The sequence below is a fragment of the Hyphomonas sp. CACIAM 19H1 genome (genome assembly GCF_003325995.1).
Classification (GTDB): Bacteria; Pseudomonadota; Alphaproteobacteria; order Caulobacterales; family Hyphomonadaceae; genus Hyphomonas; species Hyphomonas polymorpha.
Genome location: NZ_CP016437.1, coordinates 178,969 through 290,179, shown reverse-complemented (window position 1 = coordinate 290,179; position 111,211 = coordinate 178,969). Strand labels below are relative to the sequence as shown.

113 protein-coding genes and 1 other RNA gene (2 of these 114 running past the window's edge) are annotated in these 111,211 nt (G+C 64.1%); 52 read left to right on the top strand and 62 right to left on the bottom strand.

Annotation, left to right across the window (positions count from 1 at the left end):
- Together BBF93_RS01420 and BBF93_RS01415 are read left to right on the top strand one after the other, a co-directional pair.
- On the top strand, window positions 1–748 hold the 3' portion of the coding sequence (locus BBF93_RS01420; RefSeq protein WP_114104780.1) for a MoxR family ATPase. 137 nt of this gene lie to the left of the window's left edge; the window shows 748 of its 885 coding nt (coding positions 138–885); the start codon falls outside the window, past its left edge; the stop codon is at window positions 746–748.
- Window positions 749–860: 112 nt separating this feature from the next.
- Entirely contained in the window at window positions 861–1,187 is a 327-nt protein-coding gene (locus BBF93_RS01415; RefSeq protein WP_035593915.1) for an antibiotic biosynthesis monooxygenase, read from the top strand.
- A gap of 3 nt (window positions 1,188–1,190) precedes the next feature.
- On the opposite strand, the gene BBF93_RS01410 is transcribed toward BBF93_RS01415, so the two are convergent.
- Both BBF93_RS01410 and BBF93_RS01405 read right to left on the bottom strand, forming a co-directional pair.
- Window positions 1,191–1,943, bottom strand: a complete 753-nt coding sequence (locus tag BBF93_RS01410; protein ID WP_035593914.1) for a DUF2270 domain-containing protein — start codon at window positions 1,941–1,943, stop codon at window positions 1,191–1,193.
- 62 nt (window positions 1,944–2,005) lie between these two features.
- On the bottom strand, window positions 2,006–2,797 hold the full coding sequence (locus BBF93_RS01405) for a hypothetical protein (protein ID WP_162786365.1): 792 nt from the start codon (window positions 2,795–2,797) through the stop codon (window positions 2,006–2,008).
- 128 nt (window positions 2,798–2,925) lie between these two features.
- Here BBF93_RS01405 and BBF93_RS01400 point away from each other — a divergent pair, with 128 nt between their 5' ends.
- Window positions 2,926–4,107, top strand: coding sequence for a VWA domain-containing protein (locus tag BBF93_RS01400; RefSeq protein ID WP_114104778.1), 1,182 nt, complete (start codon window positions 2,926–2,928; stop codon window positions 4,105–4,107).
- Between the two features lie 50 nt (window positions 4,108–4,157).
- Here the strand turns inward: BBF93_RS01400 and BBF93_RS01395 are convergent, their stop codons facing one another.
- From BBF93_RS01395 to BBF93_RS01385, 3 genes are all read right to left on the bottom strand, one after another.
- Window positions 4,158–4,511, bottom strand: coding sequence for a hypothetical protein (locus BBF93_RS01395; protein WP_162786364.1), 354 nt, complete (start codon window positions 4,509–4,511; stop codon window positions 4,158–4,160).
- A 103-nt stretch (window positions 4,512–4,614) separates the two neighbouring features.
- On the bottom strand, window positions 4,615–4,869 hold the full coding sequence (locus tag BBF93_RS01390) for a hypothetical protein (protein ID WP_035593908.1): 255 nt from the start codon (window positions 4,867–4,869) through the stop codon (window positions 4,615–4,617).
- Between the two features lie 36 nt (window positions 4,870–4,905).
- A complete protein-coding gene (locus tag BBF93_RS01385; RefSeq protein ID WP_162786363.1) occupies window positions 4,906–5,553 on the bottom strand; it encodes a GNAT family N-acetyltransferase in 648 nt (215 codons plus the stop codon).
- Between the two features lie 66 nt (window positions 5,554–5,619).
- On the opposite strand from BBF93_RS01385, the gene BBF93_RS01380 reads away from it, so the two are divergent.
- Complete coding sequence (locus BBF93_RS01380) at window positions 5,620–6,870, top strand: TCR/Tet family MFS transporter (protein WP_114104775.1); 1,251 nt, start codon at window positions 5,620–5,622, stop codon at window positions 6,868–6,870.
- On the opposite strand, the gene BBF93_RS01375 is transcribed toward BBF93_RS01380, so the two are convergent.
- On the bottom strand, window positions 6,871–9,054 hold the full coding sequence (locus BBF93_RS01375) for a bifunctional diguanylate cyclase/phosphodiesterase (protein ID WP_199288429.1): 2,184 nt from the start codon (window positions 9,052–9,054) through the stop codon (window positions 6,871–6,873).
- Between the two features lie 179 nt (window positions 9,055–9,233).
- Complete coding sequence (locus tag BBF93_RS01370; RefSeq protein WP_035593902.1) at window positions 9,234–9,503, bottom strand: hypothetical protein; 270 nt, start codon at window positions 9,501–9,503, stop codon at window positions 9,234–9,236.
- A 141-nt stretch (window positions 9,504–9,644) separates the two neighbouring features.
- Here BBF93_RS01370 and BBF93_RS01365 point away from each other — a divergent pair, with 141 nt between their 5' ends.
- The 3 genes from BBF93_RS01365 (at window position 9,645) to BBF93_RS01355 (ending at window position 11,249) form a co-directional block, all read left to right on the top strand.
- Entirely contained in the window at window positions 9,645–10,175 is a 531-nt protein-coding gene (locus BBF93_RS01365) for a D-glycero-beta-D-manno-heptose 1,7-bisphosphate 7-phosphatase (protein ID WP_035593900.1), read from the top strand.
- 73 nt (window positions 10,176–10,248) lie between these two features.
- The gene (locus BBF93_RS01360) at window positions 10,249–10,704 is read left to right on the top strand and encodes a hypothetical protein (protein WP_035593898.1); all 456 of its coding nucleotides are present in this window, start codon (window positions 10,249–10,251) and stop codon (window positions 10,702–10,704) included.
- 113 nt (window positions 10,705–10,817) lie between these two features.
- On the top strand, window positions 10,818–11,249 hold the full coding sequence (locus tag BBF93_RS01355; protein WP_035593896.1) for a hypothetical protein: 432 nt from the start codon (window positions 10,818–10,820) through the stop codon (window positions 11,247–11,249).
- Window positions 11,250–11,255: 6 nt separating this feature from the next.
- Here the strand turns inward: BBF93_RS01355 and BBF93_RS01350 are convergent, their stop codons facing one another.
- The 5 genes from BBF93_RS01350 to BBF93_RS01330 all read right to left on the bottom strand — a co-directional run bounded on the left by BBF93_RS01350 (window position 11,256) and on the right by BBF93_RS01330 (window position 14,819).
- Complete coding sequence (locus tag BBF93_RS01350) at window positions 11,256–11,693, bottom strand: EVE domain-containing protein (protein WP_035593894.1); 438 nt, start codon at window positions 11,691–11,693, stop codon at window positions 11,256–11,258.
- A gap of 29 nt (window positions 11,694–11,722) precedes the next feature.
- Complete coding sequence (locus tag BBF93_RS01345; protein WP_114104773.1) at window positions 11,723–12,586, bottom strand: DUF3445 domain-containing protein; 864 nt, start codon at window positions 12,584–12,586, stop codon at window positions 11,723–11,725.
- Entirely contained in the window at window positions 12,555–13,181 is a 627-nt protein-coding gene (locus BBF93_RS01340) for a class I SAM-dependent methyltransferase (protein WP_114104772.1), read from the bottom strand. The genes BBF93_RS01345 and BBF93_RS01340 overlap by 32 nt, the downstream gene beginning before the upstream one ends.
- On the bottom strand, window positions 13,181–13,900 hold the full coding sequence (locus tag BBF93_RS01335) for a hypothetical protein (RefSeq protein ID WP_035593890.1): 720 nt from the start codon (window positions 13,898–13,900) through the stop codon (window positions 13,181–13,183). The genes BBF93_RS01340 and BBF93_RS01335 overlap by 1 nt, the downstream gene beginning before the upstream one ends.
- Before the next feature lie 124 nt (window positions 13,901–14,024).
- A complete protein-coding gene (locus tag BBF93_RS01330; protein WP_035593888.1) occupies window positions 14,025–14,819 on the bottom strand; it encodes a sulfite exporter TauE/SafE family protein in 795 nt (264 codons plus the stop codon).
- 119 nt (window positions 14,820–14,938) lie between these two features.
- Between BBF93_RS01330 and BBF93_RS01325 the strand changes: the two genes are divergently transcribed.
- The 3 genes from BBF93_RS01325 (at window position 14,939) to BBF93_RS01315 (ending at window position 17,610) form a co-directional block, all read left to right on the top strand.
- Window positions 14,939–15,802, top strand: a complete 864-nt coding sequence (locus BBF93_RS01325) for an MBL fold metallo-hydrolase (protein WP_114104771.1) — start codon at window positions 14,939–14,941, stop codon at window positions 15,800–15,802.
- A gap of 171 nt (window positions 15,803–15,973) precedes the next feature.
- Window positions 15,974–16,876, top strand: coding sequence for a DMT family transporter (locus tag BBF93_RS01320; protein WP_035593884.1), 903 nt, complete (start codon window positions 15,974–15,976; stop codon window positions 16,874–16,876).
- Window positions 16,876–17,610: an N-acetylmuramoyl-L-alanine amidase gene (locus BBF93_RS01315; protein ID WP_035593882.1), complete on the top strand. Its 735-nt coding sequence runs from the start codon at window positions 16,876–16,878 to the stop codon at window positions 17,608–17,610. Before BBF93_RS01320 ends, BBF93_RS01315 begins: the two co-directional genes overlap by 1 nt.
- Here the strand turns inward: BBF93_RS01315 and BBF93_RS01310 are convergent.
- Window positions 17,568–18,443, bottom strand: a complete 876-nt coding sequence (locus BBF93_RS01310; RefSeq protein ID WP_035593880.1) for a YihY/virulence factor BrkB family protein — start codon at window positions 18,441–18,443, stop codon at window positions 17,568–17,570. The two genes, BBF93_RS01315 and BBF93_RS01310, sit on opposite strands and share 43 nt — an antisense overlap.
- A gap of 1,190 nt (window positions 18,444–19,633) precedes the next feature.
- Between BBF93_RS01310 and rnpB the strand changes: the two genes are divergently transcribed.
- Both rnpB and BBF93_RS01300 read left to right on the top strand, forming a co-directional pair.
- An RNA gene (gene rnpB / locus BBF93_RS01305) (RNase P RNA component class A) lies at window positions 19,634–20,009 on the top strand.
- A gap of 101 nt (window positions 20,010–20,110) precedes the next feature.
- Window positions 20,111–20,728: a TetR/AcrR family transcriptional regulator gene (locus BBF93_RS01300; protein WP_114104770.1), complete on the top strand. Its 618-nt coding sequence runs from the start codon at window positions 20,111–20,113 to the stop codon at window positions 20,726–20,728.
- A gap of 9 nt (window positions 20,729–20,737) precedes the next feature.
- Here BBF93_RS01300 and BBF93_RS01295 read toward each other — a convergent pair whose 3' ends face one another.
- From BBF93_RS01295 to hflK, 7 genes are all read right to left on the bottom strand, one after another.
- Window positions 20,738–21,775: a low specificity L-threonine aldolase gene (locus BBF93_RS01295; RefSeq protein WP_114104769.1), complete on the bottom strand. Its 1,038-nt coding sequence runs from the start codon at window positions 21,773–21,775 to the stop codon at window positions 20,738–20,740.
- Between the two features lie 8 nt (window positions 21,776–21,783).
- Entirely contained in the window at window positions 21,784–22,536 is a 753-nt protein-coding gene (locus BBF93_RS01290; protein ID WP_035593875.1) for an SDR family oxidoreductase, read from the bottom strand.
- On the bottom strand, window positions 22,533–23,522 hold the full coding sequence (locus BBF93_RS01285; RefSeq protein WP_114104768.1) for a sodium:calcium antiporter: 990 nt from the start codon (window positions 23,520–23,522) through the stop codon (window positions 22,533–22,535). The genes BBF93_RS01290 and BBF93_RS01285 overlap by 4 nt, the downstream gene beginning before the upstream one ends.
- Before the next feature lie 260 nt (window positions 23,523–23,782).
- Window positions 23,783–25,234, bottom strand: coding sequence for a Do family serine endopeptidase (locus BBF93_RS01280; RefSeq protein ID WP_035593873.1), 1,452 nt, complete (start codon window positions 25,232–25,234; stop codon window positions 23,783–23,785).
- Window positions 25,235–25,347: 113 nt separating this feature from the next.
- A complete protein-coding gene (locus tag BBF93_RS01275; RefSeq protein WP_035593871.1) occupies window positions 25,348–25,548 on the bottom strand; it encodes a DUF2065 domain-containing protein in 201 nt (66 codons plus the stop codon).
- 18 nt (window positions 25,549–25,566) lie between these two features.
- Window positions 25,567–26,463 (bottom strand): protease modulator HflC, encoded by an 897-nt coding sequence (gene hflC / locus BBF93_RS01270; RefSeq protein WP_035593869.1) that lies wholly within the window; start codon window positions 26,461–26,463, stop codon window positions 25,567–25,569.
- Complete coding sequence (hflK, locus tag BBF93_RS01265) at window positions 26,463–27,464, bottom strand: FtsH protease activity modulator HflK (protein WP_233349233.1); 1,002 nt, start codon at window positions 27,462–27,464, stop codon at window positions 26,463–26,465. The genes hflC and hflK overlap by 1 nt, the downstream gene beginning before the upstream one ends.
- A gap of 328 nt (window positions 27,465–27,792) precedes the next feature.
- On the opposite strand from hflK, the gene BBF93_RS01260 reads away from it, so the two are divergent.
- The 3 genes from BBF93_RS01260 (at window position 27,793) to BBF93_RS01250 (ending at window position 30,089) form a co-directional block, all read left to right on the top strand.
- The gene (locus BBF93_RS01260; RefSeq protein WP_114104767.1) at window positions 27,793–29,004 is read left to right on the top strand and encodes an Mrp/NBP35 family ATP-binding protein; all 1,212 of its coding nucleotides are present in this window, start codon (window positions 27,793–27,795) and stop codon (window positions 29,002–29,004) included.
- A gap of 4 nt (window positions 29,005–29,008) precedes the next feature.
- Window positions 29,009–29,533: a PolC-type DNA polymerase III gene (locus BBF93_RS01255; RefSeq protein ID WP_114104766.1), complete on the top strand. Its 525-nt coding sequence runs from the start codon at window positions 29,009–29,011 to the stop codon at window positions 29,531–29,533.
- Between the two features lie 100 nt (window positions 29,534–29,633).
- On the top strand, window positions 29,634–30,089 hold the full coding sequence (locus tag BBF93_RS01250; RefSeq protein WP_051612175.1) for a RidA family protein: 456 nt from the start codon (window positions 29,634–29,636) through the stop codon (window positions 30,087–30,089).
- Between the two features lie 6 nt (window positions 30,090–30,095).
- Here BBF93_RS01250 and BBF93_RS01245 read toward each other — a convergent pair whose 3' ends face one another.
- The 3 genes from BBF93_RS01245 to BBF93_RS01235 all read right to left on the bottom strand — a co-directional run bounded on the left by BBF93_RS01245 (window position 30,096) and on the right by BBF93_RS01235 (window position 32,312).
- Entirely contained in the window at window positions 30,096–30,623 is a 528-nt protein-coding gene (locus BBF93_RS01245) for a DsrE family protein (protein WP_114104765.1), read from the bottom strand.
- Between the two features lie 142 nt (window positions 30,624–30,765).
- On the bottom strand, window positions 30,766–31,686 hold the full coding sequence (locus tag BBF93_RS01240; protein ID WP_114104764.1) for an SMP-30/gluconolactonase/LRE family protein: 921 nt from the start codon (window positions 31,684–31,686) through the stop codon (window positions 30,766–30,768).
- Window positions 31,687–31,781: 95 nt separating this feature from the next.
- On the bottom strand, window positions 31,782–32,312 hold the full coding sequence (locus BBF93_RS01235; protein WP_114104763.1) for a dihydrofolate reductase: 531 nt from the start codon (window positions 32,310–32,312) through the stop codon (window positions 31,782–31,784).
- A 140-nt stretch (window positions 32,313–32,452) separates the two neighbouring features.
- Between BBF93_RS01235 and BBF93_RS01230 the strand changes: the two genes are divergently transcribed.
- A complete protein-coding gene (locus tag BBF93_RS01230; RefSeq protein ID WP_035593855.1) occupies window positions 32,453–33,115 on the top strand; it encodes a VUT family protein in 663 nt (220 codons plus the stop codon).
- A gap of 125 nt (window positions 33,116–33,240) precedes the next feature.
- On the opposite strand, the gene aqpZ is transcribed toward BBF93_RS01230, so the two are convergent.
- Window positions 33,241–33,921: an aquaporin Z gene (aqpZ, locus tag BBF93_RS01225; protein WP_114104762.1), complete on the bottom strand. Its 681-nt coding sequence runs from the start codon at window positions 33,919–33,921 to the stop codon at window positions 33,241–33,243.
- A 149-nt stretch (window positions 33,922–34,070) separates the two neighbouring features.
- Here aqpZ and BBF93_RS01220 point away from each other — a divergent pair, with 149 nt between their 5' ends.
- Together BBF93_RS01220 and BBF93_RS01215 are read left to right on the top strand one after the other, a co-directional pair.
- Window positions 34,071–34,583 (top strand): hypothetical protein, encoded by a 513-nt coding sequence (locus BBF93_RS01220; protein WP_114104761.1) that lies wholly within the window; start codon window positions 34,071–34,073, stop codon window positions 34,581–34,583.
- A 126-nt stretch (window positions 34,584–34,709) separates the two neighbouring features.
- Window positions 34,710–35,066, top strand: a complete 357-nt coding sequence (locus BBF93_RS01215; protein ID WP_114104760.1) for a carboxymuconolactone decarboxylase family protein — start codon at window positions 34,710–34,712, stop codon at window positions 35,064–35,066.
- 8 nt (window positions 35,067–35,074) lie between these two features.
- On the opposite strand, the gene BBF93_RS01210 is transcribed toward BBF93_RS01215, so the two are convergent.
- Window positions 35,075–35,869 carry a thymidylate synthase gene (locus tag BBF93_RS01210; RefSeq protein WP_114104759.1) on the bottom strand — a complete coding sequence of 265 codons (795 nt, stop codon included), beginning with the start codon at window positions 35,867–35,869 and terminating at the stop codon, window positions 35,075–35,077.
- A 183-nt stretch (window positions 35,870–36,052) separates the two neighbouring features.
- Between BBF93_RS01210 and BBF93_RS01205 the strand changes: the two genes are divergently transcribed.
- From BBF93_RS01205 to BBF93_RS01190, 4 genes are all read left to right on the top strand, one after another.
- Window positions 36,053–37,441: a TadE/TadG family type IV pilus assembly protein gene (locus BBF93_RS01205; protein WP_162786362.1), complete on the top strand. Its 1,389-nt coding sequence runs from the start codon at window positions 36,053–36,055 to the stop codon at window positions 37,439–37,441.
- Between the two features lie 111 nt (window positions 37,442–37,552).
- Window positions 37,553–39,022, top strand: coding sequence for a pilus assembly protein TadG-related protein (locus BBF93_RS01200; RefSeq protein ID WP_162173992.1), 1,470 nt, complete (start codon window positions 37,553–37,555; stop codon window positions 39,020–39,022).
- A 46-nt stretch (window positions 39,023–39,068) separates the two neighbouring features.
- Window positions 39,069–39,722, top strand: a complete 654-nt coding sequence (gene pgsA / locus BBF93_RS01195) for a CDP-diacylglycerol--glycerol-3-phosphate 3-phosphatidyltransferase (RefSeq protein WP_114104757.1) — start codon at window positions 39,069–39,071, stop codon at window positions 39,720–39,722.
- Between the two features lie 256 nt (window positions 39,723–39,978).
- Entirely contained in the window at window positions 39,979–40,752 is a 774-nt protein-coding gene (locus BBF93_RS01190; RefSeq protein ID WP_114104756.1) for a murein L,D-transpeptidase family protein, read from the top strand.
- Here the strand turns inward: BBF93_RS01190 and BBF93_RS01185 are convergent.
- Together BBF93_RS01185 and serB are read right to left on the bottom strand one after the other, a co-directional pair.
- Window positions 40,731–41,201 (bottom strand): NUDIX domain-containing protein, encoded by a 471-nt coding sequence (locus BBF93_RS01185; RefSeq protein ID WP_114104755.1) that lies wholly within the window; start codon window positions 41,199–41,201, stop codon window positions 40,731–40,733. The two genes, BBF93_RS01190 and BBF93_RS01185, sit on opposite strands and share 22 nt — an antisense overlap.
- A gap of 6 nt (window positions 41,202–41,207) precedes the next feature.
- Window positions 41,208–42,107: a phosphoserine phosphatase SerB gene (serB, locus tag BBF93_RS01180; protein ID WP_114106964.1), complete on the bottom strand. Its 900-nt coding sequence runs from the start codon at window positions 42,105–42,107 to the stop codon at window positions 41,208–41,210.
- 80 nt (window positions 42,108–42,187) lie between these two features.
- Between serB and miaA the strand changes: the two genes are divergently transcribed.
- From miaA to BBF93_RS01145, 7 genes are all read left to right on the top strand, one after another.
- Window positions 42,188–43,138, top strand: coding sequence for a tRNA (adenosine(37)-N6)-dimethylallyltransferase MiaA (miaA, locus tag BBF93_RS01175; protein ID WP_035593835.1), 951 nt, complete (start codon window positions 42,188–42,190; stop codon window positions 43,136–43,138).
- Window positions 43,139–43,325: 187 nt separating this feature from the next.
- Entirely contained in the window at window positions 43,326–45,122 is a 1,797-nt protein-coding gene (locus tag BBF93_RS01170; RefSeq protein WP_233349231.1) for an acetolactate synthase 3 large subunit, read from the top strand.
- A gap of 36 nt (window positions 45,123–45,158) precedes the next feature.
- Entirely contained in the window at window positions 45,159–45,857 is a 699-nt protein-coding gene (locus tag BBF93_RS01165; RefSeq protein WP_035593833.1) for a hypothetical protein, read from the top strand.
- Window positions 45,854–46,420, top strand: coding sequence for an acetolactate synthase small subunit (gene ilvN, locus BBF93_RS01160; protein ID WP_035593831.1), 567 nt, complete (start codon window positions 45,854–45,856; stop codon window positions 46,418–46,420). The genes BBF93_RS01165 and ilvN overlap by 4 nt, the downstream gene beginning before the upstream one ends.
- Entirely contained in the window at window positions 46,420–47,031 is a 612-nt protein-coding gene (locus BBF93_RS01155) for a hypothetical protein (protein WP_114104754.1), read from the top strand. The genes ilvN and BBF93_RS01155 overlap by 1 nt, the downstream gene beginning before the upstream one ends.
- A 51-nt stretch (window positions 47,032–47,082) precedes the next feature.
- On the top strand, window positions 47,083–48,102 hold the full coding sequence (ilvC, locus tag BBF93_RS01150; protein ID WP_114104753.1) for a ketol-acid reductoisomerase: 1,020 nt from the start codon (window positions 47,083–47,085) through the stop codon (window positions 48,100–48,102).
- Between the two features lie 14 nt (window positions 48,103–48,116).
- Entirely contained in the window at window positions 48,117–48,683 is a 567-nt protein-coding gene (locus BBF93_RS01145; protein ID WP_035593826.1) for a GNAT family N-acetyltransferase, read from the top strand.
- A gap of 11 nt (window positions 48,684–48,694) precedes the next feature.
- On the opposite strand, the gene BBF93_RS01140 is transcribed toward BBF93_RS01145, so the two are convergent.
- Complete coding sequence (locus tag BBF93_RS01140; protein WP_035593824.1) at window positions 48,695–49,948, bottom strand: hypothetical protein; 1,254 nt, start codon at window positions 49,946–49,948, stop codon at window positions 48,695–48,697.
- 81 nt (window positions 49,949–50,029) lie between these two features.
- Between BBF93_RS01140 and BBF93_RS01135 the strand changes: the two genes are divergently transcribed.
- A complete protein-coding gene (locus BBF93_RS01135) occupies window positions 50,030–50,353 on the top strand; it encodes a hypothetical protein (protein ID WP_035593821.1) in 324 nt (107 codons plus the stop codon).
- On the opposite strand, the gene BBF93_RS01130 is transcribed toward BBF93_RS01135, so the two are convergent.
- Window positions 50,354–51,028, bottom strand: coding sequence for a GH25 family lysozyme (locus tag BBF93_RS01130; protein WP_051612173.1), 675 nt, complete (start codon window positions 51,026–51,028; stop codon window positions 50,354–50,356).
- An 86-nt stretch (window positions 51,029–51,114) separates the two neighbouring features.
- On the opposite strand from BBF93_RS01130, the gene BBF93_RS01125 reads away from it, so the two are divergent.
- Window positions 51,115–51,585: a polymer-forming cytoskeletal protein gene (locus BBF93_RS01125; RefSeq protein WP_051612172.1), complete on the top strand. Its 471-nt coding sequence runs from the start codon at window positions 51,115–51,117 to the stop codon at window positions 51,583–51,585.
- On the opposite strand, the gene BBF93_RS01120 is transcribed toward BBF93_RS01125, so the two are convergent.
- Entirely contained in the window at window positions 51,582–52,193 is a 612-nt protein-coding gene (locus BBF93_RS01120; RefSeq protein ID WP_035593819.1) for a tetratricopeptide repeat protein, read from the bottom strand. The genes BBF93_RS01125 and BBF93_RS01120 overlap by 4 nt on opposite strands.
- 145 nt (window positions 52,194–52,338) lie before the next feature.
- On the opposite strand from BBF93_RS01120, the gene BBF93_RS01115 reads away from it, so the two are divergent.
- The 3 genes from BBF93_RS01115 (at window position 52,339) to BBF93_RS01105 (ending at window position 55,822) form a co-directional block, all read left to right on the top strand.
- The gene (locus BBF93_RS01115) at window positions 52,339–53,307 is read left to right on the top strand and encodes an oxidoreductase (protein ID WP_035593816.1); all 969 of its coding nucleotides are present in this window, start codon (window positions 52,339–52,341) and stop codon (window positions 53,305–53,307) included.
- Between the two features lie 53 nt (window positions 53,308–53,360).
- A complete protein-coding gene (locus tag BBF93_RS01110) occupies window positions 53,361–54,110 on the top strand; it encodes a TVP38/TMEM64 family protein (protein ID WP_051612171.1) in 750 nt (249 codons plus the stop codon).
- Window positions 54,111–54,259: 149 nt separating this feature from the next.
- Window positions 54,260–55,822, top strand: coding sequence for a 2-isopropylmalate synthase (locus BBF93_RS01105; RefSeq protein WP_035593814.1), 1,563 nt, complete (start codon window positions 54,260–54,262; stop codon window positions 55,820–55,822).
- A 22-nt stretch (window positions 55,823–55,844) separates the two neighbouring features.
- On the opposite strand, the gene BBF93_RS01100 is transcribed toward BBF93_RS01105, so the two are convergent.
- The 10 genes from BBF93_RS01100 to infC form a co-directional block, all read right to left on the bottom strand.
- Window positions 55,845–56,138: an HPr family phosphocarrier protein gene (locus BBF93_RS01100; RefSeq protein ID WP_051612170.1), complete on the bottom strand. Its 294-nt coding sequence runs from the start codon at window positions 56,136–56,138 to the stop codon at window positions 55,845–55,847.
- The gene (locus tag BBF93_RS01095; protein WP_035593812.1) at window positions 56,138–56,542 is read right to left on the bottom strand and encodes a PTS sugar transporter subunit IIA; all 405 of its coding nucleotides are present in this window, start codon (window positions 56,540–56,542) and stop codon (window positions 56,138–56,140) included. The genes BBF93_RS01100 and BBF93_RS01095 overlap by 1 nt, the downstream gene beginning before the upstream one ends.
- A 99-nt stretch (window positions 56,543–56,641) precedes the next feature.
- Complete coding sequence (gene dapB / locus BBF93_RS01090) at window positions 56,642–57,472, bottom strand: 4-hydroxy-tetrahydrodipicolinate reductase (protein ID WP_199288428.1); 831 nt, start codon at window positions 57,470–57,472, stop codon at window positions 56,642–56,644.
- On the bottom strand, window positions 57,465–58,283 hold the full coding sequence (locus BBF93_RS01085; RefSeq protein ID WP_035593807.1) for an ion transporter: 819 nt from the start codon (window positions 58,281–58,283) through the stop codon (window positions 57,465–57,467). Before BBF93_RS01085 ends, dapB begins: the two co-directional genes overlap by 8 nt.
- Window positions 58,284–58,308: 25 nt before the next feature.
- Window positions 58,309–60,702, bottom strand: coding sequence for a phenylalanine--tRNA ligase subunit beta (gene pheT, locus BBF93_RS01080; protein ID WP_114104750.1), 2,394 nt, complete (start codon window positions 60,700–60,702; stop codon window positions 58,309–58,311).
- On the bottom strand, window positions 60,702–61,778 hold the full coding sequence (pheS, locus tag BBF93_RS01075; protein ID WP_114104749.1) for a phenylalanine--tRNA ligase subunit alpha: 1,077 nt from the start codon (window positions 61,776–61,778) through the stop codon (window positions 60,702–60,704). The genes pheT and pheS overlap by 1 nt, the downstream gene beginning before the upstream one ends.
- 132 nt (window positions 61,779–61,910) lie before the next feature.
- The gene (locus tag BBF93_RS19435) at window positions 61,911–62,072 is read right to left on the bottom strand and encodes a hypothetical protein (protein ID WP_157532615.1); all 162 of its coding nucleotides are present in this window, start codon (window positions 62,070–62,072) and stop codon (window positions 61,911–61,913) included.
- A 21-nt stretch (window positions 62,073–62,093) separates the two neighbouring features.
- Window positions 62,094–62,456 carry a 50S ribosomal protein L20 gene (rplT, locus tag BBF93_RS01070; protein WP_035593801.1) on the bottom strand — a complete coding sequence of 121 codons (363 nt, stop codon included), beginning with the start codon at window positions 62,454–62,456 and terminating at the stop codon, window positions 62,094–62,096.
- 58 nt (window positions 62,457–62,514) lie between these two features.
- Window positions 62,515–62,715 carry a 50S ribosomal protein L35 gene (gene rpmI / locus BBF93_RS01065; protein ID WP_011645460.1) on the bottom strand — a complete coding sequence of 67 codons (201 nt, stop codon included), beginning with the start codon at window positions 62,713–62,715 and terminating at the stop codon, window positions 62,515–62,517.
- Between the two features lie 188 nt (window positions 62,716–62,903).
- A complete protein-coding gene (gene infC, locus BBF93_RS01060; RefSeq protein ID WP_233349230.1) occupies window positions 62,904–63,503 on the bottom strand; it encodes a translation initiation factor IF-3 in 600 nt (199 codons plus the stop codon).
- A 131-nt stretch (window positions 63,504–63,634) separates the two neighbouring features.
- Here infC and BBF93_RS01055 point away from each other — a divergent pair, with 131 nt between their 5' ends.
- Window positions 63,635–66,151, top strand: coding sequence for a zinc-dependent metalloprotease (locus BBF93_RS01055; RefSeq protein WP_162786361.1), 2,517 nt, complete (start codon window positions 63,635–63,637; stop codon window positions 66,149–66,151).
- An 8-nt stretch (window positions 66,152–66,159) separates the two neighbouring features.
- On the opposite strand, the gene BBF93_RS01050 is transcribed toward BBF93_RS01055, so the two are convergent.
- On the bottom strand, window positions 66,160–67,197 hold the full coding sequence (locus BBF93_RS01050; RefSeq protein ID WP_114104747.1) for a glycosyltransferase family 9 protein: 1,038 nt from the start codon (window positions 67,195–67,197) through the stop codon (window positions 66,160–66,162).
- Window positions 67,198–67,201: 4 nt separating this feature from the next.
- Window positions 67,202–68,341, bottom strand: a complete 1,140-nt coding sequence (locus BBF93_RS01045; RefSeq protein WP_233349229.1) for a glycosyltransferase family 4 protein — start codon at window positions 68,339–68,341, stop codon at window positions 67,202–67,204.
- Between the two features lie 86 nt (window positions 68,342–68,427).
- Here BBF93_RS01045 and BBF93_RS01040 point away from each other — a divergent pair, with 86 nt between their 5' ends.
- On the top strand, window positions 68,428–69,186 hold the full coding sequence (locus BBF93_RS01040) for an alpha/beta fold hydrolase (protein ID WP_114104746.1): 759 nt from the start codon (window positions 68,428–68,430) through the stop codon (window positions 69,184–69,186).
- Between the two features lie 11 nt (window positions 69,187–69,197).
- On the opposite strand, the gene BBF93_RS01035 is transcribed toward BBF93_RS01040, so the two are convergent.
- From BBF93_RS01035 to rpmH, 11 genes are all read right to left on the bottom strand, one after another.
- The gene (locus BBF93_RS01035; RefSeq protein ID WP_233349228.1) at window positions 69,198–70,193 is read right to left on the bottom strand and encodes an HWE histidine kinase domain-containing protein; all 996 of its coding nucleotides are present in this window, start codon (window positions 70,191–70,193) and stop codon (window positions 69,198–69,200) included.
- Between the two features lie 167 nt (window positions 70,194–70,360).
- The gene (gene dapD / locus BBF93_RS01030) at window positions 70,361–71,188 is read right to left on the bottom strand and encodes a 2,3,4,5-tetrahydropyridine-2,6-dicarboxylate N-succinyltransferase (protein ID WP_035593794.1); all 828 of its coding nucleotides are present in this window, start codon (window positions 71,186–71,188) and stop codon (window positions 70,361–70,363) included.
- A gap of 16 nt (window positions 71,189–71,204) precedes the next feature.
- Window positions 71,205–71,948: a pyrimidine 5'-nucleotidase gene (locus BBF93_RS01025; protein ID WP_035593792.1), complete on the bottom strand. Its 744-nt coding sequence runs from the start codon at window positions 71,946–71,948 to the stop codon at window positions 71,205–71,207.
- Window positions 71,945–72,976 carry a DUF1036 domain-containing protein gene (locus BBF93_RS01020; protein WP_035593790.1) on the bottom strand — a complete coding sequence of 344 codons (1,032 nt, stop codon included), beginning with the start codon at window positions 72,974–72,976 and terminating at the stop codon, window positions 71,945–71,947. Before BBF93_RS01020 ends, BBF93_RS01025 begins: the two co-directional genes overlap by 4 nt.
- Entirely contained in the window at window positions 72,951–73,844 is an 894-nt protein-coding gene (argB, locus tag BBF93_RS01015) for an acetylglutamate kinase (RefSeq protein WP_035593788.1), read from the bottom strand. Before argB ends, BBF93_RS01020 begins: the two co-directional genes overlap by 26 nt.
- 81 nt (window positions 73,845–73,925) lie before the next feature.
- A complete protein-coding gene (locus tag BBF93_RS01010; RefSeq protein WP_035593786.1) occupies window positions 73,926–74,126 on the bottom strand; it encodes a hypothetical protein in 201 nt (66 codons plus the stop codon).
- A 99-nt stretch (window positions 74,127–74,225) separates the two neighbouring features.
- A complete protein-coding gene (locus BBF93_RS01005) occupies window positions 74,226–74,687 on the bottom strand; it encodes a GNAT family N-acetyltransferase (RefSeq protein WP_114104744.1) in 462 nt (153 codons plus the stop codon).
- A gap of 37 nt (window positions 74,688–74,724) precedes the next feature.
- A complete protein-coding gene (gene yihA, locus BBF93_RS01000; protein WP_370454420.1) occupies window positions 74,725–75,384 on the bottom strand; it encodes a ribosome biogenesis GTP-binding protein YihA/YsxC in 660 nt (219 codons plus the stop codon).
- Entirely contained in the window at window positions 75,385–77,205 is a 1,821-nt protein-coding gene (yidC, locus tag BBF93_RS00995) for a membrane protein insertase YidC (protein WP_035593780.1), read from the bottom strand.
- A 61-nt stretch (window positions 77,206–77,266) separates the two neighbouring features.
- A complete protein-coding gene (gene rnpA, locus BBF93_RS00990) occupies window positions 77,267–77,632 on the bottom strand; it encodes a ribonuclease P protein component (RefSeq protein WP_035593777.1) in 366 nt (121 codons plus the stop codon).
- A 38-nt stretch (window positions 77,633–77,670) separates the two neighbouring features.
- A complete protein-coding gene (rpmH, locus tag BBF93_RS00985; protein WP_035593776.1) occupies window positions 77,671–77,805 on the bottom strand; it encodes a 50S ribosomal protein L34 in 135 nt (44 codons plus the stop codon).
- A gap of 193 nt (window positions 77,806–77,998) precedes the next feature.
- Between rpmH and BBF93_RS00980 the strand changes: the two genes are divergently transcribed.
- From BBF93_RS00980 to BBF93_RS00970, 3 genes are read left to right on the top strand one after another with little or no spacing between them, the layout of a single operon-like run.
- Window positions 77,999–79,237, top strand: coding sequence for a serine hydrolase (locus BBF93_RS00980; protein ID WP_114104743.1), 1,239 nt, complete (start codon window positions 77,999–78,001; stop codon window positions 79,235–79,237).
- A gap of 42 nt (window positions 79,238–79,279) precedes the next feature.
- Entirely contained in the window at window positions 79,280–80,704 is a 1,425-nt protein-coding gene (locus tag BBF93_RS00975) for a HAMP domain-containing sensor histidine kinase (protein ID WP_114104742.1), read from the top strand.
- Window positions 80,701–81,348, top strand: a complete 648-nt coding sequence (locus tag BBF93_RS00970) for a pseudouridine synthase (protein ID WP_114104741.1) — start codon at window positions 80,701–80,703, stop codon at window positions 81,346–81,348. The genes BBF93_RS00975 and BBF93_RS00970 overlap by 4 nt, the downstream gene beginning before the upstream one ends.
- Window positions 81,349–81,407: 59 nt before the next feature.
- On the opposite strand, the gene BBF93_RS00965 is transcribed toward BBF93_RS00970, so the two are convergent.
- Window positions 81,408–82,697, bottom strand: a complete 1,290-nt coding sequence (locus BBF93_RS00965) for a serine hydrolase (RefSeq protein WP_114104740.1) — start codon at window positions 82,695–82,697, stop codon at window positions 81,408–81,410.
- A 140-nt stretch (window positions 82,698–82,837) separates the two neighbouring features.
- On the opposite strand from BBF93_RS00965, the gene BBF93_RS00960 reads away from it, so the two are divergent.
- On the top strand, window positions 82,838–83,266 hold the full coding sequence (locus BBF93_RS00960; protein ID WP_114104739.1) for a hypothetical protein: 429 nt from the start codon (window positions 82,838–82,840) through the stop codon (window positions 83,264–83,266).
- 87 nt (window positions 83,267–83,353) lie between these two features.
- Window positions 83,354–84,982 (top strand): hypothetical protein, encoded by a 1,629-nt coding sequence (locus BBF93_RS00955; RefSeq protein WP_114104738.1) that lies wholly within the window; start codon window positions 83,354–83,356, stop codon window positions 84,980–84,982.
- Window positions 84,983–84,988: 6 nt separating this feature from the next.
- On the opposite strand, the gene dacB is transcribed toward BBF93_RS00955, so the two are convergent.
- A complete protein-coding gene (dacB, locus tag BBF93_RS00950) occupies window positions 84,989–86,440 on the bottom strand; it encodes a D-alanyl-D-alanine carboxypeptidase/D-alanyl-D-alanine-endopeptidase (protein ID WP_035593763.1) in 1,452 nt (483 codons plus the stop codon).
- Between the two features lie 20 nt (window positions 86,441–86,460).
- The gene (hrpB, locus tag BBF93_RS00945) at window positions 86,461–88,899 is read right to left on the bottom strand and encodes an ATP-dependent helicase HrpB (protein ID WP_114104737.1); all 2,439 of its coding nucleotides are present in this window, start codon (window positions 88,897–88,899) and stop codon (window positions 86,461–86,463) included.
- A 124-nt stretch (window positions 88,900–89,023) separates the two neighbouring features.
- Between hrpB and BBF93_RS00940 the strand changes: the two genes are divergently transcribed.
- Entirely contained in the window at window positions 89,024–90,337 is a 1,314-nt protein-coding gene (locus BBF93_RS00940) for a dicarboxylate/amino acid:cation symporter (protein WP_035593761.1), read from the top strand.
- 127 nt (window positions 90,338–90,464) lie between these two features.
- Here the strand turns inward: BBF93_RS00940 and BBF93_RS00935 are convergent, their stop codons facing one another.
- A complete protein-coding gene (locus BBF93_RS00935; RefSeq protein WP_035593760.1) occupies window positions 90,465–92,912 on the bottom strand; it encodes a PAS domain-containing sensor histidine kinase in 2,448 nt (815 codons plus the stop codon).
- Window positions 92,913–93,164: 252 nt separating this feature from the next.
- Between BBF93_RS00935 and BBF93_RS00930 the strand changes: the two genes are divergently transcribed.
- Window positions 93,165–93,749 (top strand): hypothetical protein, encoded by a 585-nt coding sequence (locus BBF93_RS00930; protein ID WP_114104736.1) that lies wholly within the window; start codon window positions 93,165–93,167, stop codon window positions 93,747–93,749.
- A gap of 70 nt (window positions 93,750–93,819) precedes the next feature.
- Window positions 93,820–94,767: a UDP-N-acetylmuramate dehydrogenase gene (gene murB, locus BBF93_RS00925; protein WP_114104735.1), complete on the top strand. Its 948-nt coding sequence runs from the start codon at window positions 93,820–93,822 to the stop codon at window positions 94,765–94,767.
- A 77-nt stretch (window positions 94,768–94,844) separates the two neighbouring features.
- Here murB and BBF93_RS19430 read toward each other — a convergent pair whose 3' ends face one another.
- Window positions 94,845–95,861: a hypothetical protein gene (locus tag BBF93_RS19430; protein WP_162786360.1), complete on the bottom strand. Its 1,017-nt coding sequence runs from the start codon at window positions 95,859–95,861 to the stop codon at window positions 94,845–94,847.
- Between the two features lie 440 nt (window positions 95,862–96,301).
- Window positions 96,302–98,380 (bottom strand): TonB-dependent siderophore receptor, encoded by a 2,079-nt coding sequence (locus BBF93_RS00920; protein WP_162786359.1) that lies wholly within the window; start codon window positions 98,378–98,380, stop codon window positions 96,302–96,304.
- A gap of 397 nt (window positions 98,381–98,777) precedes the next feature.
- Between BBF93_RS00920 and BBF93_RS00915 the strand changes: the two genes are divergently transcribed.
- From BBF93_RS00915 to lpxC, 5 genes are all read left to right on the top strand, one after another.
- Window positions 98,778–99,686: a D-alanine--D-alanine ligase gene (locus BBF93_RS00915; RefSeq protein WP_035599192.1), complete on the top strand. Its 909-nt coding sequence runs from the start codon at window positions 98,778–98,780 to the stop codon at window positions 99,684–99,686.
- Window positions 99,674–100,549, top strand: a complete 876-nt coding sequence (locus BBF93_RS00910; protein ID WP_035599190.1) for a cell division protein FtsQ/DivIB — start codon at window positions 99,674–99,676, stop codon at window positions 100,547–100,549. The genes BBF93_RS00915 and BBF93_RS00910 overlap by 13 nt, the downstream gene beginning before the upstream one ends.
- On the top strand, window positions 100,549–101,844 hold the full coding sequence (ftsA, locus tag BBF93_RS00905) for a cell division protein FtsA (protein ID WP_114104733.1): 1,296 nt from the start codon (window positions 100,549–100,551) through the stop codon (window positions 101,842–101,844). The genes BBF93_RS00910 and ftsA overlap by 1 nt, the downstream gene beginning before the upstream one ends.
- A gap of 122 nt (window positions 101,845–101,966) precedes the next feature.
- Window positions 101,967–103,445, top strand: a complete 1,479-nt coding sequence (ftsZ, locus tag BBF93_RS00900) for a cell division protein FtsZ (protein WP_114104732.1) — start codon at window positions 101,967–101,969, stop codon at window positions 103,443–103,445.
- A gap of 289 nt (window positions 103,446–103,734) precedes the next feature.
- Window positions 103,735–104,646: a UDP-3-O-acyl-N-acetylglucosamine deacetylase gene (lpxC, locus tag BBF93_RS00895; RefSeq protein ID WP_035599265.1), complete on the top strand. Its 912-nt coding sequence runs from the start codon at window positions 103,735–103,737 to the stop codon at window positions 104,644–104,646.
- 27 nt (window positions 104,647–104,673) lie between these two features.
- Here lpxC and BBF93_RS00890 read toward each other — a convergent pair whose 3' ends face one another.
- Window positions 104,674–105,108 (bottom strand): helix-turn-helix domain-containing protein, encoded by a 435-nt coding sequence (locus BBF93_RS00890; protein WP_114104731.1) that lies wholly within the window; start codon window positions 105,106–105,108, stop codon window positions 104,674–104,676.
- A gap of 224 nt (window positions 105,109–105,332) precedes the next feature.
- Here BBF93_RS00890 and BBF93_RS00885 point away from each other — a divergent pair, with 224 nt between their 5' ends.
- Entirely contained in the window at window positions 105,333–106,166 is an 834-nt protein-coding gene (locus BBF93_RS00885) for an outer membrane protein assembly factor BamD (protein WP_035599181.1), read from the top strand.
- 20 nt (window positions 106,167–106,186) lie between these two features.
- On the opposite strand, the gene ligA is transcribed toward BBF93_RS00885, so the two are convergent.
- Window positions 106,187–108,292: an NAD-dependent DNA ligase LigA gene (gene ligA / locus BBF93_RS00880; protein ID WP_114104730.1), complete on the bottom strand. Its 2,106-nt coding sequence runs from the start codon at window positions 108,290–108,292 to the stop codon at window positions 106,187–106,189.
- Complete coding sequence (locus BBF93_RS00875) at window positions 108,289–109,974, bottom strand: DNA repair protein RecN (protein WP_114104729.1); 1,686 nt, start codon at window positions 109,972–109,974, stop codon at window positions 108,289–108,291. The genes ligA and BBF93_RS00875 overlap by 4 nt, the downstream gene beginning before the upstream one ends.
- 142 nt (window positions 109,975–110,116) lie before the next feature.
- Here BBF93_RS00875 and BBF93_RS00870 point away from each other — a divergent pair, with 142 nt between their 5' ends.
- Both BBF93_RS00870 and BBF93_RS00865 read left to right on the top strand, forming a co-directional pair.
- Complete coding sequence (locus BBF93_RS00870; protein WP_035599173.1) at window positions 110,117–110,824, top strand: DUF2459 domain-containing protein; 708 nt, start codon at window positions 110,117–110,119, stop codon at window positions 110,822–110,824.
- 19 nt (window positions 110,825–110,843) lie between these two features.
- Window positions 110,844–111,211, top strand: partial view of an alpha-L-fucosidase gene (locus tag BBF93_RS00865; RefSeq protein WP_162786357.1) — the 5' portion only. It continues 757 nt past the right edge of the window; the window shows 368 of its 1,125 coding nt (coding positions 1–368); it begins with the start codon at window positions 110,844–110,846; its stop codon lies off the right edge, out of view.

The following is a 111,211-nucleotide window of genomic DNA, read 5'->3' as shown; positions in this document are numbered from 1 at the left end:
GGCCAAGGCCCTCGGCTCGGAACTGATCGAATGGCACATCAAGTCCACCACCAAGGCCAATCAGGGCCTCTACGAATATGACGCGGTCTCTCGCCTGCGCGACGGCCAAATGGGCGAAGAGCGCGCCAAGGACGTCAAGAACTACATCAAGAAGGGCAAGCTTTGGGAGGCGTTCACCGCCGGCAAGCGCCCCGTCCTGCTGATCGACGAGATCGACAAGGCCGACATCGAATTCCCGAACGATCTCCTGCAGGAACTCGATCGGATGGAATTCTTCGTCTACGAAACCGGCGAAACGGTGAAAGCCATCCAGCGCCCGATCGTCATCATCACCTCGAACAATGAGAAAGAACTGCCCGACGCCTTCCTGCGCCGCTGCTTCTTCCATTTCATCAAATTCCCGGACGAGCCGACGATGCGTGCCATCATCGATGTCCACTTCCCCGGCATCAAGAAAAAGCTCGTCGGCGACGCCCTCTCCACCTTCTATGCCATGCGCGAGCTGCCGGGCGTGAAGAAAAAGCCGTCCACATCGGAGTTGCTCGACTGGCTGAAACTCCTCATGAATGAGGATATCGACCTGGAAACGATGCGCGAGAAAGATCCCGATCGCCTCACCCCGCCGTTGCACGGCGCGCTGCTGAAAAACGAGCAGGACGTGGCCCTCTTCGAACGCCTCGCCTTCCTCTCCCGCCGCAGCGATGGCGGTGGCACGAGCGGCGGCGGCCGCCGCGGCCCGGCGGGCTGATCGGCCAGAGGGATCGAACATGCGAAAGCCGGGGCCCGCCCCGGCTTTTTTGCTTTTAACGGATCAATTCAAGCCCCGGCGCGTTGCCTTCCTGAGCAAGCAAGGAGGCGCCATGTTCATCGCAGTCTACTGGTGGCGGGTTCATCCGGGCAAGGAAGACCAGTTCCGCAATGCCTGGGTGCGCGGGACAGAGCTGATCCGCGAACGCTATGGCAGCTATGGCTCGCGCCTGCATCAGGAACGCGATGGCCGCTTTGTCGGCTATGCCGAATGGCCCGACGAGGAAACCTGGCAGCGCGCCTATGACCAGAAGATGGTCTATGACGATCCCGAAACCCGCGCCGCCTTCTCAGACGCTGTCTGCGAAACGCCGCCCGGCAATGATCCGGTCTTCACCATGGAAGTCACTGACGACCTTCTGGACCGCGCGAAAGACTAATCCTCAACCCAGCGCTGAATCATGCGCGCTCGCTGCGCGCACATAGTTCACGTCTTCCCGGCTCTTGAGGAAGTCCGCCATCTTGGTCTTGTCGGTGCGTTCGTCCCACCAGGTTTTCCAAGCGATGAAAATCCAGGTCAGATGGAAGGCGAGACCGCAGCTGATAGCCACCCAGCCGGGGATCGGCCCGATATGCGCCCGCCGGAACAGCTGCTCCCACGAGGTCACATCCACCGGATGGATCGCGATCTTGGCAAAATACGCCGCGCCCAGGATGGCAAAGATCCAGCCATAATTGCGCCGGAGCCGCCGCCCCACACAGCGGATCATCGAAATCCTGTATTGCGGCTTTTCATAATCATCTGACAGCGCCGTGCCCCGGTCGAGGCGGATCTTGGTGCCCTCTCCGCGCAGGATCGGCACATAGAACGCAATCTCGATCACCCGCGCCCGGAAGCGCCACACATAGAAAAACCGGTAGCGCCGCGCTTCCAGCATCAGAAACACGATGCACAGCATCCCCACCAGCACGATGGGGAAGGGCGAGGCGCGCTCATTGGCAAACGCCACGGAGAGGCCAATCCCGGTCGAAATCACCGCCCAGTTCGTCGTCTGATCAAGCCGCTGGCGCCACACCGTCGAGCGGTAGACTTCCGCGCGGTAGAGGTGGGAGAGCGCCGTCACCTCAGAGGGGCCGCACAGCCCTTCTGCGGGCGGGACAACATGATCGGCTTCGGTTTCGTCCATCGTATCCATGCGCAGACCCTATGCCTCACCTTTGTGACCGGGAAAAGTCTTCAAGGCCCCGCGCGCGGCAATCAGCCCGGACAATATCCCTGCCGCAGAACCGGCCCATACCCTTCCAGAACATGCCGCACGAAGGTTGTGTCATCGCTGCCGTCGCCCTGGCGGATCCGGGGCGCGAGCTTGCCCGCCCCACCGGTCATCCGCGTACGCCACAGCTCATAACGGATCGACTCCGGCGCCGCCGTCAGCCCCCGCGCGCGGTCAAAGGCCACGAGATTGCAATCCTTCATCATCTGTTCGGTCAGCACATGGCCCAGCGAGGCCCGCTCGAAACTGTCCTGGCTGATGAAACCGCTGGTGCCAGGCTTGGGCGCTCCGGCGAGTGAAAACATGATGTCGATAAGGTAGACGCGCTGATCAGGGTCAGGCGCCAGCTCCACAGCGGCTGCCAGGATCTCCGGCCGCCCCATATTCAGCGGCGCCTCGCCGCGATGGGCGCGCGCCAGAAATCCCTGCCAGCCATACTCGGCAATCGCCGCTTCAGCCTGGCGGCGCGCGAAATCCGGCGCCGGCTGGGGCGGAGGCGCCGTGCCGAGCCGCATCTGCCATCTGGAGGCAAGCGCCCCATCCCTGATGCCGCGGGTCGTCTCGGCGAAAGCGGGTTTCAGCCGCGCCTGCTTGTCCTGGGGCAGCAATCCGGCCGCCTGCCAGGCGGCATCCAGCATACAGCTTGCTTCCGCCGGCCCGGTGCAATCGCCCGGCGCGCCCGCGCCCGGCGCAAACATCGGCGCCGGCGGCGGGCCGGATGGGGCCGCCGTGGCCGCGCAGGCGCCAACCGCCACCAGACAAGAGAAAAGGGCCACCCGAAGCATATCTTTTCCTACCCCCGCCCTCATGAACCGCAAATGACCACACTTTTCCCAGCGTCAGCTTGGACAGACGCCCCCATGAGGGTTATCTTGCCTCTGTAGGAAACCGAAAGGTATGGGCCATGTTCCTGAATTTCTTCAACGAGCTGCGCGCGGCGAAAGTCCCGGTCACGCTGAAGGAATACCTCCTCCTGATGGAGGCGATGGACAAGCAGGTCATCGATATGGAGGTGGAGGAGTTCTACTACCTCTCCCGCGCCGCCCTGGTGAAGGATGAGCGCAATATCGACAAGTTCGACCGCGTTTTCTCCCATACCTTCAAGTGCCTCGACACGCTGGCAGATGCCGTGAACGTGCAGGACCTGCCCGAAGAATGGCTCAAGAAAATGAGCGAGAAATTCCTCACGCCGGAGGAAATGGCCGAGATTGAAGCCATGGGCGGCTTTGAAAAGCTGATGGAGACTTTGAAAAAGCGCCTCGAAGAACAGAAAAAGCGCCATGAGGGCGGCAACAAGATGATCGGCACCGGCGGCACCTCGCCCTTCGGCGCCAATGGCTACAATCCCGAAGGCGTCCGCATCGGCCAGGACAAGTCGCGCCACCGCCGCGCCGTGAAGGTATGGGACAAGCGCGAATTCAAGAATTACGACGACAAGATCGAGCTGGGCACGCGCAACATCAAGGTCGCCATGAAGCGCCTGCGCAAATGGGCCCGCAAGGGCGCCCCGGACGAGCTCGACCTGGACGGCACAATCCGCAACACGGCCCGCAAGGGCTATCTCGACATCGAAATGCGCCCGGAAAAGCGCAACACGATTTCCGTGCTCCTGCTGCTGGATGTCGGCGGCTCGATGGACCCGCATGTCCGCGTGATGGAGGAGCTGTTCTCCGCCGCGCGCTCGGAGATCAAGAACCTCGAATACTACTACTTCCACAACTGCCCCTATGAGGGCCTCTGGAAGGATAACCGCCGCCGGATGAACAACCGCATCCCGACCTGGGATGTTCTGAACAAATATCCGTCAGACTACAAAGTAATCGTCGTGGGCGACGCCACGATGAGCCCGTATGAAATCACCTATGCCGGCGGCTCGGTTGAACATTGGAATGAAGAGGCCGGCGGCCTCTGGATCCAGCGCTTCGTGGAGCGCTATCCCAACTTCGTCTGGCTGAACCCCACCAAGGAAGGCGCCTGGGAATATACCGGCTCGATCAAGCTCATCCGTGAACTGATCGGCCCCCACCGCATGTTCGAACTCACCCTCGCCGGCTTGGATGAGGCGATGAAAGAACTCAGCCGCTAACGCCCCCCCCTGCTCCCCCGCCGAACCCTATCGGCGAGGGACCGGGATCGTTATTGGTACTCGCTGCAAAACGCCGGATTGCCGCCTTCATCCCCAAACCCGCAGCCCCGGCGGATTTCGTCGCGGATCATGTCGCAGCTGTTCTGCGCATTGCACGGCGGCCGGGTCGCGGGCGAAATTGCCAGACACTGATCCACCAGAACCTGGGCCGCCTCTGCGCCCAGTTCATCGGCGCAACTGGCAGGCTGCGTGGCCATTTCCTGCTCTGACAGATCATCAGACGCTGTTTCCGGAACAGCCATTCTCTCGTCCTGCGGCACGGCTGCCAGCGTTTCTTCTGGGCCGGGCGAACACGCCGCCAGAAGCGCAAAGGCAAACAGCGGCCAATAGCGTAGATGTTTCATGGAAATTTCCTCCTGCAGGGCAGGAACGCTCAGCGCCTGCGGAAGTTTCCCGGCCATCCATCTGGAATCGCAGCTTTGTCCGCCGCCCCGGCAAGGTCGCAGGTTAGGCCGCCGCCTTGTAAATCCGCCACAGCGCAAACACGCCGATCGCCACCCAGAGTATGTTGATCGCTACGGACGGGATCGCCCCGTGATAGCCGCTATTGAGGATAAACCCTGCCGCGCCGATCACATTCGCCCACTGATAGGCGGGCGAGTTCCCCTGCAGCCGCCCAAGCGACAACAGGATATACGCGCCCAGGATCAGCGCTGCGCCGGTCCAGCCGGCTGCCTCGATAAGAAGTTCCGTGATCGTCATGGCGCGCCCGCTAGCCGGTCGCCGCAGACTTGGCAATCAGACTTTGCCGTGGCGCGCGTCCCAGTCCGCCCGCGTCATCTCCCAGACGAGACTGGCCCGGCTTGTGCCGTCGCTGCGCGTGCTGGTAACCTCCCCTTTCCGCGCAAAGCCCAGCCCGTCCAGCAGGCGCTGCGTCGCCACATTGTCGAGCGCGGCCGTTTCGCAAAGCAGGTCCAGCCCAAGCCCCTCGAACATCCAAGCAAAGCTCGCCGCCGCTCCCCGCGCGCCGCTGCCCTGTCCGTGCAGCGAGGGGTGCAGCGCCCCGCCGAGTTCGCCCGCGGCAAATTCCGGCCACACCTGCACATCCGAATAGCCCATGACCCGCCCATCCTCCCCCTCGCGCACAAAGAGCAGGCCAATCCCCGCCTCGCGCTCCAGAATGTGCGTCTCGATGAAATCCTCCACGCTCCGCCCGGTCAGCGGGCGCGGCAGCGTATAGATCGGCGCATGCACGGCCGGGTCAGACAGCAGCGCAAACAGGCCGCCCGCATCCTCCATCCGCGCCAGCCGCGAGTCGCCCAACCGCGTCGCCAGGCGCACCGCGCAGCGGATCGCCTCGGCCTTTTCAGGCGAGGCCGGAATGCGCGTGATCGGAAGTTCGCCTGCCATCTGCCCAAACTCGCAGCTTTCCCCGGTTCCTGCCAAGCCCTCTCTTCCTGGGATGCACAATTTCGTTTGACTGCGGGCGCGCCTTGCCGACATTCCTGCGCCATGACCGACACCGCGACGCGCCCGCCCGGGCGGAATGCCTTTTTCTTCGTTCTGGTGACGGTCTTCATAGACCATCTTGCCTTTGGGTTGATCATCCCCGTCCTGCCGACCCTGATCCAGGATCTGGCGCATGTCCCGCCTTCGGATGCCACCCTCTGGCTGGGCGGGCTTGCGGCCACCTATGCGGTGATGACCTTCCTGTTCGGCCCGGTGATCGGCGCCCTATCAGACAGGTTCGGCCGCCGCCCGGTGCTGCTGGTGTCGATGGCCACCCTCGGGCTCGATTTCCTTATCATGGGCCTTGCCCCGAATATCTGGCTGCTGTTCCTCGGCCGGGCGCTCGCGGGCATATCGGGTGCCACCTTCTCCACCGCCAACGCCTATATCGCCGACACCACCACCCCGGCAGAGCGCGGCCGCGCCTTCGGCTTCATCGGCGCCTCTTTCGGCCTCGGCTTCATCTTCGGCCCGGTGATCGGCGGCCTGCTGGGAGAGCTTGGGCCCCGCGTGCCCTTCTTCGCCGCCGTCGGCCTCGCCTTCGTGAACTTCCTCTATGGCGTCTTCGTGCTGCCCGAATCCCTGCCGAAGGAGCGCCGCCGCGCGCTGAACTTCAAACGCGCGAACCCGCTGGGCGCCGCGCGTCATTTCTCAAAGCTGCCTCAGGTCTCCTGGTTTCTCATCGCGGGCGGCATCTTCTTCCTCGCCCACACCGTCTTCCCCGCCACCTGGGCCGTGCACGGCGAAATCCGGTACGACTGGTCGCCGATGCAGATCGGCCTGTCGCTTGGGGCCGTCGGCGTCGGCGCTGCGGTCGTTCAGGCGGGCCTCATGGGCCTCATCCTCAAACGCCTCGGCACCGTGCGCACCATCATACTCGGCTACAGCGTCAATGTCATCGCGATGACGGCCTTCGCCTTCGCGGCCAATCCGGTCTTCGTATATTTCATCATTCCGTTTGCCGCGCTTGGCGGGGTCACCATGCCGGCGGCCAACGGCCTGATGTCCAGCCTCACCCCGCCCGATGCGCAGGGCGAGCTTCAGGGCGCGGCCTCCAGCCTCAATGCGCTGGGCATGATCATCGGCCCCCTGATCATGAGCGCGACGCTGTTCAGCTTTTCCCGTGAAGGCGCGCCGATCCAGTTCGCGGGCGCAGCCTTCCTGCTCGCCGCGCTGCTCACGGCGCTCGCCTTCCTGCCCTTCCAGCGCGGGCTTGCCGTCAATCGCGGCGCCCTGCCGGCGGGCACGCCCTGATCAGGAAGCGGTTGCTTTCCGCGCCGGCTCATATTCGTCGCCGGCCAGGCCAGCCGCTCTGCGGCGCTGCTCAACCGGTGCCCTCTCCGCCTCCGGCAGCAGCGTAAGCTGACCCGTACTCACGATCCGGTCAATCGGCAGAGGCCGCCCCAGCAGGAAACCCTGCACCTCGTCACACCCCTCTATCGACAGCATACTGAGCTGCTCGGCATTCTCGATGCCCTCAGCCAGAACCGGTATCTTCAGGCTGCGCCCAAGCGCTAGCACCGCGCGCACCATGGCCGCCGTCTGCTCGCTCGACTCCACCTGATCGACAAAGGACTTGTCCAGCTTGATCTTGTCGAACGGAAATGTGCGCAGGGTATCCAGCGAGGAATAACCCGTGCCGAAATCGTCCAGCGCAATCGTCACGCCCATGCCCTTGATCTGGCGCAGCATGTGCAGCGAGCGCTCCTTGTCGGAGAAAATCGTCGATTCCGTCAGTTCCAGTTCCAGCCGGTTGGCCGCAAGTCCTGTTTCAACCAGCGTCTCGAGAACCATGCGCGGCAGATCGGCATGCGCAAACTGCATCGGCGAAACGTTCACCGCCACCTTGTAGGCGGGCTCCCATTTCGCCGCTCGCGCGCAGGCTTCCCGCAGCACCCATTCGCCCAGCTGCAGGATCAGGCCATATTCTTCCGCAATCGGAATGAATTCCGCTGGCGAAACATTGCCCCGTTCAGGGTGATGCCAGCGCACCAGCGCTTCATAGCCGCGCACCTCGCCCGTGGCGACTGACTTCTGGACCTGGAAGTAGATATCCAGTTCATCCCGGTCAAAGGCCAGGCGCAGCTCATTGGCAAGGTTCTTCCGTTCCCGAACCAGCTCATCCATCGACGGGTCATAGAAAGCTACGGCAGTCGCTGGTGTGGCCTTCGCGCGATACATCGCAAGGTCTGCGTTCCCAATCAGCGCCAGCTTGTCCGCCGCATCCTGCGGATAGATCGCCACCCCAAGACTAGCGCCAGGCGTCACCCGGAACTCGTCCAGCGGAATGGGCTCAAACAGCACCGCCTCAAGCCGGGCCAGAAAATCCGCCAGTTCGGACGGGGTCTGCATGCGCTTCACGGCCGCAAACTCATCCCCGCCAAGACGCGCCACAAATTCCCCGTCGCGCAACAGATAATTCATCCGCTCCGCCAGCGTTCTCAGCACCTCGTCGCCGGCGCCATGCCCGCGCAGATCATTGATCTCCTTGAACCGGTCCAGGTCGATACAAACCAGCGCCACCTGAATGTCCTGCGCCTTGGCATGATCAATCTCGTGGTCAAGCCGGCTGTTGAAGCTCACCCGGTTAGGCAACCCGGTCAGGCTGTCGGTTACGGCCATCTGCCGCAACTGCTCATAGGAGTCTGTCCGTACACTGGCATCAATCAGATAGCTGGCGACGCCCGCGCCGATGATGAGGAAGCCGACGCAGGCAATCGCCATCGCCAGGGCCTGGATCGCGCCCTGCATGGGTTCGATCAACGTCACGCCGAGCGGCTCGAACTGGAAGGCTGCCATTCCGGTAAAGTGCAGCAGAACAATGGCGGCCACGAACACGCCCACAGCGGTCAGCTGCCGGCCCAGCGTGCGCGCATGACGCGCCAGGCGCACGGCAACGGCTGAAAGCACAACCGAAAAGCCGATCGACAGGAACAGCAGCAGCATGTTCCAGGTCACGATCCCCTGCACGGCATAACCCATCATGCCCGTATAGTGCATGGCCGTGATGGCGAGGCCGACAAATGCCCCGCCCACCCAGGGCGCAATCGTCAGCTGCCGGATCGTGGCAAGGCTGAAGCCCGCCACAGCGCCCGTAATCGCTACGATCAGCGACACAATCGTCAGTATCGGGTCAAAGGAAAAAGGAACGCCGGGATCAAATCCCAGCATGGCGATGAAATGCGTACACCAGATCGCTGCGCCCGCCGCCACAGACGTCAGGATCAGCCAGCCTGCCCGCTGAAAGCCTGCCACGCCGGCCGAGCGCCGGAACAACTGCAGCGTCACCCAAGACCCCGCCAGACAGATCACGGCAGCCAGCGCGACAAGGCCAAGATCATGATGCCAGATGTGATGGTCCATGAGGCTGCGTTCGCCGCCCGCATAGATGCCGCCATGCCCGCTCATCGCATACTGGTTCGTCTGCCCTGCTGCCATCTGCCCATGCTTTCCTTTTTGTGTTGGACAGCCCTGTGCAGGAAAATTGGTTACCGCATTATTAGGCAAACAAGGGCTCGCCTGCCGGTAAGGCGTTAAAAAATAAGCATATTTTCTTTTCCTTTGGCACCATCAGGCCGCCCCCTCCACGGGGCGGCCTCTGGTGCAGCGCCTACAGGTCAGCGCTTCTTCAGCACCGCACCTGCGAGCAACCCGAGGATGGCGCCCCCTACACCCCCTTCAAGAAAGTTCTGCAGATGAATCATCATCGGCGAACTGCCAAAAAGCAGTCCGACACCCGCGGCCTCAGCGCCGTAATGCGCGCCGATCCCGCCCAGGATGCCGCCGGCAACGCCCATCATGCCGCTGCCGCCCAGCAATCTGGCAACGATTGGCCCCAGCACCGTGCCGCCCAGCGCGCTGACGATCAGCGGAATATATTGTTCCATATCTTGTCCCTCCCTCAGGGTCCGCGCAGGCATCTCCGGCCTGTCGTAAGGGCAACCCTTCCTTGGAAGTCCTTGACTGTCGAGCCCTTTCGCGCCTCTGGAGAAGGTTGCATCCTCCCGCGAAGCTGCCACATAGAACCCATGATCAAACATCGCCCCGCCCTCTTCCTGGATAGAGACGGCGTCATCAATATCGACCGGGGCTATGTCAGCCGGATTGAGGACTTCGAATTCGTCGAAGGCGCCGCCGAGGCAATTGCCGCTTTCAACAAGCGCGGCTGGTACGTCTTCGTCGTCACCAACCAGTCCGGCATTGCGCGGAATTACTACACTGAAAACGACATGCACGCCCTGCATGACTGGATGCAGGCCCGCCTCGCCGAAAAGGGCGCGCAGATCGACCGCATCTATTTCTGCCCCTTCCATGAAGAAGGCGAAAACCTCCGTTACCGGAAGGACAGTTTCGACCGAAAACCGAAGCCTGGCATGCTCCTGCGCGCCATGGCGGACTTCCCGGTCAAGCGCGAGGCAAGTTTCCTGATCGGAGACAAGGACGCCGACATCGAAGCGGCCAAAGCCGCCGGCGTCGCTGGCTTCCTCTTCGCCGGCGGCAATCTCGAGCGCTTCGCCGAATGGACCCTGGCCAGCTTCGAGGATGGCAACCGGGGCTGATCCCCCCGGATCAGGGGATACCCGCACCCCTCCCGCACGTGCTTACTGAAGTCTCCTTTGCCCGAGGCTCGCCATGCTCCGTTTGATCTCTGCCGCGCTCGCCGCCGCCAGCGCGGTCACCCTCCCGGCCGCTGCCGAGCGGGCGCCCTCCCTGTCCGTCCCCGTCGAAGCTGGCCTCTGGCAGGGAGAGATCACCTCGCCCGGGGCCGCCTATGCCAAGGCCGGTCCCGTCTCCCAATGCCTCATGGGCGCCCCTGCCCGCATCACGGTGGAAGAGCTTGTCCTCTCCCATATCGACCCGGCGGGCCGCTGCACCATCGCGCAACAGCAATCCATCACTGACCACTTCATCATGACACAGATCAACTGCACGGACGGCGCCTTCACCTATGGCGAGATCGTCACCAATGGCGACGCGACCCGCCTGAACGTCCATGCTGATCTGAGCTTCAGCGCAGACGAAGCGGCAAAACCCTCCGGCGTGGTCCAGATCAGCTTCGCCCACGCTGGCGCCTGCCCGGCCGGCTGATCCCCCCGGTTCCGGGGGATGGCGCCCGGTCGCGCGGCATGCTGAACAAAGCGCGTCACCGCACCTCAGAGGCCTCTCATGCTTCGCGGTCCCGCCCACAGGCAACCCTCAACATGCGCAAACTCATCAGCCTTTCCTGTCTCTCGCTTGCCACCACGCTGCCCGCCTTCGCAGGCCCGGTAACCCTCAATGGTGGCCTCTGGGAAGGTCAACTCACCGTCGCAACCGATGCCTTTCTGGACGAACGCCCCCTCAGCGATTGCCTCCAGGGCGAGACCGTCGCGCTCTCCACTGCCGACCTTCTGGCCCGGATCGAGCCAGAAGGTCAGTGTACGGTTCTCAGCGAAGAAGAGACCGAAGAAGGCACAGAGCTCGCTATCGAATGCACCGGCGGCACCATCTCGGAAGGAGATGTCATCATTGCTTCAACGCCCGACGAACTCAGCATCATGGCTGACGTCATCTTCGGTCTCGGGGAAGATCTGTTTATTCCGGGCGTCGTGCTCGCCATCAGCCACAACGCAGGCGCCTGCCCGGCAGAATAGCGCGCTCTAAACAGCTTTCAGCGTTTTCGGATCAATCCCGCCCATCCGGCAGACCTCTTTCCATTCCGCCGCCGTCACCGGCTGCACAGAGAGGCGGAAAGAGGTGACGAGACTCATCCCTTCCAGCTTCGGGTTTTCCTTTACGTCCTTCAGCTTCACCGGCCTGGGCATCGGCGCCAGCGCGCGGATGGTCACACAGTCCCAGCGCGCATCGTCCGTCGTCGGATCCTGCTTGGACAGTTCATTCACCTCGCAGATGCCGACAATCTCCAACCCGATATTGGAGTGGTAGAAAAACACCTGATCGCCCAGCTTCATCGCCCGCATATGATTGCGCGCGGTATAGTTGCGCACGCCTGACCAGATCTCGCCCGCCGCGCCGCGTTTCACCTGCTGCTCCCAGCCCCAGGCGTCGGGTTCCGATTTCATCAGCCAGTATTGCATATGCGGTCCTTCCTTGATCTATCCCTGCTTTAGCCGCCACGGCGCGCCTGCGCCAGCGCCGCGCGAACCAGGCGCTGGTAATGCTGCCAGCCTTTATAGTCCGCCAGCACCGGATCAATCCCCTCCCACGCTGCAGCAAACGCCTCGGCATGCCCCGGCCCGGCCAGCACCGCCCGCAAAGGATCAATCGCCACCCGAATCGTGAACACCACCGCGCCGGAAACTGCCAGCTTCGAAATCGTCTGCCGCTCCACGCGCAGCCACAGCCCGTCCAGCGCGCCGGTCTCATCCATCTCCGCTGCCCGCTCCTTGAACGGCGCCTGGCTCGGCGTAAACCGCTCCGTCCCCGGCTGAACGGTCCAGTTGAACCGCTCCAGCACCTGGCCGGGCCGCAGCGCGTCAAACATTCTGTGAATGCGCCCCACCATGCCAGTATTTGCCCCCGGCACCGGCCCATGCAGCCCGCCCAGCGGCTCGCCCAGCTTCTCGCCGAGCCGCCAGAAGGTCGGCGCGCAAAGGCTTCCCGCCTCCAGCCGCCAGAACCCCGCCTCATCCTTCATCAGCAGGCAGAGATCATCGGAAACCGCACTCGCCGCCCCCTCCAGCGCGCTTGGCCAGGCGCCCACCGTTGGCCCCGCCGCGCCGTGCACCGCCGCTGCCAGCTCCCCCGTCGCCGCCTCGCTGCCCGCGCGCGCGCCATAAACCTCACCGCGCCGATCCCGCATCAGCGCGCGCTTCTCCGCCAACGCATCTGCCTCCGTATCCGGACAAAGCCACGTCTCCGGCGCAATCGGGCGCAGGCCCGGTGCCAGGCTCAGGGGACCATTCAGAAATGGAAGATAGGGCGGCGCGCGCATCGCTTCACGCGATCCGCGCCGCGCCCCAGCTGACATAGCCGGCAATCTTCGGCGTATTGGGCAGATACATCGTCTCGGCCCCTTCCAGCGCGAAGCCCGCCTCGCGCAGCATCGCGCCGGTATCCCGTGTCAGATGGCATCCACCCGCCAGCGCCTTCCAAACAGGCTCCACCCGGCGCTGCCATTTGGCCACGCCCTCGTCCGGTGCCAGCCCATGCTCGGTGAACACGATCTTCCCACCCGGCTTCAGCACACGCTTTGTCTCCGCCAGCGCCGACTTCCAGTCCGGAATGGTACACAGCACAAAGGTGATGACGGCGGTGTCCACCGAATTGTTTGCCAGCGGAATATTCTCCGCGCCGGTCTCAAGGAAATCGATGCTCTTGCCGATGCCGAGCTCGCTGGCCGTGCGCTTGGCCTTCACCACCATCCCCGGCGCCGGCTCCAGCGCGTAGAGATGGTCTACCTTGCCGGCATCATACATGGCAAAGTTCGTGCCCGCGCCGCAGCCCAGCTCCAGCACCACGCCTTCGGCCTCCGGCACCACCTTTTCCCGCTGTTTCATGATCGGCCGCGTCGCGCAGGCACATGAAATCAGATGCGGAACGACATACCGCTCCCAGGGGTTCATCAGTTTTCCCGCCGTGTCGGAATGAAGCCCGGATAGGATTTTGATTGGATCAGCGTCCGCGTCGCCTCGGTCGGCCGCGCGATCAGGGCGTCCTGCGTGATCGAGACTTCATATTCAAACCCATCGCCCATCGGCTGATAGGTGGCCGAGCCGTATTCGGCGTCCACTCCGAAGCGCGATCCATAGGTATCGGCCAGTTTCGAGACATCAATTCCCGGCTCGGTGGTGACGATCCGTATGCCGTCAATCTTGCCCTCGGTCACAGCTTCGGAGGAAAACTGCATCGAGTTGGTCGAGCGCATATGCTCGATCCGGTAGATCGAGTCATACCCCAGAATGTTTGCCATCGGCTTGAACTTGATCACGCGCGCGCCGATCTGCCATTCATTGCCCCGGAAAACCGGCTGCGAGCCATCGGCCTGGAGCAGATGCGTGCCATCAGAGAAGGTCACGTCCGCCGTATAGGCGTCGGCCTGTCCCGGCACGGCCACAAACTTCACTACCGCCACCGGCCGCTCATAGGTGAGGCGCTTGTAAGTCTGAATGTTGAGCCCGATAAAGGCGACCATCCCGGCCAGCCCCACAAAGGCCGTGCCGAAGGCGAGCCGCGTCACCCCGGCAAAAGGCTTCAGATTGGCCAGTTTGCCAAACCCTGCGAACAGGAGGATGAGGCCAATCACCCCGGCAATCGACGGCATAATCCACCAGATCAGGCCCATCAAACATCTCCCTGCCCGGCGCCGCGGCCGGGGCCAAGTTAACCCTGTTAAACTTCATATCAGCGCTTTGCGGCGGATTTAGCAACCTTTCGCAGGGCTGCTGCAATTCATAACGGCCGTAAAATCAGGAAGTTGCGAAAATTCCAAGCACAGCGTTCCAGCCAACATAGCCCGCCACCCCCACAATCATCGCCGCAAAGCCCTTCCGCGCCAGGGCCACCCGCCCGGCCAGCGCCCGCGCCACGCGCACACCGATCAGCCCGCCCACGGCCCCGCCCGCCAGCACCAGGCCCACCAGCGGAAAGTCCACCTGGCCCGCCAGGGCATAGTTTGCCGAGGTCGTCGCCCCGAACAGCGCCACCGAAACCAGCGAAGAGGCCATGGCATTGGACAGCGTCATCCCCGTCGCCATCATCAGGCCGGGCACAATCAGGAAGCCACCGCCAATCCCGAAAAAGCCCGCCGCCAGCCCGGTCAGCAGGCCCAGCGGCAGGATGCGCGCCATGATCGACGGCGTAATATGCACGTCTGGATTGCCCTCCCCCTTCGGCTTGCGGAACATCGAGAGGCCAATCGCCGCCATCGCCAGGGCAAAGGCCGCCAGCAGCCAGGTGCCATCCACCCGCAGCGCCAGCTGCGACCCCGCCACCGATCCCAGAATCCCCGCAACGGCAAACGCGCCCGCGCACGGCCATTTCACCCGCTTTGCCCGCCAGTGACCCACCAGGCTCACCAGCGCGATCGCCGCCACGGCGGCGGCCGATGTCCCGATCGCCACATGCGGGTCTTTCACGCCCACCGCATAGATCAGCAGCGGTGCGGCCAGAACGCTGCCCCCACCCCCGAATGTGCCGAGAAACACGCCGACCAGTGCGCCGCTGGCCAGCGCGGCCAGTATCACAGGCAAGGTAAGGTCCATCTGCGGCTCCTTCGCCGTCGGGCTTGAACAGCCTTAAATATATGAGAACTTGCTAAATTAGCAACGCCTCATATATTAGCACCAACGCAGATAAGCCCGCCGCCCGAAAGGACCATAAAATGCCAGAGATCAAAGCCTTCTTCGACACGGCCACCAACACCGTCACCTATCTCGTCTGGGACGGCGCCACCCGCCAGGCCGCGATCATCGACCCCGTGCTCGATTTCGATCCCGCCCCAGCCCGCCTCTCCACCAAATCGGCAGACGACGTGCTCGCCGCCGCAGAGGCTGAAGGGCTGAACATCGTCTGGGCGCTCGACACCCACGCCCATGCCGATCATCTCTCGGCGGCCGATTACATCCGCCAGAAAACCGGCGCCAAAATCGGCATCGGCGCGCATATCACCGAGGTTCAGAAAACCTTCCGCCCGATGTTTGGGCCCACATCTGACGCGCCGGATGAAACCGTCTTCGACGCTCTCTTCCATGAAGGCGACGAAATCCCCCTCGGCAACGAAACCATCCGTGTGCTGCACACGCCGGGCCATACCGCCGCCTGCCTCACCTATCTGATCGGCGACGCGGCCTTTGTCGGCGATACCGTCTTCATGCCCGACTATGGCACCGCGCGGGCAGACTTTCCGGGCGGCGACGCGCATGCGCTCTACCGCTCGATCCGCAAGCTGCTCGCCCTGTCACCGGAAACCCGCATCTTCACCGGCCATGACTATCTCCCGAAAGGCCGCGACACCCATGCCTGGGAAGCCACCGTCGGAGAGCACCGCGCCGCAAACCTCCACATGCATGAGGGCGTCTCGGAGGAAGCGTTCGTCGCGATGCGCACCGCCCGCGACCAGACCTTAAGCGCCCCGCGCCTCATCCTCCCCTCCCTGCAAGTCAACATCCGCGCCGGCCGCCTCCCGCCCGCAGAGTCTGACGGGCAAACCTACCTCCGCCTGCCGGTAAACCGGCTCGGCAAATAACACGCTAGCGAGCCCCCTCCGCTTCGCAGGAAGGATTGGGCGTACCCCGCGAAGCCGGATGACGGAGGGGGGAAAGCCAACCGGCACAAGCCGCCGCATACCTCCCCTACCAGCCTACCCCAACGCGCCCCCTGCCCAGGCCCGCCAAAGCCTGATAGGGCCGGAGGCATCATGGCCATACGCGACTTCCTCCTCCTCTGCGCCGTCTGCCTCGTCTGGGGGCTGAACCTTGTCGTCACGCGCTGGGCCGTGGCCGACATGGCCATTCCGCCGATCTTCTTTGCCGCGCTGCGTTTCCTCGGCGTCGCGGTGTGCCTTGTGCCCTTCCTCTTCCCGCGCCCGCCAAACCTGCGCACGCTGTTCCTGGTCTCCATCATGATCGGCAGCGTGCATTTCGCGCTCCTCTTCATCGGCCTGCAGCATGCCGAGGCCTCCGCCGTCGCCGTCACCGGCCAGCTCGGCGTGCCTATCTCCACGCTGATGAGCATGCTGTTCCTGGGCGAGGTCATCCGCTGGCGCCGCGCGCTCGGCATCTTCCTCGCCTTCATCGGCGTCATCATCATCGCCTTCGATCCGGGCAGCTTCTCGGTCTCCTATGGCCTGCTCTACATCATCGGCTCCGCCTTCGTCGGCTCGGCGGGCGGCATCATCATGAAGTCGATGCCGAAAATTTCCGCCCTGCGGATGCAGGCCTGGGTCGGCGCGTTCAGCTTCGCGCCGCTGTTCGCCCTCTCCTTCGTGATGGAGACGAACCAGCTCGACGCCTATATCCATGGCGGCTGGATGGTCTGGGCCGCCAGCGCCTTCGCCATCCTCGGCGTGTCGGTGTTCGGCCATTCGGCCTTCTACACCCTCCTGAAGAAGTATGACGTCTCCCTCCTCTCCCCCCTCACGCTGATGACGCCGATCTGGGGCGTGATCTTCGGCATCGCCCTCCTGAACGAGCCGCTCACCCTGCGCCTCATCCTTGGCGCCATCGTCTCGCTGTCGGGGGTGCTTGTCATCGCGCTGCGGCCGAACGAAAAAATGCCGGAAGCTGCCCTCGGCAAGAAGGCCGCCTCGGGAGACTCGTAATGCAGATCGAAGACACCCCCAGCCCGAACTATGACGAGCGGAAACACCCCGTCACCCTGCTCGTGCTGCATTACACCGGCATGGAAAGCGGCGAAGCCGCCCTCACCCGGATGCGGGATCCCGAAGCCAAGGTCTCGGCCCATTACATGGTCTGGGAAGATGGCCGTATCGCCCGCCTTGTGCCGGAAAATCTCCGCGCCTGGCATGCCGGCGTGTCGAAATGGCAAGGCCTGGAGGATCTCAACTCCCGCTCCGTCGGCATCGAGATCGTCAATGGCGGCCATGACTACCGCGCCTCTGGCGGCGCCCTGCCGCCCTATCCCGGCGCCCAGATCGCCGCCGTCATCGCCCTCTCGCGCGAGATCATGGCCCATCACGCCATCCCGCCCACCGGCCTCGTCGGTCATTCCGACATCGCCCCCACCCGCAAGATTGATCCGGGCGAACACTTCCCCTGGCCCCGCCTCGCCGCTGCCGGCCTCGGCCTCTGGCCCGAGCCTGAAACCGGCGCCGCCTGCGTCTGGTCGGGCGGCGACGCCTCCCGCCTCAACGCGCATCTCGCCGCCATCGGCTATGACACGGCCGACATCCCCGCCGCCCTGCGCGCCTTCCAGCGCCGCTGGATGCCCGCCGCCATCACCGGCCTTGCCGACACCGAGACGCTGCGCCGTCTGGCTCAGATCGCTGCGGCCTACTCGTCCGCGTCCGGCGCTTCATCCTCGCCCCAGGCATGAGCCCATTCGGTCGCCAGCGCCGCCCCCAGCAGCAGCGATGACACCGAGGCCGACAGCCAGATGAAACCGAGGATCAGCGACGCCAGCGCGCCATAGATCGTGCTCATCACCGAATAATGCAGGTATAGCTGGAACAGGAAGGTCACGCCCAGAAAGGCCACCGCCGCCGCCCCTGCGCCCGCCGCCAGCGCCCGCGTGCCCCGCCGCACATGCCCGCGCAGCGACATCACCAGGATCAGATAGAAGACCGCAAAGCTCGCCACCCCTTTCGAGATCCAGAGCGAGTCCACCACTGTCGCGATCTCCTTGGCAAAGCGCACCGCCAGGCCCCCGGCCTCCTGCACCGCCACCGTCGCGATCAGCTGCGTTGCCCCCAGCAGCCACACGATCAGGATCAGCGTCGCCGTCAGCGCCAGCGACGTGCCCTGAAAGCGCGCAAACTTCGTCCGGTCGGCCGTGCCGGCGATCATTCTGATGCCGGTAATCAGCGCCTTGGCACCGGAGGTTGCCGTAAACAGCACCAGGATCGCCGCCAGAAAGGCCCGCACGCTCAGCCCGGCCGGCGTCATCTTCTGGATCGCGTCCACCTCCTCGAAGGTCAGCGGCTCCACGCTCTGGCTGAAGAAATTGGTGATCGGCTTGGCCAGCTGATGCGCCAGTTCCGGCGGCAGGAAAAAGGTCAGCAGCGTCAGCGTCATGTAGATCAGCGGGAAAATCGAGAACAGCGCATAGAAGGCGATCCCGCCGGTGACAATGCGCACATCCGGCCGCACCAGCCGGCGCACAGCCCGGATTGCAGGATCGATGAAGTCGGGTCGCCAGCGCTCGAGCATCGTTGCCTTTCTGGCACGGTCCGCCGCAGAAACAAACCGGGGATTAGCCCGCCCCTGTCCATGCCCTCCCCGCCTGCATTCATTACAGGCAGAGCCCTGCCGCGCTCGCTCCTGTCCGCCGGGGTCGCGCGGCGGGGCATCCTCGCGCATGCCTGGCGTCATCTCCCAGGCATCCACCTGCTGCCCGAGGGCTCTGGCCCGAAGGCCGCAATCCTGCGGATGAGGCAGAGCCGGGACGCCGGGGACATCTCATTCCTCAAACAAATTATATACCGTCCCCGGACAAATCGGGCCCTTGCCCCATCCGCAGGACCTTTTCAGCCCAGGCACAGCCGGACAGGGATACTCCTTGCCCGGTTGATTTTGTTGCATATTTTTGAAGCACGTCACAATCATTCCACAGGCGCAACGAAACCTGTGAGATTCTTCTCCGTCAGCGAGAAAAAATCTGGACAGCCTCTCGACTCAGGCGAGGCCTTGTGAGATCGTTTCGGTAAGCCAACGGAATACGCGGCAGGAGCAAACCTGCCAACGGAACCGGAGGACAAGTCCATCGCCCCCGGACGAAACCGGGTCAGGAGCAAAGCCGGGAGACTGGTGGCGCAAAGGGCCCAGGTGGAGATGAAGGGATAAAGCAGGCGATGGCCGGGAGGCGGGAGCTAGACCCAGCCAAACGGGGCCGTATGCCGTAACGGGGCGCGATCCGTAGACGGTGACCAAGAAGTGAGTGCCAGCAATGGCAAGCGCAGGCGGTCAGCCGCATGCTTGCAACCCCCCGGTTGCGCATGGCGGCGACGGAAACGGAAGCGTGCGCCTGAAAAGGCGAACGTCCGGGTCCGGAGGGTGATGTAAGGTAATCCGCTCGAACGGATTGTCTCCAGAGCCTGATGTCGATCGAAGACCGAAATCGAGTGCTAGCACAGTGTCTCGGTAGACCGATTCGAAACACACGGGAAGGCACGAAGTCCGCAAGGGGTTCGTGCCTTCTTGCGTTTCGGGACCAAGGCCCTCACCTCCCACTTCGCGGGAGAGGGGTTTTGCGATGCGCTTGAGGTGAACCCCCAGCCCCTCTCCCTCCGGGAGAGGAGGGGCCCATTGCGCAGCAATGGGAGGTGAGGGCGCGCGTAGCGCGAAGCCGCCCGCCCCCCCATTTGCACTGCGCCCCCAAACCCCCTATATCCCCCGCCAGACCAGATGGCCGGGCAGCCGCTGGTATGGGGGTAACCCCATACTGGAGGAAAGTCCGGGCTCCAGGTGGACAGGGCGACGGCTAACAGCCGCCCGGCGTGAGCCGAGGGAAAGTGCCACAGAAAGTAAACCGCCCAAGGGCTTCGGCCCGAGGGTAAGGGTGAAAGGGTGGGGTAAGAGCCCACCGCAGCGCTGGTAACAGCGCTGGCATGGCAAACCCCGCCCGGAGCAAGACCAAGTAGGGGGCACATACGGGCTGTCCGCCGCTCGTGCCCCGGGTGCGTCGCGCCGAGGCGTTCAGTAATGAGCGCCCCAGAGGAATGGCTGCCAGATCCCGCAAGGGACGAACAGAACCCGGCTTATTGGCCATCTGGTCTAATTTTTTCGCCCGGCCCGCCCTGGATTGACGGATATATCCTCCGGTGTGATGTAGGAAACCGGTGCGCGCAAATGCCGGTGCCTGATGGAGACGTGTTGCAATGCCCAGGCCCGCCGGCGCCCGCAATCATGACTTTGACGAGAAACGCGCCGCCCTGCTCGATGCGCTGACCGATTTTGCCCTCTCCGCCGATCTGCGCCGCCCCTCGCTGCGCCAGTTTGCCCAGGCGATGAATGCCTCCGAGCCGACCCTGCGCCATTATTTCGGCGACCGGCAGGGCCTCGTCATCGAGATCCTCGAGAATATCGGCCGCAAGGGCGCCCCCCTCTGGGCGGTCGTCGCCCTGCCCTCGGCCAATCCGGCCACCGCCTTTGAGGAATATTTCCGCATCTCCGAGGCCGGCATGCGGCTGGGCGGTTTCATCCGTGCCCATGCATTCGGGCTGATCGAAGGCCTCGCCGACGAAGCCATCGGCCAGGCCTATCTCGAAAAAGTGCTCGAGCCTGCGCTGGGCGCTGTCTCCGACAAGCTGCGCGCCACCCCCGGCGCCCCGCAGGACGAGGCCGAGCTGCGCGCCGCCGCGCTCGCCGCCCTCTCGCCCCTGCTGGTCATGAGCCTCCACCAGGAACTGCTCGGCGGCGCCACCACCGCCCCCATAGACTCCAGTAAAGTCATCGCCGCCCTGCAAGTCTGGCTCGGCAAGGCGCTCACGCCCTGACGCCTCCCCCTACTTCCGCATCGCCCGCTTGAGCGTTTCCCGAACCGCGTCAATCTCCGCCTCGGCCGTCGCCCAGGAGCATACAAACCGGCTCGATCCGCCGGGCCATTCGGCATAGAAAGCGGCGCCGTCTTCCTGCAGCTTGTCGATGTCGTGCGGGTCCAGAAGCGCAAAAACCTCATTACCCTGAACATCAAAGGCAAGCTCGATACCGTCCTCGCGGAACACCGCCGCCAGCTTCTGCGCCATTGCGTTGGCATGGGCCGAGAGGCCGAGCCACAGCCCGCCCTCCAGCATCGCCTCGGCCTGCGCCGCCAGGAAACGCATCTTGGCGGGCATGTGCCCGGCGCGCTTGGCCCGCGCGCGCAGTTCCTTGCCCTTCGCCTTGGCCGCCCCGAACAAGATAATGATATCGCAGCTCAGCGCGCCGGTTTTCGTCAGGCCCAGGGTCAGCACATCGACGCCCGCTTTCCAGCTCATCTCCGCCGGGCTGGCCCCGGTATGCACCAGAGCATTGCCAAACCGCGCCCCGTCCATATGCACCGCCAGCCCGCCGCCCTTGGCCCGCCGCGCGAACCGCGCCACCTCGTCCGGCGTATAGGCCGTGCCGCATTCGGTCAGGTTCGTCAGCGACAGCACTGCCGGGGGCGTGCCATGCACAAAGCTCGGATCAAACTCGTCCAGATAGTCCTTGAACACATCAAAGCTGATCTTCGCGCCCTCGCCGGGCAGAAGGTGCAGCCGCCCGCCCCCGGTAAAGAATTCCACCGCCCCGCGCTCATCCATCTGGATATGCGCTTCTTGGTGGCAGATCACCGAAGCAATTGGCGGGCAGAAACAGGCAAGCGCCAGCGCGTTCGCCGCCGTGCCCGAGGGCGTAATCCAGAAGTCGAAATCCTCTGTCTCGAACACCCGCGCCAGCTGCGTCCGCACACGCGCCGTGATCTTGTCAGCGCCATAGCTGGGGGCAGGCCCGGCATTGGCCCGCATCATTGCTTCGAGCACGGAAGGATGGGCCGGCGCGGCGGTGTCGGAGGAGAAGTTCATGGCGCCTCTCAGATCTGGGTGTCGGGGGTCTGCCACATCAGGTGCTGGCCGCCATCGCAGGCGATCATCTGCCCGGTCACGCTGGAGGCGCTTACCAGATAGCGCAGCGCCCGCACGATCTCCTCCGGGCTGCCGCCCTCCCCGGTCAGGGTGGCGGCCTTTTCGGCGGCAAACTGGGCAGGGGTCTGATGCACGCTCTGTAGCGTCGGCCCCGGCGCAATGGCGTTGACGCGCACCTGCGGCGCCAGGCCCTGCGCCAGCGTCTGCGTCGCCTGCCACAGCGCCGCCTTGGACAGGGTATAGGTGAAGAACAGCGGATTGAGCTTCAGCACCTTCTGGTCGATCAAGTTCACCACCAGGCCCCGCTCGCCCTCCGGCAGGTGGGTGGCAAGCTGCTGGGCAAGATGCACCGGCGCGCGCAGGTTGGGTTCGAAATGATGGTCCCAGTCTTCGCGAGTATGGCTGGCGGCGCTGTCGCCGGTAAAAGTCGACGCCGAATTGACCAGCAGGGTTACCGGCATGCCCAGGAGTGTCCGGATTTGTCCAAAAAGGTCCGCCCTCTGACGCTCGTCTGACAGGTCACACGCGACGATTTCGGCCTTCCCGCCCGCGGCCCGGATGAGCGCGGCGGTCTCCTGCGCGCCCTCGGCAGAGCCCCGGTAATGCACCGCCACGGTCCAGCCATCGGTTCCCAGGGCCAGCGCCATGGCCCGGCCCAGGCGGCCGCCCGCCCCCGTCACCAGCGCGCCCCCGGGTGTCATCCGCGCACCATCTGAACCAGCGCCATGATGTTCGTGCCCGTCACCAGGCCATAGATATACGCCGCGTAGACCAGCAGCAGCGCCAGCCCCAGAAGCCGCCCCATCTTCACGCGCAGCAGGATCAACGCCGCGAATACCAGCGCCGCTGCCCCCATCACCCAATGGTCATAGCGCTGGAACATTGGCGCCACCTCGAACGGTCCCAGCAGCGCAACGATCCCGCCCGCGCCCAGAAGGTTGAACACGTTGGAGCCAAGGATATTGCCGATCACCACATCGCCCCGCCGCCGGAATGCCGCCGCCAGCCCCGCGCCGGTCTCCGGCAGCGAGGTGCCCAGCGCCAGGATGGTCAGCCCGATCCACTCCTCCGGCACCCGGAAATGCCGCGCCACCCCTTCTCCGCCCGTGATGATCATGCCGGAGGCATAGACCAGCCCGGCAATGCCAAGCGGCACATAGAAAATGGCCCGCCAGACCGGGGGATTGAGCGTCACGGCATCGGCATGATGAGAACCGCGCCCGGCGATTTCGTCATGCCGGGCCGCGAAGATGGAAAAGCCGGTATAGCCAATCAGAACCAGCAGGAAGCAGAGCCCCATCAAAGGCTCCAGCGGCAGGATCGCCGTCATCCCGATCCAGATACCGGTTGCCAGCAGCAGCATGCCGAGCGCCCGCCCCTGCCCGGCCCCGCCGGTACGGTAGGTGAAGATCAGCGCCGGAATGGCCGCAACCATGAGAATGTTGGCGATATTGGAGCCGACGATATTGCCGATGGCCAGGCCCGGATTGCCGTTCAGCGCCGCGTTTGCCGAGATGAACATCTCCGGCGCCGAAGTTCCAAAGCCGACAATGAAAACGCCCGCAACCAGCGGCGACACGCCCATCGCGCGGCCCAGGCCAAGCGCGCCCCGCACCAGCAGGTCTCCGGCCAGCGCCATGAGGAGCAGCCCGCCAAAAAGGGAAATGAGCAGGATGGGGTCGGGCACCGCCTGCTCCCTTGAAGATTAGTCCAGGCGCTTGAACTCTATGAGATTCAGGATGCCGAACACAACTACAATGGCGGCGATCGCGATCAAGGAAGGATGGATCATGTCTCTGCCTCAGCCCGTGAAAAGGTCGATTTGCGCTGTCCTTAGCGCGCGTTGTCGCACTTGGCGAGCCAATTCGGCATCTTTTTCGTAATGTTTGACAGGCTCATGACGCAGCGTCATGGGCGAAACCTGCCCCAAACCCTGGGGAATTCCCCTTATTTCCGGATTTCGATCGACACGAACTGGTCAAACCAGCCCCCGGTATCGCCCCGGCGCTTCACCCGGATCAGGATCGGCTGGTTCGGCGTCTGCATCGCGGTGTCCAGGCGCTTGAGCACATCGGAAACCGCGCTGACGGACTGGAAATTCACCTCGACGATGACATCCCCCCGGCGCAGCTTGTTGTAAGCCCGGCCGCGGGTGCTGACACCGGTGACCGCAACCCCGGTCATGTCGCGCGGCGCCCCAAAGCGCCGGCGCACATCATCGTCCAGCGCCACGAGATCGGCGCCCAGATCATTGGACAAGCCAACCGCCTCGGACGGCGCTGTGGCGGCAGGCACATCCTCATCCGGCAGCTCGCCCAGCGTGACGGCAACATCCCGCTGGCGGCCGTCGCGCACGATGCTGAGGGTGATCGCCTTGCCGATAGGCTTCTCGGAGAGCTGGCGTGTCATGTCGCGCACGCCGGCCACCGCGCGGCCATCAATCGACAGGATCAGATCGCCAACTTCCAGCTTCGCCTTGGCCGCGGGGCTGCCATCGGTAATGCGGGTGACGATGGTGCCGCTCTTGCCGGAGGCGCGATACGCCTTGATGAGCGACTCGTCCGCATCCTGCACATTCACCCCGAGCCAGGGACGGTGCACCCGCCCCTCCTTGATGAGCTGCGCGGAAATGCGTTTAACCGTGTTGGACGGCACCGAAAAGCCAAGACCAATGGAGCCGCCCGATTGGGAGATGATGGCGGTGTTCACGCCCACAACCTGCCCATTCAGATTGAACAGCGGACCGCCTGAGTTGCCCTGGTTGATGGCCGCATCGGTCTGGATGAAATTGTCAGACCGCCCCGTATTCAGGTCGCGGCCCGTCGCCGAAATGATACCGGCCGAGACTGACCCGCCAAAGCCGAGCGGGTTGCCGATGGCGATCACCCAGTCCCCCACTTCGGCCCTGTCGCTGTCGCCGAGGTCAACGAAAGGCAGCGGCGTGCGGGAGGTGACTTTCAGCACCGCAATATCGGTATCCCGGTCACGCCCGATGATCTTTGCGTCCAGCGTGCGGCCATCGGAGAAGGTGACCTCGATCGTGTCGGCCTTGTCGATGACGTGGTTGTTGGTGACGATATAGCCATCGGCGCTGATGACGAAGCCGGAGCCGAGCGAGCCCTGGCGCTGGAAGCCATCATCATTGCGGCCGAAATATTCATTGAACCGCTCGGCAGGCGAGCCCTCCGGAAAGGATGGCAGGCGGCTGGCGACAACCTGGGATGTGGAGATGTTCACCACCGCCGGCATCAGGCGTTTGGAAAGCGCGCTGAAGCTTTGGGGCGCCGTCTTGGCATCAACCGGCGCGCCGGGACGGGACAGGCTGCCCGCTGTCTGCGCGAACGTGGCGGGGGCCATGAGTGCCATCAGGGCGATCACCGCAACGGCGGTCCGGTTCATGGTGGAGATGACTCCCTTCACGGTCTTTTCTGCGGCCCGCCCGGCAGATGCCGGCGCGTGCGAATTATTCTGCAAAGCTGACTATGGCGCTTTGGCCGCCAGTTGCAACAGGCTCAGGCTGTGCGAACTGCAAGCATCAGAAGGCCGACGCCGACGGCCGCCACCACCAGCCCGCCAATCGCCAGATCGCGGGGCGGCATGTTGGACAGGAGCTGACCTATGCGGCGCATATAGTCAGGTGCAATGGCGCAGAGCGCCCCTTCCACCAGAAGCCAGACGCCGAAGCCGGCGAGGGCGAGCGTAATCCAGCTCATCGCCTCGCCCGCCCCTGATCAGCGCGTCCCGCCCGCCGCGCGGGCGCTGTCGAAGAACTGGTCACAGACGCCCAATGAACCGGGGCTGACGACCATCTGCGTGCCCTGCTGGATGGCCTTTTCACAAGCGACCAGAGCCCGTTGGAAACGGAAGAACTCAGGGTCCTTGTTATACGCCGTGGCATAGATTTCCGTGGCACGGGCATCGCCCTCACCGCGGATCTTTTCAGCCGCTTCACGCGCTTGGGCCTCGATGACGGTCTTCTCGCGTTCGGCCTGGGCGCGGATCAGGCGGGCCCGCTCCTCCCCTTCCGAACGGATGCGCTGGGCTTCCTGCAGACGCGCCGTCCGCATCCGGTTGTAAACGCCTTCGGCAACTTCCTGCGGCAGGTCTGCCTGGCGGATACGCACGTCGATGACATCGACGCCGGCCCGTTGCAGCTCTTCGTTCACGCTGTCGCGGATGTTGTTCATCAGTGCGGCGCGCTGGCCGGAAATGATCTCCGGCACCGGCACATCACCCAGCGTGGCACGGATGGCCGCAATCGTGATCGTGTTGATCTGGGTTGTGGCTGCCGCTTCGGTGCGGAAGCTCTGATAATAGCGCAGCGGGTCGTTGATCCGCCAGCGGACGAAAGCATCCACCTGCAGGCGGCGCTGGTCGGAGGCGATCACCTGGATGCCTTCGATATCGAGGCCAAGGTTACGCTTATCAAGCACCTGGACCTGCTGATAGACCGGGATTTTCATGTGCAGACCGGCCTGATCGGTACCGGGCGCGTTGATGATCCGCACCGGGCGGCCGACTTCAAGCACGATGGCCTGTTGCGCCTGGCCGACGATGAAGAACACATTCGAGATCACCACCAGACCGATGATGGACAGGATCAGGATGAGCCAACCAAAAGCACGCATCAGCGCTCTCCTCCGCTGTTGGGCTGGGTCCGGACGCGATCAAGCGGCAGATAGGGCACAGCGCCCGAATTCTGGTCGAGGATCAGCTTGTCCGAACGCTCCAGCACACGTTCCATGGTTTCAAGATACATACGCTCGCGCGTGACGCGCGGCGCCTTGCGATACTCTTCATAGATCTGGTCGAAGCGGGCGGCTTCACCGTTTGCATCGGCCACGATCTGATCGCGGTAAGCTTCAGATTCCTGTTGCAGGCGCGAGGCCGTACCGCGGGCCTGCGGAACAACTTCATTGGCAAACTGGGTGGCGCGGTTGGTCAGGGTTTCCGCATCCTGCTCGGCAACGTTCACATCGTTGAACGCCTCGATGACGGGCTGGGGCGGGTCTGCCTTGCCGATCTGCACCTGAAGCACCTGCACACCGGCGCGGTATTCATTCAGAAGCGCCTGGGTCTGTTCGGCCACCTGCTGCTGAACGCGGTCACGCTCTGTCGTGATGATCGCCTGAAGGCGCGTCTTGCCCACCACTTCGCGCATCACCGACTCGGCGACCATGGCGACCGTCGTTTCCGGGTCGCGCACATTGAGCAGGTAGTTTTCCGGGTTCTGCGTATCGACCTTCCAGATGACCGAGAAGTGGATGTCCACAATGTTCTCGTCCTGGGTCAGCATCAGGCTCTGGTCCTGCGTGCGGCCGATGGGGGTTTCCGTGCGGGTTTCCACCTGAATCAGCCGGTGGCTTTCCAGCGGGGCGGGCAGATGGAAATGAAGGCCGGGGCCGTAATTGGCCTGCCACTTGCCAAAGCGGAACACGGCGGCCTGCTGTTCAGGCGCCACAACCACAATGCTGGTGGAGAGCCAGGCGAGCACACCCACGCCCACGATGACCATGATGCCAAGCGGACCGGCGCCACGGCCTGCGCCGCCACTGCCACCACCGCCGCCTTTACGTCCGCCGCCGCCACCATTGCGGCGCTGGCGAAAGCGCTCCTGCATGCGGCGCATCTGTTCTTCCAGGTCCGGCTGTTCCTTGTTCCCGGAATCCTGTTTTCCAGGCCGGTTCCACGGAGAACCACCTTCTCCGCCCCCATTGCCATTACCCGAACCGCCTCCGCCCCAAGGGCCAGAGCCTTTTGTCTTGTCGTCCCAGGGCATTCAGCCTCCTGAAATCTGCGTTTCCCGCCTATATAGAGGCTCTACCACACTCTGCACGCTAAATCGGCTTCCCGGCGCAGCAAAAATGCCGCATTCCGGGGTGCCAGGCCGCCTGCTTCACCCCGCACAAACCGATGTTTGCGCAATTTATGCCCCGTTCTAGCCGAGGAAGTCTTAAATGTTTGGATCAAGGCAGAAGTCCCGGGAGAAACTCGCGGCAGCCGTGCGCAGCGCGCTGGGGGCGCCGGACTGGCTGGAGTCCGTCACTATCGGGGAAGATGGCCGGGCGATCCTGGTGATCCGGGCTGACAGCGGCGACACTGCGGGCGCAGAGGCCCGCCGGATCGAGGCGGAGAACGCCGCCGCGCGCATTCCCGGCATCGAAAAGGTAACCACCGTTCTGACCGCGGAAAAGGCGCCCAATCAGACTCATTCCCATGCCAATTCCGGACAGAACCGGACAAATCCGGACATTCCGCTGACGCCCTCGCCCCCCGCCGGGACACGCCGCGTCACCAAAGGCGCGCGCCTTTCCGACGAGGCGCTGAGCCAGGGCGCCCCGCCGCCGGCCACCCCGATGCGCCCCATTCCGGGCATCGCGCGCATCCTGGTGGTCGCCAGCGCCAAAGGCGGGGTTGGCAAGTCGACCGTCGCGGTGAACCTTGCTGCCGCGATGGCGCGGGCCGGCATGAAGGTCGGCCTGCTGGACGCTGACATCTATGGCCCCTCCATCCCCACCATGCTCGGCACAGTGAACGCGGAACCCGCCACCTCCCCGGCCAAGAAGCTGGTGCCGGTGGAGGCGCATGGCCTGAAGACCCTCTCCATCGGCTACCTCTCAGACCCTGACGCGCCGATGATCTGGCGCGGGCCGATCGTGATGTCGGCGATCACCCAGCTGCTCAACGATGCCGAATGGGGCACGAAGGAAGACCCGCTGGACCTGCTGATCATCGACACCCCGCCCGGCACCGGCGACGCGCAACTTGCCATCGCGCAGAAGGTGCCGGTGACCGCCGCGCTGATCGTGACGACGCCGCAGGAAGTGGCCCTTGCCGATGTGCGCCGGGGCGCGGCGATGTTTGCCAAGACGCATGTGCCCGTGATCGGCATTGCCGAAACGATGAGCTGGTTTGAAGACCCCGCCGGAAACCGCCACTACCTGATGGGCGAAGGCGGCGGGCGGAAGATGGCGCAGGCCCTCGGCCTGCCCCTGCTGGCGGAAATCCCGATGCTGCAGACCATCCGCGAAGCAGGCGACGCGGGCACGCCCGCCGCCCTGTCAAATGGTCCGGCGGCGGATGTTTTCCTGAAACTTGCGCGGAATGTGGCGATTGCGCTGGACGAGCTGGTGACAAAGCCCGCGCCGGAGATTGTGTTTGAGGATTGAGCTCATGACTGCGCCGCATGAGCTGCATGAATTTGTGGTGGTGGACCTTGAGACGACGGGGTTCAGTCCGCGCACTTGTCAGATTATTGAGGTGGGCGCGGTGCGGGTGGATATGGTGACCGGCGCGCGGGTGAGCTTTTCGAGCTTTGTGCAATGTGACGCCGCCCTGCCCTACCACATCACGCGGCTGACCGGGATCAGCAGTGACATGCTGGACGGGGCGCCGGAGGGCGCGCAGGTGGTGGCAGAGCTGGCAGGATTTATCCGTGGGCTGCCGATTGTGGCGTATAATGCCGGGTTTGACATGAGCTTTCTGCGCGCGGCGGCGCCGGAGGTGTTTGAAACCCATCCCGTGGTGTGCGCCCTGCAGGCGGCGCGGCGATACCTGCGCCTGCCTGACTACAAGCTGGCAACCGTGGCGCGGCATTTCGGCGTGGACCAGACCGCCGCCCACCGGGCGCTGGACGATTGCCTGACGACCCTCTCCATATTCGAAGGCATCCGCGCGATCAGCGGGGCGCGGGGATGAGCCTGCCCCGCGTTTATTTTCTCTCGGGGCGGATTGGCGGGTTACGCCTTCGGCAAACCCGCCTACGGTGTGGCGCGACGATGAGAAGGAAGACTGCTCCATGAAACACTTTGCCCTGATGGCCCTGCTCGCCCCTGCCGCGCTGGGCGCGTGCGTGAACATTCAGGATCACGGCCGGCCTGCGCCGAAGGCGTTTCCGATGCCGCCGCCGGAGAAAATGGTGCTGGTGCCAGGCAATCAGCTTTATAGCGCGGCGGTGGGCCATGGGGATACGATCTATCTGGCCGGCGTGATCGGACGGAGCGAGACGGGCGACGTAAAAGAAGCCACGCGCCAGGCGATGGACGCGGTGAAGGGCAATCTGGAGAAGGCGGGGCGCACGATGGATGACCTTCTGAAATGCACCGTGTTCATGACTGACATCGAGCAATATGGCCCGATGAATGAGGTGTATGCGGACTACTTCCCCGCAAACCCGCCCGCGCGGACGGCTGTTGCGGTTTCCGCCCTGCCCTTCGGGGCGCTGGTGGAAGTGGAATGTATCGCGGCGCGGTAGGCGGCGTCAGAACGGGTTCAGCGTATAGCCCTGCTGCTGGAGCTGGGCATGCGCGGTCATCGCCGAGAGGGAGACGGTTACGCCTTCGACCAGATCCTCCGGCGCGGCATCATGCATGACACCTGCCTGGCCGCAGAGGATGATGGAAACCCCGTTTGCCAGAAGGGCCTCCACCAGCGGCGCGCTGGGATTGGGGGCGCCATCCTTCATCACCTTGCGCAGGTCATTGGTGGCCGGGCCGTGGACCACGACCGCAAGGGCCACATTCTCTGCCGGGACACCGGCGGCGGCGGCCATGTTGAGGAAGCGGGCCACACGGTCGAGCGCGGCATTGGCTTTGCCCGGCTCTGCGCCGGCGGCCACATCATAGGCAATCCTGAATTCGGTTTCCGGCGTGAGCGTGGGGTCTGCGACCGGGGCGAACTTGCCATAGCCCGGGATGACCGTGCCTGCGCGGAAATCTTCCGGCCCGGCCAGGGCGGGCACCGCGGCGAGCGCGAAGAGGACGGGCAGAAGGGCGAGTGTGCGGCGCATGGCGATGGCTCCCGGTGGCAAAACGTGACCGGGACCATGGCATGGCTGGCAAAGCTTGGAAACTGCCGATGCAAGAAGATAGGTCCTCTGACGGGCTTTGCCCGCCGAGGGTGACGAAGGTGGAAGGGTCAGGCCCTGGCCATCAGGCGTTGTAGTTCAGCTTCAGGCCCGGCTCTGCCCAGCGGGTTTTGATCAGCTGGCCGGTGCCGGAGGCGCAGATATAGGCGTCGCGCATGTCTGCCCCGCCAAAGGCAATGTTGGTGACGAAGGGGTCGGGGATTTCGGTGAAGGTGGATTTGCCTTCGGGCGTGATGGTCGTGATGCCGCCATAGCCGCCATTCTTGAGGATTGTTGCCACACAGACGTTTCCGGAGGCGGCGACCGCAAGGCTGTCGAAATAGCAAAGCTCTGTCTGCCCTGTAATCACGCGGCCGCGCAGGAAGGGCGGCTTATGGGGCGTGTATTCGCCGGGGCCGGTGAGCGCGAAGCCCCAGAGGCGGGCGGTCATCGTGTCAGCAAAGTAGAGTGTCTTGCCGTCCGGCGACAGGCCGCAGCCATTGGGGGAGATGTGGTGATAGTCCACTTCCTTGATGAGGGAGCCATCGGGCTTTGCGTAATAGACGCCGCCATGATCGCGGTTGCGCGAGAAGCCTTTGCCGAGGTCAGTGAAGTAGAAGCCGCCTTCGGTGTCGAACACGATGTCGTTGGGGCCGCGCAGGGAGTTTCCGTCCACGGCTTCATAGAGGCGGTCCACCTTGCCGGTGGAGAGGTCGATCCGCTCAATACGGCCGCCGGAATAATCGGGCGGGCAATTGCCGGGGATCGTGAGGCCGCCGACCTCATGATATTCAAAGCCGCCATTGTTGCAGCAATAGAGGGCGCCGTCCGGGCCGATAGCGAGGCCGTTGGGGCCGCCGCCCGGCGTGGCGATCACCTCGCGCTTGCCGTTCCAGAGGCGGGAGATGCAGCCCTTCTGGATCTCGACGATGATGACCGAGCCATCTTCCATGACGACTGGGCCTTCGGGAAAACCCAAGCCTGAGGCGACGACTTCAAAATCCATGATGTTTTCCTCCCGGAAGGTTTCTTTTCCGGGAGGGTAAAGCCGGGATGCGGGCAGTGTCCATCACTGCCCCGGCGTGAAGCCGACGGGACCGGTCAGGCGTGGGCGGAAGCGCGATCGAGGCGGAGGATACGGAAGGCGTGGTCATTGCCCTCCCCTGCCGGATGGACGGCCAGCTCGTCCCGGCGCCACTGGCGCATGTCCAGTTCCGGGAACAGCGCGTCGCCTTCGACATCGGTTTCGACCTCGGTGAGGTAGATCCGGTCGGCGAAAGGCAGGGCGAGGTTGTAGATTTCCGCGCCGCCGATGACAAAGGCTTCGTCCTTGCCTTCGCGCGTGGCGATGGCGCGGGCCGCGTTCATGGCCGCCGGGAAGCTGGAATAGACGCGCGCCTCGGCGGCGTCATAGTCCCAGTCGCGCGTCAGCACGATATTCTCGCGGCCAGGCAGCGGGCGTTTGGGGAAGCTTTCCCAGGTCTTGCGGCCCATGATGATGGGCGCGCCCATCGTGGTTGCCTTGAAGAATGCCATGTCATCCTTCAGCCGCCAGGGGAGACGGCCGGATGCGCCGATGACCCGATTGCGCGCCTGCGCAACGATCAGGCAGAGTTTGACTTCGATGGACATTGTTCTTGTTATTATCTTTCACGTCAGTCCGACTGGCGCACTCCCGATTGCCCGCTTCCTCGCCCCGAGTGCATGGTTTAAGCAAGCACCGAAAGCAGCGGCAACTGTATTAAACTGGTACATCGGGGGAACGCTCACAAATGTCTGAACTGGTATCGGTCCTGACCAATGGTCAGCCGCAGTTGATAGGGCCGGCGCTGGGCGCGCTGCTGCTCACATTTTGCGCCATCTGGTTTCTGAACGGACGGTTCTGGGCCTTCATCTATGTGGCGCTGATTCCCTTCCTCAACTGGTCGTTCAGCGTGATTCCCCAGGCTGAGATCATCGCGCCAGGCGGGGATTATGCGCCGGGCGTGGCGCTGCACCCGATGACGATGGTGACCGGGATGGTCTTCGTCATCCGTGACTTCGTGCAACGGGAGATGGGGCACAAGGTGCTGATCCTGATGGCGATCGCGGTGGCGTGGTCGTTTTTCTATTCCTGGCCGGTGATTGCGCTGGCGAGCGGAATTGCCTTTGCCGTGTCGGAATTTGTCGACTGGATGGTCTACACCTTCACGAAATACCGCCTCTCGACCCGCATCCTGATTTCCAGCGCGCTGGCCTCACCGGTGGATACGACGGTGTTCCTCTATGGCGCCGACATTGCCCAGCAGATGCAGCTGGGGGCTGAGCCGGGCAACATGCTGCACCCCGTAAACTGGATTGTTTTTGTTATCGGCAAGATGGTGGGCGCGGTGATCGTTTCATATGTGATCCGCCGCCGCGAGGATATGGGGCTGATCTCGCCCCATGAGGCTTAGATGAATTGCTCGCGGCTATTGCTGAGCCCTGCGGTCTCAGCGCCGTTGTGCCTGCGCGTTGCTTGTGGGGGCCAGATCAATAGGTCCGGATGGCCCCGCCCTTTTGGGGCGAGGCCGGTTGAGAACTACTCCGTTTCCAGAATTTTCTGGCGGAAGAGGAGGCCGGCAAGGGCCGCGCCGATCAGCGGGGCGACGAAGAACAGCCAGAGCTGGGAAATCGCCGTGCCGCCGGCAAACACCGCGGGGCCGAGGCTGCGGGCGGGGTTTACCGACACGCCGGTGACCTGAATGCCGACGATGTGAATGACTGCCAGTGTCAGGCCGATGGCAAGGCCCGCGACCATGCCGGGGGCTGATGTCTGGGTAGACCCCAGGATCACCACCAGGAACAGGAAGGTGGCGACGACTTCAAAGACGAGGGCCGCCACAAGGCTGTATTCTCCGAGATAGCCCGGCCCCCAGCCATTCTGGCCAAGACCGTTGGTGGCCAGATCATACCCGGCCCTGCCCGTTGCGATAAGATAGAGGACGGCCGCGCCGAGGATCGCCCCGATGAACTGGGCCAGCCAGTATTGCAGCATGGAATTCAGCGTCATCCGCCCGGCAATGAACGCGCCGAAGCTGACAGCAGGGTTTACATGACAGCCCGAGATGGGGCCGATGCCATAGGCCATGGCGACGATAGCCAGGCCGAAAGCGAAAGCTATTCCCAGTTGGCCAACCTCGCCTCCCGCGAGAACGGCCGAACCACAACCGAGCAGGACAAGGGCAAAAGTGCCGATAAGTTCAGCAATCAGGGTTTTCATGGATGCCTCCTAGATGGGCCGGGGCGGTCTTAATGCCGCCTCAAGCCAATGTCAGGATGCAGAGCTTCTACCTCTACGGCAAGCATCATTCTGGGGCTTGCCAGAAGAGGCGGTGCCCGCAACTGTCTGCAAGACAAGGAGTTCTGCTGATGTCACGCCTGACCGTCCTTCTCCTGCCAGTTCTGCTGCTGGTTGCCTGCGGGCACAGTCCTGACCGGGATGATAGGGCGGCGCTGGCCAGGGCTGCTGCGCCGGAAGTGGAGAGCACGCCGGGCCCGGGCGCGTATGATCCCCGCCCGGCGGCCCTGCCCTTCCGGCTGGACGTGACGGTTTCAAGCGATGTCAGCCGGGCGCTGGACGCAGTGGGCGCGCAGCTGACCGTGGAGGCGGACTATTTCGGCAAGGCCCGCCGGGGCGAGGCGCTGGTCGATCTGGGACGGGAAGAGCGCCTGATCAGTGTACGCAACCAGTCAATCACCCTGGCGGGGCGTTTTGATGCCGGACAGGTGGCACGCGAGGTGAGCGGTGATCCGCGGGTGAAGGTGAGCGCAGGCGTGGCCCGAAGCGCCGGGCCGGTCGTCTATTGTACGGAGTTCGAGGAAGCCCTGCCGATCGCGGTGGAGACGGGCGGCTTCATCCATTGCGAACTGCTGAGCGAATAGCGCGGCCGGCGCGAGGCAGATGCCTAGGGGCATTTCCCTATTGGATCAGCTGATCGGGGCCGCCAGTTGATAAGAAGGGGCGCACGCGCCCCGGAAATTTCACGCCCAGAGCAAGGAGCCCCTATCATGTCTTCAGGCACCAAGGACTACGCCGCCATCACCGGCGCCATCAATGAAGGCCTGGCCGGCTTGCGGCGCACGGGCGCGGCAGACGCGCTCACCCAGTTCAGCGCCCTCTCCAAGGCCGCCCTTGCCGATGGCGCGCTCGACAAGAAGACCAAGGAACTCATCGCCCTGGCCATCGGCATTTCAAAACAATGCGACGGCTGTATCGGCTTCCATACCAAGGCCCTGAAACGCCTGGGCGCCACGGATGAAGAGGTGGCCGAAACCCTGGCGATGACCGTGTATATGGGCGGCGGACCCAGCCTGATGTATGCGGGCGATGCCTGGACAGCCTGGCAGGCCCTTCAGGAAGACTGAGGCACGCTTCAGACCGCCACGGGCGCCTTGATGTGAGGGTGGGGATTGTAGCCGTCGACGCGGAAATCCTCATACTCCCAGCCGAAAAGATCTTTCTTCTCAGGGTTCAGCCAGATCGTCGGCAGAGGGCGCGGCTCTCGCGACAGCTGCAGCTCTGCTTGCTCCAGATGGTTGAGATAGAGATGCGCGTCCCCGAAAGTGTGGACAAACTCGCCCGGCTCCAGCCCGGTTGCGCGGGCCATCATCAGCGTCAGCAAAGCATAGGAGGCGATGTTGAAGGGCACGCCCAGGAAGACATCGGCCGAGCGCTGGTAAAGCTGGCAGTTGAGCTTGCCATCCATGACATTGAACTGGAACAGGCAGTGGCAGGGCGGCAGGGCCATGTCGTTCACGTCTGCCGGGTTCCAGGCAGAGACGATCAGGCGGCGGGAATTGGGATTGGTGCGGATTTCATTCAGCACCCACTGGATCTGGTCGATGGTTTCGCCGTTCGGGGCGGCCCAGCTGCGCCACTGCTTGCCATAAACGGGGCCGAGATCGCCGTTTTCGTCGGCCCACTCATCCCAGATGGAGACGCCGTTGTCCTTCAGATAGGCGATATTGGTGTCGCCCTTCAGGAACCAGAGCAGCTCGATGATGATGGAGCGCAGGTGCAGCCGTTTGGTCGTGACCATCGGGAAGCCCTCGGAGAGATCAAACCGCATCTGGCGGCCGAAAACACCGATCGTGCCGACGCCGGTCCGGTCGCCGCGCCGGTGGCCGTTTTCCAGAATGTCCTTCATCAGGGCGTGATACTGCTGCATGGGGCGAGGCCTCTCGATTCGCGCGATGGCCAAGTTAACAGATTCCAAACCCCGCGGGCAAATTTCATCATCTCACCCGCACCCGGCAGAAACCCAGATCTGCCATAACCCTGCAATGGCGGGGACGTGGGGGGCACGCATTTGACCCAGATCCCGGCCGCATGGATGGGACAGAGGGTCAAGATGAACACCGGCCGTTTGAATTTTGCTGCGAATGAAAAGGGCAATGTTGCGATGATCGCGGCGCTGACCATCATTCCGATTGTCGCGATTGCAGGCTTTGCCATCGATTTCCAGGTGACAACCACCCAGAAAGCGCGGGTTCAGCAGGCGGTCGACAGCGCGGTTCTGGCCGCGACCAAATCCATGCAGGATGGCAAGGACCAGGCCTACACGCTGAAAGAGGCCAACGATTATTTCACCGGCATCCTGAACCAGCCCAATAACAGTGGCCTGACCTGTTCCAAGATCCAGCTCACTTATATCGAAGACACCGAGGAACTCGAAGGTTTCGCAACCTGTGAGCAGCGCACCACCCTTTCCAATGTGGTGGGCATCAAGAAGCTCGACTTCACCGTCTCCTCCGCCGCCACCTATGGCATCGGCAAGCTGGAAATCGCCTTCGTATTCGACGTGTCGGGCTCGATGAGTTCGAGCAGCCGGATGACCAACCTCAAGGTTGCGGCAAAGGAAGCGGTAAATACGCTGCTGCCGGTTGATGGCTATCCGGGCGACCCCGAAGATGTGCGCCTGGCGATGGTGTCCTATGACACGATGGTCAATGCCGGCCCGTATTTCAAAGCGGTGACCAACAAGGATCCGGTGCGCACGGAAGTATACAAAGGCCCGATCTACGAGAAGACGACCTGCAAGAAACAGAACAAGTCGGGGACGTGCACCGAGTGGAACTACGGGATCAAAGAACATAACGCCACCCGCACCTACAACATCTCCTCCACCTGCGTGTGGGAACGCGAGGGAACCGAGCGGTATACTGATCGCGGTCCTGCGGCTGGCCGGTGGCTGGGATCTGTCTCGGCGACATTTGACCCGTATACGGAGACATGGTCGACCGACAACGGCACCAGCCTCTGGTGCAACTATGATCTTCCGGTTCCGCTGACTTATAACCGCGATGACCTGTTGAACTTCATCAACAAGATGACGCCGCGCGGCAACACGGCCGGCCATATCGGCACGGCATGGGGCTGGTATCTGGTTTCGCCGGAATTCAACAATGTCTGGCCGGCAGGCTCCAAGGCCCTGCCTTATGACGAACCTGATGCCACCAAGGTTGTCATCATGATGTCTGACGGTGAGTACAACCAGATCCGTCCGGGCAGCGGCAACCCGAACTCGGCGACCCAGGCCCGCGCGATCTGCGATGAGATGAAAAAGAAGGAAATTGTGATCTACACGGTGGCTTTCAGCGCGCCCACAGCCGGCCAACAAGTTCTGGCCTATTGCGCCAGCAATCCGGCCTTCGCCTTCAAGCCGAGCAACGGACAGGAACTGACCGAGGCGTACAAGGCCATCGCCCGCTCCATCTCCGACCTGCGGATTTCGCGCTGACCGGACTTCTGCAAACCCTTCTGCCCACAGAGCAGTGACATAGAGATGCGCCTTTGCCGCCCCCTTCTCCGCCTTCGCGTGCTTCCGCGCGCCGAGGGCGGGAATGTGGCAATGATCGCGGCTTTTGTGATCCCCAGCATCCTTGCGATGGCGGGCATTGCCGTCGATCTTCAGAATACGGTGCGCCAGAAATCCAAGGTTCAGGCAGCGCTGGATTCTGCCGTGCTGGCCGGCGCGCTGGGGCGGCAGGCCGGCAATACGCCGGCCGAAGTGAGCAGCGATGTGCAGGTCTATGCGCAGGCCCTGTTCGAGGATCAGGCCGGGGGGCTTACCTGCGAGCCCGTGGCCGTCAGCTTTGACGAGACCAATTTCGACATCCACGGCTCGGTACACTGCGAACAGGTGACCTACATTTCCAGCCTGATCGGCCATGACAAGCTGGAGTTCACCGTCAACTCCACCTCCACCTATGGTGTCGGCAAGCTGGATGTGGCGTTCATATTTGACGTGTCCGGATCAATGAACAGCTATAACCGGCTGGCGCAGCTGAAGACGGCAGCGGTCGCGGCCATCGACGAACTGCTGCCCGACAGCCGGGAGCGGGACGGGACGGTGCGCCTGGCCATCGCCAGCTATAACCACTCGCTCAATGCCGGGCCCTATATCAACCAGGTGACCGAGACGGTTACCCTATCCGCTGACGGATCAAATTCGACCGCCCAGAGCCGCTATAACAGCCACAACACCAAGCGGATGATCGATCAGGACAGCGGGCGGCGCTTTTTCTATTATCAGGCCGGCACCTGTTCGAGCTGGAGCTGCGGGCGCAATTCGAGCTGGACCTGGAATACCCAGCGCCGGTTCTTTGCCGATACCGGGCTCAGCGACCGCTGCGTGCATGAACGCACCGGCACGCAGGCCGCCACCGATGCGGCGCCCGGCGCCGGCGCCTGGATCGGCGCGGGCAATCCGCGCTGGAACTTCTCTGCCGGCAGCACCAGCAAATATGATGGCTGGCAGAATGTCGAAAACCAGAACGCAACCGGGTATGGCGTGGGCGCCTATGAAGGGCGCCATGGCACCTGCATGCCCTCTGGCCCCGTGCCGCTGACCGAGGACAAGACGGCCCTCAAGGCGCATGTGAACGGCCTGATCGCCGAAGGCGGCACGGCGGGGCATCTGGGCATTGCCTGGGGCTGGTATCTGGTTTCGCCGGAATGGGCCGGCATCTGGCCGGAAGCCTCCGCGCCCCTGCCCTACCGGGAACCGCAAACCTCCAAGGCCGTGATCCTGATGACCGACGGAGAGTTCAACGTTCAGCACCCCACCGCCTCCAAGGACTCGTTCCGCCAATCGATGGATCTGTGCGACGCAATGAAGGCCTCCACCCGCCGGATCCAGATTTACACCGTTGGCTTTCAGGTGCCCTCCGGCGTGCAGCGCACCGGCGATGGGCGCACCATCCTGGAATATTGCGCCACCTCCCCCAGCCACGCCTTCAGCGCCGATAATGGCGAGGAGCTGATCGAGGTTTACCGCTCCATTGCCCGCTCGATTTCGGACCTGCGTCTGAAACAGTGAACGGGCACCATTGCCGCAAGCCGCGCAGGCTGGCAGACGGAGCGCCATGTTTGCCTGGATCCCCAACGCCCTGACGATTTCCCGCTGCGTGTTTGCGGCGCTAGTTCTGTTTGCTGCCTTCAAGGCGTCTGGCATCGAGCCGCTGCTGGCGGACGCCGGGGTGACGGGGCTGGAGCGTCAGCGCTACGCCACCTTCCAGCAGCTGTGGCATCAGTTCGGCCTGCTGGCGTTCATCTCGGGCATGCTCACCGATTTCCTGGATGGCTGGGCGGCGCGCGCCTTCAAGGCGGAGAGCCGGTTTGGCGTCTGGCTTGACCCCATCGCCGACAAGCTGCTGGTGGGGGCGGCGCTGATCGCGCTGGCCCTCGCGCTGAAAACCTGGCTGATCTACATCCCCGCCGCGCTGATCCTGGCGCGGGACGTGTTCATGACCTGGCTGCGTACGCGGCCGGAAGCGGCCGGGATCGTCGCCCCCTCCAGGCTGGCGAAATGGAAAACGGCAGCCGAGATGATGGCGATTACCGGGCTGATGCTGCCGCTGGCGCTGTGGCCGATGCCGGAAGCCCCGGCAGGCGGCGACGGGCTGCATTGGAGCACGCTGGTGACCGGGGCGCTGGTGCTGGGCCTCTGGGTGGCTGCCGCGCTCTCCCTGCTGACCGGCGCGCAATATGTCAAAGCCATCAAGGGCGGCCAGCGCTGAACACGAAAACGCCGGTCTGGGGAAGCAGACCGGCGCTGACGTCGATGGACGGGCTTATGCGCGGGAGAGTGCGGGCCGCCGATTTGCAGGGTCGTCATCATTCATGGCGGGAGGGGTAAACCCGACATGCGCCCAGATTACGCCTTAATTCTTAACCGGGCATTAACGCCTGCCTTTCGGTCTTTTAACCAAAAATCCAGGGGCCTCCGCGAAGGCGCCCGGCTTCAGCCACAATCGGGGTGAAGCTGGGCGGGCCATGACCCAGCGCCGCTCAACCCATCGCCGCCGCCCGCAGCCCAACATTATCGCGGTCCTTTTCGCGATGCTCGCCTTCCTCTGCCTGCCGGCGCTGTTTGCGTTTGCCCATGCCGAAGCTGTGCCGCAGACGGCCCGCTCCCGCGCGGCATATGAGGCACAGGCGAGCGGCGTGAAGGCCGCACTGGCAGAAAAGGGCCTTGCCCTGGGCAGCCCGGTTTTTCTGCAGATCACCAAGCAGCCAGCGGAGCTGACTGCCTATGTTCAGGACACAGACGGCCTTTTCCAGCCCTACCGGACCTGGCCGGTCTGCGCGATGTCCGGCGGGCTGGGCCCAAAGATGCGCGAGGGCGACCTGCAGGCGCCGGAGGGGTTTTACACGGTGAGGCCCGGCCAGATGAATCCGGCCTCCAGCTTTCACCTCTCGTTCAATCTCGGCTATCCCAACGCCTTCGACCGGGCCAATGGGCGCACCGGCAGCTTCCTGATGGTACACGGATCATGTGTCTCGGTGGGCTGTTTTGCGATGACCGATCCGGTGATCGAGGAAATCTGGACGCTGATGCAGGCAGCCTATGAAGGCGGGCAGAGCGACGTGAAGGTTCACATCTTCCCCTTCCCGATGACGCAGGCGAACATGGATGCGCATTCGGCCAGCGAACATGCCGCTTTCTGGCAAAGCCTGAAGCCCGCCTGGGAGAGCTTTGCGGCGAGCGGCAAGGTTGCGTCCGTGAGCGTTCGCGGCGGCGCCTATCAGGTGCGCGGCGCCCAATAGGGCGAGACCGGCAGGCCGCCATAGAGTTCTTCCAGCCGCAGGCGCGTGCCATTGGTGATCCCCTCTGGCGGGGCTGCCGGGTTGACCCAGGCGGTCTCTGCGATTTCCCCACGCGAGGTGGCTTTGACCGGTTCCCAGCTGCCCCAGGGCACCCGGTAGAAGAGGACGTGATCGTTGGGAAAGTTGTGATGGTTTGAGTAGACACTGACGAGCCGGGGCTCTGTGACGAGCTTCACGCCCGCTTCCTCGACCAGTTCGCGCTGAAGTGCGTCCAGCGCCGGCTCGCCCCGCTCGATACCGCCGCCGGGCATGAACCAGCCGTGCATGTAAGTGTGACGCACCAGGAAGACATGCCCGGCCTCATTCTCCACCGCCGCACGGACGCCGAGTGTCATCGGGCGGCTGAGACGGAACCAGGACTGGAAAAGGCGGGTACGGATCTTGGACATTTCCGGTCATCTCCGGACAAATTCGGACGCCCTGTATCCTTGGAAGAAGAGGGCGGCCGTCAAGTCCGTATGGCGGATGGCGCCGGTGGCTTCGGCGGCAACAACCGGCTTGGCCTTATAGGCGATGCCGAGGCCGGAGGCGCGGATCATATCCAGATCATTGGCCCCGTCGCCCATGGCGATCGCGTCTTCCGGAGTGGCGCCGAGCGCCGCGACGGCTGCAATCAGGGCGGCGCGCTTGGCTTCGCGGCCAAGGATGGGCCGGCCGACTTCGCCGGTGAGAGCCGCGCCGTCATCCATCAGCGTGTTGCCCTGATGGCTTTCAAAGCCTGCGAGTTCGGCCACGCGGGAGGTGAAATAGGTGAAGCCGCCGGAGACGAGCAACGTGCGGGCGCCATGGGCCTTCATGGTGGCGATCAGCGTGCGGGCGCCGGGATTGAGGGTGATGCGTTCCTCAAGCGTGCGCGTCAGGGCGCTGAGCGGAAGGCCTTTCAGCATTGAGACGCGCTCTGTCAGGGCCGCCTCAAAATCCAGCTCGCCGCGCATGGCGCGTTCGGTGATTTCCGAGATCTTGGCTTTCAGACCCACGGCGTCAGCGATCTCGTCGATGCATTCCTGGCCGATGATGGTGGAGTCCATGTCGGAGATGAGGAGGCGCTTCTTGCCGAACCGGGCAGCCGGCATGATCGCGGCATCGACCGGCCCAGCCGCTTCGATCTGGCGGCGCAGCGCTGCGGCCCCTTCTCCGCTGGCGGCGAAAGGCAGGAAACCGGCATGGAGGGGAGACCCGTCAGCCAGGGAGGTCCATTCGCCTGCCTCCCCGCCGGCCGCCTTGACGGCGGAGGCGGCAAGTGCCGGGAGGCGGACGTCTGCCGCGCTGGCGGCTGCCACCAGAACCCAATCCATCTTCATGCCGGAGGCCCTCTTGAAAACTCGCCGTCTCTAGGTGGCTTTCCTCAAGGCCCGCAAGTCCTTAGTTGTACCAGATGCACCCTGCCATCCTGATACACGGCCCGACGGCCAGCGGAAAAACCGCCCTTGCAATAGAAGTCGCCCGTAAGCTGGGCGGGGAGGTAATCAATGCCGATTCCATGCAGGTTTACCGCGACCTGCAGGTAATTTCTGCCCGTCCGACCGAGGAAGAGATGGACGGCGTGCCGCATCATCTGTTCGGCTATGTGGACGCGGCAGCCCGCTATTCGACCGGCGAATGGCTGGAGGCGGCCCGCGGCGTGCTGAAAAAATTGCAGCGCCAGAACAAGCATGCGGTGATCGTGGGCGGCACGGGGCTCTACCTGCTCGCCCTCACGCAGGGGCTTTCCGATATCCCGCCGGTGCCCGACGATATCCGGGCCGAAGTGAAGCAGATTTCCGACACCGAGGGCGCTGACGGGTTGCGGGCCCGCCTCGCCCCGCATGATCCGGACCTGGCAGAGCGGCTGGGCACCGGCGACAAGCAGCGCCTGGCGCGGGCCTATGAAGTGTGGCTGGCAACCGGGCGCCCGCTCAGCGATTTCCAGACCGAGCGCCAGCCGCCGGTGCTGAAGGATGGCGAATGGGTAGGCTATGCCCTCACCCCGCCCCGCCCTGCCCTCTACAAGAAGATCGACCGGCGGTTTGAAGGGATGCTGATGCAGGGCGCGATGGCCGAGGCCGAAGCGCTGGTGGCACGCAATCTCGATCCGGAACTGCCGGCCATGAAAGCCCATGGCATGCCCTGGATTGCCGCCTTCGTGCGCGGCGAGATCAGCGCCGAAGAGGCGGCCGAGAACGCCAAACGCGACACAAGACGTTATGCCAAAAGGCAATTTACCTGGATCGGGCGGCAATTTCCCTTCTGGCCGCGCATCCCTTCCCCTGAAATCGGGGACCGCATGAGGGTTATTTTTGCCCTCTATCGTGAGATTGACACGGCTCACACGGAAGATTATGCCTGAAGTCCCAGAATTGAGGAAACGCAAAGTGCGCGTCAGAAACGTAGTAATTCTTAAGTGCCCGTAGCTGCCCTTCGACCAGGCAGTTGCGGGTGCGCGCACAAAAGGGCTTCCTCCGGAGGCCCTTTTTCTTTTGGCCGAGCCCTCTTTTAACCCTACGCAGAAAACCCCCTCCCGGAAGCTGAAGCCCATGACCACCAAGACGAAGGCCAAGCCCGCCGCTGACACGGCAGAAATCTCCACCCCGCGCATGATGACCGGCGCGCAGATCGTCGTGGAGGCCCTTCGGGAGCAGGGCGTATCGGTAATGTTCGGCTATCCCGGCGGCGCAGTGCTACCGATTTATGATGCGCTCTACGGGCAGGAGGAGATCCGCCACATTCTGGTGCGCCATGAACAGGGCGCAGGCCATGCCGCCGAAGGCTATGCCCGCTCCACCGGCAAATGCGGCGTGGCGCTCGTCACCTCCGGCCCCGGCGCAACGAATATGGTGACCCCGATCACCGATGCGATGATGGATTCGATCCCCATGGTCGTCATCACCGGACAGGTGCCCACACATCTGATCGGCACCGACGCGTTCCAGGAATGCGACACCACCGGCATCACCCGCACCTGCGCCAAGCACAACTATCTGGTCACCGATGTGAACCAGCTGGCGCGGACCATCCATGAGGCATTCTACATTGCCACAAATGGCCGCCCCGGCCCGGTCGTCATCGATATTCCCAAGGACATCCAGTTTGCCACCGGCCCCTATATCGGCAAGGCGGGCATTCTGAAGCCGACCTATGTGCCCCAGACCGAGCCTGCGCCTGAGGCAATCAAGGCGGTGGTGGACCTGATCACCAAATCCTGGCGGCCTGTGCTCTATACCGGCGGCGGCGTGATCAATTCCGGGCCGCGCGCGTCCAAACTGCTGCGCGACTTGCAGGCCGCAACCGGCATTCCGGTGACCTCCACCCTGATGGGCCTGGGCGCCTTTCCCTCCTCCAGCCCGGACTGGCTGGGCATGGTGGGTATGCATGGCGCCTTTGAAGCCAACAATGCGATGCATGATTGCGACCTGATGATCTGTGTCGGCGCGCGGTTTGATGACCGGGTGACCGGCCGGGTGGACGCGTTCTCGCCCAAGTCCAAGAAGGTTCACATCGACATTGACGCCTCCTCGATCAACAAGATCGTGCGGGTGGATGTGCCGGTGCTGGCTGACTGCGCAGAGGCGCTGGAAGCGATCCTGAAGGAGCTGAAGGCGCGCAAGGCGAAGCTGCCCGACCTTTCGGCCTGGAAGGAGCAGATCGATACCTGGCGCGACCGCCGGTGCTTTGCCTACAAGGGTTCCAATGAGGTGATCAAACCGCAATATGCGGTCGAGCGCCTTTATGAGCTGACCAGGGACCGGGACACCTACATCACCACCGAAGTGGGCCAGCACCAGATGTGGGCGGCGCAGTTCTATCATTTCGAGGAGCCCAATCGCTGGATGACGTCCGGCGGGCTGGGCACGATGGGCTACGGCCTTCCCGCCGCTGTCGGCGTGCAGGCAGCCCATCCCGGCGCCCTTGTCATCGACATTGCGGGGGAAGCCTCGATCCAGATGATGATGCAGGAGCTTTCCACCGCCGTTCAGCACATGCTGCCGGTGAAGGTGTTCATCCTCAACAATGAATGGATGGGCATGGTGCGCCAGTGGCAGGAATTGCTGCATGGGGAGCGCTATTCCCATTCCTACTCGGAAAGCCTGCCGGACTTTGTGAAGCTTGCCGACGCGCTGGGCGCCCATGGCATCCGCTGTGACGATCCGGCTGAGCTGGACGCGAAGATCCTGGAGATGGTGAACCATCCCGGACCGGTGCTGTTCGATTGCCGGGTGGAGCGGGCGGAAAACTGCCTGCCGATGATTCCGTCGGGATCAGCGCACAACCAGATGATTCTCGGTGAAATAACGGGTAACGAAATCGGAGAGGCCGGCCGCAGGCTGGTCTGACGGTCTGCGACCGGAACCCGGACACACGGAACACTCATGGACGCTGCAAGCATCTTTGAATGGCTTAAAGGGAATGCCGAGATCTTCATCGGCATTCTCTCTGCCATCGTGGCTGTGGTGAGCGCGGTGATCGCCCGTGGGGAGACCCGCAAGCAGCGCAAGCTGGCCACCGAGCGCCTGCGCCAGAGCATCGATGCGGCAAGCCTGGACTGGGGCGCCGCCGCGATCGACACGATGGCGCGCTGCGCGACCTTCGTGCGCACCCGGCACCTGCATGCCAACGAGGGCGCCTTCATGGCGGCCAAGTCCAACATGCTGATCCTCCTGTCCACCCTGGTGGACCGGGGGCGGATGTTCTTCCCCAACATCGACCCCGATGGAAAGGGCGTGGAGAAGGAAGGCGCCTATCGCGGCTCGCGCCCGCCGATCCTTGACGCGCTGATGTTCGCCTATCGCGAGGTGGAAGCGACCGCACGCGAGAATGGCCCGCCCGCCGAAGAGTGCGGGGACTTCATCGACGAATGCCGCCGCCTGCTGGTTTCCGAACTGCAGGCTCATCTTGATCCCCGCCGCCTTGACGAAATCGTCGAGCGTTATGATGACCGGTCAAAGGAAAACCGCGCCAAGGCCAGGGAGCAGTCCGCCATACTTCGCGGCAAGCTGCTGACCCGGCGGCCGAACGTGGTCCTTGATCGCGGCTTTGCCAGCAACACTATTCCGGAGCGCCCCCAATGAGCGATGGCACCATTCCGCCCGGCCCTGCGCCGAAATCTGCCTATTTCCTCTCGCACGAGGATGAGGAAGTCGAACGCCGCACGCTGGCGGTGATCGTGGATAACGAGCCGGGCGTGTTGGCGCGCGTGGTGGGCCTGTTCTCCGGACGCGGATACAATATCGACTCCCTCACCGTGGCCGAAGTGGATGCCAGCCAGCACCGCTCGCGCATCACAATCGTCACCCAGGGCACTGCGCACATTCTGGAACAGATCGAGGCGCAGCTGCTGCGGCTTGTTCCGGTGGCGGAGGTTATCGACATCACCAACTCCAAGCGCGGTATCGAGCGGGAGCTGGCGCTGGTGAAGGTAGCCGGCACCGGCGAGAAGCGCGTCGAAGCGTTGCGTATCGGCGAGATTTTCCGCGCCCATGTCATCGACACGACGAATGAGAGCTTCATTTTCGAAGTGACTGGCGCGTCTGACAAGCTGACCCAGTTTGTGGACCTGATGCGGCCTCTGGGCCTCGTCGAGGTGAGCCGCACGGGCGTGCTTTCGATCAAGCGCGGGAAGGAAAAGGGCTGATGACCCTTCGCCTGGCCCTGGCAGCCCTGACGCTGACCGCCCTGCCCCTGATGGCAGCGGCGCAGGCAGCGCCATGTGCTCCGGCCACGAACGACCAGGAACGGCTTGATTGCGATATGGCCCGCGCTGCCGGGATTTCCGGCAGGGGCGAGGGCCTCTTCGGCGCGGCGCCGGAAGCCTGGCTGCGGATCATCGACACCCAGTCTGCCAGCGGCGCAGCCTATGTCTATTATGTGATCGAGGAAGGCCCCTACCAGCTGCTGGAGGCGCGGTCTGTGCCGGGCGCCAGTGCGGCCAGGGCCCCGGCCTGCAAGCTGCGCACGGCGCTGCCGATGGACGTGGCCGTCAAGGTGAAAGAGGCCGCGGCAGGCCTCGCCGCCGCCCCGCCTGACGGCTATGGCCCGCGCGAAATGGTGACGATCAACCCGGACGGGTCGCGCAGCATCCGCCTGATCGTGGACAGCCACGACATCATTACACGCATCAATGCGGGGGATCGCACCCTCAATTTCTCGCGCCTCGCCGGCGCGGAAGATGCGGTTACCCGTCTCAACAATCTTGTCATCGGTGTCGCCAATTTCAGTGGCGACTGGAGCTGCGACGCCGTTTGACCTGACAATCCCCTTCCCTCAACTTTCATCCACCGGAGCTTTAGCAAGCACATGAAGATCTATTACGAAAAAGACGCGGATATCTCGCTGATCCAGAAACTGAAAGTCGCCGTGGTCGGCTATGGCAGCCAGGGCCACGCCCATGCGCTGAACCTGAAGGATTCCGGCGTGAAGCAGATCAAGGTGGCGCTGCAGGAAGGCTCTGCCTCGCGCAAGAAAGCTGAAGCGGCGGGCCTGGAAGTGGTCACCGTTACCGAAGCGGCCAAATGGGCCGATGTGCTGATGATCCTCGTTCCCGACGAGAAGCAGGCCGTTCTGTTTGCCAACGAGATCGAGCCGCACCTGCGCGCTGGTCAGCACCTGATGTTCGGCCACGGCTTCAACATCCACTACAACCTGATCCGCCCCCGGAAAGATGTGGACGTGTCGCTGTCGGCGCCCAAGGGCCCCGGCCACACGCTGCGCAACCAGTACCAGATGGGCTTTGGCCTTCCGGGCCTGATCGCCATCCACCAGGACGCCACTGGCACCGCCCAGGCCGTTGCCCTCTCCTACTCCAAAGCCATCGGCAACACCCGCGCCGGCGTGATCGAAACCTCCTTCCGTGAAGAGACCGAAACCGACCTCTTCGGCGAACAGGCCGTGCTCTGCGGCGGTATCGTCGAGCTGATCAAGGCAGGTTACGAAACCCTCGTTGAAGCCGGCTATGCGCCGGAGATGGCCTATTTCGAATGCCTCCACGAGACCAAGCTGATCGTCGACCTGATCTATGAAGGCGGCATCGCCAACATGAACTATTCGATCTCCAACACGGCCGAGTACGGAGAATATGTCACCGGGCCGCGCGTTGTGAACAGCGCCACGAAAGCCGAGATGAAGAAGGTTCTCGAAGACATCCAGAACGGCACCTTTGCCCGTAACTGGGTTCTGGAAAACCAGGCCGGCGCGCCGGGCTTCCACGCCATGCGCCAGCGCATGAGCAGCCACCCGATCGAGGAAGTTGGCGAGAAACTGCGCGGCATGATGCACTGGGCGCAGAATGACCGCCTCGTGGACAAGAGCCGTAACTAGGGCCCTCGCCGCATATGGCTGACAGATCTTCGCCTCCATCCGGCTTCACCCACCGCCTTGCGGTGCCGGCCGACGAGGCGGAGATCGCCGCCCTGATGGACGTGGCCATCGGCGAACTGCAGAAAGGCTTTTTGAGCCCGGAACAGATCGCCGTGTCACGCTCCATCATGGGGCTGGACCGGACGCTGATTGCGGACGGCACCTATTTCCTGATCCATGACGCAGAAAGCGGCCACCTGGCCGCCTCCGGCGGCTGGAGCCGCCGGGCGACGCTTTATGGCGGCGATCATTCCGCAGGCAAACGCAATGACGCGCTGCTTCATCCGGACACGGATGCAGCACGCATCCGCGCAATGTACACCCATCCGGATTTCACCCGCCGCGGGCTTGGCCGGATGATCCTTTCTCTCTGCGAAACCGCCGCGCGCGCTGAAGGCTTTACCCGGCTGGAAATGGGCGCAACGCTGGCCGGAATACCGCTCTACGAAGCCTGTGGTTACAGGGTCATCGAGCACACCATCGGCGCGGAGGCGGACGGCGTGGCCGTTCCCGTCATCCGTATGGGCAAGCACCTGATCTGACCCTTCGGGCCTTACTGCGCCTTCTGCAACCAGCGCGCATGGGGCCGGTAGCCATCGGCATGCATCCGCGCCAGCGCCGGCGCCACGGCGCGCCAGTGATATTCCAGCGTATCGTTGACAATGTCTGCCAGATCCCCGGCAACGCTGCCGGCTTCCTCGCCCAGCAGCCCCAGCGCGTTCTGGCGCATGACCTCGCGGCGGATCAGGGCTGGCGGATGGGTATCCAGCAGGCGTTCCTGTTCCACGCCATGCTCGAGGATGCTCAGTGTACGCTGCATATAATCGACGCCCGTGAAGACAAGCTCGACCCCGGCATAGGAGAGGTTGGGGCTGTAGCCGCGCGCGCGCATGACATCCATAGCCAGCGCCAGGCCGATATAATCGGCCTCAAGCTCCTTTTCCCAGCTTTCCGGCATGCGCAGCTCTATCTCGCCGCCCTCCCCGTTTCCCTCTGCCGCCATGGAAAGCGACATCCGGGGGGCGCCCTGAAGATGACCGGCTGCGCAATGGCCATACTCATGCCCGAAGATGAAAAACTCCATCGCATCGCGGAACACGCCCACCAGATGGGTGTGATGGGTGGTCATCAGATAGGACTGGGCGGCATGGGGCGCGCCCTGAACGGCATAGGCCGTGAGCAGATCAAAGAAGCGCATACCCGTTTCGGGCGATTGCAGGCGCTGGCGGACCACGCTGTCCCGGTCGGTGGCAAAGTTGAGGTTGCCATCTTCTGCCTGGGTAACCGGGAAGCTGACGGCAGCGACCTTGGACAGGAGGTTGGCAAAACCCATGATGCCGTCATCGATCAGGATCAGGTAATAGGACGGATTATCGACATCGGCGGCAACGCCGTTGACACGCCCGGTCTGCAGGCTGCCGAATACGGGCTGTTTGGGCAGGCCGATCTTCAGGCGCTGGCAGGACTGTTCCAATTGCCCCTGCATCTGCTGCAGCCAGAAATGCGTGAGCGGATCTTCATACCGGCTGAACGGGCGGGCACGGAAGCCGGGCTCCATTTCCTTCCGCCAGGCGTCCAGAGGCAGGCTGGTAATGCCCGCCGCCGTCATGGACTGGTGGAAGTGGACCAGAAACTGCTCGGTAAAGTCGGCGTCGGTGGCGCCCGGCTCCATGCCTGCAAGCCAGGGATGGGAGCGCGCATGCACCTTCTGGAGGTATTCAAGGTCTCCGATGACCTGGCGCCAATGCTCCTTGCTGGTAGCCGCTGGGGCTTCACGCCCTTTGCCTTTCGAGAACCAGTTGAGCATGGTAATCTCGCCCCCGTGCATCATCTCGGCAATGGATGTAGCATGGGTGTCGGATGAGTGGAAATTGGGGGATATTTCACGATGGGCCTGGTTGATGTCGCGCTGGCGCTGGTGTTTGGCCTTTTGGCGGCTTTCATTGCCGGCCAGATAACCGGGCGGGGCAGCAAGCTCTATGACGCCACCCTCGAGCGCCTTGTCCGGCTGGGGCGCATGCGGGCGCAGGGGCTGGACGCGGATACCGGCGAAGAAACCTTCACCGTGACCAAGGCAATGATCCAGCAGGCGCTCGAGGAACATACCAAGCCTGCCAGGTTTGCCTGGGCGAGCAACTTCCTCTGGTTTTCGGCCGGCGCGCTGGTCTCGCTGTTCACCTCGGAAATCCGCGGGCTGGTCGGGCTGGGCTGATCACTCGGCCGCGCGATTAAGATCGACATTGCCGGCCACGCCCGGCACGCGGCCCTTCATCGAATACTGCCAGATGGCATGGGGCAGGCGCGGCGGGCCTTCCAGCGACCGCACCCAGAGCGGGTGGCGCTCGAACCCCTCCCCCGCAAGCCATTCGGCATGAAAGGCAGGCGTGGTGTAAATCACGGGCACGGCGCCGTATTCCTCTTCAAGGCCCGCCAGAAACCGTTTCAGGTCTGCGAGCGTTTCCGCCCGGCCCGCGCGCGGCGCGCAATTGTGAGCGTGCTCCAGATCGACCGCCGGGGGCAGCGTGTCGCTGCGCACCTCGACCTGGCGGATGAAATTTGCCGCCTGCCGCCCGCCATCCTGGCAGAGAAGGTAGAAATGGTAGGCGCCGGTCTGCCAGTGATGGCGCAGCGCGCTCTGCCAATTGGCCTGAAACTGCGTGTCGACATGGCTCTCTCCTTCGGTGGCCTTGAGATAGACAAAGGAGAGGCCTGCCGTGGAAAGGCGCGGCCAGTCCACCGCGCCATTGTGGTGGGAGAGATCGATGCCCTCCGCGCCCGGCGCCAGCAGAGGCCGGGGCGCCTCCTCCACCGGGGCGCCACTTGGCCCACAGGATGCAAGCAGGCAGGGTATGACCAGCACGGACACAAGGCGCAGGCGCAGTTTCATCGCGCCGCGCCCTCAGGAAGTGTCCCGTTCTGGATCATCTCGGTCATGATAGAACCTCATCGGCGGCATATTCAGGGAGACGCAGAATGGCAGCAGACAAAGGCAGAGCGGCCCCCCCGCCAGCGCCCTCACCCGCCAAGCCCGCCGCCCCGGCCGGGCCGAACAATGTTATCGCCGCCGGATGCCGTGTCATCGGCAATATGACACTGGCCGGTTCGCTGCGCCTGGGGGGTGAGATTCTGGGGGACGTCCACTGCCAGGGCGCGCTGGTGGTGGAGGCCACGGGAAAGATCAAAGGCCGGATCAGCGCGGCAGAGATCGTGCTGGCCGGCAGCCTGATCGGAGAGATCGCCGCAACGCGCCGGATGGAAGTCAGCGCCGGAGGCCGGGCGGAGGGATCCATCTTTGCCCCGTCGATGCGGGTGGAGGGCAATGCGGTGATTGACGGCGATCTGCTGATCGCGCCGGAACGTTCGCCCGCCCATATCGAACGGGCGAAGGTTCTCAGCGTGCTGACGGAAGCGCCGGGGACAACGCCCACGGGCGCCGCCGGCTAGTTCTTGTTCTTCTCGATCTGACGCAGGCGCTGCTGCGAAGCGTCATTGGGATCAAACGCGCCCAGAGTCTGGATGCGCTCGCACGCCCAGGCATAGTCTTTCTGGCAGGCCTCCTGCAGAGCGCGGGTGCCGCCCTGAACGTCTTTCGGGCCACCCGTGCCGGTGAAGGCCATGTTGCCCCAGGCCGCGCAGCCGCTGACTTCGCCCAGATCACAGGCTGCCTTGTAGAGACGGCGCCCCTCAGTGAGGTTTGCCTTCACGCCCCGGCCCTGCACCGTCAGATAGGCAAGGCCCGCGCAGCCGCGGCCATCCTTGGCATCGCAGACTTTCTTGTAGTTCTTGGCCGCCGCGGCCAGATCCTGCGAGCCGCCAAGGCCCTTGCGTTCCAGCTCGGCGAGTTCATAGCAGGCCTGATATTCACGGGCGGCGCACTTGGTTTTCGCCGTCTCGCGGGCTTCCTTGAGCTTGGCAAAGTCTGTTTCTGCCTTCTCCATGGCGAGTTCGGCCTGGGTACGCTCGACCCGCCCCGCCGTGCCCTGCGCGCTTGCCGGCAGGGTTATGGCAGCCGTCACCAGGACAGCGCCAAGCATCATGAGAACCTTTTTCATCGATCGGGTCTCCTTTTCCTTGTGTGAGGGTTTAGCGGCAGAATTGGGCAAGGCTGGGGCAGGCCGGCAGACAGATTGCAGTAGCCCCCTGCCCGAGGCGGGTCTACCATCGCCGCAACACACAAAAAATAAGGGAGAAACCGCAATGGCGGCAAGTGATCAGATACCCCTCGGCTCAGGTTTTCACGCCAAGAGCACGGCCAGGGAAGTCGTCGCGGACATCGGCCTTGCCGGCAAAAACGCCATTGTGACCGGGGGCTACTCCGGCATAGGGCTGGAAACTGTCCGCGCGCTGGCAGAAGCCGGAGCGAAGGTGACCGTGCCCGCCCGCCGGCCTGAGGCCGCGCAGGCGGCGCTGGCAGGGATCAGCGGCGTTACCGTCGCCGCCATGGATCTTGCCGATCAGGCAAGCGTGCGCCGGTTTGCGCAGGACCATGTGGCTGCCACGCCGAAGCTGCACCTGTTGATCAACAATGCCGGGATCATGGCCTGCCCGCTCGCCCGCGTCGGGGCCGGCTGGGAAAGCCAGTTCGGGACCAATCATCTGGGCCATTTCGGCCTGTATCAGGGGCTGCTGCCCTCGCTGCGCGCGGCCAATGGCGCGCGCGTGGTGGCGCTGTCCTCGACCGGGCATATCCTGTCGGACGTGATCTGGGAGGATCCGAACTACCAGTCCCGCAAATACGACAAATGGGAAGCCTACGGACAATCCAAATCCGCCAACGCGCTGTTTGCCCTTGGCGTGGACCTGCGCGAGCGGGGCAACGGCATTCGCGCCTTCTCGGTGCATCCGGGCGGCATTTTCACCAATCTGCAGCGCCACCTGCCGGATGAGGAAATGGTCGTGCTCGGCTGGAAAAACCCCGATGGCACGCTGCCCGAAAGGATCAAGGCCTCGTTCAAGACGCCCGAGCAGGGCGCCTCCACCACCGTCTGGGCGGCCACCTCTCCCAAGCTGGAGGGCAAAGGCGGGGTCTATTGCGAAGACTGCGACATTGCCAAAGCCGCCACGCCGGCAAGCCAGCGCTTTGAACACGCCCGCGAATGGATCAGCGACGACGCCCGCGCCGAGAAGCTGTGGGCAATGAGCGACACCTTTCTGGCCAATGCATAACGCCCTGCCCCGTCCAGATTGACGCTTCCGGGCTTTCGGCGCACGAGAACGCGATGAGCGAGACCAACCTTCCCTCCGGCGCTCCGGCAGCTTCGCGGCGCGCGATCCTTCTGGGACTTGCGCTTCTGCTGGTGATTGCCGGAGTGTTTGTGGCCGGGAGGGCTGGCCTGCTGCCCGATGCCGATACGGTGACCAGCTGGATGACAACCCTCAGCGAAAGCCCGTGGGGGCTGGTGGCCGTGATTGCCGTATTCTGCCTGGCGGCCTTTGCCGGCATTCCGCAATTTGCCCTGATCGCCACCGCCGTCGCGGTGTTCGGCCCCTGGTATGGGGCAGGCTATTCCTGGATCGCCAATATGATTTCCGGCGCGCTGACCTTCTGGGTGGGCCGGGCAGCGGGGGAACAGGCCTTCCGCCGATATGCCGGCGCCAGCGCGCAGAGGCTGTCGCGCTTTGTCGGGCGCAATGCGCTGGTGACGAGCGCGATCGTGCGCAATGTGCCCACCGGTCCGTTTCTGCTGGTGAACATGGCGTTCGGCGTCAGCAGCGCCAAATTCCGCGATTTCTGGATTGGCATGGGCATCGGCGTCCTTCCGAAGATCGCGCTGGTGGCTTTTGCGGGGCGCAGCGTTCTGGCCGCGCTTCAGGGCAATCTGGGGATCGCGGTCCTGACTGCTTTGGCAGCCGTCGCCGTTTATGCTGGCGGATATGTCTATTTCCGGCGCCGGGCGGCTCGCGCGCGGCAAATTATTGCGACTGAGACAGCCTCACCGGTTGACAGCGCCGCTGAGGCCGGTGATTAGAGTGACTATGCGCAAAGTTCTGCCCCTTCTTAGCCTGCTTACCGGCCCCTGGCCGGGGACCGACGCCCGAGTCTGAGGGCGGTCGCGCGGCCAGGGGACATTCGAAAAGAACGCTTTTTTCCCGACATCCCGCTGAGCGACGCAAAACCATGACCTCCCAAGACCAAGCTGCGAAATCCGCAAAGAAACCCCGCGTATTCATTTTCGACACCACCATGCGCGATGGCGAGCAATCGCCCGGCGCGTCGATGACGCATAACGAGAAGCTCGAACTGGCAACTCTGCTGGAAGACATGGGCGTCGACATCATCGAAGCCGGCTTCCCTGCTGCTTCGGAGGGCGACTTTGCCGCTGTCAGCGCCGTAGCTGCCCAGTCGAAGAACGCCGTCATCTGCGGCCTTTCCCGCTCCACCCCGGCCGACATTGACCGCTGCGCCGAAGCCGTCCGCAAGGCCGCCCGCCCGCGCATCCACACCTTCATCTCCACCAGCCCTGTGCACATGAAGCACAAGCTGAAGATGGGGCCGAACGCCGTTCTGGAAGCCGTTGGCCGGTCGGTGGCGCAGGCCCGCAACCTGGTGGACGATGTGGAATGGAGCGCGGAAGACGCGACCCGCACCGAGTTCGACTTCCTCTGCAAATGTATCGACGCCGCGATTGCCTCGGGCGCCACTACGATCAACGTGCCCGATACGGTGGGCTATTCCCACCCGGAAGAATATGGCGCGCTGATCCGCAGGCTGATCGAAAACATCCCCAACTCCGACAAGGTGATCTGGTCGGCCCACTGCCATAATGATCTCGGCCTGGCCGTCGCCAACTCGCTGGCTGGCCTCTCCAATGGCGTGCGGCAGATCGAATGCACCATCAACGGCCTGGGTGAGCGCGCAGGCAATGCGGCGCTCGAAGAAATCGTGATGGCGATGAAGGTGCGCGGCGACACCCTGCCCTACGAATGCAACATCAATTCAAGCTATCTGGCCCGGGCCTCTGCCATGGTCAGCCGCATCACCGGTTTCCCGGTGCAATACAACAAGGCCATCGTCGGCAAGAACGCCTTCGCGCATGAAAGCGGCATCCACCAGGATGGCATGCTGAAGAATTCCGAAACCTACGAGATCATGAAGCCCGAAGATGTCGGCGTGGCCAAGACCTCGCTGGTGATGGGCAAGCTGTCGGGCCGCAATGCCTTCCGCGACAAGCTGGAATCCATGGGCTATTTCCTGGAAGGCGAACCGCTTAACGACGCCTTCAAGCGTTTCAAGGACCTCGCTGACCGCAAGAAGCACGTGTTCGACGACGACATCATCGCGCTGGTGGATGAGCAGCTGGCCGCCGAAGGCGAGCGCATCGGCTTCAAGCGCCTGCGCGTCGTGGCTGGTACGGAAGGTCCGCAGACGGCAGAAATCGACCTGACGATCGACGGCGAAGACAAGTATTCCATCGCGCGCGGCAATGGCCCGGTGGACGCTGTGTTCAATGCCATCCGCCAGCTGGTACCGCATCAGGCGATCCTGGAACTCTATCAGGTGCACGCCGTCACCGGCGGCACGGACGCGCAGGCAACCGTCTCTGTACGGCTGAATGGCGACGGCATCATGGCCACCGGGCGCTCGTCAGACCCCGACACGCTGGTTGCCAGCGCAAAGGCCTATCTGCACGCGCTCAACAAGTTTGAAGTTCGCAAGGCCAAGCGCAGCAAGGCGGCCTGATCATCGGTTGGCGGCGGGCTGGTCAGCCCCCGTCCCGCTCTCCGAAGCCATCGGCGACCAGCGCGGCGATGGCTTCCACCGCCTCCTGGGCCTGGGGGCCGTTCGCGGTCAGCTCGATCTCACAGCCGGTATGGGCCACCAGCATCAGCAGATCCATGATCGAGCGGGCATCGGCCTGCTCGCCTTCATGGCGCACGATCACCTTGGCATCATATTCAGCAGCAAGTTTGGCAACCTTGGCGGACGCCCGCGCATGCAGGCCCTTACGATTGACAATAGTCGCGCGGGCAGAGGCAGTGGGAACCGAACTCGACATCAAGGCAGCCTGGCAAGCAGCTCGGAGGCGATGGTGACATATTTCCGCCCGCCTTCGGCAGCGGCGTGAGCGGACTCGTCCAGGCTCAGAACTTCGCGCACTTCGGCCAGCTTGATCAGCATCGGCAAGTTGGCCCCCGACACGATCTCCATCGGCACATTGCCTCGAATGGAAAGAACGAGATTGGACGGCGTGCCGCCGAACATATCCGTCAGCACAACAACGCCATGGCCATCATCGCAGGCTTTGACCGCTGCCAGGATCTGCTCGCGCTTCTGATCGAGATCATCATCCGAATCGATGGAAACAGCCCGCGCACGCCAAAGGCGGCCCACGACGTGCTCCGCTGCCGCGACGAGCTCGTGGGCCAATCTTCCATGGCTGACAACAACAATGCCGATCATTCCGCTACTGGGATGCAACCCTGAACGTTAAACTAACGTCACGTTGTCACGATGCTGCGCCGCGTCAAGGCGCATTCGGCTGAAGATGCGGTGCTTTCCTCAGCCGGTGTGGCCCAGACCCAACACATCGTTCATGTCGTAAAGGCCGGGTGCCTGCGCCGCTGCCCAGATCGCTGCATGCAAGGCGCCTTCGGCAAAGACAGAGCGAGCAAGTGCCGTATGGGAAAGCCGGATCAGCTCTTTTTCGGAGCCGAAAGTCACCTCATGTTCCCCGATCACGCCGCCAGCGCGGCGCACGGCAAAGCCGATCTTGCCGGTTTCGCGCCGGGCTTCCGGCCCGTCATAAGGCGGCGCCCGCAGCGTGCTCAGCGGCGCGCCCCTGCCCTCTGCCGCCGCCGCGCCCAGCATCAGCGCCGTGCCCGAGGGCGCATCCGCCTTCATGCGGTGATGGGTTTCCAGCACTTCGATATCCCAGTCCGTGCCCAGACGGCCGGCGGCAAGACGGGTGAGCGCTTCGAGCAGGTTCACCCCGATGGAGAAATTACCTGCCTTCACAATCGCAAAGCGCGAAGATGCCGCCCGGATGGCGTCCTCCTCAGCCGCAGAGAAACCCGTGGTGCCGATCACAACAGCGCGCACCGTTGTCGCTTCCAGCGCCCGCAGCGCGGAAAGCGTGGCTTCCGGGCGGGTAAAATCAATCCACGCCCCAGCCTCCTCGGCGGCGCCTGCCACCGTCGCCACAGGTTTGATCCCGATCGCGCGCCGCCCGGCAAGAAGACCGATATCGTCGCCATAGGCATTGGCGGCGGCAACTTCAGTGCCGCCCCGGATAGGGATGCCCCGGTCAATCGAAACGGCCGCCAGCTGGCGCCCCATACGCCCGGCGACGCCTGCAATGGCAACACTCATGGCGGTCTCTGGTTTAGTCATTCGATTTCTCCGCGGCAGCATCCGCCCTAGTCTGTTCCAGTTCGCTCCGCAGGCTGGAGAGCTCCCGCTCGCGCAGCTCGTCGGAAAAGGCGCTGGCGAAAACACCCGCCGGCAGCGCCACGACCCCGATCCCCGCGATCGCGATAATGCCGGCGCAGAAGCGGCCAAGCGGGGTCACCGGATAGACATCGCCATAGCCCACCGTCGTCAGTGTGGCCACAGACCACCAGATGGCGCGCGGAATGGACGCAAAGGCTTCCTGCTGGTTTCCGCCAATGCCCTCGACGAAATAGAGCAGCACGGCAGCCACATAAACCAGCGTCACAGCCAGGGCGAGCGAGGTGAGAAGCAGCGAGCTTGCCCGCCGCACGGCTGCGCCCAGCGCTTCAAAGGCAGGAATGAAGCGCGCAATCTTGATCAGACGCGCCAGGCGCAGCACGCGCAGCACCAGCAGCGACATGCCCGAGCCCATCGCCATCAGGATCAGTTCCGGCAGAAAGGCCAGCAGGTCGGCAATCGAATAGAATTGCGCCATGAAACGCAAACGCCCGCGAAACCCGCGATAGGCCGGATCAATGCCCGCGCTCCACACCCGGGCAACATATTCCAGCGCGAAGATGCAGATCACGGTGACATTGAACACATGGAACACAAGCTGCCAGCCCGGCACCTGCAGGGTCGGCTCGGTCTCCAGCGCCAGGAAGAGGAAGCTGAGGATCACCAGCCCGACAATGCAGGCATTGGTGAGCGATAGACCCGTCCGGCGCGCCTCGGGCGCTAATGCCTCATAAAGCCGCCGTTTCAGTCCCATCCCAGCCGTCCCCTTGCTGTTTCTGTCAGCCTCTTAGCACACCGCCCGTTCCCTTGGCGACGGAAGCAACAATCCGCTCCATGACCTGCTGGATCTGCTCGTCCTTGAGCGCTTCCTTCGGCTGAAGGGTAACCTCGATGGCCACCGATTTCTTGCCCTCGGCAACGCCCTGCCCCTGATAGACGTCAAACACATCTACGGAGGTGATCAGCTGCTTCTCGGCAGACTGGGCATGACGCACGATTTCGCCGGCTGCCACGCCCGCATCGACCAGGAAAGCCAGGTCGCGTCGGATCGGCGTCAGCTCGGCGCGTTCCAGCACGGGCTTGGTCTTGGTCGCCTTCACCTTCATCACCGGCAGGGCGTTGAGGTTCAGCTCGAATGCATAGACCGGGCCTTCCACATCCAGCGCTTTCAGCACGCCGGGATGCAGCGCGCCGAAATTGGCGACCGTCATCTTCGGGCCGAGCTTCAGGCTGGCAGCCTGGCCGGGATGCCAGTGCGGCTGGGTCGGCGCCGACACCTGGAACCGGTCGCCCGGCTGGCCAAGCGCAGCGAGGAGCGCGAAAAGATCAGCCTTGGCCGCATACGCATCATAAGGCGCGGCCTTGCCCTGCCAGTGGCGCTCGGCCGCCGGCAGCACCAGCCCGGCAACCACCGTACGCTGATCTTTGGGGCCATCGCCGAGATAGACCGGGCCAGCTTCGAACAGGCGCACCGTACGCTCGCCGCGATTGCGGGCGCGCTGGGCTGCCTGGGCAAGGTTACCCAGCGCAGAGGGGCGCATATAGTTCAGTTCGCTCGCCACGGGATTGGCCACGCTCAGCGCGTCTTCGGTCATGCCGAACAGCTCGGCATGTTCGCGCGCCATGAAGCTCCAGGTGACCGCTTCGAGGAAGCCGCGCGCCGCCATGACGCGGCGCGAGATCGCCACCCGCGCCTGGCGCGGCGTGGTGATGACGCGGCGCCCCCCTTCGGGCAGCGGCAGCGAAGTGGTCGGCAGCTGATCAAAGCCGATCAGGCGCGCAATTTCCTCAACGATATCGGCCGATTGCTCCATATCGAACCGGTGGGATGGCGGCATCAGATACCAGGCGTCGCCCGCGTCCTCGATGTCGAACTCCAGATCCTTGAGAATACGCTTCATTTCCGCCGGCTTGACGACAAGTCCCGTCAGGCGCTCGACATCCACGGGGTAGAAGGTAACCTTCTGCGTACGGATCGGGACCGAACCGGCAATCTTTGCCTTCGACACCTGACCGCCGCCATATTCCAGGATCAGCGCAATCGCGAGATTGAGCCCGTCCAGGCAGCTTTGCGGATCAACGCCGCGCTCGAACCGGTAGCGGGCGTCCGAATGGATGCCCGTGGCGCGGCCGGTGCGCGCGGTGCGCAGCGGATCGAACCAGGCCGCTTCGATGAACACGTCCACCGTCTCTGCCGATACCGCCGTGGAGACGCCGCCCATCACGCCGCCAAGGCCGATGGCGCCGGAATTGTCAGCGATAACGCACATGTCTTCGGTGACGGTATAAGTTTTCCCGTCCAGCGCTTCCAGCGTCTCACCGGCTTTGCCGAGGCGCGCCACGACAGCGCCGGAAAGCCGGGCCGCGTCATAAACGTGCAGCGGCCGGGCCCGGTCGAGCGAGATATAGTTGGTCACATCGACCAGCAGCGATTTCGGCTGAAGGCCGGCCGCCTTGAGGCGTGCCTGCATCCAATCCGGAGACGGACCATTGGTGACGCCCCGGATCAGCGCGCCGGCAAACATCGGGCAGGCTTCGGGGGCCTCCAGCTTGATGTCGATGGGGCAGTCATAGCTGCCATTGATCTTCTTGGGATCATTGCGCAGGAAGCGCCCTGCCCCGGCCGCGGCCAGATCGCGCGCAATGCCCTGCACACCCAGCCAATCGGGCCGGTTGGGCGTCACTTCAAAGTCGATCACCGGGTCTGTCTGGCCGAGCGCTTCTGCCGCCGGCGTGCCGACCTTGAAGTCTCCCTGCAGATCAATGATCCCGTCATGATCATCGCCGGTTTCCAGCTCCCGCGAGGAGCACATCATGCCATGGCTCTCGATGCCGCGAATGGCGCGCGGCTTCTTGTCGAGCGCGAAATCCAGCCCCGGAATGAAGGTGCCGAGCGGCGCATAGATCGCCGTCATGCCCGCACGCGCATTCGGCGCGCCGCAGACGATCTGCTTGATCCCGTCGATGGTCTCCACCGTACACACACGCAGCTTGTCCGCGTCGGGATGTGGCGTGGCCTCGATCACCTTGCAGACCGTGAACGGGGCGAGCTTCTCGCGCGGATCAATAACCTCTTCGACCTCAAGGCCGGCCTTGAGCATCAGATCGAGAATGTCCTGAAGCGACGCCTTGGTGACAAGGTGATCGTTCAGCCAGGAAAGCGAGAAACGCATCAGCTGAGCCCTCCGCTGACGGATGGTGTAAGCCAGGGTGAGAAGCCGTAATGGCGGGTCCATTGCGGATCGGCTTCGAAATAGGGGCGCAGGTCCGGCATGCCGTATTTCAGCATGGCGAGACGGTCCACGCCCATGCCGAAGGCAAAGCCCTGATGCACGGCCGGGTCAATGCCGCAATTGCGCAGCACATTGGGATGCACCATGCCGCAGCCAAGGATTTCCATCCAGCGGTCACCGGCGCCAATCTCGATGGCGTCGCCCTTGCGGGAATATTTCACGTCCATTTCGGCCGAAGGCTCCGTGAACGGAAAGAAGTGGGGCCGGAAACGCGACTCCACATTGTCCACCTCGAAGAAGGCTTTCACGAAATCGATGAGGCAGCCTTTGAGGTGCCCCATATGGATACCCTTCTCGATCACCAGGCCTTCGACCTGGTGGAACATCGGCGTATGGGTCGCGTCCCAGTCATTCCGGTAAACGCGGCCGGGCACCAGAATGCGGATCGGCGGCTTTTCTTCCATCATCGTGCGCACCTGCACGGGGCTCGTATGCGTACGGAGCACTTTGGGCGTGTCGCCTTCCAGCGCCTTCATGAAGAAGGTATCGTGCGTCTCCCGCGCCGGATGGCCCAGCGGGAAGTTCAGCGCGGTGAAATTGTGCCAGTCGTCTTCGATGTCGGGCCCTTCGGCCACGGTGAACCCCATATCGCCGAAGATCGCGGCGATCTCCTCGAACACCTGCATCACCGGGTGCAGCGCGCCCTCGCCGGGGCCGGGTGCGGGGGGAAGCGTCAGGTCCACCCGTTCGGTCACCAGGCGCGCTTCAAGCGCGGCATTCTCCAGCACATCCTTGCGCAGGCGGATGGCCTCATCCACGCGGGTCTTGAGGGTGTTGAGCAGAGGCCCCTGCGCCTTGCGCTCCTCCGGGCTCATCTTGCCCAGCGCGCCCATCAGAGCGGAGACCCGCCCCTTCTTGCCAAGCTCGGCCACGCGCACGGCGTCCAGAGCGGCAAGGTCGCCCGCCGCTGCTATGGCGGCCAGCGCTTCTTGTTCGATCGCGGTTATGTCGGACACTTGGAGTTTCCCTTTCAGGTCAGACCGTCGCGGCTTTCTAGTCGCTAGGATAAGGGCGAGGCAATCAGCAAAACGCCCGCAGGCCGGAACCCGCGGGCGTCTCAGAAAACGAGGCGAGGCCGTGGGCGCCGATCAGGCGCGCGCAGCCTTCTTGCGAGCAAGGCGTGCGCGCTTGGTGTTACCAAACACGCGGATCTTTGCCCGCTTTCCAAGGTTGGCGGTCCATTTGGCGTTGCGGCGCTTGACGCGCGGCTTCTTGCCGGCGGTGAGAACGCTGTTCGGGGATTTCGACATCTTGTTTCTCTCCGGGCTGGATTAGGCGAGGGCAGCTTTGGCTTGGGCGACGAGCGCACCAAAAGCCTCAGGCTCGCGCACGGCGAGGTCAGCCATCACTTTACGGTCGACTTCAATACCGGCCTTGGTCAGGCCGTTGATGAAGGTCGAATAGTTGAGGTTCTCGTCGTGGATGCGGACGGCAGCATTGATACGCTGGATCCAGAGCGAGCGGAACTGGCGCTTCTTAACCTTGCGGCCAACGTAAGCATACTCGCCAGCTTTCCAGACGGCGGCGTGGGCGTTGGTGAAGGTATTCTTGCGGCGGTTGCGGAAACCCTTGGCCTGCTTCAGGATTTTCTTGTGGCGGGCGTGGGCGGGAACTTTGGCGCGTGAACGGGGCATCGCGGCCTCCTGTCAGAAAGTGTTCAAAATCAACGGGGTTAAAGGGGTTTGCCCAGCCTTAGAGGCCGTAAGGCAGGTACTTTTTCACGCGGGCTTCATCCGCCTTGGCGCCGACGGACGTGCCGCGGTTCTGGCGGATATATTTCGCGTTATGGCTCATCAGGCGGTGACGCTTGCCAGCGACGCCGTGCTTCAGCTTGCCCGTTGCGGTGATTTTGAAGCGCTTTGCAGCGGCCTTCTTGGTCTTCATCTTCGGCATCTTTGTCTCCTTAAACTGTAGAGCTCACACCAGATCTGGCGGCCCAGGACACGCGGGTCAGGGGGCAATGCCGTCGCCCCAAAACCCGGAAGTGGCGGCTTATGGCGGAACATCCGCCATGAATCAAGAGGGCGGCCTGCGCCGCCCTGCCGATTAATCCAGAATGAGCCCAGAGCCCGGGACACCCCTCAGCGCGGGGCGAGCACCATGGTCATCTGCTTGCCCTCAAGCTTGGGTTCGAGTTCGACCTTCGCGGTCTCCTCGAAATCCTTCTTCATCTTCTCGAGAAGCTCCATGCCGAGATGCTGGTGGGCCATCTCGCGGCCCCGGAAGCGCAGGGTCACCTTCACCTTGTCGCCTTCTTCGAAGAAGCGGGCGATGGCGCGCGCTTTGACTTCGTAGTCGTGCTTGTCGATGTTCGGGCGGATCTTGATCTCTTTCAGCTCGGAAGATTTCTGCTTCTTCTTGGCTGCGGCCTTTTTCTTGCGCTCTTCAAAGCGCAGCTTGCCATAGTCGAGGATCTTGACGACCGGGATTTCCTGCCCGGCCGACACTTCGACCAGGTCCATCGATGCTTCTCGAGCCGCGTCAAGCGCGGCGGCCAGGGGCATCACACCCTGCTTCTCGCCATTCTCGTCAATCAGCAGCACTTTTGCGGCGCGGATTTCTTCGTTGATGCGGGGGCCAGCCTGTTTCTTGGGCGGCGCATCGGCTTCAGGTCTGCGAGCTATGGGAGATCTCCTTTGGTTGCTCAGAAAGTCGCGGGAATATGCCTGTGTTCGGGGCATTCTTCAAGGCGCGAGGCTTTGGCAGCCGCTGAAGCGCAATGCAACTGCCAAAGTTAGCTGCCTGAATTGCTCTCCGGGCGAAGATGTCCTTAATCGCAGGCCTAGAGAAACAAAGCCTTGGGGGCGCCATCATGAAACTTGCCGCTATCCTTGCCGCTGGCTGTCTGCTGCTGGCCGGCCCCGCCTTCGCGCAGTCAAAACCCGAAGCGCCAGCGAGCCTCGCCAGCAAGATCGAGGGCCTTGAGGCAAAGCCCGGCTTTCTGGACCTCTATGTCGACAAGGCCGCCGGCAAGGTGTTTGCCGCCCTGCCCGCCCCGGATGAGGATGGCCTCTCTGTCCGCTTCATCTATTCCACCGGCCTCACCGCCGGGCTCGGCTCCAACCCCATAGGCCTAGACCGGGGCAACGCCACCTCCGGCGATATTGTCCGCTTCCGCCGCATCGGCGAGAAGGTGGTGGCCGAGGCCGAGAACTGGAGATACCGCGCCACGTCCGGCCGCAGCGATGAGGAACGCTCCGTTCAGCAGAGCTTTGCCAATTCCTTCCTATGGTCCACGGGCATCGAGGCCACCGGCGCCGATGGCCGTCTGCTGATCGACCTTTCCGGCTTTCTGACGCGCGACGCCAGCGACATCGCCAGCGCCCTGAAGCACGGCAAGGATGCGGGCGATTACCGCCTGGCGGCAGACCGCTCGATGCCTGATCCGGGCGCTGTTCTCTCCTTCCCGGCCAATGCCGAGATCGACGCCTTCCTGACCTTCGAAACCTCCAGGCCAAACGCGCAGACCTATGCCACCGCCGCCGATGCGCGCGCGGTAACGCTGGTGCTCCACCATTCCTTCGTGCGCCTTCCCGATGAGGGCTATGCCCCCCGCCTGTTTGACCAGCGCACGGCCAGCATCGGCATGGGCTTTCATGATTTCTCCGCCCCGCTGGGCGCGCCGCTCGTCTCCCGCTTTTCCCCGCGCATGCGGCTGGAACGGGTAGACCCGGCCGCCGCCTCCGGCCCGGTGAAGGAACCAATCGTCTTCTATGTCGACAATGGCGCGCCTGAAGAGATCCGCGACGCCCTGATTGAGGGCGCCAGCTGGTGGGCGCAGGGGTTTGAGGCGGCGGGTTTCGAGAATGCCTACCGCGTGGAGGTCCTGCCCGAAGGCGCCCACCCGCTGGATGTACGCTACAACGTCATCAACTGGGTGCACCGCCAGACGCGCGGCTGGTCCTATGGCGGCAGCGTGATGGACCCGCGCACCGGCGAGATCCTCAAAGCCAACGTCATTCTCGGCTCCCAGCGTGTCCGGCAGGACCGGATGATCTTCGAAGGCCTGGCGGGCGCAGCAAAGACCGGCACCGGCGCGGCCGATGATCCGGTGGAGGTCTCCCTCGCCCGGATCCGCCAGCTCTCCGCCCATGAGGTGGGCCATACCCTTGGCTTTGCGCACAACTTTGCCGCCAGCACGAATGACCGGGCCTCGGTGATGGACTATCCGGCGCCCTGGGTGCGCCCGGCGGCCGGTGGCGGGCTGGACTTCAGCAACGCCTATGCAACGGGCCTTGGCGCCTGGGACATCTTCACGGTGAAATGGCTCTATGCCCAGTTCCCGGAGGGCGGGGACAACCTGCCTGCGCTGAACCAGATGGTCGATCAGGCCTATGGCAGCGGCCTGCGCTTCGTGTCGGACAATCACGCACGCAGCAAGGACACAGGCCACCCCTTCGGCGCCGTCTGGGACAATGGCGCAGACCCCATCGGGATGCTCGACGAGGTGATGGCGGTCCGCCAGATTGCTCTGGCGAATTTCAGCCCCGAAGCCCTCTCCAATGGACGGCCGCTATCTGAGCTGAACGCCGTGATCGTGCCGATCTATCTTTACCACCGCTATCAGGTGGAGGCCGCCGCCAAGAGCATTGGGGGCCTCGACTTCCGGTATCATGTGAAAGGCGAAGGCGAGACTCCGGCCCGGCCGGTAGCGGCCGCCGAGCAGCGCCGGGCGCTGGAAGCCCTTGTAAAAACACTGAAACCTTCCGCGCTGGACCTGCCCGACAGCGCGCTGAACTACCTGACGCCGGGCGATGTCGGCTATGCGGGCGGCGGCACCATCGAGGAGCTGTTCCCGAACCGCACGGGGCCGGTGTTCGATCTGGCCGCGTCTGCGGAGATTGCTGCAGGAGTGACGCTATCTGCGGTGCTGGATCCGGCCCGCGCCAACCGGCTGATGGCGTATGAGGCGCGGGATCCCGGCGCGCTGACCCTGAGGCAGATGATCGAACGGCTGGAAACGGCTATTTTCTCAGAAGAAAAAAGCCCTCGCCTCACTGCGCTGAGCGGCATTGTGCAGACCCGCTTTGTCGCCGAGCTGATTGGCCTCTCACGCAGTGAAACGGCCTCGCCGGGCGTCAAGGCCGTGACAGACAGCTACCTGGCCGGGCTGCAGACACGGCTTTCCACGCCCAAAAGAGGACAAATCCGGACAAATCCGGACACCTCACGGGCACTGGCGGACATGATCGGCAAGCATCTGGCCGGGGATGATCTGCCCGCCGCTATCCTGCGCCCGGCGCCCCCTGCCCCCGCCGGCGCGCCCATCGGATCGATGACCGGCGCCATGGGCCAGATCGAAGAATGCTGGTTCTGCGGAGCTGAATAGCTGCGCCCCTAGGCCGGCGCGATCCCCAGCGCGCGGACGGACTGCCAGACATCGTCCACCGACAGCTCTTTCAGCGTCGGGGCGGAGTTGACGATGACGGTCCTAGGGCCGCGCGGGGCCGAATGGTCCGGGTTGCTTTCGGTCAGCGCGAAGAGGGCGATGCCGGGGGCGCCGGCCAGGGTCGCCATATGCATCGGCCCGGTATCATTGCCGACGACGAAGACCGCCGTTTCCGCCAGCGCGACGATCTGGAAGAGGTCTGTGCGCGTCACGAGGTTTTTGACGCGCGGTTCGCGCTTCACCAGTTCCTGGGCGATTGCGCTTTCGGCCTTGCCGCCGATGACGACCGGCGTGATGCCGAGATCGGCGATGCGGCGGGCGAGTTCGGCATAGTTCTCGATTGGCCAGCGCTTGGCTTCCCGGTGTTCCGACGCGCCGGGAATCAGCAGCATGTAGGGCTTCTGGATGCCGAAATAGGCCGGACTCAGCCGGGGCGTGTCGCCCAGCTTGGGCCGCACCCAGCCGAGATCCGGAAACGGCGCGCTCTTGCCCAGCCAGCGGCCCTGAGGCGCCACCCCGGCGACCTCAAGCTGCTCGGCCAGCCGGTCAATCGAGTGCATCCCCGCGCGGGCCGGATTATCGTGGAAGAAGGCAGCCTTCTCATGATGGCCTGACCACAGCGGCGCCTTCCCGGCGCGGGACAGCACCGAATAATAGTTCCGGGTGCGCCCGCTGGTCTGGAAATCGTAGATGATGTCGTATTTCGCCTTGCGCAGGCGGCTGAGCAGCGCGTTGGTGGCTTTCAGCCCCTCGGGCCGGCCATCGGTCTCCACCACGTCGAAATACGGGCAGGTCTTGGCGAATTCTTCGTAAGGCGGGGTGGTCAGCAGCGTGATGCGGGCAGACGGGTGGAACTCGCGTACAGCGCGCATGGCGCCCAGCGCCAGGACAAAGTCTCCCAGCGCGCTGAGCTTGATGACCAGCACTTCCTTCGCCTTCGCGCCGGGATTTACCGGGCTGGCGCCGCTTCCGCGCGCACTCGACAAGTGTTCAATTCCCCTTCTCCAACAGGCGCTTATAGACGTTGAGTGTCGCCGTCTGAAGCCCCCTCTTGGAGAAATGGCGCAGGACATGCGCCCGGCCCGCCGCGCCCATGGAGGCGCGCACCGTGGGGCCAAGCCCGATCATGGCCCGCAGCGCGCCTGAAAGGGCCCGGGCATCCCCCGGCTGGACGCGCGCGCCGGTCTCGTATTCGATGACGGTTTCCCGCCCGCCGCCATGATCGGAAACGATCACCGGACGCTCCATCGCAGCGGCCTCTGCCGCCACCCGGCCGAAGGCCTCCGGGCGGGTCGATGGGGCAAGCACGATGTCAGACGCCAGGTAAGCGGCGGCCATGTCGCCGATATGCGGAACAATGATCACCGAGCGTTCAAGGTCGAGCCCCGCAATCTTGTTCTGCAGCGCATCGACATAGTGATCGCGCCCCTGCGGGTCTCCGGCGAGGACCAGCACCATCCCCGCGCGTTCGTCCGGGGCCAGAGCGGCGAAAGCGTCAATGGCGAGGCCCTGCCCCTTCCATTCGGTGAGGCGGCCGGGGAGGAACAGCGTCAGGCGCTTGTCTCCGAGCAGGCCCCAGCTCTGGCGGATCGCATCCACGCGGGCAGGCGCCACAGCCTTGGGATCGAACTCGGCCAGGTCCACCCCGCGCGGGATGGTGACGATCCTGTCTGCCGGCGTTTGGTGAACCTGGCAGATGTGATCGGCAATCCAGTTGGAATTGGCGATGACGATGTCGCCCTTGGCCATCACGGAATTATAGGCGCGCTTCAGACCCGAGGTTCCCGAATAGGCGCCGTGATAGGTGGTGACAAAGGGGACACTTTCGGCCTTTGCCGCGGCATAGGCGCTCCAGGCCGGAGCACGCGAGCGGGCGTGGACAAGGTCCACCTTCTCTTCACGGATGATCTGGCGCAGCTTGCCTTCATTGATCCGGATGGTCAGTGGGTTGCGGCTTTTTGCATCCATACGGAAGAGTTCGCCGCCCAAGCGCTCGAATTCGGCTTCCAGCCTTCCACCTCGGCTCGCAAGCAGGGCGCGCCCGCCTGCCTCGACGATGGCCTCGGTCACCTCCAGCACGGTACGCTCCACACCGCCCGCCGAAAGCTCCGGCGCAACCTGGAGGATCACCCTGTTCTTCAAATCCGGAAGTTCGCCCAAAACGCGGCCCTGACTACTCACTTGACAGGCGTGAGAGATGACGGAAGGCAGCAGCCATGACAACGGAATATTTCACCTCACCCGAGGGCCGCCGGCTGGCTTTCAACAAAATCCCGCCTGTAAACGGGCGGCCAACCTTCATCTGGCTGTCAGGCTACAGATCGGACATGGCGGGCAGCAAGGCGCAGGCGGTCAGCAGCTGGGCTTGGCAGACCGGAAATGGCGCTGTTTTGTTTGACTATTCCGGCCATGGCGAATCAGAGGGCCGTTTCGAGGACGGAACAATTTCCAGCTGGCGCGAAGATACGCTGGCCGCTATCGACACCCTGTCGGAAGGCCCGCTTGTCCTGGTAGGCTCCAGCATGGGCGGGTGGATGGCGCTGCTGGCGGCGCTTGCCCGGCCCGAGCGCGTAAAGGGCCTGGTGCTGATTGCGCCGGCGCCGGATTTCACCGAAAAGTTGATGTGGGCAGGCCTCAGCCAGGCCCAGCAGGAAGAGATCATGACGCGGGGCGTCACCCTTCGCCCGTCAGACTATGGCACGCCCGACCCGATCACGAAGGCGTTGATCGAGGATGGCCGCCAGTGGCAGATTTTGGACGCGCCGATTGCGTTTGATGGCCCGGTGCGCATCCTTCAGGGGATGGAAGATCCGGACGTGCCCTGGCCACACGCCCTGGAAATCAATGAGCGGCTGACCTCTTCCGATGTCATCCTTACCCTGATCAAGGACGGCGACCATCGCCTCTCCCGCGATCAGGATGTGGCAAGACTGATTGCCGCTTGCGCGGACATGGCAAATCTGACCAGCGCCTGAAGCGGCGCGCATCAGGCTGACGGGCTTTCCGGGTTCAGCATTTCGGCGGGCATGATGATCCGCACGAGGGCGCCTTCGGGAGGATAGTCGATATCGGTGTGCCCGCCGACATTGGCGATAACGCGGCTCATCAGCGTTGAGCCAAAGCCCCCTGCCCCGCGCTTTTCGGGATCAAGGCGCGGCCCGCCGGTCTCGCGCCACTCAAACAGCAGGTTTTCCGCGCCGGTGGCGGTGTCCTTTTCCATCTGCCAGGAGAGGAGGACCCTGCCCTCCGGCACGCTGAGCGCCCCGTATTTGGCGGCGTTGGTGCCCAGCTCATGCAATGTCAGCCCCATCACCACCAGGGTCTGCCCGCCGATCGGGATGTGGGCGCCCGCCGTGCTGAGCTTTGGTGTGCCGACGATCGAGAAAGGCTCAAGCGCCTGCTCGATCACCGAGCGCAGACCCACCTCTTCCCCAGCCCGGAAACCGCGCAGGAGCAGATTTGACCGGCCCAGAGCGCTGACACGTTCGCGCAGGCGGGCAGCCAGTTCCTGGGCGCTGGTGACGCCCCGCAGCGACAGCGAGATGATCGCGTTCATCGTGGCGAAGATGTTCTTCAGCCGGTGGTCCAGCTCCTGCGCCATGGTTTCCTGCTGGTCGGCCAGGCGGCGCGTTTCCTCCAGCGCGCGGGCTTCGGCGCGGAAGGCGTGCATCATCAGGGCAATCAGCGCCAGCTCGGTGGACACCACGAACATGTAGAGGCCCATGGCCAGCAATGTGCCGGCCGAGAAATCTGCCCCTACCGGCGGAATGAAAAAGTACCAGGACGCAAATGCCGAGAGCAGCGCCACCAGAATGCCCTGGCGCACCCCGAAGACGAAACCGCTGACAATCACCGCCGGGAAGAAGGTCAGGAAGGGAAATCCCTGCGGCAGATAAGGGTCAAACCAGCTGCGCAGGCCGAAGGCGAGGGCAAAGATGGCGACGCTGGCCACATAGGTCGCCAGCGCAGCCGGGAGGGACAATCGCCCCTCGGCCGCGGCGAAAGCTGGAAGAGACTGTAATTTCGAGCGCACCGGAACCGAATGACCTAGCCTGAGGAAAAGTCACGGTAATACAAGCACAACCATTGCGCAACCAGCCGCCTGCGCAACACGCGTTATGCGCGTATCGCAGGGCTCTTCACACAGCCTCAGTCGCGCAGCAGCTCATTTACGCCGGTTTTCGAGCGGGTCTGCGCGTCAACGGTCTTCACAATCACGGCGCAGGCGAGCGAGGGGCCGCCCTTGGGATCGGGCAGCGTGCCGGGCACGACCACGGAGTAAGGCGGCACCTTGCCATAGATGATCTCGCCGGTGCTGCGGTAAACGATCTTGGTGGACTGGGTGATGAACACACCCATGGCGAGTACAGAGCCCTCGCCCACAACCACGCCTTCGACGACTTCCGAACGCGCACCGATGAAGCAGTTGTCTTCGATGATGGTGGGATTGGCCTGCAGCGGCTCAAGTACGCCGCCGATGCCAGTGCCTGCGGAGATGTGGCAGTTGGCGCCAACCTGCGCGCAGGAGCCGACCGAGGCCCAGGTGTCAATCATCGTGCCTTCGCCGACATAGGCGCCGATGTTGACGTAAGACGGCATCAGCACGGCATTCTTCGCCACATAGGCGCCGCGGCGCACGGCCGAGGGCGGCACGGCGCGGAAGCCGGCGTCCTGGAATTCCTTGGCGCCCCAGCCCTCAAACTTCGAGGGCACCTTGTCCCACCAGCTCCCGCCGCCGGGCACGCCATTGATCACGCCATTGGCGTTGAGACGGAAGGAGAGCAGCACGGCCTTCTTCAGCCATTGATGCACGGTCCAGCTGCCATCAGCTTCCCTGGTAGCAACGCGCGCCTCCCCGGAATCCAGCAGGCTGATGGCGGCGTCCACCGCATCGCGCACTTCGCCGGTCGTGGACGTGGAGAGGCTGTCGCGCCCTTCCCAGGCAGCATCGATTACACGGGCAAGGGCGTCGGTCATGGCATCTCTCTTCAGCTTATTTTTTGGCAGTCAGGCTCGACACCGCCGTATCGAGGAAACCGGCGAGGTCGCCGGTGACATAATCGATGTGTCCGGGGCCGTCATCCCCGAAAGCGTCCCCTGCCCCGGCGGGACGTGCCTCGATCGGCTCATGGCTCCAGTCCTTTTCCGAATGGACGAGCACGGTGGTGAAGCCGAGAGACTTGGCAGGCTTCAGATTGCGCGCGAGATCCTCGAAGAAGATCGCGCCTTCGGGGCGGACCTGATGCGTCTGGCAAAAGGTCTGATAGGCATCCAGGTGAGGCTTGGGCCGGTAGGCAGCTTCCTCGATGCCGAAGCTGTCATGGAAGAGATGGGCGATCCCCATCTTCTCGGTCACACGCTCTGCATGGCGGCGCGAGCCATTGGTGTAGACGAACTTGCGGCCCGGCAGCGAGGCGAGCGCCGTGCGCAGGTTGGGCAGGTCCGGCAGCGGCGAGAGGTCGATCTCGTGGACATAGTGCAGGAACTCTGCCGGATCGAGCTTGTGCACCTGCATCAGCCCCGACAGCGTGGTGCCATACTGGGCGTAATAGGATTTCTGCAGCTTGCGGGCATCGATGCGCTCAAGCTGAAGGTAGCGGGAGACGAAATCGGTCATCCGCGTGTCAATCTCGGCGAAGAGGTCGCACTCGGCCGGGTAGAGGGTGTTGTCGAGATCGAACACCCAGTCCTGCACATGGCCGAAGCCGGTATCGCCTTCCCCGTCCCTGCCGCTCATTTTCTGGCAACCTCGGTAAAGTCGCGGGCGAAGAATTCATAGACGAGCTTGCGTTCGACCGGCGCGGGCGTGCGCGTGAACAGGGCGGTGCGGTAGGCGGCGTCCTCGCAATCCTCGCGGCCGGAGATGGCGAACTTCGCCCGGCCGACGCAGAAGGCTTCATTGGCATTGGCCAGCGTGCGCAGCTGGGCGCCGTCTTCCATCTCGGCATAGACGAAATGTTCCGAGCCCCTCAGCGGACGGTCGATCACGCGGGCGCAGCCGCCCGCCTCGATCCGCCACCAGCCGCGGCTTTCCCAGCCTTCCGGGCTGCGCCGGGCAATGGCGCTCCAGATGCGGTTCTTGGTGCGGTTACAGAGGGTGAAGCCGACATTGCGGCCCCGCTCCTCGGCGGCCTGTTCAAGATAGTCGATCAGATCGGCATCCGAGAGGTTGGCCGGCAGGCCGCGCAGCTTCAGGAAGTCGGCAATTGCCGCGCGCGTGCGCTGGCCGATGAAACCATCAACATTGCCGGAAATGACACCCGCCTCATCCAGCAGGCGCTGCAGCCCGGCATTGCGGGCGGTGTCCTCGGAATAATTCTCGATCTCGGTGAAGAGGTTGGTCCAGCTTCCGTCCCGGGTGATATCGACCGGGCGGAACCCCTGAGTCTCAAGCCCCATCGCGGCGCAGTCCGGCGGGCTTTCCAGCGAGAAGGTGCCGGTCGGGTCCACGCAGAGATCCTTGCGCCCGCCCCATTCCCGCCCGCCGCCAAGGTGGGCGGAGGACGTGCGGCCGTAAAGATAGTGCATACCGGCTTTCAGCGGGCCGGGCAGCGCAATGCGGCAGGCACCCGGATGCAGCTTCGTCCAGCCTTCAACCGTGATGCCGCTGGCTTCCTCATGGCCGACAGCGGCCTCGATGACATAGCTGGTGCGATTGCACAGCTTCCAGCCCTCGCCTTCCTGCGCATCGGCAGGCAGCAGCAGGACGGCCAGCGAAGCAATCGCCAGAACTACAATTCTAAGAAACCAGCGTTCCAGCGCCATGTTCGGTGAACAGCTCCATGAGCAGGGCATGCGGCGCACGCCCATCCAGAATAACCGCCGCCCCGACACCATGATTTACGGATTGCGCCGCTGTTTCAAGCTTCGGAATCATACCGCCTACAGCTGTGCCGTCCTTGATCAGCCCGGCGACCTCTGCCGCAGGGATTTCGCGGATCAGCTGCTTCTGCTTGTCGAGCACGCCGGCAACGTCCGTCATCAGAATGAGGCGGCTGGCTTTCAGGGCCGAGGCAAGCGCGCCGGCGGCTGTATCGGCGTTGACATTATAGCGCGCACCATCCGCGCCCACACCGACCGGAGCCACCACGGGGATCAGCGCCGCATCCGCCTGCAGCAGTGCATTGAGCACGCTGGTATCAACTTCGCTCGGCTCACCGACAAAGCCGAGGTCGACGATCTGTTCGATATGGCTGTCGGGATCGCGTGTGGTGCGCGTGGCTTTTTCCGCCCGCAGAAGATTGCCATCCGCGCCCGAAAGGCCGACCGCCTTGCCGCCTGCCTGGTTGATGGCCCGCACGATGGATTTGTTGATCGGGCCGGAAAGCACCATCTCGACGACTTCCATCGTCGCTTCATCGGTGACGCGCAGGCCGTCCTTGAATTCCGAAACGATGCCGAGCTTGTCCAGCAGCTTGCCGATCTGGGGGCCGCCGCCATGCACGATCACCGGGTTAAGCCCCAGGGCCTTCAGCAGCACTACATCGCGCGCGAAGGACAAGGCAAGGCTGGCATCGCCCATGGCATGGCCACCGTATTTCACCACGATGGTCTGGCCGGCATAGCGCTGGATATAGGGCAGAGCCTCGGAGAGGGTGCGGGCGGTGAACTGGGCGTCGGATTGGGTCGTCATGGGCGGGGCTAATAGCCCGGTTTTTCGCGAGACGAAACGAATATTCTGTGCCTGAAGCAAAGGCCGCAGGCCCGGCCTGCCTTAGCGCCCGGCCGCCCGGCGGCGCGCCTCCACGGGGATGGGCACAAGCTCGCCGCCTTCATTATGCTGCCGCACCCGCGCCAGCGCCGCCAGCTCGCTCTGGATGCGGCGCAGCTCGAGCTCGCGCCCGGCCTTCTGAGTGCGGCGATAGAACAGAACGCCGACAAAAATGGCGATCAGAACGAGCGGAACGGCCAGCATGCAAACTCCCCTTTGCGCGTGGAAGCCCCTTAAGAACGATCCTGAATCCGGCGTCAAGTGTGGTTGAATGTTACGGTCCGGAAAGGTGAAAAATGCCTGTTACATTTGCAAACACATGAAGACACTGTTCGGGTCTTCCGCATAATCGCCGAAGGGCCCGCAATAAGAGAAGCCATAGCTTTCATACAGGCGCCGGGCTGGGATAAAGGCGTCCATCGAGCCGGTTTCCAGCCAGAGCCCGGTATAGCCCCGCGCCCTGGCAACACCGAGGATATGTTCCAGCATCAGCCGGCCAATCCCCCTGCCCCGCAGATGCGCCCGTGTGTGCATCGACTTGATCTCGCCCTCCCCATTGCCGAGATCCTTGAGGGCGCCGCAGCCGATCAGCGCGCCGTTTTCCCACATCGACCAGACACTGACGGAAGGCTGGCGCAGGCCGTCAATCGGCAGGAAGTGACAGCTTTCGGGCGGTGAGGAAGCCAGCATCGTCTGGGCGTGGATGGCGATCAGATCGGCCATCTCGGCGCTGGTGAGATCGTCCGGGCGGATGTCGATGGTCATGGGTGAGAGCCTTGCCGGTATATGTCCGGCAAAACCGCTAGCCGAGCGCGGCGAGGCCTGCAATCTCTGCCCGGAGCTCGGGAATGCCAAAGCCCTTCTCTGCCGAAGTCATGCGCACGACCGGGTGGGCCGCGCCGCGTTTCTTCAGCTTGTCGGTGATCTTTGCGACGGTCTTCTCGACCTCCGCCTTCGGCACCTTGTCGACCTTGGTGAGCACGACCTGATAGGTGACCGCGGCCCCGTCCATCAGGTTCATCACCTCTTCATCCGTATCCATCAGGCCGCCGCGCCGGGCATCGACCAGCAGGAACACCCGCCGCAGGCTGGGCCGGCCGCGCAGATAGGATTTGATCAGCCTGGTCCAGGCGGCCGTCTGCGTCTTGGAGACCTTGGCATAGCCAAAGCCCGGAAGGTCGACGAGGAAGAGCTTTCCTTCATCCCCGATGGCGAAATAGTTGAGCTCGCGTGTGCGGCCCGGTTCCGCCGAGGAGCGGGCAAGCTTGGCCCGGCCGGTGAGAGCGTTGATCAGGCTGGACTTGCCGACATTCGAGCGCCCGGCAAAGCACACTTCGGCCCGGTCAGAGGGCGGCAGGCCCGACAGGCTGGCCACGCCCAGGACGAACTCCGCCTTGCCTGCAAACAGCAGACGGCCAGCCTCCAGCGCTTCCTCTGAGAATTCCGGGGCTGCGTCCAAGATCTATTCCGCCTGCGCCTTCTTGAGGCCAAGCCGCGTGGCAACAAACTTGCCGAGCTCGGTCTCCACCCCATTCATCCGCATAATGATGTATTGCTGGATGAAGGTCAGCACGTTCGACCACACCCAGTACATCACGAGGCCCGCCGCGAAGCCGCCGAAAACGAACATGAACACGATCGGCATGGCCATGATGATGCGCGCCTGCATCTTGTCCGGCGGCGGCGGGGACAGCGACTGCAGCGCCGCCATGGTCGCGCCATAGAGGATCGGCAGGATGCCGATGCCGATGATGATGCCGATGACCGGGATGCTCTTGACGTCAGCGCCGGACCAGAACGGGATCAGGCCGAACAGGTTGCCGATGGCTGTCGGATCGGGCGCGGAGAGATCCTTCAGGAACCAGAAGGGCGCATGACGCATTTCCAGCGAGACATACAGCGTCTTGTAGAGCGCGTAGAAGATCGGGATGGTGAAGAGGATGGGCAGGCAGCCGCCGATGGGGTTGGCCCCCTCTTCCTTGTAGAGCTTCATCAGCTCCTGCTGCTTGCGCTGCGGATCGGCGGCAAAACGCTCATTCAGCTGCTTCATCGGCTCCTGCAGCTTCTTCAGCTTCGCCATCGATTTGAAGCTGGCATTGTAGAGCGGCACCAGCGGCAGCTTCACAAGCACGGTAAAGGCCAGGATCGACCAGCCGAACGAGCCGAGATGACCGTTCAGCCAGTGCAGCACATAGAAGAACGGCTTGGTCAGGAAGTAGGCCCAGCCCCAGTCGATGGCATCGACAAAGCGCGGCAGGCCGGATTTCTCATAGCCTTCAAGCACTTCGAACTGCTTGGCGCCGGCAAAGAGGCGGTTCTCAACCGTGACACTGGCGCCCGGCGCAATCTGCACCGGTTCTGCCTCCGTGCGCACTTCCAGCGGGCCACCGCGCGACAGGCTCGTGCGGTTGACGCTGGCCGTGAACGGACGAACTTGTTCGGGCACCAGCGCGCCCATCCAGTACATGTCGGTCAGGCCCCACCAGCCGCCTTCGTCGGAGAAGAAGGTGCCGTCTCTCGATTCGCCGCTGATTTTCTTGGATTCAAAAAGCGGTTTGTATTTCTGCAGGCGCAGATCGCCCTCCACCACGCCCATCAGGCCAAGATGCGCCGGGCCGCCACTGGTGGCCGAGGCCGGGTCTGTGATCTCGAGGAAGCGTTTCCAGTCGCCATGGCGCTCCAGCGAGCCGATGGCGCGGACATTGCGCGCCGCGCCGGACGTATTGGTCAGCGTGTCGCGGAAGGTGAACATGTAATTGGCGTCGATCGAAATTTCCCGGTCGATGGTCATGCCGTCGGCTTCAAGGCGCAGGGTGATCGGCGAAGCGGTGGTCAGCGTATCGCCGCCCACCTGCGTCCAGGCAGAGTTGCGCCCGGCCAACAGCGTATTGCCGTCCGCCCAGTAATAAGTGGCGAAATAGCCTCCTTCGGAGGCTTCCGGGCGCAGGAGGCGGATTTCCTCCACACGGTCGACCGTGGTGTAGAACTGTTTCAGGCTGAGATCGTCGATGCGCGCGCCGGCCAGACGGATCGAGCCGTCCACGGCGTCGGCATTGAACGCCACCCGCTCCCCTTCGGAAAGGGCAGCTTCCAGCGGCCTGGGCCCCAGAACCTCGGCTACCCCGGTATCAGCGCCGGGCGCCTGCGTGGCGGCGGCGAGCGCTGCCTGCTCGGCCTCATACCGCTTCTGGGCCGGCTCCATGACAAAATACTGGTACAGGAAAACGAACGCGATCATCGCCGCCATGGCGATCAGGAAGTTGCGTTGTTCTTGAGGTTCCATATCGGGTGTCCGCGGGGGCTGAGAGCGTGCCGGTCCGGCAGGCGCGGTGGCGTTTCGGGGATCAGGTGCGCGCGAGGCTTATCAGCGCGCTTTCCATATCGTCAAGCAAACGTGCCCAGCCGGTATCAAGTGTCGCTTCCCGGGCGATGAAGACATAATCCCATCCGGGGCGGCCATGCTGGGCCAAGAGGCGGCGGGCAGCTTCGCGCAGGCGGCGCTTGGCCCGGTTGCGTTCGACAGCGCCACCAACCTTTTTCGTTGCCGTGTAGCCCTCCCCGACATGATCACCGGTTTCATCACCGGGCCGGGCGCGCGCCTGAACCACCACCGTCTTGCGCCGCTCGGTAATCCCGTCGCGGACATAGGTGAACTCGCGGCGTCGGCGAAGCCGGCGCAGTTCTGGCATGGGGGTGAGATCGGGCGACATTACCGCAACGCCGGAAAAACCGGCGCAGGCAAGCTCCGTCAGGCCGTCAGCGTCTTGCGGCCCTTGGCGCGGCGGCGCGCCAGAACCTTACGGCCGTTCTTCGTGGCCATACGCTCGCGGAAACCATGCGTGCGCTTGCGGCGAAGGTTGCTCGGCTGGAATGTGCGTTTCATAGGTCTGCCCTGACGGCTTGAATTCTGGAAACCGCGGCCAATACAGGCCGCGCGGGGGAAGGTCAAGCGGGGCCTGCGGGATTTACCCCTCCCCGGCTGACAGATTGCAGCTCTACTGCCTGAGCCCGGTTTACACTTTCCTCCCACACACGGTGTTATCTGTAACGCAGCATCTGAAGGCAGAGGGGTATCGATGATCCGGTTTGGCGCGTTTCTGCTGGGGTTTATGGGGTGTGTGGCGGGTATCGCTCAGGCGCAGAGCCCTCAGCCGGTTCCGGCTCATCCCCCGGTTCAGGCCTCCGTTCTGGTCGCGCCGCAGCCTGTAAATTTTGACCGTCTGGACGAAAGACTGACCCGGCTCTCCCGGGAGACCGACATGGTCGGGCTGGCCGTGGCAGTGATCGAGCGGGGCGAGATTACCTTCGCGCGCGGCTATGGCGTCACCGCCTATGGGGAAGATCCTGTTACGCGCAATACCGTGTTCCGCTGGGCTTCGCTGTCGAAAGGCGTCGCCAGCAGCCTGACGGCAAAACTCGCCAATGAGGGCCGCTTTGCGCTGGACGATACCCTTGCCTCGTTCAAGACCACCCTGCGCCTGCCCGGCAAGGGCGAAGAGGCGGCCACTCTGGAAGACCTCCTGGCCCACCGGGTGGGCGTTGTGTCCAACGCCTATGACACGATGCTGGAGGATGGCCGCAACCCGGCTGATATCCGCCGCAGCCTCGCCGGCCTGAAGGTTGTCTGCCCGATCCGCGATTGCCACTCCTATCAGAATGTCGCCTTTGATGCGGTGACCGAGATCGTCGAAGCGGCCACCGGCATGTCCTATGGCGCGGCCGTCGATGTCACCCTGTTCAAGCCGCTGCAGATGACCACCGCCAGCACCGGCCGCGCCGGGCTCGTCGGCTCTGCCTCCTGGGCCAAGCCCTATGAAATGAAGCGCGGCGCGCCCCAACCCGTCCGCCAGACCGTCAAGGAGCCCTATTACCGCGTGCCCGCCGCCGGCGGCGTCAATGGCTCGATCCTCGACCTGGCTCAGTTTGCCCGCGCCCAGATGGGCCTGGCGCCCGATGTGCTGACGCCTGAAACCCTGGTCACGCTGCACACGCCCCGCGTCTACACCCCGCGCGAGCAGTCCCGCCTGGGCAACCAGTACGAAAACCGGATGCGCGACGCCCGCTACGGCCTTGGCTGGCGCACCTACAAATACGACATCACCGGCGCCCGCGTGGTGGGCCATCGCGGCGCGGTGGAGGGGTATCGCTCGCTGATGCTGTTTGATCCCGAGTTCGATTCCGGCGTGGTGGTGCTCTGGAACTCCAATTCCCGCCGCCCGGTCGGCATCGAGCTGGAAGTGATGGACATGATCTATGGCCTCCCCCCGCATGACTGGATGCGGATCGACCCGCCCGCCGCCGGGGCCGCGAAATAGCCCCCGTTTCCCTCGCGGCGCTTTTGGCCTAAGTCTCCGGCCGTGAGCGAGCCTGACCTGTCCCCGGACCAAGCCCCGCAGCGCCGCGTGCGGCGCCTGACGGAGAGCCTTGCTGCGCGCCTCTTCGCCCTGACGCTGGGCGCCATCCTGCTGACTGAAGCGCTGGTCTTCATCCCCACGGCCGGTAATGTGCGCACCCAATGGCTGACCGAGCGCGCCCAGGCCGCCCGGATCGCCGCCCTCGCCCTTGAGGCAGCGCCGATGCGCGAGGTCTCCGAAGAACTCTCCAGCAGCCTGCTGGAGAAGGCTGAAGTGCTCGCCGTCACCGAGGTGGAAGATGACATGCGCTTCCAGCTGCTCGCCCCGGCCATGGAAATCGAAGAAGCGCCCACCCGCATCGTGGACCTGCGCGCAGCCGGCATGATGGGCCGCAGCGCGGCGGCGCTGGGGGAATATTTCGCGCCCGAAGGCGAAATGCTGGTCATCCTGGCGGAAGGCTCCGAAAGCGGGCGGGTGATCGAGGTTGTGGTGCCCCAGGCGCCACTCAAGACAACGATGGTGGAACTTGCCTGGCGGGTCACCGGCTTCTCGCTGATCATTGCGCTGGTCGCAGCCGTGGTGATCTACCTTGTGCTGAATGCCCTCGTGGTCGGCCCGGTGCGGCGGGTGACCGTCAGCGTGGAACAGTTCAGCCGCGACCCCGGCAGCTGGACCCGGCGCCTCTCCCCCACCAAGCGCCGCGACGAGATCGGCCGCGCGCAGAACGCCCTTGCCGGCATGGAGGAAGTCGTCGCCGACTCCTTCCGCCAGCGCGCCCACCTGGCCGAACTTGGCAGCGCCGTGGCCAAGATCAACCATGATCTGCGCAATTCCCTCGCCTCTGCCCAGCTCGTGTCCGACGGCCTTGCCGCCTCTGAAGACCCCCGCGTGCAGCGCGCCGCTCCGCGCCTCAAACGCGCCCTCGAACGCGCCATTGAACTGGCCACCGCCACGCTCGACTATGGCAAGGCCGCTCCGCGCGCGCCGGTGATGCAGACCGTGCGCCTGCTGAGCGTTCTGCAAGGCGCCGCCGAAGAAGCGCTGGTGGAGAACGGCGTAAAGACGCGGATCGATGTGCCCGAAACCCTCGTCATCCGGTCCGACGCCGACCATCTGCACCGCATCGCCGCAAATCTCATCCGCAACGCTGCCGAGGCAATGCGCCAGGTGAACACACCTGACCCGGAAATCCGGATACGGATAGAAGGCGGCGCGCTGATGTTTGCTGACAATGGCCCCGGCGTTCCGGAAAAGACGCAGGAAAATCTCTTCCGCCCTTTCTCCGGCTCCGGCCGGGTGGGCGGCACGGGGCTCGGCCTGGTGATTGCCCATGAATTGGCGCAGGCCCTGGGCGGCAATCTCACGCTCGCCTCAACCGGCCCGGATGGCACCGTCTTCCGCCTCGCCCTGCCGGGCCTTGCGGCATGAACGCCTACGCCCCGGCGCCCGCACCGGTTTCCTACATATATTGCGACGATCACCTGATCCTGATCGACAAACCCTCCGGCCTCCTCTCCGTACCCGGACGGGGCTTTGAGAAAGCCGACTGCGCCATCGCCCGCGTGCAGTCAGAGTTTCCAGATGCCCTCACCGTCCACCGGCTGGACATGGCCACCAGCGGCCTCCTGCTGATGGCGCGCGGCAAGGACATGCAGCGCGCGCTCTCCGGCCTCTTCGAGCGCGGCGAGGTGGAGAAAGCCTACCTCGCCGATGTCTGGGGCGCGCCCTCCCCCACCCGCGGCGAGATTGACCTTCCCCTGATCACGGACTGGCCAAACCGGCCCCTGCAGAAGGTCGATCACGACATCGGCAAGCCGAGCCGGACACTCTATGAAACCCTCAGTGTTCAGAATGGCCATGCCCGCCTGAAGCTCACCCCGCTGACCGGCCGCTCCCATCAGCTGCGTGTCCACCTTGCCACCATCGGCCACCCGATCCTGGGCGATGAGTTCTACGCTACCGGCGAAGCCCTCGCCGCCCGACCGCGCCTGGCGCTGCACGCCGCGCTCCTTGCCTTCGTCCATCCGGCAACGGATGAACGCATGGAGCTTGAAGCGCCCTGCCCGTTCTGACGCTGTTATATCCTGGAAACCAACACACAGAACGAGGCATCTTCCACCACCCGATCTGCTCAGTCTGTGCCCCCAGAGTGAGGCGGCCGTCTCCGCCCGGTCCGCGCGATCAAAATCGCCCCCATCAGGATCAGGATTGCGCCCGACGCGAACACGATCAGGATAGTACGGGCCTCCAGAACAATAAGCGTATCCAGCCCGACCTTGCCCGTTTGCCAATACAGCCACTCCCCGCCAATCTTTCGGGCCAGTGTCGCGCTGCCGGTTTGAAGCACGACGATGCCGTTGCCTGTCGCAGGATCAATCCGCGCGGTGGTGTTGATTGCTGGGTAGTTGCCCCCATCATGGCCGATCACATAACCCCCGGACCCATTGGGCGCGTAGAGGGTTGGCCCAAGCCCCCAGACGGGCAGGCCATACAGAAACGCTTCCGGCGCGTGCATCTCTTCAAGCGTGGCGCGGCTGAGCACACCGCGCCCGGGCGGAGCCCCCTCCGGGCCGTCAAAGTGAGCCTGAAGGAAGCGCGCCATATCCGCAGCGGACGTATAAAGGGACGCAGCCCCCGTCGCAGTGAACCGGTAGTGCGCCGCCAGTGATCCGCCTGCTGAATAGAAATCAACCAGCCGGCCCGGGTCTGGCTCAACAAATGTGGAGCCTGTCATCCCAAGCGGCTGAAGCACCGCGCGCTGCATGTAATCGTTGAACGGTTCCTGCGTCACGTCCTCAATGAGCAATTGCAGGATCAGATAGCCGCCGCCGGAATAGCGCCAGGCGGATCCCGGCTCAGCGCCGACCTGCACACTCCCATTCGCTCCCGGCATCACGTCTCGCGGTTGTGCCAATTCCTCTTCGAGTGTGGGCAGAGGCTGCCCCTCTTCAAAGCCGAGGAACCCCAGGCCATCGGTGAGACCGGCCGTGTGGCTGAGCAGTCTGCGCACGGTAACCTCCTCATTATTGAACGGCCCCGGCGGAAGCTGCCAGCGTGTAAGATATTGCGACACGGGCGCATCAAGATCGACCCGGCCCTGCTCGGCGAGCGCCATCACGCCCCAGGCGGTGACCCATTTGCTTATGGAAGCGATCTGAAAGAGCGAGTTGCCGTCAACGGGCCGCCCATGAGACGCGAGGTAAGTTTGCGCTGTGTGGCCGTTCTCGAGCAATATGATTGCAATATTGCCCTGCGATTCCGACGCATACTGGGCCTCGGCCCATTTCAGGAAAGCCGCCGTATCATCTTTGGCCGCCGGCATCGGCCGCAACCAGCCTTCGCGCGCCCCCAGCACCACGAGCGCCACCCAAAGGGCGAGAACAGCAAGGGCCGCGGCGGCAATCTTGAGCAACCTTTTCATCCTTCATCGGTGCACTCGCGGCTAGCGGCGGTCAAGCACGCGACAAGCAGCGACCGGCGTGGCCGGAAACCAAATACCGGTGTTGACGCCCCCGCTCTGCTCATATATTGAAAAACGATAAGAACCTGAGGAGCCACCCCATGCATGCTGAACTCGTTCGCGTCGCGCTGCACGAAGTCGATATCAAGATCGTCTCAGGCGAGCGGATGCATGTGCTGCAATGGCGGCGCAACCTGCTCTGGGATGAAGTGTTGCTCGATGGCAAGCGCCAGGCGGCGAGCCACGACCTCTGGGGGCGCGAGAAGGTCTATGGCCTCGTCTTCGGGCGCGATCTTGAGGGCAAGGGCGGCGAGCAGGTGATGTTGATCCTCGATCCGGCCCAGTCCTACGATTTCAGCCATGTCGGCGAGCGTATTCGCGGCGTGCGCCTGGAAGGCAAGAATGGCGCGCTCGTCTCCTATGGCTCGCTGGAGGCCAACGCCCTCAAGAAACCCGCCACCTTCTCTGACTGGATGAAAAAATCCATGGGCATGGATTGGGGCGAGGAAACAGGCCGCCGCCCCAACTGACCGGCGCAAACGCATCCTGCATTGACCGATTGACGCCACATTCCTGTGCAGGTTCCCTCTCCTAACCGGAGAAGGAGGCCCCCCTGCATGTTTCATCGCGCCGCCCACACGCCTGGTCGCAAGACTGCCCGCAAACCGCTGAGGAGCGCGCTTTGCGCCGGGCTTTGCGCCGCAATCGCCGGGCCAGCGGCCGCTGACGATCTCACCCTGTTCCTAGAAGATTTCTCCGCCGTCATCAGCAAGGTGCAACTGGCGCGGACCATCACTCTCCTCTGCAATGAGCGCGATCCCGAATACGCTGCCGCGCGCAGCGCGAAGACAGAGGCCTGGGAATCGGAAAACGAAGTCGCCCTGTTCGACACACTGATCGAAGGTGTCGCAACCAAATACAGCCAGCTGCGTCCCGAGCTTGAAAGCATCGGCGCGCAGGCACGCACCCAGATCCTGCCTCAGCTTGAGGCCGAGCCTGAAGCCTGCGGAAAGATGGACGAGCTTCTGGCCAAGGAGGACATGACCCTCCGCCCCAAGATCCGCAGCCTGCTGCAGAAGGCAGACGACCTGGGCGTGCGGCTGGATTCTGCTGCCCCAGAGGCGCCGCCGGAAATCATCCCGCTTTCCCGTCTCTCGGCAATGCTCTTGGATCTGATGGAAGAGGTGGCCCCCGCCGAAGAGGCCTCCGCCAACCGGAAAACGCGCGAGGCGCGCGGCGATTATGCTGAAACCTGGCTGCAGGCACGCGGCCCCCTCTCCACCTTTGGCCGCGTCATCAGCCAGCGCGATCTGCGCGAATGGCGCGGCGATCATCAATCCCGCTACACCCTCTCCTGCCGCAGCTTTGCCAACGATGCCGAGGAGACCGCCTTCGCCGCAGCCGCCGGTGAAAACCGGGTTGTCACCGGGCGCCTGCGGCATTTCGTGGAAACGCAGGATGGCGGCACGATCACCCTGGACGCCTGCACGCTGGCGCCGGCCAAGCTGCAACCTGCCCTGATGCTCCAGCCTGAGGATGTCGCAGGCCTTGTCGACCGTCCACTGGATGTCAGCGAAGCTTATGCCGGTCCGCGCGCCGGCCCCTCGATGCGCAGCATCGATCGGGTGATCTATGACGCAGACTTCTCCACCCGTATGGACGGGTTCGGTAATGGCTATGTCGACCGGAACGAAGCGATCTATGTGCTGCAGAAAGATGGCAGCGCCTTCCTGCATGAATGGCCCTTCCCGGTCACGGATGTAAACACCGATCTGCTGCGCAAGCGCGAGCCGGGAAAATGGTATAAATGGAGCGCGCGCGGCAAGGATATTGTCCTGCGCCCCGCCGATGGCGGAGAAATCCTTATACTGAAGGCACCCGCCCGCTTGCGCCCCATCGGCAATGGCGCGCGCCTGGACAAGGAATACTATTACCTCCAGATCGCCATGATGGGCGCGCGCAGCGATCGCAGCTACGCTTTCCGGCAGAATGGAGAGCTGGACTTTACCCGCAGCGGTTTTGTTGCCGGCAATATTGGCGCCTCCTACATCATCGTCAGCGGCGGCAAGGGCGATGATCGCCAGACAGGCCAGAAATACCGCTTTGAGGATTATGCCCTGATAATCGAAACGGCTGAAGGCGAAGAGCGCCAGTTCTTTGCCATCCGAGACGGCGACAAGCCTGCCGCCCCGGAAGAGATCTTCGTCAAGGGCGAGGTGTACTGGGAGAAGGGCAAGGAGGAATAATCCCGCCTAATTTTCCTGCGCGATCCGCACGAGGTTTGCATCCATCTCTCCGATGATCGAAGGCGCATCGGCCGGCCGGTCATTGGCATAGACGGCAAAGATCAGCGTCTGCCCGCTGCGCGCCGTCATGAAGCCGGAGAGCGCATTGACGCCGTGCAGAGAGCCTGTCTTGGCATAGACTTTCCCCTCCAGCGGCGTGCCCCGGAACCGGCGCGCCAGCGTGCCGCTTTCCCCGCCCACCGGCATCAGGCCGCGCCAATCCTCGCCCCAGGCCTGCCGGGCGGCCCATTGGAGAAACTGCGCCATGCCGCGCGGGGTCACGCGGTTATAGCTGGAAAGGCCCGAGCCATCGAACAGCTCCGCCTCCACAGGCGTCAGCCCGGCCTCGGCCACCAGCGCGGCCAGCACCTCCTGCCCGCCTTCGGGGGAAAGCTCCCCCCGCGCCAGCGCAATGCGGCGCAGCAGCAGCTCGGCATGAAGGTTCTGGCTGTTCACAAGAATACGCCGCAGACTGTCCATCAGCGGCGGCGGTGTCAGCTGCGCAATCAGCACCGGCGCGCCCTGCCCGGCGCCAAATTCGGCGGGCTCATGACGTGCCCGCATCCTGCCTTCCACGGCCACGCCGCGTTCCGTCAGCAGGCGGAAGAGGCGAAAGGCTGCCGTCTCCGCCGGGTCGCGCATTCCCACGGCATAGGCGCGCGGGGCGGCGCCCGCCGGGATAGATCCGGTCAGCCGCAATATCTCAAGGCCCGGCACGCGCCCCATCCGCAGCGTCTGCTCGGTTCCCGGCAGGCCGGTGATCAGCTGGTTATCAACCGTCAGCAGGTCATCGCCCGCCGCCCAGTCCGCCGCTGCCGGATCGCCCGGCGCCGCCCCTGGCGCTACAATCAGGCTCAGTGCATTCTCGTTGACCGAAAGGGCAGAAACCGGCGCGGCATAATACCAGACGAAATTGTTCCAGCTCCACCCCTGCCCCCAAGGCTCGGCGGGCAGCAGCGTATCGTCGCCGATAATGTCGCCCACGCGCGTGATCCCGGCAGCGGCCACCGCGTCCGCCAGCTGATGCAGGCAATTGTTCAGGCAGTCCGGCCGGTCAGCCAGCATGGGGTCGCCCGCTCCCATCAGCACAAGATCGGGCGCCGCCCCTTCTCCGCGCGGCGCCAGCCACAGCGATGTGCCCGCCGCCGGATCGGCCACATCAAGCCCCGCCAGATACTGAAACGCTGCCGCCGTGGTGAACACTTTGGTGTTGGAGGCCGGGATGAAGCGCTCATCGGCATTCAGCGAAAACACCTCCCGTCCGTCCAGCGTCATCACCACCGCGCCCCAGCGCACGCCGGCCACCTCCGTCTCGGCAAACGGCGCCGGCCGGGGCGGCTCTGCCGGCGTCGTGGTGCAGGCAGCAAGCCCCATCAGCGCAGCGCCGGTGATGGCCTTCAGCAAGCGGGGGAAGTTCATCCGTAACCGTCCTTTTATCTCTAGAGGCGCTTCTTGGTGCGCCCCTCATGCGCGCGGGCATTTGCCGGGTCGTCCGGCCAGTCATGCTTGGGATAGCGCCCGCGCATATCCTTGGCCATGTCCTTGTAACCTGCGCCCCAAAAGCGCGCGAGATCCTGCGTCGCCGCCGCCGGCTTCATGCCGGGCGAAAGCAGCTCCACCGTGACGGCCACGCGCCCCGCCGCAATCTTGGGATGCTCGGTCAGGCCATAGAAGGCCTGCGCCCGCGCAGACACCAGCGGCGCGCGCGGGTCCAGCCAGTCCACCCGCGCGCTCTGGCCAGAGGGCAGCTCCAGGCTCAGCGGCGCATGGCTGCGCAGCGCTTCCTGCACCGGCCAGTCCAGCGACTGCACCAGCGCCTCGCGCACATCATGGGGCTCGGGCACCTGCGCCCCGCGCCGCTTCAGCGCCGGCTTCAGCCAGTCTGCCGCCGTTTCCGCCAGCCCCTCAACCGTCAGCCCCGGCGCCTCGATCAAGCCCGCCTCTGCCAGAATGCGCAGCCGGCTCAGCGTCTCCTCGATCACATCGCCCGCGCCAATGGCGCCAAACCCATCTGCCTCAATCGCCGCCAGCATCGCTGCCGCCGCGGCCTCTGCCGAGGGCTTCGGCAGAGGCGCCTCCGAAAGCACAATCGCGCCCAGCGCCTTCACCCGGCGCGCGGTGAACCGGCCCGTCTTCGGATCAAACGCCGCCCGTTCCTCGGTCACCGCCTTCTGGCTCGCCAGCGCTTCTGCCTCGCTGAGCGGAAGGCCCAGCAGGATGCGCGGCTCCTTCGCTGCCCCGCCCAGGTCTGCCACGATCAGCCAGTCTGACTTCGCCAGAAGATCAGAGGGCTGAACAGCGGCTGCCCGCCCCGATGCCATCAGATAGCTGCCCGCGCTTCCCGGCCGCCGCCGCGCCACCTGATCGGGCCAGGCTTGGCTGAGCAGCTTTGCCAGATCCCCGCCGGGCGCTGCGCCCCCGCCCCAGCTCTTGGCCTGCTGCTTCAGGGACCGGGCCCGCGGGCTGCCATCGGCGCGGAAACGCTGCAGCCGCTGGGTCAGATCGCTGCTCTCCCCGCCCATGCCGCGCTCGCCCATCATGGCGGCAATCTCGGCGGCCAGCGCCTTCTCTGCCGGGCCTGGCGCGGAAGCCACCAGCGCGGCAAGGCGCGGCGGCAGGGGCAGGCGCGCCATCTCCCGCCCCCGCGCGGTCAGCGCGCCATCTGCGTCCAGCGCGCCCAGCGCCGTCAGCAGGGCGCGCGCGCCTTTCAACTTGCCCGGCGGTGGCGGGTCCATCCAGGTCAGCGCCGCCGCGTCCTGCGTGCCCCATTCGGCCAGCGTCAGCGCAAGCCCGGAAAGGTCCGTCACCAGAATTTCCGGCGTCGGCGCCGCCATAAGCCCGCGTGTCGCCGCTTCATCCCATAGCCGGTAACACACGCCCGGCGCCGTCCGCCCGGCCCGGCCCCGGCGCTGGTCGGCAGAGGCGCGGGACGCGCGCACGGTGGTGAGCCGGCTGCCGAGCCCGCCCAAATCTTCCTCCGCGACGCGCGAGAGGCCAGAATCGATCACGATCCGCACCCCCTCAATCGTCAGTGCGCTTTCGGCAATGTCGGTGGCCAGAACAATCTTGCGCTTGCCCGGCGGCGCGGGCGAAACCGCCGCGTCCTGCTCCCCCGGCGAGAGCGCGCCATAAAGCGGTGCCAAGATAACATCCGGCCCCAGCCCCGAGAGCGCCTCCGCCGTGCGGTTGATCTCCCGCGCCCCCGGCAGGAAGGCGAGCACGGAGCCTGCCTCCTCGCGCAGCGCCTGGCGGATCACCTTGGGCATCCGGTCCTCGATCCGCTCGTCAGACTTGCCGAGATAGCGCGTCTCCACCGGATACATACGTCCCTCACTCTCGATCACCGGCGCATCGATGGCGCGCGCGACCGCGGCCGTATCCAGCGTGGCAGACATGATCAGCAGGCGGAGATCCTCGCGCAGCACAGACTGCACCTCCAGCGCCAGCGCCAGGCCAAGGTCAGCGTTCAGCCGCCGCTCATGGAACTCGTCAAACAGCACCGCGCCCACGCCGTAAAGTTCCTGATCGGCCAGGATGCGGCGCGTGAACAGGCCATCGGTGATCACTTCGATCCGCGTGTCCCTAGACACCTTCCGGTCGACGCGCGTGGTGAGGCCAATGGTCTGGCCCACCCGCTCGCCAAGGGAGGAGGCCATCCGCTCGGCCGCCATGCGCGCGGCCACCCGGCGCGGCTCCAGCAGGAGGATACGCCCTTCAATCACCCCCGGCGCGCCCAGCAGTCCCGCCAGCGCCAGCGGCACGCGCGTCGTCTTGCCCGCGCCCGGCGGGGCGGCCAGCACAAGGCGTGGCCCAGCGGCCAATGCGCGGAGAATCTCCGGCATCACTTCATCAATCGGCAGGGCATCGGCGTGCATCATCTGCCCGCTGATAGGGCGCCCCCTGCCCTGATGGCAAGCGCTGGCATCCCTGCTGCAGTTCCGGCAGTTGCCATTGCCGCGCCCTCCCCCTACCGTCCCGGCGGGTTCTAACTGGGAGTTGCGTATGAAGGGCTGGTTCGCCATTGATCTCTGGAAGCGGGTGCTGGTCGGCCTCGTCGTAGGCACGCTGATCGGCCTTGCCCTGCGCTACGGCCTCGGGCCAGAGCGCGCCGGAGAGTTCGTCACCACCTGGTTCAAACCTGTGGGCGACGCCTTCATCAACCTCATCCGCATGCTGGTCGTGCCGCTGATCTTCGTCACGCTGGTCTCCGGCGTGCTGGCGATGGGCGATCCCAAACGTCTCGGCAGTCTCGGTGGCCGCGCCCTCGCCCTTTATATGGGCACCACCATGGTCGCCATCTGCTTCGGCCTGCTGATGGGCACGCTCGTCCAGCCGGGCGCGGGCTTTGACACCTCCATCGCCTCAGCCGCAGATATTGAAGAGACCCGCTCGCGCCTCGCCGTCAACGCGCCCGCTGGCAGCGTCGGCGAGCAGCTTGTCCGGACCCTGCTCTCCATCATCCCGTCAAACCCGGTCGACGCCTTCGCGCGCGGCGACGTGCTGCAGATCATCTTCTTCGCCATCCTGCTTGGCGTCGGCATCATGATGACCGGCGAAATGGGCAAACCGCTGGAGAAACTGTTCAACTCCGGCGCCGAAGCGATGATGAAGCTGACGCTGATCGTGATGGAAACAGCCCCCTTCGGCGTCCTCGCCCTGATGGCCTGGGTGATGGGCGACCGGGGCCTCAGTGTCCTCACCGTGCTCGGCAAGATGACGCTGGCCCACTACACGGCCTGTATCCTGCACATGCTGTTCACTTACGGCTTCATCGTGAAAGGCGTTCTGCGCCTGCCGCTGATCCCCTTCTTCCGCGGCGTGTTCGATGCGCAGATGGTGGCTTTCTCAACCTCCTCCTCCAACGCAACCCTGCCGATGAGCATCTCCTGCGCCACCAAGAATCTCGGCATCGGCAAACCGGTTGCCTCCTCGGTGCTGCCGCTCGGCGCCACGATCAACATGGACGGCACCGCGCTCTATCAGGGCCTCATCGCCCTCTTCGCCGTGCAGGCCCTCGGCATCCCCATCGATCCGGGCATGTATGTGACCATCATCATCATGTCGACGCTGGTATCGATCGGCACCGCCGGCGTGCCCTCGGTCAGCCTGCTGCTGGCCACAACCACGCTCAGCATCGTCGGCGCAAGCCCCGATCAGATCGTGCTGATCATCGCCGTATTGTTCCCATTCGACCGTATCCTCGACATGATGCGCACCGTCACCAACATCACCGGCGACCTCGCCGTCTCCACCGCCGTCGCCAAATGGGAAGGCGATCTCGACGAGGAAGTCTTCCGGGCGACAGATCCGGTCTGATCTTCCCCCCTCTCCCCCTGGGGAGAAGGGGGGATGAGGGGTCGAGGCATCCAAAGACATCACCGGCAGAATAAAAAGCCCGGCCGTCTTTCGAGGGCCGGGCTTTTCCTATGCTTTGGACGCGAACTCAGTGCGCGGTCGGTTGCGGCTCGAAGCTCGTCTGGCTCGGCGGCAGGGACGCTGTTACCGGCGCCTGCGAGGGCAGCCAGCAGGTCACTTCCAGGCCCCCGCCATCGACCGATTTCATGCCCACCGTACCGCCATGCAGATGGATGAAGTGCTTCACCAGGGCGAGCCCCAGGCCCGCGCCGCGCTGATCGCCGGAAACAAAGCTGTCAAAGCTCGTCGCGCGCTTGTCTGCCTCAAGGCCAGATCCATTGTCGCGCACGCTGAGGGTAATCATGTCGCCCATGCGCTGGGCCGCCACCACGATCTCCCCGCCCGGCTCGGTAAAGCGCAGCGAGTTGGAGATGAGGTTGAACAACACCTGCTTGATCCGGCGCTCATCGCCCCGCATCTGGCCAAGGCGCCCGGTGATCTCGGCGCGCACCGAGACTTCGGTATCCTCCGCCTTCGATACAACCAGCTCAACGCTCTGATGGATCACCTCTTCCAGGTCCAGTTCGCTCAGCTCCAGATCAAGCCTGCCAGCCTCGATCAGCGCCAGATCCAGAATATTCTCGATCAGCTTGTTGAGATGATCCGACGCTGAAAGGATCGCGCGCACATGGTCTGTCTGGCGCTCCGTCAGCGGACCATTGCGCTGTGTCTCCAAGAGCTCGGCATAACCAAAGATCGTCGTCAGCGGCGAGCGCAGCTGATAGCTCACATTGCGCACAAACTCGGTCTTCAGGCGGTCAGCCGCTTCAAACGCTTCGGCCCGGTCGCGCAGCGCCGATTCCACCCGCCGCGTCGCCGTCACATCGGCAAAGGCGATCATCGTGTTTCCATCCGGCAGCGGATGGGTGAGGTAAGTCAGCAGCGAGCCATCCGAGCGGCGCATCTCGCCGGTGGTGGACTGGCGGGCGGACGGGTCGGTGATGTGAACCTTGATGCCTTCCCAGATGTCCATGTCATGAAACAGCGGCACACAGCCCCGCACCACATCGTCATAATCCGGCTTGTCCTTCAGCCGGTCAGACGGAATGTCCCACACCCGCTCAAAGGCGCGGTTATGCAGCTTCAGCCGCCCGTCAGAGCCGAACACGGCGACGGCCTCATGCAGATTGTCCAGCGTCGAAGACTGGGTCTTGATCAGCGCGTTGAAGCGGGTCTGCAGCGACAGATGGTCGGTGATGTCCTTGAACAGGACCAGCAGCCCGCCCATCGGATGGCGCTGGCGCGTGACAGACAGCGTGCGGCTGTCTGGCAGAGACCATTTGTCTTCCTTCACCCCGTCAATGTCGAGATAATAGGAAATCTCCTCGGCGCGCCATTCGGCATAATTCGTCCGCGCCGGGAGCTTCTTCTTCTCGCGCAGCCGGTCCAGAAGCTGGCCATGATTGGGGCGGTCCAGAAGGAACGTCTCTTCCAGGTCCCACATGTCGCGGAAGGCCTTGTTGTAGAAATTGAGTTTCCGGTCCGGCCCGAAGATCGCCACGGCGTCGGCCACATGGTTCAGCGTCTCGTCATGGGCGCGCACATGGCGGTTGAGCTCCTCGCGGGAATTCTCCTGCTCGGTCACGTCAAACGCCATACACCCCGCCCCGCCCGACAGCGGGAAGGTCAGCACCCGCATCGCCCGGCGCTGATTGTTGATCACGATATGCCGGGTCTCGTCATGCTCGGCCCCGTCGGTGATCGTCTTGCGCGCCTGCTCGTTGACCGCCTGGTCCAGCATCACCTGCCGCTCCAGCACCCGGTCAAGGTTTCCGCCGTCCACCGCTTCGATATAAGCGGGGTTGGCCCATTGCAGGCGCCCCATTCCCGAAACCCGCCAGGCCGGGAACGGCGCCTTGCCCAGCATGTCGAGGAACGCCGTCGGGTCGCGCGCAATCACCTGCCGCGCCTCTTCCAGCTTGCCGCGGGCCGAGCTTTCCTCCAGCCCCTTGATCGTCGTGTCGTTGACCCACACCACCGCGCGCACGCCCGCCGTGCGCCCGTCCGCCTCCAGGAAGCGGCCCGAGGGCCCGATGATCGTCAACGAGAAAGGCTGCCCGCTCTCGCGCAGCTCCCGCAGGCGGATGCGCAGCGTCGTGTCCTGGCCCGCCGAATCGCGCGCCTCCAGATCGGCCAGCCCCTCGACGATGCGCACCGCCGGGTCTGGCGAAATCGCGTCATCGGTAAAACTGAGGAGGCCTGCCAGCGCCACCGGCGACCCATAAAGCTCCGGCGGGGTGATCTCGTCCCCGTCCAGCTCCAGCGCGTCGCCCTGCCAGACCAGAATGACGCCCGGATGGGCACCTAACACAGATTTAAGGCCGGCATTCTCCGTTTCCCGGTCCCCGGCCACTTCGCGGTAGCGCTTGGCCGCCCCGCGCGCCCCGTCTGACACCCGCAGCGCCCAGAGCAGCGCCCCAAGCGCCAGCAGCGCGGTGCCAATAGCCATCAGGATGGGCATCTGTTCAGCGGTCATCGAGCTACCGGGCCTCTATATATTGGCAAATCATGCCGACCATTGCCGGCCGCGCGCAGAAAAGGCGCCGCGACTCGCGAGGGGTTTATACTGGTTAATGAATGGTGCCGCGAGCGTTAAGGCGGGGTTAATACTGAGTTCAGCACGCTGCCTGCAGAACAGTCCGGCGGTCGGGCCAGCCTGCAGATTGGTGTTGCAAAACAGCCACACCCACCTAGGTTAGTTCGATCGGCCTTTCAGGAGCTATCCCGTATGCGCGCCCTCCTTGCCAGCCTTGCCCTGTCTCTTGCCCTGCCGATGACCGCGATGGCCTCGGGCGATGGAGACCTCGCTGAAGCCGACGACATCGTGCGCCTGCCCGGCCAGCAGGCCGCCGCCCGGCCCGAAAGAATGCCCCTCCCCGGCAGCCCGCCAGGCGACAAGCCCAAACGCCTCGTCCCCGGCGGCGTGCTGATCATCAGCTTCGATGCCAATGGTGACGGCGTCATTTCCCCCGAAGAACTGCGGGAGGGCATTTCCGCCGCTTTCACGCAGGCCGATGCCAATGGCGATGGCCAGATCTCGGCGCTGGAACAGCAGGCCTGGGCCGCCAGCTTCCCGGTGCGCGACGATACCCTCGCCAATCCCGTCCGGTTTGACCCCAATCTCGACCGGATCGTCACCTATGAAGAATTCTACACGGTGATCCTCCAGCTCGCCGCCCAGTATCAGGACAGCGCCGGCAACATCACCGCCGCCAGCCTCACCGCGCCCGACAAGCCGGAGAAGGAAGACCGCCGCTTTGCGCAAGGCGGCGGCCCGCGCGGCGAAGGTTCGCCCGGCGGCCCCCAGCGCTAGGGCGCCCGCCGCCTTCGGCCCCCGCCCCCCACCTTGACTTCGCGCGCGGTTCAGGAAACCCGTTTCCGCCATGACCCTGCCTCCCCTTCCGCCCGTGCGCGGCAAACTCATCCCCGGCGCTGAGCTCGCCCCCTACACCTGGTTCCGCGTCGGCGGCCCGGCAGACGCCCTCTTCCTGCCCGCCGATGAGGAAGACCTTGCCGCCTTCCTGAAAGCGCTGGACCCCGCCATCCCGGTCACCGTCCTCGGCGTCGGCTCAAACCTCATCGTGCGCGATGGCGGCATCCCCGGCGTCGTCATCCGCCTGATGGGCAAATATTGGGGCGAGATTGAAGCCCTCGACGGCCTCACCCTCTCGGCCCGCGCCGGCGCGCTCGATCTCGCCGTCGCCAGGGCCGCCGCCGAAAACGGCATCACCGGCCTTGAATTCCTCTCCGGCATCCCCGGCTCGCTCGGCGGCGCCACGCGCACAAATGCCGGCTGCTACGGCGCCGAGCTGCGCGACCGGCTCGTTGCCCTGCATGGCTTCCGCCGCGATGGCAGCCCGGCCGCCTGGCGCGGCCCCGGCAAGCCCGGCGCCCTGCCCGAGGCCCATTTTTCCTACCGCCACACAGACCTGCCGGACGATCTCATCGTCACGCGCCTCATCCTGGAAGGCACGGGCACGGATGATCCGGCCACCATCAGTGCTGCCATCGCCGCCCTTCAGGCCCGCCGCGCAGAGACCCAGCCCATTAAAGAGAAAACCTCCGGATCCACCTTCGCCAACCCCGACCCGCCGGGCACGCCGGACCAGCGCTCGGCCTGGAAACTGATCGACGCGGCCGGCTGCCGCGGCCTGAAAGTCGGCGGCGCCCAGGTCTCCCCCCTCCATTGCAACTTCCTGATCAACACCGGCACCGCCACCGCCGCAGACCTCGAAGCCCTCGGCGAACTCGTCCGCGCCCGCGTGCTGGAAACCTCCGGCGTTGACCTCCGCTGGGAAGTCCGCCGCATGGGCCGTGTGCAGAGGGTTTAGGTCGATCCCGTAGGGCGGGTTAGCCGAAGGCGTAACCCGCCAACCTATTTGCGCCATCCAATGGCGTCTGACGTGCTTTAGCCCGGCATCTCACCCAAGTGGCCGGAGAGTATCCAATCTTCAACGCTTATTGGCTTCTCGGATGTGCCGTTCGTGTGAAATCGATTCGCGATTGCATCGCATCGATCTGCACTTAAAGTCACGCCGATTGAGCCATCATAATTACAATAGTGAAGGCTTCTCTCAGGAGCTACATTTATGCGACTGGTGTTGCGCAATCCAATTAGATCGCAATTTGGCCCAGAGAATGCAAAGCCAGCTGCATAAATTGTATCGGCAGTTTTGACCCAACCGCGAGCGTCCTTACGCGCCTTTAGTACCGCAGCGTTGCCAACATTCCGCTCATTAACAACTGAAATTCCGCTCGCCCACTCAGTCAACTGAAATGGGGAACTAATTGCGTCTACATTTAGGTTTCCACACTGCCCATGTGGATGAACAATATCAATATAGTTCGTATAGTGATCGTATTGAGACTCGGTGTTTTCAAATTGTCGATCAAGCACATACTCAAGAATTCCATCATAATTGAAGGATATAATCTTGATTTTATTCTCAGGAGAGACGGTTCCAGACCTAATTCCGTGCCTAATTAAATTGATTAACAGGTGTATCCAATTTCTCTGCTTAGCGCCGACCGTTCTAACTTCTAATGATTTTGGAGAAATCTTTTCGCCTTGTAGATCATAAGTCCGCTTCATAATTTCCACTGCAATGCAAATCTTGATCACATCGGAATAGCTAGGATTTTCAACGATAAAGTCGTCAATCGTTTCAGAAGTTTGATTTAGTAGAAGCCCACAAAGATTCCTTAGCCTGCGAAGATCTTGATTTATTCCGCCTACGTCCAAAGTTCTGTTTACCGAATCCCAATGCCGACTAAGAACCGCGCCAAAGTAAGGTTGCCGCCAAAACTGACTGTTTGAACTAAATGTCGATCTAACAAAGCGCTCCAGTTCGTAAGCTAAGCGCCCCTCTGTTCCATCAACAAAATTCCGGTCGGCACTCAAGCCCGCTTGAATATTTGGAATCATTCGTGCGCCCTGAGGGACCCCAAATGGCGCAGAAACCCCGGCACCCAAGATCAGCACTGACCTTTTCGCGCAAATCGACAACTGCGCCCCCCCTATCATGGCTCACTTTGGTGAGAACTGCCCCTCGCAGGCGGCATCACCGCATACCTATTGATAAGAAGGGCGCCGCACCGTTCTCTTCAATAGAATCAGTATTGGCTGTCCTATCCCTTCTTCTTGTTCGGCCGCTGCGTCAGCGCTGATGCAGCAAGAGACTTGATCTCCTTGTTCGAAAGCGAACCCGGCTTCTGAAGTCCTTTGGAAGCGATAGTCCCAACCTTGGAGCCAGTCTTTTCATTCTTTGCCATGATCATTCTCGTGACAGAATCACTCACGCCCCATGCGAGAGGACTATATCAAGAACATATACTGTTTTTTAAGAGAACAAAAGTCCCAATTTCTCAAAACTTCCCCTTCAACTCCACCGTAAAAATCGGCCCGAACGCTCGGGAATATTCCTCCGTGCGCACCAGCGCCCCGTTGCGGTCACCATCATAGACGCGGCGCCAGTAGGTGTCTTTCTGGTTGGCGAGGTTGCCGATGGCCACGGTGCCGGTCATGCCGGCGATGTCCTTGTGTTCCAGATAGGCCATCAGGAAAGGCGGCTCGTTGCCTGACAGTTGCGTGTCGGAAAGCTGGTAGAACGGCTCCTGCTTGAACCCTTCCAGGATCACGCCCCAGGCAATATCCGTCTTCGGAACATCCTGGCGCAGCTCGATATTATAGTCCCAGATAAGGTGGCCATTTATCGAGCGGCGGATGCCGGTCACCGGATCGTCTGCCTCCGTATCAAAATAGCGGCCCGTGGCGGTAATCTCCGCGCCGGCGAACCCCAGCTTGCCGAGCTTCAGCGTCGATTCGGTTTGCACCGACCAGGCCGTGGCGCTGTCGATATTACCCGGCCCCGCCCCCTGCCCGATCGGCACCTGGTCCACCACGTCTTCCAGGTCCACATAGAGGAAGCGCACAGTCGAGGCGCCCCATTCGCCGAAAGTCTTCTGCGCCTCCACCGAATAGCGCCAGGACTGGCTCGGCACGATTTCCTCATTGCCGGACTGGCCATTGCCAAGGTCCAGGTCCACCGAGGAAATGAAGTCGTAAAAGTCGAGCTGGCCCACGCGCCGTTCCACCTTGCCAACCAGTTTCAGCGTGTCGCTCTGCTGCCAGGAAAGCGTGGCAAAGCCCTTGGGCCGGGTAAAGCTGCGCTTGTTTTCCGCGTCGCCGGTCTGTTCGAGCTCGGAATATTCCAATCCGCCGGAAAGCTGCAGGTTGAGTTTGGGCGAAAGCTGGCGCCCATGGGTGAGGATCACCTCGCCCCGGCGTTCCTCCACGCGGCTGTTGGCCAGGTGCAACGGCACCGGCAGCAGAGGCCCGCCGCCAATGGCTTCATCCAGCGCGGTTTCAGCCTCCAGGAAGTTGAACGCGCCCTCGGCGGAAATCTGCCAGTCGCGCCCCTTCCCCGTCTGCAGGGCATATTCGCTGCGCAGGATGTATTCGCCCTCGTCCACGGTCTGCTCGAAATTGGACGCATACTGACCAGATCCGTCGAGCCCGCCCATCAGGAACCGGTCAACAAACGGGCTGTGCTCATGGCGCACAAGGCTGATGAGTTTCAGCCGCCCCGGCCCCAGGCCGAATTCATAATCCCCGCCGATTTCGGCGTTCCACTCATCCTCCGCGCCCTGGAAAAGGCGCCGCCCCTCCACCCCGCCCAGCGGATAGGTCTTGGAAATCTGCTTGCGGTCCACTTCCCACACGCCCGCCCTGGCGTTGAGATTGGCAATCTCCCCGCTGGCCGGTTTCCAGGAAAGCGACCCGGCCACGGAAACATCATCCCCCACGCGGGTGAAATCCTCCCGGCGCTGTTCCAGAAGGTTGCCCTGCCCGTCCTGAATGAGGCGCCAGCCGGCATCGGCGCCCCGCTGCGGCGCGCTGGCCGCCTCCAGGCTCCAGCTCAGCGCCCCCTGGCTGCCCGCCAGCGTCAGCGTGCCTTCGTTGAGAGAGGGCGGCAGGTTTTCCCGCAGGCGGATCTTGTAGCGCCAGGTGCCGTCCATCGTGCCTTCGCCATCGGTAATCACATTGACCACCTTGCCGGTCAGGCCGGGAATGTCGGTCTGCGTTCCGTCCAGCACCTCGATGCGCACCACCCGCGCCGCCGCGACCCGGCCCAGTTCGGCTTCCGCCCCGTTGGACTTGGCCGAAACCCGCTGCCCGTTGATCAGCACGTTGCCGCGCGCCTGTCCAAAGCCCCGGTTGCCGCTGTCATCGCTCTGGATGGCAAAGCCCGGAATGCGGCGCACCATGTCCAGCGCCGTCACCGGGCCATACTGGGCAAAGTCTGCCGGCATATAGGCGGAACGGTCCGTTCCGCTCGCGGCGGGGCTGGCCTCCGGCATCCCCGCCACCACCGTCTCGGCGCCCGCAGGCCCCATCAGCGCCATCACGGCAAGGCTTCCCATCAGCAGCGGTTTTATCGGCATCGGCATTTCCTCCCACACTCTTCGAGCCGCCTGCTTGACAGCGCCGCTCAAATATCATTTCCGTTTTTCGGTATCGATTTCTCGATCTTCAATAAGATTGAGGCGAGGTCTCATGAGACTACACATGTAGTCAACCTCTTTTTGAGCGCGCAAATAATAATCACTCGCGAGAATTGGGCCGGGCTCCGGCCGTCCAAGCGGCGGAACGCCCGGTTTTTCTGGCCAACCGGCACGCGCCGACCGCCATCCCGCCCGAACATGATATTTCGGTAATCCGCCGCAAAACGGCCCTGCCCCCGCCTGACAGCCGCCGCGGCCCGCGTCTTAAGTCGCTGTTCACCGTGTCAGGCCATCAACTGGACGAGAGCGCGGCAGTAAGCGGCAGAAGGAATTTCCCATGAAACGGGTAGCAGTGATCTATGGCGGCTGGTCTTCGGAACGGCCTGTGTCCTTGTCCTCCGGCCAGCAGATGGCCGCTGCCGCCCGCAAGGCCGGCTACGGCGTCACCGAGATCGACGTCACCCGCGACCTCGCCGCCCAGCTCGCCGAAGCCAAGCCCGATGTCGTCCTCAACGGCCTGCATGGCCCCTGGGGCGAAGACGGCTGTGTCCAGGGCGTGCTGGAGGTGATGGGCATCCCCTACTCCCATTCCGGCGTGCTTGCCTCGGCTCTGGCCATGGACAAGCTGAAATCGAAAGCCGTTTACCGCTCGGCCGGTCTCGATGTCGCCGCCGACAAGCGCGTCACCCGCGCCGAGGCCGCAGCGGCCCACGCCCTGCCCCCGCCTTATGTGATCAAGCCGGTGAATGAAGGCTCCAGCTTCGGCGTGCTGATCGTGCGCGAAGGCGCCAACGGCCCGCCCCAGGAACTTACCGGCCCGAACTGGCGCTATGGCGATTATCTGATGGCCGAAGAATACATTCCCGGCCGCGAACTCACCGTCGCCGTGTTGGGAGACAAGCCCCTCGCTGTCACTGAAATCACGACCTTAAGGGACTATTACGATTTTGATGCAAAATACGCGGCTGGCGGATCAAGACATGTGATCCCGGCAGACCTGCCGGCCCATGTGACGAAGGCGGCGATGGACGCCGCGCTTACGGCGCACAAGGCCCTGGGCTGCCGCGGAGCAACGCGGTCAGACTTCCGCTATGATGAACAGAAGGACCGGCTCGTGATCCTCGAGACAAACACCCAGCCCGGCATGACGCCGACCTCGCTCGTGCCTGAGCAGGCCGCGCATATCGGCATGGCGTTCGAGGAGCTTGTCGCCTGGATGATCGAGGACGCTTCATGCCAAAGATAGAGCGCAACCAGACCGTCCCCGGCGGGCGCCGCCGCGCCCCCGCCACGATCATCGACGAATCCACCGGCGAGGAAGTCCGCGTCTCCTCGGTGATCTTCGGCATCGTGATGCTGATCGCCATCCTCGTCGCCACCGCCGCCTGGATGGGCGGGTCGATGTCGCAGATCGGCTCGCGCTTTGGCGGCTTCATGGACGACACCGCCCGCCTTGCCGGGGTCGATGTGCGCTCTGTGTCGGTGATCGGTCTGGAACTCAATCCGGCGCTCGCCGATGAAGTGCGCGCCGCCGCGATGATCGAGCCGGGCGAAAACATGTTCCGCGCCGACCCCTATGTCATCCGCCGCCGCGTCGAATCCACCAAGAAAGTCCTCAATGTCCGTGTACACCGTCTCTGGCCCGGCCAGGTGGTGATCCTCGCCGAAGCGGCTGAGCCCGTCGCCCTCTGGCATGACGGGCGCGACTGGAAAGTCGTCGATGGCCTCGGCCGCATCCTGCCGGACGCAAAGGCCGAAGATCACGGCCACCTGCTGCGCCTCGCGGGTCTCGGCGCGCCCACCGCCGCGCCCCAGCTCACCCGGGCGCTCGCCGCGTCACCAGACATCAACGATCGCGTCGCCGTCGCCACCCGCGTCGGCGAACGCCGCTGGGACATGCGTTTCGTCAGTGGCGTGACGGTTCGCCTGCCCGAAGACGAAGCGCTTGAGCCCGCGCTTGACCGTCTCGCCAAACTGCAGGTGCGCACCGCCCTCACCCAGCGCCCGCTGGAAATGATCGATCTGCGCTCGCGCAACCGGGTCTATCTGCGCGCCACGAAGGAAGCCCAGCTCGCCCACCCGCTCACCCCCGCCGGCGAGCGCACCTGATGGCAAACCTGTCGGCCAAACGTCTCGCCCGCCTGCAGAGCCAGCGCGCCGGCACGGTTGCCGCCCTTGATATCGGCTGCTCGAAAACCACCTGCCTGATCGGCCGCCCGGATGGCTCCGGCCCGCGCCGCATCCAGATCCTCGGCGGCGGGCGCCAGCAGACACGCGGCTTCAACGGCACCGGCATCACCGACATGGAAGGCCTTGAGCGCACCATCCGGGTTGCCGTGGAAGATGCCGAGCGTGAAGCGGGCGAACCGATCAGCGAAGTCATCCTGGGCGTCAGCGGCCCGCAGGTCACCTCCTGCCTCGTCGAAGCCCAGATCGAGCCGGGCGGCCGCGCCGTCACCGCCCGCGATGTCCGCCGCCTGCACACCCAGGCCATGGCCCGCGTGCCGCAGAAGAATGCAGACATTCTGGCCGCCTGGCCGGTCGTCTACACGATTGACCGCGCCGCCGGCCGCGTGCGCCAGCCCGTCGGCATGATCGCCGGCACGCTGCACGTCCGCATGGCGGTGATCACCGCACCCAAATCCATGGTGCGCAATCTCGTTGAATGCGTTGGCCGCGCCCATCTCGGCGTCACCAAGCTCGTCCCCTCCTCCATCGCGTCGGGCCTCGGCACGCTGATCGAGGACGAGCTGGAAAACGGCACCATCTGCATCGACATGGGCGCCGGCATCACGGCTGTCTCCGTGTTCCTCAACGGCGCGCCCGCCTGGCTCGGCCTCGTGCCTGTCGGCGGCCAGCATGTCACCGCAGACCTTGCCCAGGGTCTTGGCACCACCTTTGCCGCCGCCGAGCGCATCAAGACCGTCTTCGGCACGGCCGACCTGGAAGGCCCCGGCCTTGCCGAACGGGTCGAGGCCGCCCGCCTGGGCGATGATGGCCGCCTGCACGCCACCCGCACCGAGCGCGGCGAGATCGCGCGCATCATTGCCCCGCGCATCGAGGAAACCTTCGAACTCGTCGCCCAGATCCTGGAGACCAGCGATGTCCGCAAGGTTCTCCCCCACCGCGTCGTCCTCACAGGCGGCGCCAGCCAGCTTCCCGGCATCCGTGAGGTCGCCAGCCGGTACCTGCGCGCGCCCGTGCGCCTCGGCAAACCGGTGATTTCGGAGTTTCTTGGCGAGACACTGGCAACACCGGCTTTCTCCACCGCGTCCGGCCTGATACTCTATCCGGAGTTGGGGTATGCAGATGCTGCGCGGGCTGGCGTGGCATCAACAGAGGATGCTGCCGGATCGGGCACTTGGGTGAATGCTGCGCTGCGCTGGCTGAAGGACAACTTCTGAGGAACTTTCCCGGAATTTTTCTTCTCCCATCCACACTCACTTAAGCGTTTTTTAGCCCCGCCCCATGATGGTGGAGGTTGAATACAGCCCGGCATGACGCGGATTGTGAGAGTAGGTACGCGATGACCCAGGAACTCAGACCCAAAATCGTTGTCTTTGGCGTGGGCGGTGCCGGCGGCAACGCCGTCAACAACATGATCGAAGCCAACCTTCAGGGCGTGGAGTTCGTCGTCGCCAATACCGATGCGCAGGCGCTGGCCCGCTCGCGCGCCGAAATGAAGCTGCAGCTTGGCCTGGAAACCACCGGCGGTCTCGGCGCCGGGGCGCGCCCCGAGATCGGCGCCCGCGCGGCTGAAGAATCGCTTGAGGAAATCCGCCTCCATCTGGAAGGCGCCCATATGGTGTTCATCGCCGCCGGCATGGGCGGGGGCACCGGCACCGGCGCCGCCCCGGTTATCGCGCGCGCCGCCCAGGAACTCGGCATCCTCACCATCGCCGTCGTCACAAAGCCCTTCGGTTTTGAAGGCAGCCACCGGATGAAGCTGGCCGAAGACGGCCTCGCCCGCATCCGCAGCCATGTCGACACGATGATCGTGGTGCCCAACCAGAACCTCTTCCGCGTCGCCAATGACCGCACCACCTTCGCGGACGCCTTCCGCATGGCCGATGACGTGCTCTATAACGGCGTGCGCGGCATCACCGATCTCATCGTCATGCCCGGCCTCATCAACCTCGATTTTGCAGACGTCGGCGCCATCATGACCGGCATGGGCACCGCGCTGATGGGCATGGGCGAAGCCAGCGGCGAAGGCCGCGCGCTGGAAGCCGCCCGCCGCGCCATCGACAATCCCCTGCTCGACGATGTCACGATCCGCGGCGCCAAGGGCGTGCTGATCAACATCACCGGCGGCTATGACATGACCCTGTTCGAACTGGACGAGGCCGCCAACGAGATCCGCCGTGAGGCAGACCCCGAAGCCAACATCATCATCGGCTCGGCCTTCGATACCGAGCTTGAAGGCACCATCCGCGTCTCCGTGGTCGCTGCTGGCCTGGATGAAGCTGCCCGGCGCCTGCCCGCCGCCCAGCCGGCCACCGCCAGCGTGCGCCAGCCCATCGCGGCCCCCGTCGAAGACGCCCCCGTCCTGCCCGAGCCTGAGCCCCTGATGGCCGAGCCGGACGTCGAAGACATGCTCGAAACGGTCGCTGAAGCTGCCACCACAGAAGACACCCCCGCCAGCGCCCCGGAAGACGATGACCGCCCCGTCGTCATCACCCGCCCTCAGCCGGCCGCGCGCGCCGTGATCATCGACGACACCGCCGATGAGGAAGAGGAACCCACTACGCCGATGCCGTCGGTCTTCTCCAGCCGCAAGGATGCGCCCGCCGCCGACAAGCCGGCCCGCGAAGCGCCTTCGGCCGGCTTTGCCAACCTCTTCGGCTGGCGCCGCCCCACGCCCCAGGGCCAGAACGACACGTCCGATGTTCCGGCTGTTCCCAGCCAGATCGTCACCTCGCCGGACGACCATCCCAAACCGGCACCGTTCGACGATGCCGATCTCGAAATCCCGGCCTTCCTGCGCCGGTCGGCCAACAACTGATCTCCGTCTCCAATTTGGCCAGCGCGCGCCCGGACCTCGTCCGGGCGTGTCCGTATTTGTCCGAAACTGTCCGGATTTGTCCCGGATCTGTCTGAAACTGTCCCGGTGTGTCCCTTTGGAGACAGTTTTTGTAACATAAATGTCCCTTTATTTTCAGCACATTAGAACCAACCCACGCCCCATTTTGTAACAACACGCAATATCCCGTGTTTTGATGCTTGCCCCCACCCTTGCCAAATGGATTTCGAAGGCTGCGACAGGTGCAGCCGCCAGTCAGGTTGTTGGTTCAATGGTTGATATGCAACACACCCTCGCAAAGGCCGTCAGCTGCGCCGGTGTCGGCGTGCACAGCGGCGTGCGGGCCCGGCTGACTCTGAAACCTGCCCCGGCCGGCACCGGGATCGTCTTCGTCCGTACCGATGTTCCCAAGGGCACCGGCACTGTCCCCGCCCATGCCGAAACCGTCACCGATACCCAGCTCGGCACCACGATCAGCAATGAACACGGCGTTTCCGTCGCCGTCGTCGAACACCTGCTGGCCGCCATCGCCGGTCTCGGCATCGACAATCTCATCGTCGAGATCGACGCCCAGGAAGTGCCTATCATGGACGGCTCCTCCTCGGTCTTCTACGAGCTGATGATGCTGGCCGGCCTCAAGGCCCAGGGCGCCCTACGCCGCCGCATCCGCGTGCTGGAGCGCGTCGAAGTGGTCGATGGCCCCAAGCGCGCCTCCCTCTCCCCGGTCGCCGATGACAGCCTCACCATGCGCGCCCGCATCGAATACACCGACCAGACCATCGGCGTGCAGCAGATGGCCCTGCGCCTCCTGCCCGGCAGTTTCGCCCGCGATCTCGCCTTCGCCCGCACCTTCGGTTTCGCCCGCGATGTCGACATGCTCCGCGCCATGGGTCTTGCCCGCGGCGGCTCGCTCGAGAACGCCGTGGTGATCGACGATAACGGCATCATGAACCCGGAAGGCCTGCGCGTGGAGGATGAGTTCATCCGCCACAAGATGCTCGATGCCGTGGGCGATCTGATGCTCGCTGGCGCCCCGATTGCCGGCGCCTATGAGGCTGTCCAGCCCGGCCATGGCATCAATAACAAGCTGGTGCGCGCCCTGCTCGCCAATCCGACGGCCTGGTGCTGGGAAGAAGCCGGTTCGCGCGCTGAAGCGGCCGAAGACGTGCGCGCCGCCGTCTGAGCCTGCCTCTGATCTGGCGCCCGCGCCTCAGGCCTGGCCGCTGATCCCGCCATTTGCGGCCTGCCGGGCCGGCGCAGCCTCACTGTCGCCGTCAACCTCCCCCCCGCCGGACAAAGCCCGCATCAGCGCCATCAGATGGCTGCGCACGCGGTCGTCCTCGATCCGGGAAAAATTGCGCACCAGCTCGATCACTGCGCGGGAAGAGTTGCCGGGTTCATCTGCCGCCTCGGCCACTCCAAAGAACCAGCCCGGCAGAACTTCCAGCACTTCGGCAATCTGGGCCAGCCGCCCGGCGCTGATCCGGTTGGCGCCGGTCTCGTATTTCTGGATCTGCTGATACGAAATGCCCAGCGCGTCGGCCACCTGGTCCTGCGTCAACCCAAGCAGTATTCGCCGCCGGCGCATTCGCTCGCCCACCTGACGGTCCACCTGGTTTGCATCGCTCAGTTTGATCGGTCTCATGGAGGTACCTGACTGCGCCAAAGCTAGCGGATGACCCACCCGAAAATCGGGTTCCGGCGCGTAAAGAAGAACCCTTATACGTGGCGAGCTAGTCCGCAACACCCTTCCGGCAAGGGCTGGGCCTCCCCAACCCGCGTACTCAGATGACAAACGGCCTTGGAAACCCCACACAATCCGCGCTAATCAAGCGGACGAAAAGTTCTGAGAGCGCGAGGCCGCACCGCATGTCGAAACTGACGCCCCTTCCCCTCGTGATTCTTGCCAGCGCCCTGATGGTGACGGCCTGCGCGTCGAGCCGCCGCAATCCCGAGCTGGCCTATGTCGAGCGCCCGGTGGAGCAGCTCTACAATCAGGGGACCGACCGGCTGGACCGGCGCGACTACACCCGCGCCAAGCTGTTCTTCGAGGAGGTCGAGCGCCAGCACCCCTATTCGGAATGGGCCCGCCGCGCGATGGTGATGTCGGCCTACGCGTCCTATCGCGCCCGCGATTACACCACCTCCATCTCCGGCGCGCAGCGTTATCTCTCGCTCCACCCCGGCGGCTCGGAGGCTGAATACGCCTATTATCTGATCGCGCTGAACTATTTCGACCAGATCACCGATGTCGGCCGCGACCAGGCGACCACCGAAAGCGCCCGTAACGCCTTTCTCGAGGTCATCCGCCGCTATCCCGAAAGCGAGTATGCCCGCGACGCCCGCGTTAAGCTCGACATGGTCAACGACCAGCTCGCCGGCAAGGAAATGACCATCGGCCGCTGGTATCTGCGCTCCAATCAGACGCTGGCCGCCGTCAACCGCTTCCGCCGCGTGGTGACAGAGTATCAGACCACGTCTCACTCCGAAGAAGCGCTTCACCGCCTGGTGGAAGCCTATCTCACCCTCGGCCTGCGCGATCAGGCGCTCGCCGCCGGCGCCACGCTCGGCCACAACTATCCGGGCAGCGACTGGTACAGGATGAGCTACCAGCTGCTGACCAATGAAGGGCTGAACCCAGACGCCGTGGACGACACCACCCGCCGCAGCTTCCTTCAGCGCCTGATCCCCGGCGGCAACTAACCACCGGGCCGGTTGGCCCATCAGGCCTCGCCGATCAGGGCCAGCCAGTCATCTTCCGTCATCACCGTGAGGCCAAGCTGCTCGGCCTTGGCCAGCTTTGAGCCTGCCCCGGGCCCGGCGACGACAATGTCCGTCTTGGCCGATACCGACCCGGCCACCTTTGCGCCCAGCGCGCTCGCCCGCGCCTTGGCCTCATCCCGCGTCATCTTTTCCAGCGTTCCGGTGAACACCACGGTTTTCCCTGCCACCGGGCTGTCGGTTGCGGCAGGCACTTCGTCCTCCACCTCGACCTCCTGAAGCAGCGCCGCGAGCATTTCCCGGTTATGCGGCTCGCCCTCGAACGCCATCAGCGCGCGGGCCGCCGCCTGGCCGATGCCATCAATGCCGATCAGGTCGTTGTAGGCCTCGCCGCCCACCCCGCCCTCTTCGGCTGCCTTCACTGCCGCCCAGAAGCTCTGCCAGCTGAGGAAACTGCGCGCAAACTGGGAAGAGGTCGTCTGCCCCACATAGCGGATGCCGAGGCCATTGAGAAACCGCGCGAATGTCACCTTCCGGCGCGCATCGATCGCGTTGTAAAGCTTCTTCGCAGAGGCCGCGCCAAAGCCTTCCCATTCCTCCAGCGGCGGCAGGCCAGCCGCTTCGATATTCGTCTTCAGGCGGAATATGTCCTGCGGCGCCTTCAGCACACCCTTCTCGAAGAACAGCGCCACCTGCTTCTCGCCCAGACCGTCAATATCCAGCGCCTTGCGCGAGACGAAATGTTTCAGCCGTTCCACCGCCTGGGCCGGGCAGATCAGCCCGCCCGTGCAGCGCCGGCGCACATCCTCGCGGCCGGCGTCATCAATCTCGCGCACCGCCGCCGAGCCGCAGACCGGGCAGGTGTCCGGCATCGTCCAGACCGGCCCCTTCCCGGCTTCCACCACGCGCAGCACCTGCGGGATCACATCGCCCGCCCGCTGCACCTCCACCCGGTCGCCGGGCTTCACGCCAAGGCGGGCAATCTCATCCTCATTGTGCAGCGTGGCATTGGAGACCACCACGCCCCCCACGGTCACTGGCTCCAGCCGCGCCACCGGCGTCAGCGATCCCGTCCGCCCCACCTGAATGTCGATACCCAGCAGCGTGGTGACCGCCTTCTCGGCAGGAAACTTGTGCGCAATCGCCCAGCGCGGCGCGCGGCTGACAAAGCCGAGCCGCTGCTGCCAGTCCAGCCGGTCCACCTTGTAGACCACCCCGTCAATGTCATACTCAAGGCCCGCGCGCTCCGCCTCGATTTCGGTATAATAGGAGAGAATCTCCTCCACCGTCTCGATACGGATCATGCGCGGATTGGTGACAAAGCCCCAATCGGCAAAGGCCCGGACCGCGTCCAGCTGCGTCTCCGCAAAGGGCTCGCTCGCCGCCGCCCAGGCATAGGCAAAAAAGCGCAGGGGCCGGGATTTGGTGATCTCCACATCCAGCTGCCGCAGGCTGCCGGCAGCGGCATTGCGCGGATTGGAAAAGGTCTTGCGCCCGGCGGCCGCCTCGCGCGCATTCAGCGCGGCAAAGTCGGACTTGGCCATATACACCTCGCCGCGAATCTCGATGCTCTCCGGCCAGCCTGCGCCTTTCAGCTTTGCCGGAATATCCTTCAGGGTACGGGCATTCTGGGTCACGTCCTCGCCCGTCTGACCATCCCCGCGCGTTGCCGCGCGCTTGAGCTTGCCCTTCTCATAGGTGAGGCTGAGGGAGAGGCCATCAATCTTCGGCTCGGCGGTAAAGGCCACCACCTCTTCGGCCGGCAGCCCCAGAAAGCGGCGGATGCGGCCGGCAAAGTCAGCCACATCTTCATCCGTGAACGCATTGTCGAGCGACAGCATCGGCGCGCTGTGGCGGGCCTTGGCAAAGCCGTCCCCGGCTTCGGCGCCCACCCGTTCGCTGGGGGAATCCTCGCGCTTCAGTTCCGGAAAGCGCGCCTCGATGGCAAGGTTGCGCTGGCGCAGGGCGTCATACTCGGCGTCGGTCAGCTCCGGCGCGTCATTCTGGTAATAGGCTGCATCTGCGTCCGCAATCGCCCTGGCGAGGCGCTCCAGCTCTGCCGCCGCTTCTGCCGGCGTCAGCGCCTCGACCGGTTTCTCCGCGCTCATGCATCCTCCATCAACCTCCCTGCTGCCGCGCGCGCCTCATCGGTGATTTCCGCGCCCGACAGCATGCGGGCAATCTCTTCCCGCCGTCCGCACGCGTCTAGCAAGCTGAGCTGTGTCTCGCCAGCCTCCGGAAGCTTTTCAATGAGCCAGTGATTGTCCGCTGCGGCGGCCACCTGCGGGCTGTGGGTTACGGCAAATACCTGCCGTGTCCGCGCCAGATGCTCGAACCGCTCGCCAATGGCGGCAGCCACCGCCCCGCCCACGCCCTGATCGGCTTCGTCAAAGATCAGCGTGCCGGCGCTGCCCGCTTCGGCGAGCGCGCATTTCAGCGCCAGCGATACCCGCGCCAGCTCCCCGCCCGAGGCCACCTTGCGCAGGGCGCCAAAGCCCGCGCCCGGATTGGTTTCGGCCTCAAACTCCACCCGCTCGGCGCCTGCCGCACCGGCTTCTTCCTCGGCCAGTGGCACCAGCGCCACCCGTATCGTCGCCCGGCCAAGCTTCAGCGGTTTCAGCTCCGCCGCAATCGCCGCTTCCAGCCGCCCGGCCGCGCCCTTGCGCGCCTGGGTCAGCCGGTGGGCCGCGCCGTGCCAGCGGGCCCGTGCGGCGCTCTCCGCCGCCTCGGCCTTCTTCAGGCCAGCGTCCCCCGCCTCCACCAGATCCAGCCGCCCGCGCAGCGCCTCCAGCCGGCCCGGCAGCAACTCTGCCTCCCCGCCATATTTTCGCGCCGCCGCGCGCAGCGCAAAGAGGCGCGCCTCCACCGCGTCGAGATCGCCCGACGCTTCGGGCAGCGCCGCCAGCCGCGCCACCGCCAGCTCCGCCTCGCGCACCTCGATCAGTGCCCGCTCGATCGCCTCGGCGGCGGCCCGCGCGGTTTCGGCCAGCTGGCCTTCCCCGGTTTCAAAGCCCGGCAGCCGGCAGATCCGCTCGGCCGCCCGCGCCGCTTTGCCGAGCGCCGTTTCAGACCCGCCTTTGGCGAGCGCCTCTTCGGCCTCGGCGACTGCTTCCTGAATGCGCTCGGCCTGCATCAGGCGCATGCGCTCTTCGCTCAGCCGCTCGGCCTCGCCCTTCTGCGGCGCCAGGCGCTCCAGCTCTTCCACCGAAGCCACCAGCCATTCGCGCGCTTCCCGCGCCGCGTCCTGCTCCGCCTTCAGCCGCCCCCGCTCGGCCCGCGCCGCGTCCAGCGCCTGCCAGGCAGCCGCGCATTCGGCCAGAAGCGCCTCATTGCCCGCAAACTGGTCCAGCAGGCGGCGATGGGAGGAAGGCCGCATCAGGCTGGATGCGGCGTGTTGCCCGTGGATCTCCACCAGCAGGTCGCCCGCCTCGGCCAGCAGCGACGCGCTCACCGGCTGGTCATTGATAAAGCCACGCGCCGGCCCCTGCGCGCGCACCACACGTTTCAGCGTCAGCGTCTCGCCCGCTTCGGCGCCCACGCCCTGCCCGGCCAGCAGCGTCCAGACCGGATGGTCCCGCGCCACGTCAAATTCGGCCGCAACGCTTGCCTGCGCTGCCCCCGCGCGGATCACGCCCCGGTCGGCCGGCCCGCCCAGGGCCAGCGCAATGGCGTCCAGAATGATGGATTTGCCCGCGCCGGTTTCCCCGGTCAGGGCGGTGAAGCCTTCCCCCGGCGAAATATCGAGCCGGGAAATAAGCACGAAATCACGGATAGAGACTGAGAGCAGCATGAAGGCGCTCATACCACGAGAACAAAATGAGAACAACTAGAATCATGGGCTTGCGTGCAGAGGCCACTTCGCCCCATCCTTGGCGTGTCGGGCGCTGCGGGGCGCATCAGGAGGCGGGGTGCAGATAAGGCGCGCGCAGATCATGGCAGGCTTCAAGGGCGCGGGGCTCGCAGCCATTGCGCTCCTCATCCTCTGCTTCTGGTATCTGGGCGCCGCCTGGCTGTCGGGAAAGCTGCCGCTCGGCGGACGTGCCCAGGCCGACGAGCCGGGCGCCCCGGTCACCTATCTCTGCGAAGCGCCCTTCCACACCGACATCGCCCTCCCCCTGAACGATCCCCTGTTCGACTGGGCCGCCGAACTGAAAGACGAGTTGCCCGCCTGGCTGCCGCCGGACACCTACATCCTCTTCGGCTGGGGCGACTCGGTCTTCTTCACCCGCGTGCTGCAGCCCGAGGACATGACCCCCGGCCGTGTCCTCAGCGCGCTGGCCGGCCTCAACGACACCGCCGTGCGCATCGTGCCCGTTGATGGCGGATCGGTGGACGAGTTCTGCAATCCCATCGCCGTCGACAATAAAGGCCGCGCCGCGCTGATCGCGCATATCCGCGAGACGTTCGAGCGGGACAGCGCCGGCGAGCTGCGGATGATCCCGACGCCGGTGCCCGGCGAAATCCTGGTCCGCGCCCGGGGCCGCTACAGCATGTTCAACACCTGCAACCAATGGACGGCAGCTGCCCTCGGCAAGGCCGGCCTGCCCCGCGCCTTCTTCGCCCCCTTTGCATGGAACGTTACGTCACCCTTGCAAGGCCGCCTGGAGACAGATACCGAGGAGGTAACTCTATACAACTAGATTAATGGGAGGAGTTAGAATGATTGGTCCAAATGGCCGCCCCTGTCCGGAATGGTTCGCCAAGCCCCAGCTCGGCATCTTCATTCACTGGGGCATGTTCACGATCCCCGCCTGGGCCCCGCGCGGCCGCGCCATCCACGAGCTTCACGGCGACGACTATTACATGAGCGCGGTGATGACCCCCTATTCGGAATGGTATGACAATGCCGTCCGCGTCGAAGGCAGCGAAACGCGCAAACGCCATCTCGAGCTTTACGGCGACAAGCCGTATCAGGACTTCTTCCCCGAATTCGACGCTCTCTCCCAGAAATTCGATGCCAATGAATGGGCCGATTTCTTTGTCGAATGCGGCGCCACCCACTGCGTCTTCGTCACCAAGCATCATGA

Coding starts and splice junctions, on each gene's coding strand:
- BBF93_RS01395 (WP_162786364.1), bottom strand. CDS start 4,511: ATGAAACATCTACGCTATTGGCCGCTGTTTGCCTTTGCGCTTCTGGCG.
- BBF93_RS01355 (WP_035593896.1), top strand. CDS start 10,818: ATGCGCAAACTCATCAGCCTTTCCTGTCTCTCGCTTGCCACCACGCTG.
- BBF93_RS01370 (WP_035593902.1), bottom strand. CDS start 9,503: ATGGAACAATATATTCCGCTGATCGTCAGCGCGCTGGGCGGCACGGTG.
- BBF93_RS01275 (WP_035593871.1), bottom strand. CDS start 25,548: ATGAGCTGGATTACGCTCGCCCTCGCCGGCTTCGGCGTCTGGCTTCTG.
- BBF93_RS01350 (WP_035593894.1), bottom strand. CDS start 11,693: ATGCAATACTGGCTGATGAAATCGGAACCCGACGCCTGGGGCTGGGAG.
- BBF93_RS01295 (WP_114104769.1), bottom strand. CDS start 21,775: ATGAACTTCTCCTCCGACACCGCCGCGCCGGCCCATCCTTCCGTGCTC.
- BBF93_RS19430 (WP_162786360.1), bottom strand. CDS start 95,861: ATGATTCCAAATATTCAAGCGGGCTTGAGTGCCGACCGGAATTTTGTT.
- BBF93_RS01140 (WP_035593824.1), bottom strand. CDS start 49,948: ATGCTCAACTGGTTCTCGAAAGGCAAAGGGCGTGAAGCCCCAGCGGCT.
- BBF93_RS01280 (WP_035593873.1), bottom strand. CDS start 25,234: ATGAACCGGACCGCCGTTGCGGTGATCGCCCTGATGGCACTCATGGCC.
- BBF93_RS01155 (WP_114104754.1), top strand. CDS start 46,420: ATGACCCTTCGCCTGGCCCTGGCAGCCCTGACGCTGACCGCCCTGCCC.
- BBF93_RS01215 (WP_114104760.1), top strand. CDS start 34,710: ATGTCTTCAGGCACCAAGGACTACGCCGCCATCACCGGCGCCATCAAT.
- BBF93_RS01260 (WP_114104767.1), top strand. CDS start 27,793: ATGTTTGGATCAAGGCAGAAGTCCCGGGAGAAACTCGCGGCAGCCGTG.
- BBF93_RS01205 (WP_162786362.1), top strand. CDS start 36,053: ATGAACACCGGCCGTTTGAATTTTGCTGCGAATGAAAAGGGCAATGTT.
- ftsA (WP_114104733.1), top strand. CDS start 100,549: ATGGCAAACCTGTCGGCCAAACGTCTCGCCCGCCTGCAGAGCCAGCGC.
- BBF93_RS01250 (WP_051612175.1), top strand. CDS start 29,634: ATGAAACACTTTGCCCTGATGGCCCTGCTCGCCCCTGCCGCGCTGGGC.
- dapD (WP_035593794.1), bottom strand. CDS start 71,188: ATGACCGACGCCCTTGCCCGTGTAATCGATGCTGCCTGGGAAGGGCGC.
- BBF93_RS19435 (WP_157532615.1), bottom strand. CDS start 62,072: ATGTCGAAATCCCCGAACAGCGTTCTCACCGCCGGCAAGAAGCCGCGC.
- ilvN (WP_035593831.1), top strand. CDS start 45,854: ATGAGCGATGGCACCATTCCGCCCGGCCCTGCGCCGAAATCTGCCTAT.
- serB (WP_114106964.1), bottom strand. CDS start 42,107: ATGGATTGGGTTCTGGTGGCAGCCGCCAGCGCGGCAGACGTCCGCCTC.
- BBF93_RS01335 (WP_035593890.1), bottom strand. CDS start 13,900: ATGGGCCTGATCTGGTGGATTATGCCGTCGATTGCCGGGGTGATTGGC.
- BBF93_RS01130 (WP_051612173.1), bottom strand. CDS start 51,028: ATGAAACTGCGCCTGCGCCTTGTGTCCGTGCTGGTCATACCCTGCCTG.
- BBF93_RS01390 (WP_035593908.1), bottom strand. CDS start 4,869: ATGACGATCACGGAACTTCTTATCGAGGCAGCCGGCTGGACCGGCGCA.
- hrpB (WP_114104737.1), bottom strand. CDS start 88,899: ATGATGCACGCCGATGCCCTGCCGATTGATGAAGTGATGCCGGAGATT.
- BBF93_RS01255 (WP_114104766.1), top strand. CDS start 29,009: ATGACTGCGCCGCATGAGCTGCATGAATTTGTGGTGGTGGACCTTGAG.
- BBF93_RS00910 (WP_035599190.1), top strand. CDS start 99,674: ATGCCAAAGATAGAGCGCAACCAGACCGTCCCCGGCGGGCGCCGCCGC.
- rplT (WP_035593801.1), bottom strand. CDS start 62,456: ATGCCCCGTTCACGCGCCAAAGTTCCCGCCCACGCCCGCCACAAGAAA.
- BBF93_RS01290 (WP_035593875.1), bottom strand. CDS start 22,536: ATGACACCCGGGGGCGCGCTGGTGACGGGGGCGGGCGGCCGCCTGGGC.
- BBF93_RS00870 (WP_035599173.1), top strand. CDS start 110,117: ATGGCAGGCTTCAAGGGCGCGGGGCTCGCAGCCATTGCGCTCCTCATC.
- BBF93_RS01245 (WP_114104765.1), bottom strand. CDS start 30,623: ATGCGCCGCACACTCGCCCTTCTGCCCGTCCTCTTCGCGCTCGCCGCG.
- BBF93_RS01040 (WP_114104746.1), top strand. CDS start 68,428: ATGACAACGGAATATTTCACCTCACCCGAGGGCCGCCGGCTGGCTTTC.
- rpmH (WP_035593776.1), bottom strand. CDS start 77,805: ATGAAACGCACATTCCAGCCGAGCAACCTTCGCCGCAAGCGCACGCAT.
- BBF93_RS01105 (WP_035593814.1), top strand. CDS start 54,260: ATGACCTCCCAAGACCAAGCTGCGAAATCCGCAAAGAAACCCCGCGTA.
- dacB (WP_035593763.1), bottom strand. CDS start 86,440: ATGAACTTCCCCCGCTTGCTGAAGGCCATCACCGGCGCTGCGCTGATG.
- BBF93_RS00970 (WP_114104741.1), top strand. CDS start 80,701: ATGAACGCCTACGCCCCGGCGCCCGCACCGGTTTCCTACATATATTGC.
- BBF93_RS00940 (WP_035593761.1), top strand. CDS start 89,024: ATGAAGGGCTGGTTCGCCATTGATCTCTGGAAGCGGGTGCTGGTCGGC.
- BBF93_RS01025 (WP_035593792.1), bottom strand. CDS start 71,948: ATGAGCGGCAGGGACGGGGAAGGCGATACCGGCTTCGGCCATGTGCAG.
- BBF93_RS01230 (WP_035593855.1), top strand. CDS start 32,453: ATGTCTGAACTGGTATCGGTCCTGACCAATGGTCAGCCGCAGTTGATA.
- BBF93_RS01055 (WP_162786361.1), top strand. CDS start 63,635: ATGAAACTTGCCGCTATCCTTGCCGCTGGCTGTCTGCTGCTGGCCGGC.
- aqpZ (WP_114104762.1), bottom strand. CDS start 33,921: ATGAAAACCCTGATTGCTGAACTTATCGGCACTTTTGCCCTTGTCCTG.
- BBF93_RS01020 (WP_035593790.1), bottom strand. CDS start 72,976: ATGGCGCTGGAACGCTGGTTTCTTAGAATTGTAGTTCTGGCGATTGCT.
- BBF93_RS01170 (WP_233349231.1), top strand. CDS start 43,326: ATGACCACCAAGACGAAGGCCAAGCCCGCCGCTGACACGGCAGAAATC.
- BBF93_RS01115 (WP_035593816.1), top strand. CDS start 52,339: ATGGCGGCAAGTGATCAGATACCCCTCGGCTCAGGTTTTCACGCCAAG.
- BBF93_RS00875 (WP_114104729.1), bottom strand. CDS start 109,974: ATGCTGCTCTCAGTCTCTATCCGTGATTTCGTGCTTATTTCCCGGCTC.
- BBF93_RS01220 (WP_114104761.1), top strand. CDS start 34,071: ATGTCACGCCTGACCGTCCTTCTCCTGCCAGTTCTGCTGCTGGTTGCC.
- BBF93_RS01380 (WP_114104775.1), top strand. CDS start 5,620: ATGACCGACACCGCGACGCGCCCGCCCGGGCGGAATGCCTTTTTCTTC.
- BBF93_RS01345 (WP_114104773.1), bottom strand. CDS start 12,586: ATGTCAGCTGGGGCGCGGCGCGGATCGCGTGAAGCGATGCGCGCGCCG.
- rnpA (WP_035593777.1), bottom strand. CDS start 77,632: ATGTCGCCCGATCTCACCCCCATGCCAGAACTGCGCCGGCTTCGCCGA.
- BBF93_RS01135 (WP_035593821.1), top strand. CDS start 50,030: ATGGGCCTGGTTGATGTCGCGCTGGCGCTGGTGTTTGGCCTTTTGGCG.
- BBF93_RS01235 (WP_114104763.1), bottom strand. CDS start 32,312: ATGTCCATCGAAGTCAAACTCTGCCTGATCGTTGCGCAGGCGCGCAAT.
- BBF93_RS01145 (WP_035593826.1), top strand. CDS start 48,117: ATGGCTGACAGATCTTCGCCTCCATCCGGCTTCACCCACCGCCTTGCG.
- BBF93_RS01120 (WP_035593819.1), bottom strand. CDS start 52,193: ATGAAAAAGGTTCTCATGATGCTTGGCGCTGTCCTGGTGACGGCTGCC.
- BBF93_RS01010 (WP_035593786.1), bottom strand. CDS start 74,126: ATGCTGGCCGTTCCGCTCGTTCTGATCGCCATTTTTGTCGGCGTTCTG.
- BBF93_RS00980 (WP_114104743.1), top strand. CDS start 77,999: ATGATCCGGTTTGGCGCGTTTCTGCTGGGGTTTATGGGGTGTGTGGCG.
- BBF93_RS00920 (WP_162786359.1), bottom strand. CDS start 98,380: ATGCCGATAAAACCGCTGCTGATGGGAAGCCTTGCCGTGATGGCGCTG.
- BBF93_RS01165 (WP_035593833.1), top strand. CDS start 45,159: ATGGACGCTGCAAGCATCTTTGAATGGCTTAAAGGGAATGCCGAGATC.
- ligA (WP_114104730.1), bottom strand. CDS start 108,292: ATGAGCGCGGAGAAACCGGTCGAGGCGCTGACGCCGGCAGAAGCGGCG.
- BBF93_RS01095 (WP_035593812.1), bottom strand. CDS start 56,542: ATGATCGGCATTGTTGTTGTCAGCCATGGAAGATTGGCCCACGAGCTC.
- BBF93_RS01005 (WP_114104744.1), bottom strand. CDS start 74,687: ATGACCATCGACATCCGCCCGGACGATCTCACCAGCGCCGAGATGGCC.
- BBF93_RS01100 (WP_051612170.1), bottom strand. CDS start 56,138: ATGTCGAGTTCGGTTCCCACTGCCTCTGCCCGCGCGACTATTGTCAAT.
- BBF93_RS01325 (WP_114104771.1), top strand. CDS start 14,939: ATGCCAGAGATCAAAGCCTTCTTCGACACGGCCACCAACACCGTCACC.
- infC (WP_233349230.1), bottom strand. CDS start 63,503: ATGCCCCGAACACAGGCATATTCCCGCGACTTTCTGAGCAACCAAAGG.
- BBF93_RS00960 (WP_114104739.1), top strand. CDS start 82,838: ATGCATGCTGAACTCGTTCGCGTCGCGCTGCACGAAGTCGATATCAAG.
- BBF93_RS01110 (WP_051612171.1), top strand. CDS start 53,361: ATGAGCGAGACCAACCTTCCCTCCGGCGCTCCGGCAGCTTCGCGGCGC.
- lpxC (WP_035599265.1), top strand. CDS start 103,735: ATGGTTGATATGCAACACACCCTCGCAAAGGCCGTCAGCTGCGCCGGT.
- BBF93_RS01320 (WP_035593884.1), top strand. CDS start 15,974: ATGGCCATACGCGACTTCCTCCTCCTCTGCGCCGTCTGCCTCGTCTGG.
- BBF93_RS01410 (WP_035593914.1), bottom strand. CDS start 1,943: ATGGATACGATGGACGAAACCGAAGCCGATCATGTTGTCCCGCCCGCA.
- BBF93_RS01360 (WP_035593898.1), top strand. CDS start 10,249: ATGCTCCGTTTGATCTCTGCCGCGCTCGCCGCCGCCAGCGCGGTCACC.
- murB (WP_114104735.1), top strand. CDS start 93,820: ATGACCCTGCCTCCCCTTCCGCCCGTGCGCGGCAAACTCATCCCCGGC.
- BBF93_RS00965 (WP_114104740.1), bottom strand. CDS start 82,697: ATGAAAAGGTTGCTCAAGATTGCCGCCGCGGCCCTTGCTGTTCTCGCC.
- BBF93_RS01365 (WP_035593900.1), top strand. CDS start 9,645: ATGATCAAACATCGCCCCGCCCTCTTCCTGGATAGAGACGGCGTCATC.
- hflC (WP_035593869.1), bottom strand. CDS start 26,463: ATGCGTGCTTTTGGTTGGCTCATCCTGATCCTGTCCATCATCGGTCTG.
- BBF93_RS00930 (WP_114104736.1), top strand. CDS start 93,165: ATGCGCGCCCTCCTTGCCAGCCTTGCCCTGTCTCTTGCCCTGCCGATG.
- miaA (WP_035593835.1), top strand. CDS start 42,188: ATGCACCCTGCCATCCTGATACACGGCCCGACGGCCAGCGGAAAAACC.
- BBF93_RS01415 (WP_035593915.1), top strand. CDS start 861: ATGTTCATCGCAGTCTACTGGTGGCGGGTTCATCCGGGCAAGGAAGAC.
- ftsZ (WP_114104732.1), top strand. CDS start 101,967: ATGACCCAGGAACTCAGACCCAAAATCGTTGTCTTTGGCGTGGGCGGT.
- BBF93_RS01375 (WP_199288429.1), bottom strand. CDS start 9,054: ATGGCAGCAGGGCAGACGAACCAGTATGCGATGAGCGGGCATGGCGGC.
- ilvC (WP_114104753.1), top strand. CDS start 47,083: ATGAAGATCTATTACGAAAAAGACGCGGATATCTCGCTGATCCAGAAA.
- BBF93_RS01340 (WP_114104772.1), bottom strand. CDS start 13,181: ATGAACCCCTGGGAGCGGTATGTCGTTCCGCATCTGATTTCATGTGCC.
- BBF93_RS00935 (WP_035593760.1), bottom strand. CDS start 92,912: ATGACCGCTGAACAGATGCCCATCCTGATGGCTATTGGCACCGCGCTG.
- BBF93_RS01240 (WP_114104764.1), bottom strand. CDS start 31,686: ATGGATTTTGAAGTCGTCGCCTCAGGCTTGGGTTTTCCCGAAGGCCCA.
- BBF93_RS00885 (WP_035599181.1), top strand. CDS start 105,333: ATGTCGAAACTGACGCCCCTTCCCCTCGTGATTCTTGCCAGCGCCCTG.
- BBF93_RS01210 (WP_114104759.1), bottom strand. CDS start 35,869: ATGCAGCAGTATCACGCCCTGATGAAGGACATTCTGGAAAACGGCCAC.
- pheT (WP_114104750.1), bottom strand. CDS start 60,702: ATGCGTTTCTCGCTTTCCTGGCTGAACGATCACCTTGTCACCAAGGCG.
- BBF93_RS01330 (WP_035593888.1), bottom strand. CDS start 14,819: ATGGACCTTACCTTGCCTGTGATACTGGCCGCGCTGGCCAGCGGCGCA.
- BBF93_RS01085 (WP_035593807.1), bottom strand. CDS start 58,283: ATGGGACTGAAACGGCGGCTTTATGAGGCATTAGCGCCCGAGGCGCGC.
- BBF93_RS01190 (WP_114104756.1), top strand. CDS start 39,979: ATGACCCAGCGCCGCTCAACCCATCGCCGCCGCCCGCAGCCCAACATT.
- argB (WP_035593788.1), bottom strand. CDS start 73,844: ATGACGACCCAATCCGACGCCCAGTTCACCGCCCGCACCCTCTCCGAG.
- BBF93_RS01185 (WP_114104755.1), bottom strand. CDS start 41,201: ATGTCCAAGATCCGTACCCGCCTTTTCCAGTCCTGGTTCCGTCTCAGC.
- BBF93_RS00955 (WP_114104738.1), top strand. CDS start 83,354: ATGTTTCATCGCGCCGCCCACACGCCTGGTCGCAAGACTGCCCGCAAA.
- BBF93_RS01300 (WP_114104770.1), top strand. CDS start 20,111: ATGCCCAGGCCCGCCGGCGCCCGCAATCATGACTTTGACGAGAAACGC.
- hflK (WP_233349233.1), bottom strand. CDS start 27,464: ATGCGCCGCATGCAGGAGCGCTTTCGCCAGCGCCGCAATGGTGGCGGC.
- BBF93_RS00890 (WP_114104731.1), bottom strand. CDS start 105,108: ATGAGACCGATCAAACTGAGCGATGCAAACCAGGTGGACCGTCAGGTG.
- BBF93_RS01315 (WP_035593882.1), top strand. CDS start 16,876: ATGCAGATCGAAGACACCCCCAGCCCGAACTATGACGAGCGGAAACAC.
- pgsA (WP_114104757.1), top strand. CDS start 39,069: ATGTTTGCCTGGATCCCCAACGCCCTGACGATTTCCCGCTGCGTGTTT.
- BBF93_RS01310 (WP_035593880.1), bottom strand. CDS start 18,443: ATGCTCGAGCGCTGGCGACCCGACTTCATCGATCCTGCAATCCGGGCT.
- BBF93_RS01125 (WP_051612172.1), top strand. CDS start 51,115: ATGGCAGCAGACAAAGGCAGAGCGGCCCCCCCGCCAGCGCCCTCACCC.
- yidC (WP_035593780.1), bottom strand. CDS start 77,205: ATGGAACCTCAAGAACAACGCAACTTCCTGATCGCCATGGCGGCGATG.
- rpmI (WP_011645460.1), bottom strand. CDS start 62,715: ATGCCGAAGATGAAGACCAAGAAGGCCGCTGCAAAGCGCTTCAAAATC.
- dapB (WP_199288428.1), bottom strand. CDS start 57,472: ATGACTAAACCAGAGACCGCCATGAGTGTTGCCATTGCAGGCGTCGCC.
- BBF93_RS01200 (WP_162173992.1), top strand. CDS start 37,553: ATGATCGCGGCTTTTGTGATCCCCAGCATCCTTGCGATGGCGGGCATT.
- BBF93_RS01400 (WP_114104778.1), top strand. CDS start 2,926: ATGTTCCTGAATTTCTTCAACGAGCTGCGCGCGGCGAAAGTCCCGGTC.
- BBF93_RS00915 (WP_035599192.1), top strand. CDS start 98,778: ATGAAACGGGTAGCAGTGATCTATGGCGGCTGGTCTTCGGAACGGCCT.